An 86050-nucleotide genomic window follows, 5' to 3' on the forward strand; every position below is an offset into this window, starting at 1 on the left:
AAGGCGCTGATGTGGGCGTCGACGAAGGAACGCCAGTCTCCGAAGACTACACCGTCGAAACCAGCAAATTTACCGGAACGATCGAAAACGTGACCATTAGTGTTCAGCCGCTCAAGGCCAACATCAAAGACAAAGCAGACAAGGCGTCTGAGCAATTCATTATCGACAAGGCAGCGGAAGACTAATCTTTGAAAAAATGCCCGGAGAAAAGTTTATGACAACCCGATCCTACGTCTTTTCATGTCTATTGCTGTCGCTCGCGATTGCGGGATGTGCCGGAGCTTCTTCGCAATCTGTTTCGCAATCAGCTCCAGTAGTCAATCAACCTCCGAGCCAGATTGTCGTGTATCATTTCGCCGTTGATACCGCAGACGTGACGCTGAACCAAGGACTAATCCAGAAGAGTTATCGCGCGATGACCGATGCAGACGAGAACACTGACGAGCACAACCTGGCTCTTGCGGCTGCCGAAGACATTTGTCTCGAGGTCGTCACGCAGCTCCAGAAGAAGGGACTTAACGCAATCTGCCTCAAGCGTGGAACGCCCACCCAAGGAAATAACGTTCTAATTGTTGACGGTGAGTTTATCGACGTGAGCGAAGGCAACAAACTCTCGCGCATGGTCATCGGGCTAGGCGTCGGCAAATCGCAGATTAATAGCAACGTTGATATTTACCATCGGACAGTAATGGCAGATCAGCAGGTCATGGAATTCGATACGCATGCCGACAGCGGCGCGATGCCTGGCGCGGCGATCATGGGTGCGCCCGGCATGGCGGCTGGAGGCGGTGCGGCAATCGCCTCAGCCGGAATAAACGTGGTCTCGGCGGGAGTAAAAAGTCATCGTTCGTCGCTGGGATTTCTGACCGACAAGAGCGCCAACGAAATCGTCGAGCGCATCATGGAATATTACGCACAACAGGGCTGGGCCGCCGGGTCATAAGCAAGGGCTGGTATTGCAGTATCGGAGATTCTCGACGACGTGATATGCAGGTCCAATTACGTACGCTCTCGTCAAGCCTTCTTTGATCTGGCCGACGTCCGCGACAAGCTCGAGCGCTGGCGGCAGGACTACAACCAGGTGAAGCCGCATAGTGCATTGGCCGATCGCGCTCCGGAGGAGTTTGCTCGCACCTGGCAACAATGGAGCGCGACAGCGCTGCGCACGGCTTGGCCGGCAAACCAATTGCCGTCCGGCGCCGTGCAGAGCAGCGCTGTCGCGGATCCAAAATCTGAAAGCTTTTCGCCCCACCCTTATGCAAGTGTGAAGGGTGGGGACGAAAAGCTGGTCAAAGACAGAGCAGAAACAGTCGTGCCCAATAGCCAGTTGCTAGAGGTTGTCAATCGAGTCTGTAGAGTGCAATAAACGCCGGTAATACCGGCACCAACCGACCACACCACGGCGAAATCTCTACTGCCGGTCGGTATACTTCTGCGGGGCGGGTCACCACGGCGGTTGGCTGAATCGATCTGGCTAATCGATGTGACGGTCACCCAACTACGCGCCGGCATAGAGGAATTGTGGCAGACGGCGGAGGCTCGCGTGCCGGCTTCGACGCAGCTCAAGGCACAGGTGCGCTGGAACATGAATCGGGGATGCGAGCTGGTCGCGCAAGGTATCGGCGACCTATTTCACGCGGCAACTCGACGCGGTGTTTCCGGATCATACGCTGCAACAGCGCTTTCAAGATATCCAGGCAGCAATGGCGCACGCGTATCTATGGCCGGATCCGCTCGCAAAGGCGATGGGGAGATATCTATGGCCTCGCAGGCTGAATTCGTCCCTCTAAATGGTGATTACCTCACCAGCGGTCTAATGGCCACGCAGCCCACTGTTGTCGAGGTCATTACTTCTTCATCTCGCCCTCTTGACGATTGACTGCGAGCGCTTATTTTTCGGGTAACGGGTCGAATTTCTAAATCAGAAGGAGGTTCCTATGGCGCTCCTAAGATACTCAGGCAATTTGGATCCGGTTACTAATCTGCTCTCTCTGCAGAGTGACCTGGAGCGGTTCCTGCGCAACCCCGCGTACGGACTTGGCGTTTCTGGCGCGGGCGGCTATCCGCCCGTAAACATTTTCGAGACCGCTGACGGCGTAGCCATCATCGCGGAGATTCCGGGAGTCGACTCGAACAGTATAAGCGTGTCTGGACAGGGCCGTACGCTGACTATCAAGGGCGAGCGCAGACGCGAAACCTCGACTGAGGCCACCGGCTATCACCGCCGCGAACGTTCTTTTGGTGAATTTTCGCGTTCAATCCAGTTACCGGAAAATCTCGATCTCGACAAAGCCGCGGCCAGCTACGATGTTGGAATCCTGACCGTGCGCGTTCCCAAGGCGGAAGCAGCAAAGCCACGTCAGATCGCTGTAAAACCGGCGTAGGTGTCGGACACTCCTGACGCACAGGCACTCCAATGGAGGAAGGCAAATGACTGACCAGGAAATCACGACGAAAGAGAAGCAAACCGTGCAGGGCCAGGAAAAAACGCGCGCTGGCCGTTTCTTTCTGCCTGAAGTTGATATTCAGGAACTGAATGACTCACTCAAACTTTGGGCCGACATGCCCGGCGTCAAGCAGAGCGATGTGGAAGTAACTCTGAACCGCGGCACACTTACTATAGTTGGTACGGTCTCGACCGAAGCCTATCAGAACGTGGTTCCGCTCTATACTGAATACAACGTCGGAAATTACTTCAGACAATTCGAGCTGACCGAGGATATTGACGATCAACGGATCGAAGCTTCGATGACCAACGGGGTTCTGGAACTCACGCTTCCGAAGAGCGAGCGAGCTCGCCCGCGGCGTATCGAGGTTAACGCGCGATAGGGCCCTTCCAGGCCGCGTTTTCCTTGGGAGGCTCACATACCCGCGAGGTCAAGCTGTTTATTAGTGGCCTGTAACAGCTGAATCAAAAGTGGCGATTATTCTGTGAGCGAAGTCGCGGTAGGCCCATTTGATGGGCGCGGCGTGTTGGTTGTGATGGCGGATGTAACGCATGAGCTTGCGTGCCAAGTCATTGACCGAGGTGAAGATCCCGCGGGCGATGACATCGCGTTCGATGCGGGCAAACCACAGTTCGACCTGATTGAGCCACGAGGAATAGGTCGGAGTGAAATGCAGGTGCAGTTGGGGATGCTCGGCCAGGAATTGCGCTACCCGCTTGGTCTTATGCGCCGAGAGGTGGTCGGCGATAATGTGGATCTCGCGGCCTTTGGATTCCAGCGCAACGATCTGGCCGAGAAAGGCCACAAACTCCTCGGTGGCATGGTGGGCGGCGGTCTGGCCCAGGACCTTGCCGCTTTTGGTGTTGAGCGCGGCGTAGAGCGAGAGCGTGCCATGCCGAAAGTACTCAAAGCCGTGGCGTTCGGCCCGTCCCGGGCTAAGCGGCAACACCGGGTCGAGACGATCGAGCGCCTGAACGGCGGTCTTCTCATCGACACAAAATACTGCGGCGTGCTGCGGTGGATTAACGTACAACCCGATCACGTCGGCGGCCTTGCGCTCGAAGTCCGGATCATCGGAGGCCATGTAGCGCTCCAGCCGATGGGGCTTAACTCCGGCGCGCTGCCAAACTCGCGCGACCATCATGTGATTGACCCCCAGCGTCCGCGGCAGCTTGCGGCTACTAAAGTGCGTGGAACCATCGGTCGGCGGGCGGCGGGTCCAAGCCAGAATGCGGGCTTCCAGCCGCGCCGTGCGCTTAGTCGCCGGCCGCCCCTGATGGCGGGCAAACAGGCCCGCCAGACGCTGCTCGACAAAGCGGCTCTGCCAACGTGCGATGTACGCCGAACTACAGCCTAAGGCATGTTGAATGGCAGACCATGATTGACCCTCCGCCAGCATCAAGATCAGCCGCGCGCGGTGCACATCATCGGCGCGCAGCACCCGCGAGCGCGCTCGCGAGTGCTGCGCGGCGGCCTTCATCCGAAAAAGAGGACCTGCGTGAACGGCGGTCATTCGGACGAATCATCGGGCAAGACTTCGCTCCGCGAACTTGCGCATCCTACGCAGCAAGTCTTACCGGCGGATTTACACAAAATGTCGAGAGCGTATTTTCATACCCTCAGGACAATTTCACGACGCAATGTTTAGCTGCGTAACGAAATCAATACGGAGTGGTAACGGTTCTGCGGCTCGCTGGCGGGGCAACTGCCGGCCCAGGCGCCCTGGGCGGCGCCTCGACGTGAATCTGGAGCGCTGACGCCATCCGCACGAGGTCGGCCAGCGACTCGGCCTCCATCTTGTCCATCACGCGCGCTCGATGCACTTTGACGGTCTTGTCAGTGGTGCCGAGTTCATACGCTATCTGCTTGTTGAGCAGACCCTGCGTGACGAGCGCGAACACCTGCCGCTCCCTGCCAGTGAGACGCTGATAACGCAGGCGCAGGGTTTCCAGATGCGCTCGCGATGCGCGGCGGCGGCGGGTCGATTGGGCGGCGCGATCGATCGCGTCGATGAGCCGCTCACCGCGTATCGGTTTCTCGAGGAAGTCGACCGCGCCTTCTTTCATTGCGCGCACCGCGCTTGGTACGTCGGCGCGGCCGGTGATGAACACCATCGAGAGCTCCGGTGCCAACTCAGCCATCTGCTCAAGCAGGGTCAGGCCGTCGATTTCCGGCATCCGCAGATCGCTGACCACGCAATCGACCAGCGCGTCGTTCGGATCGGCCAGGAAGTCGCGCGCCGAGGCGAAAGTTTTCACCTCGATACCGGCGCTCTTGAGCAGCCGCGCGAGCGAGCTGAGCGCCGAAAGATCGTCGTCTATCACCGCAATCTCAAGCGTCGCGTCGTCGTGCGTAGGCATCAGTGTTTTCCGTTTTCGGCAGGTGGTAGTGAGAATTCAAAAATGGCGCCGCGACCCGCGTTCGCTCGCGCGACCAGGGTCCCGCCGTGTTCTTCGACGATCGATCGCGCGATCGCAAGGCCCATTCCCATTCCATTGGGCTTGGTGGTGGCGAACGACTTAAACAAGCGCGGCAGCATCTCGGGTTCGATGCCCTTGCCGGTGTCGCGCACCGCCGTGCGGATCCATCCCGATTCGTCTTGCTCCGCGGCCAGCGCGATTTCGCGCGGGCCGTCCTGGCATTCACGGATCGAGTCCATTGCATTCAGAATCAGATTAACCGCCACCTGCATCAGCTGAGTCGCCTGACCAAGAACGACGGGGAGAGCCTCGGGAAGCTGCGCCGTGAGCACGATTGCATGGGAGACGGCCTCGGCACGCACCACTCGTTCGGCGTCGAGCAGGATCTGCCGGAGATCGATGCGGCTGTGCTCGGGACGCTCGCGGCGGAACGAGGCTCGCACACTGCGGATAATCTCGGCGGCGCGCTCGTCGTCGTTGACGATCGCTTCGAGGCTGGCGCGAATCTCGTCGAGGTCGGGCTTTTTCATCGCGAGCAGGCGCTGCACGGCCTGCGCGTTGTTCATGATCGAGCCGAGCGGCTGATTGAGCTCATGCGCGAGCGATGCGGTCAGCTCGCCCATCAGCGCAACGCGCGTGATCTCGCGCATCTCGCCGCGCATCCGGTGAAGCTGCGATATCGAGCGTCTGCGTTCCAGCGCTCCGGCCAGCACCTGCGCGATCAGGTTCATGCGCCGGATCGTTTTGACCGACCAATTACGCTGTATGATCGATGCGAATCCCACGAAGCCGATGACTTCGCCGCCGATCTTAAGCGGGATGAACACTCCGGCCTCGAAGCCGAGCAGCCTCGCGATCGCAAAATCCAATTCTCCCGCGGCAGAGATGTCCTGCTCGTTGCGGATGACCACGGTTTCGCCGAGCGCCATCTGCCGCATGGCTTCGGGCATCGTCGCCGTAACATTGAAGCCAATCGGGGCCGGGTTGATCCCGGGCCGCGCCCACGAATGCGTGACATAAAAGTTGCCGTCGCGGGAGGAGCGCCGCGCAACCGAACTGCGATCGAGACCGAGCGCGCGCGGAACCCTGGTAATCCAGCGGCCAATCTCGCGGTCAATTTCCTCGCCGCTGGTTCTGGCGAAACTGGACGAAAAATCTGCCAGCAGCTCTTCGAAATCGAGATTGTCGAAGTCGTCGAGCGGATCGTGAGTGAGGAGGAAGTAGGCATCGTCGCCATGCTCGAAGCGAGTCGCGGTTATTCGATAGCGCTCCTGCTGGTCGATTCCTTGGGCTTCGAGTTGGAGATTCGGCCGATGGCCACGCAAGAGCTGGCGCAGGCGAGTCGTGGCGCTGCGTGCGGAGGGAGCCGCCAGCATGCGCTGACAGGTATCAAAGTAATCGGAGCCTACGCGCGGAGAGCTACCGTTGAGACCGCAATGCAAAGCGAAGTTGCTCCAGCTGCGGTTGAGATACACGATCCGGCCCTCGGCGTTCAGGATCGCGATGCCCGACGACGAGGCGTCGAAGGGTTGTGAGAATGAGCGATTTGCGTATCGCTCGGTTATTTTCGGTCCGGCGTTCCTCATTCCACTGGAGCACGGCGCCCCCCAAGGTGGAACTCCTACCGTCTGCTCATAGACCTCGCGCTTACACCTGGTCCGCGATAGTGTTCCGGCGTCAACTGGCAGTGATAGAGATCATTGCCAGTGAACGATTGTTCCGGCGAAATCGAGGACAAGTCAAGAGTTCCATACCACTCGGTATGGAAAAATCGTCTCAGCGATTGGCGCCCGCGTTGAGCGCCATCCTGATCGCCTCGAACAGCACCCGTTCGTGTACCGGTTTGTAGAGGATTGCTACAGGCTTCGCCCTTTGCAGCTGGCGCTGAGTCGCCGGATCGGCTAGCCCCGTGACGAAAATCGTCGGCAACGCGTGGCCGCTCGTATGGAGCACGTCGTGGAGCGTGACCCCGTTCATTTCCGGCAGGCTCACGTCCAGGATCACGCACGCTCGTTCAGTGGGCAGTTCGTCGTTCAAAAGCGCGGAAGGACGATCGAACAGTTTCACCTTCAGCCCGGCAGACTTTATCAAACGTCCGAGCGCACCAAGCGCGGACGGATCGTCGTCAACCACCAGAACCTGGGGCGCCGCATGACGCTGCGAGCGCTCACCCGAAGCCGCGCGCCGCGCCTTACCGGGCGTCCTCGTGGTGCCGCTTGTCACGCGGGTCTGACCGATGGCGGGTGTCGTCTGGAGCAGAAGAGGCTGCATAACTATCGTACCTCGCCGCTATGTTGACAGGAGTTCGATCCATGCGCCATTGGACTTTGTGCTTATCTTGGTAACTCCCAGATTATTTCTCCTACCGTCTATGTCTTACTGCGTTGCGCTGGCTTCGGAGCGGATAGCCTCTGCGATGTCGGCGCTAACCTGCGCCAGCGCGCGGCTGTGCGCTGCGGCGATAGCATCAAATCCGTTGCCCTGTGTGGCCTCGTGTGCGATGGTTCTGCCAGTTCGGGTCTTGCCGTCAGACTTGCGCGCCACCCACACCGCCTCGACCGTCACGCCCTGGCCTTCGATCGTATCGAAGCGCTGCACGTCGATAGTGACGCGATAATCCGGGGCGAAGTTCGCCAGCGGCGCCGTCGCAACGTTGGGCGTGCCGAGCTGGGTTGAAAGATCGCTCGCGATCACACGCGCGATACTGTCATTGAGCGGCGCCGACCATCGATTGAATTCGTCGATATCGACGCGATTGGAGGCTTTCTGCACGACAAACTGTGGCCGATCGACGGCGGCGGGTACCGAGACCGGGCCGACCAGCACGGCGATCGGCGCGGACTGCGCCGCAGCGGGCGCCGCGGTCGAGGTCAGCGCATAAAAGTGCGGCTGGGCTGACGTTCCGCATGCCGCGAATGCAATCGGAATAAGAATCGCCGAAACCAGGCGCGTCAAACTATTTGTACTCATTTCGGACCTCCTGGTTTACCGCGCAGCAGCGCCTCGGGATGCTGTTCGAGATAGTCGGCGAGCACGCGCACCGAGCGCGCCGCGCGGCTGATTTCCTGCAGCGCGTTGGCAAGCTCCTGTGCCTGCGCGGAATTGGGCTCGACGTAGCCGTCGGCGTTGTTGATCGTGGTTTGCGCGCTGGTCAGCGTGCCTTGCGCGCTCATCAGGGTTTCGTTGAGCGACACCAGCGACTTGTGCAGATCGGATCCGATTTCATCGATCGGCAGCGCGTCGAATTTCTTGATGATATTGGTGAGTTGAGCCTCGGTGCTGACGAGCTGCCCGGGTGCGGTGGGAAGCTCGACCGGGTACTGCGTCCAGTCGACCTTCGCGGGCTTGGCGCCAGGAACGTAATCGAGCTCGATGAAGGCGGCGCCTGTCAGCAGATTCCCGGTCTGGAGTTGCGCACGCACGCCGCGCGCCACCATCGCGTCGATCAACTTGCGACGCATCGAATCGAGGGTCTCGCCCGATCCCATGTCAATCAACTTGACTCCGAGTCGTTGCGGCTCGAGCTCAGCGACGACCGGGGCCGAAAAGCGCAGCGTCTTCATATCGACCTGGGCGCGCACGTCGACGACCTGGCCGATCTTGATACCGCGAAACTCGACCGGCGCTCCGGGCGAAAGGCCACGCACCGATTGGTCGAAGACGAACTGGTAAGTCTGCGGATTTATCGCCGGCGGCTCGAAAGCCTCGGTGCGGCTTAGATAGAGCGTGAACGATGAATCGGCGTCCGCTGCGGGAAGGACGGGACCGGTCGCGGGCGTTTCGAACGCGATACCGCCGATCAGAATCGAGAGCAGCGACTGGGTCTGCACGTCGAGCCCGGTGGCGGAGAGCTTCACGTCGATGCCGCTCGCCTGCCAAAACCGCGTGTTCTCAGTTATGTACTGATCGTAGGGGGCGTGGACGAAGACTCGCAGCGTGAAGAGCTTGCCATCCTTGTCGAGCTGGTATGAAGAGACCTCGCCAACCTGCAGCCGCCGGAAGAACACGGGCGTGCCGGTATCGAGCGAGCCAAGGTTCGACGTCTTCAACATGAAGTAACGGCCCGGGATGCCGCCGCTGATAACCGGGGGATTCTCCAGCGCGACGAACTCGCGCTTGCTCTCCCTGGATTGGCCGATTTCCATGCCGATGTATGCACCCGAGATTAGCGTGCCGAGTCCGGTGACGTTGGCCCCGGAGATTCGCGGCCGGACCACCCAGAAGTTGGTGTCGCCGACGAGAAAATCTTCCGTCTTGGGCGCCATTTGCGCGATCGCTTCGATGCGCTCGTGATTCTCCGAGAGTTGGATATGAGTGATCGTGCCGACGTCGACGCCCTTGTATTGAATCTTGGTCTTGCCCGCCTCGAGGCCATCGGCCGATGCGAATGTGATCTTGATCGTCGGTCCCTCGCTCATAATGCGCGCGACTGCGACCCAGGCACCGACCACGGCCGCGACGATTGGCACGATCCACACGATCGAGATCCTGCTCCTGTTTTGCGCCACGCGTGCCTGCGGCGCACCGGGCGCCGAGGTCTGTTGCTCGCTCATGTTGACACCTCGCTAGTGGCGTCCCAGATGAGGCGCGGGTCGAAGCTCTCGACCGCCATCATCGTCAGCACCACGACGGCTGCGAAAAAAAAGAGCCCGGGACCGGGCTCGACCGACATCAGCGGTTGCAGTTGTACCAGCGCCGCCGTGAAAGTATCGACGAAGACATCGACCATCGACCATCGCCCGATGAATTCCACTGTTCGATAGAGTTGCACGCGCTGTTCGTTGTTATGGATCGAGCCGCTTTGCACCGTGATGAGCAAATAGCCGAGCGCGATGATCTTTGCGCTCGGAATCATGATGCTCGCGAACAGCACGATCAGCGACAGCGGCCATCCGGTTGGTGACCAAAGCAGTATCACGCCCTGCAGGATCGTATCGGAATCGGCGCCCGCCGCCGTGGTCGTCGTGAGAACGGGCAGGACGTTGGCCGGGATGTAACAAACCGCGGCCGCGATCACGAACGCCCACGTGCGTTGGATACTTGCGCGCTTGCGAAAGCTGAGAAGGTCATTGCATCGCGGGCAGCGGCCTTCGATCGTTCCCGCCGCCGGCTGCGAGAGCAGGCCGCAGCTCGGGCAGCTCTGCAGGCCGTTCTGCATCGCGGTGATCGCGCTCATCGTGCGACCTCCGCCGCGGATGGCACCGCCTCTTCGTCGGCCCATCTGATTCGGTCCCAGACCTCGGCGGGATCGAAGTTCGCCTGCATGGCGGCGAGCGTGAATACGAGTCCGCCCAGCACGAACAGCGCGACGCCAGGAATGACGGTTGCGTAGTCGGCAATTTTGATCAGCGCGACCAGCACGCCGAGCATCATCACTTCGACCATGCTCCAGGTGCGGGTCGTCGGATGATAGCGAAGCAACGTCCCGACCCAACGCGGCGCGGGCGTCCAGCGTGTGCCGAGGATGATTGCGAGCATGAAGCCGATTTGCAGCGCGGGCGCAATCACCGCCGTGAACATCACGAGTATCGAGACGACCCGTTGATCGGCGTTCCAGAGATCGACCGCGCCGCCGATCACGGTTGTCGAGGCGGAGCGCCCAACGATCGTCAAGCCAATCATCGGCACCGAGTTCGCGATCGTATAGAGCAGTGCCGCGCCGACGGTGAGCCCGAAGGTGCGATTGAGCGAATCCTCGCGGCGATGGCGCAGCTCCTCGCCGCATCGCGCGCATCGCGCCGACGCTCCCTGTTCGAGCAGCGGCATGCGCTGCACCAGATCGCAATGCATGCATCCGACCAGAGAGCTATCGGCAAGCGGTTGGTTATACATATAGATGAGCAGCCTGACGGCCAACGCAAAAATCCGTAGCTATGATGCCAACTTGGCGGGTCACCTCAAATGGGCCCTTGGTGCAACGACCCAACGCCGATCGCGATGGACCGCCGCCCTGACGATCGCAATTTTTGCCAAGTTTTTCGTTCTCGTGACGACTAAGATGCGGTTCGAGCGGCGATTTTGCCGCGGGAGGTTTCTATGAGTCTGTCAGGTCGATGCGCCTGCGGGGAGGTCGGCTATACGCTCACGGCCGACCCGATGATAGTTCATGCCTGCCACTGCCGCGACTGCCAGCGCGTCACGGGCAGCGCCTTCGTCATCAATATGTGGATCGAGAACAAGTTCGTCGAGAGAAGCGGCAGCGCGCCGCAATCCTTCGTGCTCAAGGGCGGGACGGGCGCGAATCACGAGGTCTTCTTCTGCGGCAAATGCGGCACCTATGTGTGGAGCAAATACCACGGCGCGCGTGGCGATGCGCTCTTCGTGCGCGCCGGCACGCTCGAAAATCCTGACGCAGTCACGCCCGATGTACACATCTTCACGCGCAGCAAGCTGCCGTGGGTGACTTTGCCGGCCGGCGCTAAGGCCTTCGAGACATTCTACGATGTTCCAAAGGTCTGGCCGCCTGCGAGCTTCGCACGGCTGCAGAAGCTCATCGCGGAGAAGTGACGATCAGGCGCGCCGCTTGAACTTGGGCAGCGTCACCTCGGCTGTCACGTCGTCGAACACGACCTCGACCGGCATGTCGAGCACGAGGTCATCCGGACCCAGGTCGGTGAGCCAACTCAGCAGGCGCACGCCTTCGTCGAGCTCGATCACGACCGGGCTGTAGGGCACCTCGAACTGCGGCAGCATCGGCTGGCGCACCGTCGTCCACGAGAAGAGTTTGCCCCTGCCCGATGACTTCGCCCATTCGGTGCGGACCGATCCGCAATGCGCGCACATCTCGCGCGGGATATGCCGCCACGTGCCGCAATCGACGCAGCGCTGAAAGCGCAGTTCGTGCTTGCGGCAGAAGGCGTAGAACTCCGCCGCCATCCCATGACGGCGCGGCAGCGGCAGCTTGTATTCGGTCGTTGTGTCGCTCATCGCTTATCTCCTCAGGATCGCGAGGCTGCCGTCGCCAAAGTCGCCCCATCCTGTAACGAGGCCGACCTCCGCGTCTTTCACCTGGCGCGCGCCGCATTCGTGGCGAAGCTGTCGGGTCGCTTCGACGATATGATTCATGCCCCACACGTGCGCTTCGGAGTGCAGCCCGCCGTGCGTGTTGAGCGGCAGCTCGCCGCCGAGCTCGAGGCGTCCGCCCTTGACGAAATCCTTGACCTCGCCGCGTCCGCAGAAGCCCATCGCCTCGAGCTGCAGCAGTACGACGTAACTGAAGCAGTCGTAAATCTCGACGAAATCGATATCGGAATGCTTGATCCCCGCCATCGCGAACGCCTTAGGCGCGGCGAAGCTAAGACCGATCTTGAATGGATCGGGACGCGAGGGAATATCGTCGGCGGGATACGGATGACCCTCGGCAACGCCCGCGATGTACACCGGCGGATGCTTCAGATCGCGGGCGCGCTCGGGCGAGCTTACGACCACTGCCGACGCGGCGTCGGTTTCAAGGCAGCAATCGAAAAGGCGGAATGGGTAGGAGATCCAGCGCGCCTTCATGTAGTCGTCGAGCGAAAGCGGCCGCCCGCGCATCACGGCTTTTTCGTTGAGCTGCGCATGCTTGCGCGAGGCGAGCGAAACCGCCGCCATCGCCTCGAACGGCGTGCCGAACATCTTCATGTGCCGCGTCGCGATCCACGCGTACCACTGCACCGGCACCGATGCGCCGTAGGGCATGTACCACTCGCCGATCGTCGGCCCGAGCGGTCCGGCGCCTCCACCACCACCACTGCCGCCTTCGCGACGGCCCGCTGTGCTGACGCGCATCGCGGAGTACCCAAGCCAACCCATCGGCACCAAGACGTTGGTCGCGATCCCGCTTGCGATCGCGAGTGCGGCGGCCTGCAATCCGGTCACGCAACTCGCGCCGCCGGTGTGCACCGTGACGGCGTAGCGCAGGTCCTCGATTCCGAGATTGGCCGCGAAATGCTCCGCCGGCGAGCCGATCGGCGGGCCGACGATTCCATCGATGTCATGAGGGTTCAGGCCGGCGTCGTAGATCGCGTTCATCGACGCTTCGAGAGTGATTTGGAAGTCCGTCTTGTTCGTGCCGCGGCTGAATTCGCTCTCGCCCGCGCCGACGATACATGCGGCGTCCTTGAGACTCTGCATCGCGTTCACCTCGCTCATCGCTCGAGCGTTTGAGCAACGCTTAACGCAATCGATGCGCTGTCGTCCATGGCCGTGAGTCGCGAGCGAGCGACTGAATCCGACATTTTGGTCATTGGGACTGAACGAGTTACGAACACAATTCGCCGACAATCTGTCGATAACAAAATTGGGGATTTATCAACTGCCATTGACAGAAACTTCAACGGTCCATACGCTCAAGACGATGCCTTCCAGAGCCGCTGCGAAGCGCCGTCGCGCGCGCCCGCTCGATCAGCAGGAGCGCAAGGCACTGCTCATCGAGTCCGCGATTCGCGTATTCGCGCGGCGTGGTCTCGGCGGCGCTCGTCACACCGAAATCGCGCGCGAAGCCAAGGTCTCCGTGCCGGCGGTATTCTTTTATTTCCCGACCCGCGAGGCGCTGGTGCGCGAGGTGCTCGAGGAAGTCTCGCGGTTTTTCGAAGCGATGATCGAAGCGGTGCCGAGCGTCGAGCGCTCCGCTCCCGAAATCATCATGGCGCGGCTCAGAACGTGGACCGAAGCGGTTACGCGCTATCCCGATCACACTTGCGTGATCCTCGAATGGAGTACCGCGATTCGTTCGGAAGCTTGGCCGCTCTACCTCAAGTATTACGAGCGCGTCCTTGCCCGCAACCTTGAGACGATTAGCAACTGGCGCATCGCCATTGGCAGCGACCGGGTGGACGATTCTGAAAACGATGCGCGCGTGATCGCAGCCACCGGCTACGTGCTGTCCCAGATGAAGATAACGCGCGTGCCGATGGACAAAATCGAACGCTTCATGCAGGCGGTCGTGCGCGACACGGTCGGCGTCGATGAGGCGCGGCACCGCCGCGCGCGCGAATCAAAAACGGTACGGCACAGCGGATCGCAAACGCCGGCGAGCGTTGCGATACCGCTCGAGGCCGCCGAACGGGAGAATATTCATGGCAGTTCGTCTTCGTCCGATGCTGTGCGGCTGGCTCGAGGCCGAGGCCCGGGCGCTCCTTAAGAACGAGCCCGGCCGGCTCAAGCTTCCGATTCCGAGTTTTCTAATCGAGCATCCGAAGGGCAGGGTGGTCTTCGACACCGGCCTTCATCGCGATTTGCAGTCGGGCGGCGAGCGCCTCGGCGGACTCGCCAAGGTGTTTAACATTTACTACAAACCTGGCGAGGACCTGGGCGCGCGCCTGCGCGCCTTCGACACCGATCCGGCCAAGGTCGATTTCGTAATCAACTCGCATTTGCATTTCGATCACGTCGGCGGCAATGCCGATCTGCCCAACGCCAAGCTGATTGTCCAGCGCAAGGAATGGGAAGCGGCGAGCGATCCCGAACAGGTAAAGCGCAACGGCTACAATCGCGCCGACTTCGATCTCGGGCATCAGCTCAAGCTGGTCGACGGCGAGCACGACGTGTTCGGCGACGGCACCGTCGTATGCGTGCCGAGCTACGGCCACACCGCGGGGCATCAGTCGCTGCGGGTCAGGCTCGAGGGCGCCGAAGTCCTGCTCACCGCGGATTCCTGCTACACGCGCAAGGTTCTCGAAGAGATGGTGCTGCCGCCGTTCGCGGACAGCTACGACGCGATGCGCGAAGTGATCGAGCGTTTCCGCAAGATGCAGAGCGCCGGCACCAAACTGATATTCGGACACGATCCCGGGCAATGGCGCGATGACGCCCTGACTGTTCCGCTCGCATGAAGTTCACAGACCTCTTTAGTAACCCCAAGTCGTTGCTGCTTACGGCGAAAGGCCAGAGATCGGAATGCGTATTGGACTGATTGCGGGCGGACCACGCGACACATTGGCAGAGCTGCTGGCCGACGCCAAAAAGGCTCACGCCGACGGCCTCGCGAGTTACTGGATTTCACCCAACTCCGGCGTTGACGTGCTGACCGCGGTCGCGGTCATCGGACATTCGGTGCCCGACCTGGAGCTCGGCGCTTCGGTCGATCCTTCCTTCCTGCGCCATCCGATGCATCTTGCCGTGCAGGCATCAACGGTACAACAAGCTGTCAACGGGCGGCTGGTGCTCAACATCGCTCCGCCGATGCCGCGCAATCGGCAGAGCTTCTCCGGGTATATATATGAGCAGCCGCTGAGCCATACGCGACGGGTCGTCACCGTGCTGCGCCAGTTGCTCAAAGGCGAGGCGCTCGATGACCAGGGCCGCTCGATGGCGATCCGCGGCAGAATCGAGGCCCCGATCGTCGCGCCGCCTATCCTCGTGTCGGCGTTCAAATCACGCATGCTCAAATTCGCCGGCAGCTCGGCCGACGGCGTCGTAACCTGGATGGTCGGGCACAAGACGCTCGCAAGCTACGTGGTGCCGCGCGTGAGGCTGGCAGCAACGCAGAACTTCCGCGGCGCGCCACGAATCATGGCGGCCGTCGCGGTGTGCGTGACTGATGATCCATCGACGGCGATCGAGACCGCACGCGGCGCGCTCGAGGACTACGGCGCGTTGGCAACGTATCGTGCGATGCTCGATCGCGAAGGCGTGCTGGCGCCGCACGATCTGATGGTCGCAGGCGACGAGGATGAGGTAAAAGATGGCCTGCTCAAATTCGCCGACGCAGGTGCAACCGATCTACTGGTGGTAGAGCTATGCCCCGACGCCGAGTCCGCAAAGCGCACCCGCAAGCTGCTGACCTCGATAATCCACTCCAACCGCCGCCGCCGCGCCGAAATCGTCGCGTAGTCTTCTGAGCCCTCTCCCAGGATAAGGACAGGGGATCAGAAGACAGAAGACGACGCGCGCGCCGTCTGTTCGAGGGCGCGCGCGTTTTTGTTCACGAAGCTGCTGAAACTCTAGTTCAACGGGATGCGGTACAGGTTGGCGGCGTTGCCGCAGATGATCTTTTGCTTCACTGCGGCTGGCACGTCCGCGAAGTCGCGCGCAATTACTTCCTGCGAATGTGGCCACGTCGAATCGGTGTGCGGGAAGTCCGAGGCCCACATGAAATTGTCTTCGCCGAAGTAGCGGAACAGCATCGGACCAATCGGATCGTCCTGGAACGTCGCCCACAGGTTGCGTCGGATATACTCGCTGGGCTTCATGTCGAGCGGCTCGCGCATAAGAGTGCCGAATTTCTCGAACGCGTGGTCGAGCCGATACATGTAGTGCGGGATCCAGCCGCTGTCGTTTTCGGCCGAAACGATCTTGAGGCGCGGAAAGCGCATCAGCACGCCCCCGCAGATGATGTCGGTTAACGAGCGCTGCACTTCATGCAGTATGTTCATGTAGCCGCGGATAAAGCCGGGATCTTCGCTGCGGACCTTTTCGCGCTCTTCCTTGGCGCGCGGCGGTTTCTTACCGGTGATCACGTGTAGCGACAGCGGCATCTCGAGTTCCTGCGCCGCCGACCAGAAGCGATCGTAACTCTTCTGCCAGTAGGGCCGCTCTTTCGGCGGCGAGCCCCAGATCATTGCGCCCTTGAGCCCGATCTTCGCCGCGCGCTCGAGCTCCTTCGCTCCTGCCTCGATATCTTCGAGCGACACGAGCGCGATCGCGTGCAGGCGCCGAGGATCGTGCCGCGCAAATTCCGCGACCCAATCGTTGTAAACGCGAAAGCATGCGCGCTGCAATTCGGAATCATGCAGCCCGAAGAGCGGCATGCCGAGAGTCGTGTACAGAATCTCAGCCTGCACTCCATCGACGTCCTGATCCTTCAGGCGTTCGACCGGGTCCCATCCGCTGGGACGCGCTGCCTTGTAGCCCTCGTCCTTATCGGCGCGGCGCATGAACTCCTTGAGCTCATCGCCGCTGCGGCCGGCAGCGAAGCCGCCCGCAACCGGGAAAGGCGAGATGTCAGGAGCGACGAACAGGTACTGCCCCTTCGCTTCGCTCCTGATCACGCGCGGCGCGCGGTCGCCATACTTCTTGTCGAGGCGATCAGTCCACAAGTTTTCCGGCTCGGTCATGTGCGAGTCGGCCGAGATCACGCGAATTGGTGTCGATGCCATGGCTGTCGCCTCCAGCTCGATACTTCTTCGTCCCTCTTATGCGTTTGCGAGGGGACCGCGCAGCAGCTTGCCCGGCAGATTGCCCGTGTGCTCGTTGTTGCGCAGCACGACCTGGCCGTTGACAACGGTCGCCTTGAGGCCGTCGGCCTTCTGCTTGAGGCGCTTCGCGCCGGCCGGCAGATCGTGCGTGAGCTCGGGAAGCTGCGGCGTGATCTTGTCCGGATCGAATACGATCACATCGGCGAAGTTGCCCTCGCGCAACGCGCCGCGTCCCTTGAGCCCCCAATGATACGCGGGCACGAAGCTCAGGAGACGGATCGCCTGCTCTAGCGTGAGCGCCTGCTTCTCGCGAACCCAATGTGCGAGCACGTGCGTCTGCAGTGACGAATCCATGATCTGCGACACATGCGCGCCCGAGTCGGAGAACGTCACCACCGAGCGCGGATTGCGCATCATCTCGAGCACGTGGTCCTGGTCCTCATTGACGAGGGTCTGCATGAAGAAGAGCTTCAGATTCCGCTCGAGCGCAAGATCGATCATCACCTCGACGGGATTCTTGCCGGTCGCGTCCGCGAGCTCGGCGATTGAGCGATGCGGCGGCGTCGGGCGAACGAGCGGAAACACCCACTTGAAATTCGGATAGCGAGCTTCGGCGCCCACTGCTTTCTCAGCATTCTCGGGGCGCTCCGATGCGGCCGCGACGAGCGCGCGCCGTGTCTCGGGATTGCGCAACGCGGCTTCCTGCTCTGCCAGCGGGAGCTTGCGGATCTCGCGCCACGCCGGGAGCCGATCGAACGGCAGGATCGTCTCGAAGGAGAGCAGCACGTTCAGTGAACGGCTATGCACCTGGATGAACATCCGGCCGCCGTCGGCGACCGCCTGATCGGCCATCTCGAAATATCGGCGCCAGTAGCCGGGAGCGCGGCGCGAGCTGAACATGCCGAACGTCACCGGCACGCTCGTATCGACGGCCAGAGACTTGAGCCGCTTGAGATAGTCTTCGAGGCGTTCGCCCTGGGCGCCAGTATCCTCGCCGGCGATCTCGAAAATGCCGGCGCCGAGGTCACCCATCACGCCGACGAGCTGCTTCACTTCGTTCCAGTCGGCGATTCGGCTGGCGACGGGCTTGCCGTCTGGCGTCTGATGGTTGCTGGTGCGTGAGGTGGTGAAGCCGATCGCGCCGGCCTTGATCGCGTCGCGCAACTCCTGGCGCATCATGTCGAGGTCTTCGGTCGTGGCGCGCTCTTCGAACGCGCGCTGACCCATCACGTAGGTTCGCAGCGCGGAGTGTCCCATGTACGCCGCGTAGTTGATGCCCTTGGGCAGCCCATCAACCGCGTTCAGGTATTCGGCGAATGTCGTCCACGACCACTTGATGCCGGCCTCCATCGCGTCGGGCGAAATGTCCTCGGCGCGCTCGAGGTTGCGCATCACGAGCAGCTTGTCTTTTTCGCTGCACGGTGCGAGCGAGAATCCGCAGTTGCCCATCACGACCGAAGTCACGCCATGCCAGCATGAGCAGGTGCCGAGCGCGTCCCAGAAGACCTGCGCATCCATATGCGTATGCGCGTCGATGAGGCCCGGCGACACGATATGACCGTCGGCGTCGATGGTTTCTTTGGCGTTCTCGTTGATCCTGCCGATCGCGGCGATCTTGCCGTCCGCGATTCCGACGTCGGCGCGATAACGCGGCATCCCGGTGCCATCGATAACGGTTCCGTTGCGAATAATCAGATCGAGCATGGGCAGCTCCTTTTGGGACTTTGCGCAAAGCGATTGGTGAGACGGTCGGGGTGCATGCGAATCGTCATGCCCTCATTTTAATTCAATTCAATGCGGGCGTTGTCATCGAGATGAAATACACCTTACGACGATCGGTTTGCCACCCGCGAATTCTTATTTCTCAGATTCAGCAGCCTAATCCGCTTTGACAAAAACTTCAATCGGCATTAGCGTGTTCCGCGGACGACCCACGATCGTAATCGGAGGCGCAGAGTATGGAACTCCGACCATTCGGTAGGACCGGCATCCAGATTTCAGCCATCGGCTTCGGATGCTGGGAAATCGGCGGCGGCTACGGAAGTATCGAGGAGACCGAGTTCATCAAGGCGGTGAATCGCGCTCTCGACCTCGGCATGAACTGTTTCGACACCGCGGAGGCTTATGGCTTCGGCGCGTCGGAGACTTCGCTTGCGAAGGCGCTCGGCTCGCGGCGCAAGGAAGCGGTGATCACGACCAAGTTCGGCGTCGGCTATCCCGATAAGCCGAACTATCGCGACAGCTCCCGCCAGCGCGTCATGGAATCGATCGAGAAGAGCCTCAAGGCGCTCAACACCGATCACGTCGACGTTTACCTGATTCACTGGCCCGACCGCGTGACATCGTTCGAGGAACCGATGCGCGCGCTCGAGGACCTCGTGAAGCAGGGCAAGGCGCGTGCGGTTGGCCTGTCGAACTTCAAGCTGAGCGAGATCGAGGCCTGCATGAAAGTGCGGCGCGTCGATGTCGTCCAGTACTGCTGGAACATGTTCGATCGCCGGATGCAGAAGGAGATCTTCCCATATTGCCGCGAGAATGGAATCGGCGTGATGGCCTACGGCTCGCTCGCCTACGGAATGCTCACCGGCACGCTCACGGAGGAATCCGCGTTCGACAAGGGCGACTGGCGCTCGCGTCGCGGCCAGCTTGGTAATCTCAACTTGTTTCAGCATCTGTTCGGCCCCGAGCATTTCCTGAAGAACCTGCGCTCAGTCGAGGACCTGAAGCCGATCGCAAAGCGCTACAACAAGACGCTGCCGCAGCTCGCGCTGCGCTGGACGCTTTCGAATCCCGTGATCAGCACGGCACTCGTCGGATGCCGCAATCCGCGCGAGGTCGATGACAACGTCGGCGCGCTCGGCTGGACGATCTCGGACGCTGACATGAAGGAGATCGATGCGATCTTCGCTAAGCACGGCGCGATCACGATGCCGGAGCCGTGGCTCGAGACTGAGTAATCAACTAGCTAATTGATTGAGTAGTTTTTCGGAGGCGCGATATGTCCGTTCAAAAGTTTGCACCGATGACGAAGAACTTCCCGACCTTCGATTGCGACGCGCACGTGACCGAGCCGCCATGGCTCTGGGAGCGCGCGAAGGACTGGCTGACCAAGGACGAGTACGACGCGCTCAAGGGCACGATCTGGTGGGATCCCGAAAGTGAGCAGTTAATAGTCAATGGCAAGGCCAACGCCGGTATCGGCTCGCAGCGGATCGGCGGCACGGCCGGCGTTGTCAATGTGTTGTCGCTCGCAGGCCCCGGCCTCAAGCACGACATCCAGCGCGCGCTCAACGTGCGCAATCTCAATCCCAAGACCGCGCTCACCAAGGAGCAGGCGGCTTATATCGATCACAAGGGATCGTACGAGCCCAAACCGCGCCTCAAGGACATGGATACGCAGGGTATCGACCAGGTCATGATCATCCCGACCGATATCGATACCTATCCGTGGCTGCTCGATGCCGTTGGCGCCAAGGCAATGTGCAAGGCCTACAACGATTGGGCGCACGAGTACTGCTCCGAGAATCCCGAGCGCCTTTACTTCGCCGCGATGCTCCCGATGCAGGATCCCAAGTTCGCCGAGATGGAAGTGTATCGCGTCGCGGCCAAGGGATGCCGCGTAGGCCTGGTGCGGCCGATCGATGCGATGGGCAACTTCCCGATTCAGCCGAAATACGATCGCGTGTGGAAGGCGATGGAAGACACGGGCGTCGTTTACGGGATGCATCCGTTCCCGGCGTTCGGCTCGCTCAAGCCGCCCGGCTACACCGAGCAGCATTCAGGCGCCGAGCTGATCTCGCTCACCGCGACCTCGTCGGGCTTGCCGCATTCGTTCCTGATCAACGTGCAGGACTTCCAGGCCGAAGCATCGTTGTGGGTCGTGATGGTGTTGATGTCGGGATTCTTCGATCGCTACCCGAAACTGCGCGCCGCCGTGTTCGAGGCGTCCTCGACCTGGCTCAGCTTTATCCTCGACGAATGCGACAAGCACTACAAATTGTATCGTAACGAGCGCAAGTTGCGGCCGCTGAAGCAGCTCCCGAGCGAGACCTTCTTCGAGCGCTGCGTGACGGGATTCGAGGGCGACGAAGCGCCGCCGTCGCGCCTGCCCGAGTTCTACGAGAACATCCTCGCGTGGTCGTCCGACGTTTATCATCACGACGGTGACGACGTGTGGCGCGCGATCGACACGATGCGCAAGTGCGAGCTGCCCGAGGCCTACCAGGCCAAGTTCCTCGGCGGCAACGCGCGCAAGCTCTACAAAATCGACGCGCCGCGGGAGTTCATCGCCGATCGCGTAACGGAGATCGAGCGCCCCGACTGGTGGCCAACCGAAGAAGAAGTAAAGCAATCACTTAAACCCGAAGCCTCGGTATTCAGGTTCCAGTGAGTATGTTCGGAACCGCAAGCGCGCTGAATAACCTCGCCCGCAAAGCGCGGGTGAGGGTGCGGCGCCCGCGTCAGCACAGGAAGTAGTTGATCATGCCCAACAAGCGCTTTGCAGTATTCGATGGCGACTCGCACGTGGTCGAGCCCGCCGAGCTATGGACCAAGTATCTCGATCCCGAGTTTCGCACGCTCGGCAAATCCGCCCTCTGGCGCGAAGATGGGCAGCACGGTTCCTATCTGAAAGTTAACGGCAAACCCTTCCGCGACACGATGAACTCCAACATCCCGCGTCACGCGATCTGGAAGCCCGGGATGCACCTCGAGGACGTCGGCGGCCTCGATCCCGAGGTTCATCATGCGGCAGTCGCTGGAGCCTCGAACGCCGAGGCTCGCCTGCGCGACATGGACGCGATGGGCATCGACCAGGCGCTGCTCTATCCGACCTGGTTCGCCGAGGGATTCCATCTCGTCGAGGATCCTGATGTCGCGTACGCGCTCGCGCGCGCATACAACGACTGGGTCGCGAACTTCTGCCAAGCCGCGCCGGAGAGGCTTTTTGCGGCCTCGATGGTTCCGCTGCAGAACATGGACTACGCAATCGAGGAGTTGCGCCGCACGGCGAAGATGCCGTGCTTCCGCGCCGCTTTCATCCGCCCGATGTTCCTTGAAGGCCACTACTTCACGCATCCGGTTTACGATCCGCTGTGGGCCGAGATCGAAAGCCTCGGCACTACGCTCGCGGTGCATCCGACGGCAGGATTCTGGAATCCCGAGTGGACCTCGCACGGACAATTTTTCGAGAAGGTGAAGGGCCGCCTGAATCATCGCGCCTTCAGCACCGCCGGCGGGGGTGGACCAACGGCAGGTGGCGGCGGCGACATCACATTTGGATTTACCGCCTCGCCACCGCTCGGCCATCCGATTGCGCAAATCCTGGCGCCCTGGCTCGACAATCACATGTTCGTCGCCTCGACGCTGATCGGCTTCACCGTGATGCAACGCTACCCGAACATGAAAGTAGTCGTCGCGCACGGCAAAGCCTCGTGGATGGAAGAGGTCCTGGAGAAGATGGAAGCCTCGACCCGAACGATTCCACTACTCCACTACTATCCAGTGCGCACCGACACCGAGGAGATGTGGGAGGAGGGCAAGATCATGCTCGGCTTCGACGCCGAGGAGCGCCTCATCCAGAAGCTGCCCGACGACTTCGCGCACAAAGTGGTCTGGGGTTCGCGGTACCCGCATCAGGATACGACCAGCGCCTACGATGCGATCGAAATGCTCACCACGGCGCGCGTCGAAGAGCCGCTCATGGCGAGAATGCTCGGCGGCAACGCGGCAGATCAGTTCGGCGTGAAGCTGAAAACAGCAGCGTAAGAAAAAAGAAAAATCTCACCACATAGGCACGAAGGCACTAAGTAGAAAAATTGCTTAGTGCCTTCGTGTTCCTGGTGGTAAGTCCTGCTCCTGGTAATGGATCCATAGCTCAATAAAGAAGTGGTCCGTTGCGAGAGCCTCTTTGCATGCGCATCCTTGCGGTGAGAAACGACCGAAGGGAGAGCATCATGAAGGCTCAGCGGCGAATCGTAAATCGCGTTTGTCCTTTCTGCGAGGCGACCTGCGGCGTCGCGATCGAAGTCGAAGGCGACCAGATCGTCGCCGTGCGCGGCGACAAGGAAGATCCGTTTTCGCGCGGGTTCATCTGCCCGAAGGCATACGGGCTCAAGGCGTTCCAGCAGGACCCCGATCGTCTGAAGCAGCCGATGCGGCGCACGGCCGGCGGATGGCAGCCGATCACGTGGGAGGCAGCCTTCGCGGAGATCGAAACGCGCCTTACCGCGATCCAACAGAAATACGGCCGCGATGCCGTCGGGATGTATTCCGGCAATCCTATCGTTCACGACCTCGCGTTGATGTACATGCCGGTGCTCGCGCGAGCGCTCGGGAGCAAGAGCCTCTTCAATGCGAGCGCGGTCGACACGCTGCCAAAGCAAGTGCAGACGGGGTTGATGTTCGGCGGGCCGTTTCCGGCGACAATTCCCGTTCCCGACATCGATCGCACCTCGTATCTGCTGATCGTCGGCGCCAATCCGGCGATCTCGCACGGCAGCCTGATGACGATGCCCGACGCGCCCGGCCGTCTGAAGGGCGTGGTTGAGCGGGGCGGTAAACTCGTTGTCATCGACCCGCGGCGCACCGAGACTGCGAGGCTCGCAAGCGAGCATCATTTCATTCGGCCCGGCGCCGACGCGGCGTTCCTGCTCGCGATGGTGCATACGTTGTTCGACGAAAATCTGGTGAGGCTTGGTGCGGCTGAGGACCTCATCAATGGATTGGAAGAGGTGAAGGTTAGTGTCCGCGCATTCGCTCCTGAAGCAGTCGCGGGCTTCTGCGGAATGGATGCGGCCACGATTCGGCGGCTCGCGCGCGAGTTCGCCGCGGCACCCTCGGCGGCATGCTACGGACGCCTCGGCACCTGCGTGCAGGAGTTCGGCACGCTCTCATGCTGGGGCATCGAGCTCATGAATATCCTGGCCGGCAATCTTGATCGCCCGGGCGGCGTGATGTTCACGACGCCGGCGGCGCCTATTAACTCATTGTCACGGAGCAAGCCGTTTACGTTTGCGCGGTTCAGGAGCAGGGTCAGCGGCCAGCCCGAAGTCGAGGGACGAATCCCGTCGTCCACGATGGCCGAGGAGATGCTGACGCCCGGCGATGGGCAAGTGCGCGCGATGATCCTGCTAATGACGAATCCGCTGCGCAGCGCGGCCAATTCCGAGCAGCTCGAACGCGCGTTCAAAGGCCTCGAGTTCGTCGTTGCTGTCGACTTTTATATCAACGAGACGACGCGCTACGCCGATATCATCCTGCCGACTCCGACCAATGCCGAAGCGTCGTGCTACGAGTTCGGTCTCTACCACCTGTCGGTGCGAAATGTTGCGAAGTGGTCTTCGATGGCGGTGCCGCCTAAGGCCGGTTCGCCGAGCACATGGGAAGTGATCCTGAGGCTGGGCGCGATTGCGATGGGGATCGGAAAACAATCGACGCGAGCAATCGACGACGTGGTGTTTAGTCAGATCGCCGGAACGTCGGTCGGATGCAATAGCAAGTGGGAGAATCTGACTACTGAGGAAGTGATCGCGAACCTGAAGGATTTGATCGGTCCCGAGCGGCTGGTGGACATGCTCGTGCGCATCGGGCCCTATGGCGACGGCTTCGGCCGCCGTCCCGATGGATTGACGCTCGCGAAGATCAAGGAATCCGAACATGGAATCGATCTGGGTCCGCTCGAGCCGCGGCTGCGCGAATTGCTGAACACCAGGAGCGGCAAGATCGAGCTCGCGCCGCGCGAGATGCTCGATGACTTGCCGCGCCTGCGCGCGCATATGACGACAGGCCGCGACGGCATGATTCTCATTGGGCGCCGCGACCTGCGCTGGAGCAACTCGTTTATGCACAATCTGCCGGCGCTCGTGAAAGGCCGCGATCGATGCGTGTTACAAATCTCGCCGAGCGACGCCGGCCGTTTCGGCCTCGGCGAGGGCGACTCGGCGCGTATCACGAGCAGAGTCGGCAGCGTCGTCGCACCGATCGAAATCACAACCGACCTGATGCCGGGTGTCGTCAGTCTGCCCCACGGCTGGGGTCACGACGCCGAAGGCTCTCAACTCCAAGTCGCGAAGGCGCACGCTGGGGTGAACACCAACGTCCTCACCGACGATCGCGCCTACGATGTCCTGAGCGGCACCGCCGTACTGTTCGGCACTCCGGTTCGCATCGAACCAGAGCTAGGATCAGGTAAGTAAAACAAAGATCATCATGAAGGCACTAAAGTACAGACACCAAGGGTACTAAGAAGAAATTTTCTTCCTTGGTGCCCTTCGTGTCTTTGTGGTTATTTTTTTCTGATTGCTCAGTCGAACATGAGCACCGTTCTTGCGACCTCGCCCGCTTTCATTGATTTGAAGGCGTCGTTTACGTCTTCGAGCTTGCCGCGCTTGCTTACCATGTCGTCGAGGTTGAGGCGGCCCTGCATGTAGAAATCGATGTAGCGCGGCATGTCGATTCGGAAGCGATTGCTTCCCATCATCGTACCTTGGAGGCGCCGCTCGGTCAGGAGCTTGGGTCCGTCGATTTCGACCTTCTGCCCGACCGGGATCATGCCGATGATCGTCGCCGTGCCTCCCGCCTTGATCGCATCGAAGCACTGTTCGGCGAGCTTTTTGAGTCCAACTGCCTCGAATGAGTAATCGACACCGCCTCCGCCAGTCAGCTTCTTGATGGAATCGACGGCGTCGCTCGTCGATGCGTCGACGGTGTGCGTCGCACCGAAGCGCTTCGCCATCGCAAGTTTGTTCTCGAACTGATCGACCGCGATGATCATCCGCGCGCCCGCGATGCGCGCGCCCTGGATCGCCGAGATGCCGACGCCGCCGCATCCGAAGACCGCGACCGTCGAGCCCGGTTCGATCTTCGCCGTGTTGAGCACGGCGCCAACGCCCGTCGTGACGCCGCATCCGATTAGCGCGGCGCGATCGAGCGCGATCTCGTTGGTGATTTTCACCAGCGCGTTTTCGTGAAGCAGCATCTTCTCAGCGTATGTCGAGAGGTCGGCGAACTGGATCAGCTTCTGACCATTTTGTGTGAGCCGCGGCTTGTCGGTCTTGGCGCGCTGCGTCGCCTGCCGATTAGCGCATCGATGCGGGTGACCCGACATGCACTCTTCGCAGTAGCCGCAAAAGACCGAGGTGCAGGCGATCACGTGGTCGCCGGGCTTGAGATAAGTGACGGCCTTGCCGACCTTCTCGACGATGCCGGCCGCCTCGTGGCCGAGCACAGCGGCGCCGGGCAGGGGATAGAGTCCTTCGACAAAATGCAGGTCGCTGTGGCATACGCCGCTCGCCGCGGTTTTTACCAGGACTTCGTGATCCTGCGGCTCGTCGATATCGATCTGTTCAATTTTGAGTGGTTGATTCGGTCCGTGAAACACCGCGGCTTTGATTTTCATGTTTGCCTCCGAGCTCGGTCGATCGTTTGGGAGAATTTCTTGCTTTGATAACTATTTGTGAATGCGCCGTTAGCTACGTGAAGGCAGTCGCACTTTAGCAGTCGCGAGCACCGACAATTCGCCGTCCTGATTCTCCGCGCGCTGCGCGATTTCCGCGTAGTGCTCGTTGCCCTCGGCGAAAACGCGCTTCACTTCGCCATCGATATAAAGCGTGTCGCCGACAGGATTGTGCCGGCGAATCTCGACGCGCAGATGACGCAGGAAGCCCTTGTCGCCCATCCAGTTGGTGATCTGATGCGACATCCAGGAGCATCGCTCGGGACCGTAATCGTATGCCGCCGGAGTTCCGACCAGCGCCGCCAGATCGTCGTCCCAATGCACGCGCTCGGGCACATCGGGATAGCCGAACTTGTTCGCGATGCCGAGGCCGGGATGCTTCTGCAATTGCTTCCACGCGAGCTTGTTGGCGCGGATGTAAAGCCCGCCCCATCCCTGCGCGAATGCGATGAAGCCCGTCACCGTCATCGGACCTTTGACGATTCGCTGCAACTTGTCGCTGGGCGTCACGTCCTCGATATAGCGCGGAGTCGCGCCGCGGATTGCCTCGGCTTGGTAGATTTCGAAAATCTTCGCGAGGTCGTCGCGCGTGTACTGGATTGGCGCCCTGCGCTTCACCTCGTCGTACTTGGTGCCACGCTCGCGCGCCGTGTCGCGCTCGGTGCGAAAGCACCAGCTATCGCCCTCAGCGACTTTTTCGCCGCGCTGATTGATAAACTCGCAGCGGTAGATCTGTTGGATGGCGCGCCCCGCGAAGCGCGTCTCGTGCTCGACGAGCTCGTTGAGCCACACCTTGGTCGTGAACTCATCGCCGTGGAGCATCGGCTTGTGCCACTCGACGTCGATCCCGGCGAACATTGCATGCACGCCGGGCAGACCCGCGACGTATCCACTGAACGATCGGTTAAGCGGAAAGATAAACGATGGCGGCGCGACGAGCCGGCCGTATGCGGTCGCTTTCGCGTACGCCGGATCGCACCAGAGCGGGTTGTCGTCGCCGATCCCGTGCGCCCAGTGGCGGATATTGTCGCGCGTCGCTTCGTAGCACCAGGGCTCGAGCGAATCGGCAACCGGCACTCCGATCAGCTTGCGCAGATCGGCAAGGCTCTTGTCGCTGATAAGCGAAAAACGCTGCGCTGCTTGAGGCATCTGTACTCCCGCCGCCCCCACAGCATCGGTACAAAGCATCAAGGTCAATTGTCAACCGAGTGAGCGCCTCCGTTACGAGCAGATTAATTGCGCGCTTGCCGGATATCGATGGTGGACACAGGTTCGAGACATCGGCTAACTGGAAATTCGGTTGCGCGCCGGGCGCGCCGCCTATATCGCTACGTGTCGAGGACGGGAATAGATGGGGCCTACTGGAAAGTGCATTTTTCTCACCAAGGGCGTCGGGAAGCATCGCGAGAAACTCACGTCGTTCGAATTGGCGCTGCGCGACGCTCGTATCGCGGAGTTCAATATCGTTCGCGTGAGCTCGATCTTCCCGCCGGGATGCAAGGTCATCTCGGTGCAGGAAGGACTCAAGACATTGACTCCTGGTCAGATCGTTTACGCGGTGATGTACGACAACTCGACCAACGAGCCCCATCGCCTGGTCGCTTCTTCAGTCGGCCTTGCGATTCCCGCCGATCCTAAGCAGTACGGCTATCTCTCCGAGCACAAGAGCTTCGGCGAAACGGATGAGAAGGCGGGCGACTATGCCGAGGATCTGGCGGCGACGATGCTCGCGACGGCGCTCGGCGTCGATTTCGATCCGGACGTGAGCTACGACGAGCGCAAGGACGTGTGGAAGCTGTCGGACAAGATCGTCACGACACGCAACATCACGCAGTCCGCGGTCGGCGATCGCGATGGGCTTTGGACGACAGTCGTCACTGCTGCAGTGTTCTGCGATCTACCCGAAAAGCAGCAGCCGCAATCCCAAAGCTGATCGGCGTCAGTTAGAAGCGCGCTCGAATGCGATCGTGAATATGCGCGCCGCGTCGGCGCGATGAGCACGAAGCATCGCGCCGCTCTGCTCGAGGCGGTGCCGCGCGAACTCGAACCCATCGCCGGGAAGGTTGAGCTCCACCGGTGCGGAGTCTCGCGCAAAGGTGCGAAACTCACCGCGCGACTCGCGCGGCCCGACTGCGCTGTCGCTAAGGTCGATGCAGAGCTCCTCATCGGTGGCGTATAGCCTGACCACGATGACCGGTTCCGGCGTAGCGCGCGCGATGACCTCGAGGATCGTGCGCAGCGCGAGACTCGCGCCGTGACGATCGGCGTGGACAATCGCGTAGGGATGATCATCGACAAACGTGACCCCGCGATTAGCGCTGGCGGCGGTCTCGCGATATTCGTGAATGATCGAGCAGACGAGACCTCGCAAGTCGAGATCCTCGCGGATCGCTAAATCATTCCGGGGGGCTGGATGTTTGGCGGCTACGTTCACGGCGATACGAAAAGCACGAAGTTCCTGACCAAAAGAGAGCAGCTTCCGTGCCGCGAATCCCGCCAATAATTTGGCAGGCACGACGAATGATCCGTGTCGTAAACGACTCATAACTGTAACGAATACGGGTCAAATGTTCACGCACGCGCGTCATCCCCCGATGCATCGCTTGCGGCAATCCGAGCGGATATGGCAAAGATGATCGCAGCGACGCTAAACCATGAGCGGAGCGCGATTGACACGGAGTTGTTCGGTCACGAAAAGGGGTGTTGGAAGATCCGCTTTGGCAGGGTTTCAGAGCGCAACTTTCCTTTGTTCGTCCGTCATTCCCCAAAAGTGAACTTGGAGCAAACGCGGCACTCGGCCGCTCCGGTGATGAGCCGTGAAGAGGACGATCGATGCTGAGCAGGAGAGATTTCAGCAGGAAGTTCCTGCGTACCGCGATTCCACTGACGGCCGCGTTACTGCTCGAGCCGCTGTCGGGCTCGGCGCTGGCCATGCTCGGCGGTTCCGCGCAATCGGTTACCGTGGATCAGCAAACACTCGGCGGCGCGCTCAATGCCACGCCGCAGACGCAAGCGTCCGGGGTGCAGGCGCTGAACCAATCGAGCGCGGGTGCGGCGTACACGGTGCAGCAGATCTCGATTCCAAATGGAACCACCGTCAACGAATATCTTTCAGCCAGCGGCACGGTCTTCGCCGTGAGCTGGCGCGGCAAGCGCCCGCCGGATCTTAGCCAGCTCTTCGGCACTTACTTCGCTCAGTATCAGCAAGCGCTCGCGGCGCCGCATCAAGAGCGTGGTCCGCGCAAGATTCAGACCCAGGACCTGATCGTCGAAACCAGCGGCCATATGCGTGATCTCATGGGCCGTGCCTACCTTCCTGCGCTCGTTCCTGCGGGCGTCAGCGTTGATGAAATCCAATGAAAGCATCCTGGCTGATCGCGATTCCCTTGATGATCGGGCTCCTGGCGGCTTGCGGTGGAGGAGGCGGGGGAGGGGGATTTGTCCCGATTCATTCGCCGACGGCAACTCCGACACCGGCGCCGCCCGCCGGCAACGTTCAGAGCATGAGCGTCGATTTAGGTCCTAACGGGAATCTCGTCAACGGGGCGTTCACGTCGGTCACGGTCTGCGTGCCGAATACCGCCAACTGCCAGACGATCCCCAACGTACTCCTCGATACGGGTTCGTTCGGATTGCGTCTGCTCGGCTCCGCGCTGAACCCGACGTTGACCCTGCCGCGCCAGACCGACGGCAGCGGAGACGCGATCGCGGAATGCGGCTTCTTCGGCAGCTTGTTCACCTGGGGGCCGGTCGCAACCGCCGATATCGAAATGGCCGACGAAGCCGCCTCGAGCATTCCCGTTCAGATCATCAGCCCGTCGGGTTTTACCACCGCGCCGACCGCATGCATCAATAGCGGTCTGCCGCAGGCCGACTCGCTGGCGACCTTGCGCGCCAATGGAATCCTCGGCGTCGGCGTCTTCGTCCAGGATTGCGGAACCGATTGCACCACGAACGGTTCATCCAATCCCGGATTCTATTATGCGTGCGCAGGATCGAGTTGCAGCGTGACGACGCAGAGCGAGGCGAACCAGGTCCAGAATCCTATTTCGTCGTTCAGCGGCGATGACAATGGTTTGATCATCGAGCTGCCGTCCGTCCCGGCAGGCGGCGCCAAGAGCGTCACTGGATCGTTGGTGTTTGGGATCGGAACGCAGTCAAACAACCAACTCGGCACCGCACAGGTCTTCACGACCGATTCGAACGGAAACGTCACGACAACTTTCGGGGGCAATTCATACGGCACGACTTATATCGACACGGGCTCGAACGCTCTTTTCTTCCTCAGCACCGCGGCGACCGGGATACCGGAATGCAGCGGCGGTGGTTTCTACTGCCCGGCGAGCAGCGAAAATCTCAGCGCGCAAATCGAGGGACAGAACAGCGCGACGGCAACGGTCGACTTTACCATCGCCAACGCCAACAATCTTTTCAGCACTAACAACGCCGTTTTCAACGATCTCGGCGGCCCGTTCTCGCAGGGCTTTGATTGGGGCTTGCCGTTCTTCCTGGGACGCAACGTATTCGTCGCAATCGACGGCCAAACCACTCCCGCGGGATCGGGCCCGTACTTTGCGTTCTGAGCGGAGCTTGGCACGGCGAAAAAGAGGAGTCGCGGTGGCGAACCTAATCCCATCGTCTCCCATCGAAGGCGCTCAGAGTCGCACGCGCACAAGGGTTTTTTTGCTCTTCGCTTGACCGTTCACCCCGAACCGCGTTGAGTGAAACTGCCTTCAAGTTTCACCCGAACGGAGATTGCGCGCCTTCCAATGTCCGAACGTATTTTGATTGTTGACGACGATGAGCTGATGGCGCGCTATGTCGAGCGTATCCTCGCCAGCGCCGGTTTCGAGTGCGAGGTCTGCCTCGATGCGGAAAAGGCGCTCAATGCCTGCGAAACGCGCCGCATCGATCTCGTGATTTCCGACGTCGTGATGCCGTCGATGAACGGCACCGAGCTGATGCGCCGGATCCGCGAGCGGATGCCGATGCTGCCGGTCATCCTGCTTACCTCCTACGGCAGTATCGAAGCCGCCGTAGAAGCAATGCGCGCGGGAGCGTTCGGCTATCTCACCAAGCCAGCCAAAGATGACGAATTGTTAATGCTGGTGCGAAGGGCGCTGGAGATGACGCGCCTGGAGCGCGAGAATCGCCTCCTGCGCCAGGAACTGAACGAACGCTACGGTCCAGACGCGTTCGTCGCCGTCAGCGACCATAGCCGCACGCTGCTCGAGTCCGTGCGCCGGATCGCGCCGAGCCGCGCCACCGTGCTGATCCAGGGCGAGAGCGGAACCGGCAAGGAACTCGTCGCGCGGCTGATTCACTTCTGGAGTAATCGCGTCGGTCAACCATTCGTCGCCGTGAACTGCAAGGCGTTTGGCGAGGGCGTGCTCGACAGCGAACTCTTTGGCCACGAAAAGGGCGCGTTCACGGGCGCGATCATGGCGCGGCCGGGATGCTTCGAGCGGGCCTCCGGCGGAACTTTGTTTCTCGACGAAATCGGCGACATCGGCGCGGATTTCCAGGCCAAGCTGCTGCGCGTCTTGCAGGAGGGTGAGATTCTTCGCGTCGGCGGCGCGGCGCCGCGTAAGATCGATGTGCGCGTGGTTTGCGCGACCAATCGCAACCTGCGCGAGGAAGTCGGTGCCGGCCGCTTTCGTGAGGACCTCTACTTCCGCCTCAATGTAATTCCAGTGACCCTCGCGCCGCTGCGCGAGCGCCGCGACGATATCGTTCCGCTCGCGCGGCACTTTCTCTCCTCGGGCGCGACACTCGTGGGACGCAACCTGCGGCTCTCGGCCGAAGCCGAGCGGGCGCTGCACGATCACGCGTGGCCCGGCAATGTGCGCGAGCTCGAAAACGTCATCGAGCGAATAATCGTGATGGCGCACGGCGACGAAATCGGCCCTCAGGATCTGGTGCTCGACACTGCTGTCATCGTGCCGCGCGCAAACGGCGCGGCAGCGGCTGTCGAACCCCTGGCCACGCCACTGGAAGCGGCGCCCATCGCTCAGGACGGATCGAGCGATGAAGACGAATACGCGACGCTTGATGAAACTCTCGATCTGGCGATCGCCAACCGGCTGCGCGAGGCGATCGAACGCGCGCGCGGAAATCGCTCGGAGGCCGCGAAGATGCTGGGCCTGAATCGCACCAAGTTCTACCGCCTGCTGCGCCGTATCGAGCAGTCTCCGCAACGCCGCTGATCTTTGACGGCGATGCGAAGTTTGCCGGCAATCGATCGCGCAGCGCTCGAACGTCTGCGCGCCCGCGCGACGGCTGATGCGCCCGAATTTTTCGTCGAGATGGCGACGATGTTCGTGGCCGAGATCGATCGACGGCGTGTCGCCATTGCCGACGCGCTCGCCCGCGAGGACTCAGATGCTCTCGCACGCGCGGCGCATTCGCTCGGCGGCAGCGCCAAGCTGTTTGGCGCGACGCGTCTCGCGGAGTTCTGCCGACAATTGCAGAACGCTCCTCATCCTTCGATCGCCGATGCTCGTGTGATCGTCGTTGCGCTGAACGTCGAATGCGACGAGGTTCGCGCCGTGATCAAAGCGGAGAGCAGCCTCGGCTCCTGACAATTCCGCGCTGGCAACAGACACGTCGCGCGGCGGATAATCGCGCGATGGATCCCAAAGGCAAGGCCGCGATAGTCACGGGCGGCGCTCGAATCGGGCATGAAGTTGCGCTCGCGCTCGCGCGCCGTGGATGCTCAATCGCGATGACATATCTCAGCTCGCGCGCCGCGGTCGAAGGAACGGTGGAGCAAGCGCGCGCTCTCGGCGTCAAAGCTATCGCGCTTCAGGCCGACGCGACGAACGAGTCGCAGGTCGAGGCCGCAGTGAAGGAAGCCTCGAGTTCCCTTGGCAGCGTCGATATCCTCGTTAACATGGCGTCGATTTATGCGAGCACTCCGGCGCCGGGCAACGCCGACTGGACCCGGATGATGGATGCCAACGCGCGCAGCGTGTTTCTTTACTCGACGCACGCCGCGCCGCTGATGAAGCGGGCGGGCGCTGGCCGCATAATCAACTTCGCCGATTGGCTGCCGATCAGCGGCCGTCCGCGCTACCACGGCTACGTTCCGTACTACACGTCGAAGGCGGCGGTGAAGGCTTTGACTGAGAGCCTGGCGCTGGAGCTCGCGCCGGCGATCCTCGTCAACGCGATCGCGCCGGGACCGATTCTCGCGCCGCCCGATTTGAACGCCGCTGAAAATGCCGAGGTGATGCATGCTACGCCGCTCGAGCGCTGGGGCGGAGCGGAGGAAATCGCCAAGGCCGCAGTGTTTCTGATCGATACAGATTTCGTCACCGGCGAATGTATTCGCGTCGATGGCGGCCGCCATCTTTTGTGAGATTGACGGTTCGTTTCGCTTCCATGGTGCCGCGTCTTTGCTGACAATATTTTTCGACGCGGTCGCGCGTCGAAGGCAGAACCATGAGCGAATACATGGGGTACGAGATCAAGCTGAATGAGAAGACCGGGCGCTACGAGGTTTTCTGGAAGGGGAAAAGATCGGGCGAGACGGATTTCGCGCGCGTTGCCGACGCCGAGGAATGGATCGACGATCTGTTCCCGTCCAACCGCACGAGCTGACTCCAAAGCGATCTTGAACATTGGCTGAGATTTGGGGTGCGAGCGAAGTCCTGCCGGGGCTTTACGTCGGCGATTTGCAGGACGCGCAGAAATTCGAGGGCGCGATAATCAGCGTCTTGCCCGACGTTCCGGAAGACGAGCCGCCGCACGCGATTCATATGCCGATCCTGCAAAACGGGCTCGCCACGCTCGACAGCACGGCGGCGCTGATCGACCATTCGCTGAAGCTCGGCCGCCGCGTGCTCGTGCATTGCGAAGAAGGATGTGAACGCGCGCCGCTGGTCGTCGCATGGTTCCTCAAGACCCGCCGCGGAATGACCTTCGACGAAGCCTACGCGCTTTTGAAAAGCCGCCGCCCAATCATAGAAGACCGCCGCCGCTGGCTCGGCATCTATGGGCGCTAATCGCGCTCGCGGCGATCATCCTTCCGCTTCCATCTAATGCTCGCTCCGAATCCGACGGCCCGCCATCTTTGTCAAACGCGTCGCTACTCGGTACGTACCTCGTCACGACGACGGTTAAGGCCTACGTAAAGTTTGGCGGAGGGCCGCGGGTCGGCGACGGAGAATTACGCTTCGACGGCCGTGGCGGACTCTCAGGTGAGACAACGTTTTTCGACGAGCGACAGAAGATACACGGCACGTATCAAGTGAACGCCGATGGAACAGGCACGATGAGCTACACGGCCGATCCGCCGTTCGAATCTCCGGGTGCCATCGAGCTTCAACTGCGAATCTTGAGCAACGACAAGGTCGAGTTCCAATCGCCGGGCTGGCAGAACCGCGACTGGAGCAGCGTTAACAACCAACTGCATCAGAATAACGGCGGCATAGTTGGCGAACTGCACAAAATCCCCTCTCCGTGACCAAGTAGAGGGGTTTTCAGAGAGGACATCGTTGCTGTTGAGTGTGTGTCGGCTGTCGGGCAGGCTGGACCGAGGCTGGGATTGCGCCTATTAGACGGATCACCCGAAGGAGATTTCATGAAAACCTGGATCGCTCGCATCTCGCTGATGCTTTTCTTCTTTGCTGCTGCTGCGCCGGCTGCGATGGCCGAGACGTGGCAGATTGACCCTGCCCATACCAATGTCGAGTTCACGGTGCGCCACATGATGATCTCCAACGTCAAAGGCGAATTTCAGAAGACCAGCGGAACGATTACGACCAACGGCAGCGATCCGACTTCGGCGGTGATCGACGCCACGATCGACGCCAATTCGCTCAACACCCGCGTCGAGAAGCGCGACGGGCATCTGAAGAGTCCCGACTTCCTCGATGTCGCCAAGTATCCGACGATCACATTTAAATCGACGAAAGTTGAAGCCAACGGCACCGGCAAGTGGAAAGTGACGGGCGACCTCACGCTGCACGGCGTCACCAAGCCGGTCGTGCTCGACGTCGATGCGCCTGCGGCACCGATCAAGGATCCGATGGGCAATACGCGCGCCGGCGCATCGGCTACGACGACCATCAGCCGCAAGGACTACGGACTCACCTGGAACAAAACGATGGATACAGGCGGCGTCATCGTAGGCGACGAGGTCGCGATCTCGATCGACGTCGAAGCGATCAAGAAATAGCCGGCGCTCAGTCGGGCCGTTTCGCCTCCAATAGCAAGCCTCCGCGCGAGGAGGCGAAGAATCGTCGCGCGGCGCACTTCAGGAGGAGCAGATGATGAGCCTGTCAAAGCGAGCGACGGCGGAACTGATCGGTACCTTCTGGCTGGTGTTCGGCGGATGCGGCACGGCGGTGATTTCAGCCCATTTCCCGCAGGTGGGGGTCGGCCTGCTGGGCGTGGCGCTCGCCTTCGGGCTGACGCTGCTGACGATGGCGTTCGCGATCGGCAACATCTCGGGATGCCACATCAATCCGGCGGTCACGATCGGATTGTGGGCTGGAAAGCGCTTTCCGACGGCCGAGGTCGTTCCATATATCGTCGCACAGGTGATCGGCGGAATTATCGCATCAACTGTTCTCTACGTGATCGCGAGCGGCGCGCCTGGCTTCAGCCTGAGTAACGGCTTCGCCGCCAACGGCTACGGCGCGCATTCACCGGGCGGTTACGGATTAGGCTCGGCATTCGTTGCCGAGACGGTACTCACAATGATGTTCGTCTTCGTCATCCTGGGCTCGACCGACAAGCGCGTCGCGATCGGCTTTGCGCCGATTCCGATCGGTCTGGTCCTGACGCTGATTCATCTCATCAGCATCCCGATCACGAACACGTCGGTGAATCCCGCGCGCAGCACGGGACCCGCGCTGTACGTCGGCGGATGGGCGCTCGGGCAACTGTGGCTTTTCTGGGTGGCGCCGTTCCTCGGCGCTGCGGTCGGCGGTACCGTTTACAACCTGCTGTTCAGCGAGCCTTGAGATAGGTCAGGACTGCGCGCGGCTCAGGTCCGCTTCGGCGACTGATTCTTCGGCGGCTTCGCAGCCCTGCACAAATACGAGTGTTCGCAGGCCGTCGATGAAGCCGTTGGGCGACAGGTCGATTCGTTCGGCCAGGCTCGTGCTGATGATCACAAGGCCGTTGGGCGCCTGCTTCTGAAGCTGCTCGACGCTCAGCTCCGACAGGATTTCGGAGTTGACGCGGCGAGGCGCGAGGCGGCTTGCATCGCGCACCATCTGAGATAACTCCGGATCACTTTCGCCGTCAGGGCCGGGCGCGAGGAGGGCATGAAAATTTATTTTGCGGCGCTCGCCCACGCGCACAGCGAGATCGAGCGCGGCGCGGCCGCTCGGCGAATTGTCGACTACCGCCGAAATGCGATCGAACGGCCGCTCGGCGCCATGTACCACTACGCCGACGTGAACCGGCACGGCGCGGGCCCGGTCGAGAATCTCGCGCACCACGCCGCCCTTGAAATCCGAGCCGAACACCGCGCGATGCGATCCGAGCAGCAGCCATCCGATTTGCGGCTGCGCGGCGGTGCTCACGATGTCCCTGGCCGGATCGTCGGTCCATACCGCCTGCGGCGTGATAACCGCGCCGCGCTCCCACGCGAGGTCGAGCGCGGCTGAGAGCGCGGGCGAGCGCGGCGGCACGCGCTGCTCGGCCTCGCGCAGCCCGGAGCGCACTCCGCCGGGCGGGATTCGCACGAGAGCCAGCACATGCGGCGGCGGCGCATCGTGAGGCGTAGCCGCGAGCGCGAGCTCGATCAGATACGGTACGCCCTCGGGATTCGATACCGGCACGAGCACGGCGCGCCGTTCCGTGCCCACGAGCGCGGGTCGCCGCGGCGCTTGGAACGCGGCTTGCTGGCCGTCGCGGGCGCCGCGGGTAATCAGGTGAATCGCGGGCGTCGTGGCGAAAGTCGTCACCAGCGCCATGATCACGAGCATCGCGAACAGTTCGAGTGAGATCACGTGCAGCTCGAGTCCGATATTGAGTACGATCAGCTCCATCAGGCCGCGCGTGTTCATGAGCGCGCCCAGCGCCGACGCGTCGCGCCATCCGAGTCCGGTGAGGCGCGCCGCGATCGCGCTGCCGCCGAATTTGCCGAGCGACGCAACGATCACGATAAGGCCGCAGATCGCCCACGCCTCGTATCCGCTGACGAGACCGATCTGCGTGCGCAAGCCAGTGAAGGCGAAAAACGCCGGCAACAGCAGAACGACTATGAGATCTTCGAGACGGTCGGTTAACTCGCGGGCGAGACCGCTGTCGTGCGGGATCACCGCGCCGAGCGCGAAAGCGCCGAAGATTGCATGGATTCCGATGAACTCGGTCGCAAACGACGACAGCAGGAGCATTACGAAGATCGCCGCCATCACGCCCTGCGTCAGACGGCCGCGAATACCGTAGACCAGCGACAGCCGCACCATCGCGGGACGGACGAGAAACGCCATCGCGGCGATATAGCCGAGGGCGAGCGCGATCGTCGTGAGCGCTCCCGTCGCGCGGGCCTGCGCGACACCGACCACGAACGCGAGCAGGCACCATGCAGTGACGTCATCGACGGCGGCACACGTGAGCGCGATCGCGCCCATGCGGCTGCGATGAATCTTGCGGTCGGTGAGAATGCGCGCCAACACCGGGAACGCCGTTACCGACATCGAAACGCCGAGGAAGAGTGAGAACACGGTGAACGGAACGTCGCTCGTCGAGAGCCGCGGATAAAGGAAGAGCGCGAGGATCCCGCCGAGCAGGAACGGCGCGACGATACTCGCGTGCGAGATCGCGATCGCCGAATGGCCGCGCTTGCGCATCAGTGCCGGGTCGAGCTCGAGGCCGACCAGGAACATGTAAAGAATCACGCCGATCTGCGCGAGGACATTCAGAAAAGGCGCAACCTCAGGCGGCAGCAGGTACGCTGACGCGCCGGGCGCGATCCGGCCGAGCAGCGACGGCCCGAGAAGAATACCCGCAATGATTTCGCCGATGACCGGCGGCTGATGGAGCAAGCGGAAGAGCGTGCCCAACAGGCGTGCCGCTGCGATCACAAGGGCGAGCGCCAGCAGCACGTGCAGCACCTCGTTGATCTGGCCGTGCATCACGGCACTGCCGAAGATCTCGGCCGAGCGCGGCGTGGGTGCAGCGATTCGATCGCCGTAGCTGCGAACGACGTCGTAGGCGGCGATGACGATGGCGAGCATCGCGCCGTAAGCGAGCCACGGCTTGGCGCCGTCGACCAGCGTTCTACTCATGGTCGCGGACCGCATGCGGGGAATTCTAACAGCGCGCCACGGTCAACAGAACGCGAAGGCTGGATTTGTTCGATTGAAGAGTCAGTGAATTGTGGGCGTCGTCCAGTTGGTCGCCCGTAGGTTTGTCGTCCCGAGCGACGTTGCGCGCGATGACGAAGCGAACTTTACGGTTTCGCCGGGCGCAGTGACGGATCTTTCTTTTTGCGCGGCGAGCGTTTTTTGGCGAGCTCCGGTTTGACGACGCCGTCCTGGTTGCCGCCTTGCAGGGCTATCACTTCGACGGGAGGGCGTGGTTTGCGGATGGTTGCCACGGTCTCGGCCAGCTCGATCGCGGGATTGGTCCGCGAACTGCCGGCGTCGATATCGATCACGCGCGCGATATCGCTCATCGAAATGAGGCCGACCAATACGCCCGCATTGTCGACTACCCCGAGGCGATGGATCTTCGCATCGCGCATTCTTTTCATCGCGAGCGAGATTGTGTCATCCACTGCGCATACGATGATCTTTTTGCTCATCGAATTCTGAATCGGAATGTGGAAGAGCGGGTGGCCCTGGGTGTACGCGGCCATCGCGATATCGCGATCCGTGACGACACCGACGAGGTGCCGCTCGAGGTCTACGACCGGCACCCATCCGCAATCGTATTCCCACATTATATGGGCAGCGTCGTTGAGGGTCGCATGAATGGGGCAACTCCTCACCTCGCTCGTCATTACATCGCCCACCTTTGTCCGAATCACCGTGCCTGCTCCTCGCTTTGATGCTGCATAGATTATTACTGATTCCAGGTGCGAAACGGATGCCTGCTCAGGTTGGAATTATAATAGCGCGGGTCGCCGGTTACTTCGCGATCGATCCAGTCGGGTATCTCGACTGATTCGTTCTCCGACTTGAGCTCGACCTCCGCCACGACGAGACCCTCGTTGTCGCCGCGAAAGCGATCCACTTCCCAGACGTGGCCGCTCAGCGGGATGCGATAGCGGATCTTGTCGATCGGCTTCACTTCGCTCAGGCGATCGAGGATCTCGCGTGCATCGTCGAGGGGGATTTCGTATTCGTACTCATCGCGCGAGGCGCCCTTAGTCGCGCCCTTGATCGTAACGAAGCCCTTGTCGCCATATATGCGGACGCGGACCGAGAGAGTGGGGCTCGACGCGAGGTACCCCTGACGGATTTCGACGCCCTTGGCGAGCGCGTCGAAGTCGCGCGGCTTCACCAGGAACTTCCGTTCGATTTCCTTCGCCATAGTTCAGACCCTGAGGCGCAAAGATGTCTCGGGTCAGGTGAAGCTCAGTTTACTGCCTCGAAAGGATGAATCCCAATACCAAACGAACTCTGAAAGAGACGACTAAAGGAAAGTGTCAAACCGCGGCTGATTCCATCCACTTCGGCGTGATTCCGATGCGCCGGGCGGTGTCGAGCACGCGATGCGCCTCGCCGAGATCGGTGAAGGCCACGCCACGCACCGGCATCACGGCGAGGTTGACCGGGCATGAGGTCAGGATGTCGTGAGCGAAGCTGCGCTCGGGCGCATCGGCATACAGGCGAGCGACGGCATCGTGCTCGAACGCGCTGCCGAACAGATGGCGGATGTTCGAGAAGCCGAAGTAGAGCTGCGGCTCCGCCATCATGATGAGACCGATCAGAGTCGAGATGCGCGCCACGATGACGCAGCTGTTCCACAAGCTGCCGCGGCGCATCAGGTCGATGGCAGTATCGAGCGGAGGCGTGCCGACGAAGCTTCTGACGGCGCTGATCCTGAAATCGCCGTTGAAGATCGACGTTCCCGGCTCGATCCATCCGTAAGAAGTCTCGGGCGTGAGTGCCGCCATCCCAAGCATCACGGTCAGCTCGGGGCGTCCATCGATGACGTTGAACGCCGCATCGACGTGCCGCATGAACTCGCGCTCGTTGCTGAGATAGTGGTCAGATGGCATCACGACCACACTCGCGTCCGGGGTCTTCGCCGCAAGCCGCATCAGCGAGTAGAGCAGGGCCGGCGCCGTGCCGCGATTCGACGGCTGCACGACGACATTGCCGTTCGGCATGTCACCCAGCAGCGGTGCGTAGAACGCCTCGTGCTTGCGCGATACTACCGTCAGCGTGTGCTCGGGCAGGAACGCGAGCGATGCGCGGCGGCGCGTCTGCTCGAGGAGCGTATGCTCCCCGAGCAGGGCGCAGAACTGCTTGGGAACCTCATGGCCGGTGATGGCACGCGTCAAGGAGGCGAGACGCGTACCATCCCCGCCGGCCATGATAATTGCGTATCGACGATCGCGATGAGTTGCCTTCCCCGCACTGATATTGATCATGAGGGAGCCCTCCATCCGCCACCGGCCGCGCGAGCACGCATCAGCGATATGAACGCGCAGCCTTTCACCGCTAGCCCATACGAGCGTTCCCGATGCCCTGGAACATCATTGCGCCGCGCCGCGCGCGCTTGCGTGCCGAGCGTCCGGCGCGCACCACCTGGCGGCGGCCGACGGAGCGAAGCTGCTTGGTCGGCAGGTCTCGGGGGCTCAGAGTCTTGAGTTGCTTGCGCAGCGTGCCGGGCTCGATACCCAACACGTCACAAACTGATTCGAACGAGAAAGGAGTGCGACCGGCGTCGCGCGCTTCGAACCAGGCCGACACTTCGTCGAACTGTTCACGATCCGCGCGCCGGGTCGAGGTCACATTTTTGACGTAACAACGCACTGCATCTTCGAGCACGGCGAATACGAGGCGGGTTTCGCCATCGAGCGATCCTCTGCGCCGTGTCAGATCGTAGAACTGGACAGGGACGAGGAAGTCAGGTTCGAAGCGCGAGCTGAGCCACGGATCGGGCTGGGTAAGTTCGGAGATGACCGAGTTACCGGCGAATCCGCCGCTGAATTTTTCTACTCCCGCGAAGTCCATCGATAGAGGTCTCCTTCACATCATCACTTCCGGCCCTTGTGAAGACCGATTGCGGTTTTTCAGCACGCTTTGTGCCAATCGGTGGGTCTTGATGTGAAATCCCTGCAAATGCAGCGATAATTGCGATTTTGATGGTCTTTCAGTCGCTGGCTCCGATTGGCAGCTTAAAAATCGTGAACAGAAAATAGGCATCTGCTGCCAAAGACAACGATTTCCCGGCCAGATTCGGCGGCTCCATTTCGATCTCATATTGAGACACCGCCCGAAGCATCAGGTTCTTGCGCAGCATCGGGGTTGATGCCGTCCTCGATCGTTAAATAATTGAAATCAAAGGGATTTCGAGGATCTGACCGCGATGGCTTGTCGCTTGCTGGACTGATCTGGCGGAGCAATCGTGCGGCCTCGCGAGTTTCATATTCCGAAGCGTCGGCCCGGTTCGACAAGGCAAATGAAGAACCTGTTCTCGATCAATTCACCGGATTTCATCTTGAACGAGGCCGACCAGAAGGAAATCCGCACGCGTGCTGCGGAACTCGGCCGTTTCTTCGATGGTGTCACTGGATGCGACGTCGTCCTCGAGGCCTGCGGCTCGCAGCCCAGTCGCCGTGGCGATGCCTATGGCGTCCACATCCGCGTGTCGGTGCCGGGCGATGAGATGGTGGTGAGCCACCGCGCAAAGCGGGAGCTGCGCGTTGTGATCAAGGAGGCTTTCGACGCGACCGGCAGGTGCCTCAAGGACTATGCGCGTGTGATGCGCGCTGAAACGAAATCGGACTGCCAGTCGTGATTGTGTCGAAGGGACTCAAAGTTCACGATCCGAGCTTCCAGCAAGGTCAGTAAAATCAAGGTAAATTTTATAATTTGAATAGGCATGGAGTATGCTTCGTCCAAGCACGACGGCGACTACGAGCGCCAACACCACTGAGAAGGTGAAGTCCATGAATGCTGTCCATGTCGAAGAGAGAACCGATCGTACGACAATGTTGCAGACGCTGCTTGCCAAAGAGCGCGCTGATATTTTGTCACGCCTGAACGAAGTTCGTCCGGCTCGCGAAGATGGCGTCACCGGCGACGAAATGGATATCGCTAAATCGATGGCCGAGGTCGAGACCCAGGCTCGTCTTTTGGAGCGCGCCGAGTCCCGCCTGCGCGAGATCGACGCTGCGCTGAATCGGGTCGAGGCCGGCGAATACGGTATCTGCATGAACTGTGGCGAGGAGATTCCCGTTGCGCGGTTGCGCGTCATCCCGTTCGCCGTCTACTGCGTCGATTGCCAATCAGAGATCGGCGGTGCGAGCGGAGGCGCTCGCGGTCCGGTTGGACGTTCATTCGGTCGTTTCAACAACGCCGAAGAATCGAGCGCATCGGCGGAACATGACACCGACCTGGGCTTGCCAGCCGAAGAAGAGTTGGTCACTGTCCATTCAGACAGCCCTTTCGGCCCCGAGGAAGGCGAGCTTGACCTTGAAACCCTGCCTCGGCGAAAAAGGGGCAGGCCGCGCAAGAATCCGCTGTAAGATTTATCGGCGGCGGAGCGGCGAGGAGAGGCTCCGGTGGTATTTCACAATATCCTCTGCCCGGTGGACTTCGATGAGCGATCGGGCGCCGCTCTGGAAATGGCCGTAAAGCTGGCCGTTCAGAATCACGCTCGATTACACATCCTCAATGTGGCTCCAATACCCCTCGGCGCCGGCGAGCTTTCGCCGGTGCCGCTGGATCCTTATCCCGCGATCGAAGAAGCAGCCCGCGTCAATCTCGAAAGATTTGCGCGCGAGCGTGTGAGCGGCCGCGTGACGTACGAAACGATGGTGGTCAGCGGTGAACCTGCGACTTACATCCTCAGCGCGATTCGCACGCTGCAGATTGATCTGATCGTGATGGGGACGCATTGCCGCAAAGGCGTCGCGCATTTCCTGCTCGGCAGCGTCGCCGAGCGAGTCGTGCGCGAATCTCCGGTGCCGGTGCTGGCGATTCCTGCGCCGCCCGTCGGATGACTCCGCGGGCTGTTTGATTCTGCTACGGATCGTCCGAATCCCGGACACTTGCGCCACTTCGATGCCATCGTCGGACACGTGGTTGCGTCCTTCTACATCGAGCTATCCCTTCTTTCGTGGGCATCTGATTCGATTAGCAGCCCGACACAGACTGACATCCTTGCGGCATAGCGATTGCTCCCTCGCTTTAGGTACCACATCTGCCACAGGTGATCGTTCACCTGTGCTAAACCGCGAGGCATAAGAATGGAGCTGCTGCTCGTCGAAGATAGTCCCACCGATCGTCTGCTGATGCATAACCGGTTGCGGCGCGCGTTTCCGAAAGCGCACATCGCGATCGCCGACGATGCGCATCAGCTCGCCGACGTTTTGCGCGGCGAGAATTGCGATGTCGTCGTTACGGACTATTGGCTCGGATGGACCGACGGGCTCTCCGTTCTGCAACGCGTGAAGGAAAGATGGCCGCGCTCGCGCGTGATTATTCTGACCGGCAATGGCGGTGAGGAAGTCGTCGCCGAGGCATTCAAGTTTGGTCTTTATCATTACCTGCTCAAGCCCGATGGCTTCGACAATCTCGTCCAGGTGGTGCGCGCCGCCTATGAGAGCAAGCAGCGCGAAGATCGCAACGAGCTTATGGTTGCATTCGTCGGATCGCTCCCCGACGCTGTTTACATCTGTGACGCCAGCGGCGCCGTGCTCAGTTGGAATACCGCCGCGGAGCAGCTCTATGGCTTCGCGCAGGAGTCGATTCTCGGACGCACAGTCGAGATCCTGCTGCCGCCGACGATTCGCAACGAAGTATTGAAGCTCCATGAGATGGCGCGCGGCGGGCAACAAATATCGCCGTTGGAGACCCTCGCGCTCAAGGCCGACGGCTCGACGATCAGCATCGCCCTGACGATCATTCCGATCCGCAGCGGCGCCGACATGATCGGAATCGGATGCATTGCCGCGCCCGTCACCGACGCCGAGTCGGGAAAGGCGGCATCGCATGCGGTGCTCGATTTGACCGGGCGCGCGCGGCGCCGCTCCGGAGCGGCCGCCGCCACCACCGCCTAGCGGCAATCGCACTGGCAGTCGCGGCATCGCTGTCCTATCTTCGAGATGCTCATTTTGTTAATTGAGCGTGTTCCGCGTGCTACGCGGAAGATTAGGGACCGCGGTGAATACTACCAGCCATGCCCACGTTGGCCGGCCGCAACCTCATCCGGCGCGCCTGGCAATCCGTTATGCGCTGGTAGGCGTCGTATGGGTCATCGGTTCCGAGTTCCTGCTCGCTGAGCTGCCGCTGCATTCGGCGGTTCTCAATCGGCTATTGTTCGTTAGCGTGACGAGCGTCCTGCTCTTCATCGTCGCGAGCCGTTATGCCCATTCGCTGCAGTTTTCGCTGGCTGTGCGCGACGAGGCGATCGCCCGGGGGCGCGCGTATTTCGAATCCAACGTCGAAGGCATTATTACTACCGACACCAACGGACTGATTCGGCAGATAAATCTGCGTGGGCAGGAACTGTTCGGCTATCGCGAGATTGAGCTTCTGGGGCAGTCAATCGAGATTCTGCTTCCGGAGCGCTACCGCCAGCGGCACCCAGGGTTGCGCGAACGATTCTCAGCCGAATCCCGCTCACGTCCGATGGGGCAGGGCAGGGAAATTGCCGCGCGGCGCAGAGACGGCACCGAGTTTCCCGCGGAGATTTCGCTCAATCGGATGCCGACGCGGCGCGGCGATTTCGTCGTTGCTTTTGTCGCGGATATTACCGAGCGCCGGGCAATGGAGCGCGAAGCGCGCCGCAGTGAGACGCTGAACGCGCTCGGATCGGTCGCTGCCGGAATTGCGCATGAGCTGAACAATCCGCTCGCGATTATCGCCTCGCGGATTGAACTGATGCTGATCGCGGCGCAGGAGCTCCCGGATGATCTGCGCGCCGACCTGGCCGTCTTGCAGCGCAATGTCGAGCGCGCCAGCCGCATCTCGCACAACCTGCTTTCTCTCGCACGTCAGCGGCCCGGCGATCGGCAGTCGATGGATATGAATGCGGCGATCGAAGACGCGGTCCTGCTGCTGCGCGGCGATTCGCGAAGCACGCCGATCGCGTTCGATCTGCGGCTCGATCGCGCGCTGCCGCCGATTCTCGTCGAACAAACCGGTATCGAGCAGGTTCTGATTAACCTGGTGTCCAATGCGCGCGATGCGGGCGCCACGCGCGTCACGGTCCGCAGCGAAACCGACGCGACGCGGCTCGGTTATCTGCGATTGATCGTGACCGACGATGGCCACGGTATCGAGGCCGACGCCCTCGATCGGCTCTTCCAGCCGTTCTTTACGACCAAGAGCAAGGGCACGGGTCTGGGATTATGGCTCAGCAAGCGCCTGGTCGAAGATCACGGTGGCAGCGTCGAGGTCGATTCGAAACCCGGGAAGGGCACGACGTTCACAATCACGCTGCCCACGGTTGAGGCGGGCTTGACGCCGCTGAGTGACGAGGCCTATGCCGCTAAGTGAGCCGAACGATACGCGCCCGCGTATCCTGCTGGTTGACGATGAGCCCGAGCTGGTCGACGCCTACGTGAGGCTGCTTGGGCGCTCGGGCTTTGAATGCCGCGGCGCGCTCGATCTTGAACGCGCAAACAGTCTGCTCGAAAGCGGCCAGTACGATTTGATGATCACCGACTTGAGTATGCCGCGTAGCAGCGGCTTGGATATCATTCGCCGCGCGCAGCGCCGTATACCCCTGGTGCCGGTGATCGTGATGACGGGGCATAGCACTCCAGACTCGGCCCGGGCGGCAGAGGAAGCGGGTGCCGACGCGTGCCTGCTCAAACCTGTATCGATTGCGGAACTGGTTCGGGTCATCCACGAGACACTGGCGCGCCATAGCGAGCGTTCGATCAACTAGGCGTCCACTCACTCGAAGCTAAGCTGTCCTCTGTTTCGCGGAACTAAGTTTTGCCCGTGGCCAGGCGGCGTTGAGATCTCGTGGCGCGATAAATGCTGGCTGATTGTCGTGGAATCGGCGCAGACTCACTCCGGGACAGATGTTCTCGCGGCCTATCAGGCGCACGTGGCAAAGCTGCGCGGCTCGCGGTATCTGGATTTTCCCGCGCATGTACATCTGGAGACTTTCGCTCGCTGCAACGCTCATTGCTCATTCTGTCCGTCCGACAAACTCGAGCGCCGAGGCACGCGGATGTCCTCCGAGCTGATCGAGAAGATCGTCGGCGACCTCGCGGCCATACCAGGCGAACTGCCTTTTCAGCTCTCTCCATTCAAGGTCAACGAACCGTTTCTCGACACGCGCCTGTTCGACATTCTTGAGCTGATCAATCGCCGGCTTCCGAATGCGGAAATCACGCTCACGACCAATGGGTCTCCGCTGACTGATGAAAAGCTCGCGCGCCTAATCCGCGTGCGCAACATTGGCTACTTGTGGATCTCGCTCAATGAGCGCTCGCCTGAGGAATACGAGCGTGTGATGGGCATCCGGTTCGCGAGCACTATCGCACGCCTGGCGAAGCTGCATCGCGCGAAATGCGAAGGGCAGTTGCCGTTCATCGTGGTGTTGTCGCGCGTGGGCGATGGTTCGATCGAAGACGCCCGCTTCGTGCGCTGGGCCAAAGTGACGTTTCCTTTGTTTGAGGTGAGTATCTTCCGGCGCGGTTCGTGGTTAGGGCAAGTCGATTCAGCGGTGGGGCTCGTGCCGGACGTCGGCTGCATGCGATGGTTCGATCTGTCGATCACGGCGACCGGAGCGGTTGCGCATTGCTGCATGGACGGCATGGCCCGACACGTGATCGGTAACGTGGCCACCACGCACGCACTCGAAATTTACAACTCGCGACCCTACCGCACGCTACGCGAGCAAGTAGCCTCGCGCCGCACCGTCGCGCCCTGCAACACCTGCAGCTTTCTGTGATTCGGCCAGGAAATAGGAAGGCGCTTCGCGCACTTACCGGTACCGGCCCCTTTGGGGCCTCCGAGATCCTTCGGCTCCGGCAGACTCCGCTCACCGTGACGCAAGGAGATTTCACCCAGGTCGCACAAGATCAATTTGTTCACAGTCTCTCAGGATGACAGACTTGTTGGCGGCATTGTCATCAGAATTAAAGCCACAACTACAGCGTGCGTTTGAATGAGACGCTGGCGAGCGCGAGCATCATCACCATGAAGACCAGCAGGAACGCGATGTCCTGGTAGACGGCGGTGAAGTCTGCGCCCTTGAAGAGAATCTGTTTGATCGCGCTTACTGCGTGCGTCTCTGGATTGTAGTGGGCGAAGGCGCGTAGCCAGGGCGGGAAACTTTCGACCGGGTAGATCGCGCCGCTCGGAAAGAACAGGATGACGTTGAGAAATCCCGAGAAGGCGCCCACCAGCCGTGGATGACCCGCGCGGCCCAGCAGCGCGAACGTCATCGCGAGCAGCCCGGCCGAGCTGATTATGATAACTCCGACCAGGGTTAGCAGCGCGACTGCACCGCCCTCGATCCGCCCATGCGTGATCAACAGCCCGATGAAGAGCACGATAACGCCCGCGGTGCTCGTCACCGTCACGCCGCTGGCGAGGATACCGCCCGCGATGTCCCAGCGCGAAAGCGGCGTGACGAGATAACATTCAGTCACCCCGAGGAACTTGTCCATGACCCAGTTGAATACGCCTGACATCAGCGAGCCCATGAACATCGCCATCACGATCACGCCTGGAATCAGCGAGCGATCGTAGTCGACATAGGGGAAGAGCCAGCTCGGCCTGAGCGTGATCTGATTCAACTTGGGCTCGCGCGCGGTCACGAAACTTACTTTGATCGCGCCCGCCGCCGTTTCGACGGCGCCTTCGAGCGCCGCTGAGCTCACGGTATCGACGTTGTCGGTGAACATCCCGATCTCGCCGATGCGTCCCTCGGCGACCGCGTGGCTGAAGTTCGGCGGAATGACGATGACGCCCTTGAATTCGCCGTCGCGCACCGCCCGAATTGCATCGCCCGGATCATCCATGAAAGTCAGGTCGACGGTTTTGGGCCCGGCTTGCAGCGCGAGCATCTCCTCGATTATCCGCCGCGCGTAAAGCCCGTGGTCCTGCGCGACAACGACCAGCGGCAGATGTTTGAGCTGGCCCTGGAACGAGTTGCCGATGATGACGAGATAGACGATCGGCATCAGGATCGTCGTGATGAGCGTCATCGGATTGCGCGTGAGTTTGTGTAAGTCGCGGCGCATGATCGCAAGGAACTTCATCTGCCTGGCGCCCTCATCGCTGCTGCGGCATCCCGGCGCCGACCAGCAGGCTGACCTTTTTCGCGGCCTCGTCGCGCAAGGTGCGGCCGGTGAAATGGATGAACACGTCTTCGAGTGACAATTTGTGAATCGTGATCGAGGTGACGCGATCGCCCGCGGCTTCGACCTGGTCGAGCACGCGCGGGATCGCATGGCCGCCGTCATCGGTCGCGAGGATGAGGCGGTTGCCGCCGTCGCGGGTCACGCCGCGCAGATATGTCTGCGCTTCGAGCATCGTCGCAATTTTTTCGACGTCGTGCTCGACTTCGAGATCGATCCGGTCCGATCCTGGCACGACGGATTTCAGGCCCTGCGGCGAATCGAGCGCGATTATTTTGCCGCCATCGACGATCGCGATTCGATCGCAAAGCGACTCGGCTTCGTCCATGTAGTGGGTTGTGAGCGAAATCGTGATCTCGCTTTCCTTGCGCAGCGTTTCGAGCAGATCCCACACCGCGCGGCGGCTTTGCGGGTCGAGTCCGATGGTGGGCTCGTCGAGAAACAGCACTTGGGGGGAATGAATCAGGCCGCGTGCGATCTCAAGCCGCCGGCGCATTCCGCCAGAGTAGGTTGCGACCAGATCCCTCTGCCGTTCCTTGAGCCCGACCATCTCGATCAGGCGTTGTCCGCGGATTCGCCGCTCCTTGCGCGATAGCCCGAAGAACTCGCCATAGATGTCGATATTCTCCCATCCGGTGAGATCGAGGTCGGAGGTCAGCGCCTGCGGGATTACGCCGATTCGCTGGCGCACCTGGTGCGCATGACGCGCGACGTCGATTCCGGCGACGAAGCATTTGCCCTCGGTCGGCGGCAGCAGCGTCGTGAGCATCCGCACCAGCGTCGTCTTGCCCGCGCCGTTGGGTCCGAGCAGGCCGAACACTTCGCCCGTCGCGACCGCGAAGCTGACCTTGTTGACGGCGGTGAAGGAGCCGAAGCGCTTGGTCAGTTCGCGGGTTTCAATTGCGGCTGAGTCGGGTTCCATCGCCACGTTGAAAGGTCACCTCGGCCGTCATCCCGGGCTTGAGCTCGCCGCCCGGTTGAAGCACCTGCACCTTGACGTAGAAAGTCCGGATATCCTGGCGGCCGCGGCGCACGTCGCGCTCGGTCGCGAACTCGCCCTCCTGTCCAATCGCCATGATTCGCCCGGTGAAGGTCTCGGGCGGATTGGTCGGCAAACGGACCTGCGCGGTCTTGCCGACATAGAGCGAACCGAGGTCGGTTTCTTCGACGTCGACGCGCGCCCAGATCGTCGAGAGGTCATCGACGGTGAGGATCGGCGTGCCGGGCGTAACCCATTCGCCGACTTCGAGCGCCTTGCTCACAATCACTCCATCGACGGGCGATTTGATCTGCGTGTCGTTGAGCTGATCGGCATAGAACTTCACGTTGGCCTGCCCGCTGAGCACGTTGGCCTCGTCCTGCTGCACGGCAGTGACGGAATCGTCACGGGTCTGCGTCGAGACGATATTCTCGGAGTAGAGCTTCGCGTTGCGCCCGAGATTGCGCTTGGCCTGGGCGAGGTCCGCCTCGGCGTGAGCGAGGTCGGCCTTGGCCTTGATGTACTGATTGCGGATGTCGATATCCTCGATCGTGCAGACGACCTGGCCCTTGCTGACGTGGTCGCCCTCGAGCAGGTCGAGGGTCTGGATTCGTCCGCCGATACGGGTGGTGATATTGACCTCGGGCGCCTCGATCATGCCGACCACGTCGATATGGCTGCGATCGGGCGGCGGCCACAGGTAGCGACTGCCGAAATAGTAGATGCCGAAGATGATCGCGGCCAGGATTCCCAGCCGGATCAGTCGCCGTATCAGTGCCCGCATCAGCCAGCCTGAAGCATCTCGCGGCTGTCGAATCTTCCTGAATCGAGCGCGCGCAGCAGCAAGTCCGGAAGCTCGCGCACGATCTCGGAGACGGAGCGTTCGGTGCCGTAGTAGAGCAGGACTGAACGCACCGCGCCCATCACCATCAGCGCCGCAAGGCGCGGATCGAAACTACCGAATACTCCGGCGCGCTGACCTTCCTCGATAAGCGAGGTGTAAAGATGCAGTCCGCGCTCGCGCCATCCCTGGATAATCCGCGTGCGAGCTTCGGCCAGGCGCGGCTCCTCGCTCGCGAACAGGCGTGTGAGATCGGGGCGCTCGTTGTAGAACTCGATACTCACGGCGATCGCACGGCGCACGCGCTCGCGCACGTCGGTAGAATGATCGACGCTCTGGCGATAGAGGCGGTCGGCGCTTTCCAGACCGTCGCTCAGAATTCCGAGGTAAAGCTCTTCCTTGGACGGGAAGTAAAGGTAGAGCGTGCCCTTGGCGACGCTGGCGGCCTGCGCGACGCGATCCATGGTCACGGCCTGGTAAGACTCGTGAGCAAAAAGTCTCAGGCCGGCGTTGAGAATTCGCTCCCGCTTCGACACCTGCGCCGCAAGTGCGGGCCGGGAGCTGGTGAGAGAGCTGTTAAGCATATCGGTCCTCATGAACTGACCAGTCAGTCATTTATTGATGGAACCAGCGAAGCGAGTCAATCGGGTGGCCAAATGATTCAGTCCGATGGATCGACAAGGCTCGCGCGGCGCGGAGCGGTCATGATAAAAGACCAGTTCCTGCCAGCATCAAGTGCGCGCCCGTAGCTCAATTGGATAGAGCATCGGTCTTCGGAACCGAGGGTTGGGGGTTCAAGCCCCTCCGGGCGCGCCAATGAGTCTCAACGATTTTTCGCCAGCGCTCATGTCCGCAGCCCAATTCGTGGACAATTTGTGGACGTCTCTCGCGCTGACCGAATTCGATTAGCCGCGCCAACTCAAGCACACGAGGAGCGCCCCAGCTTCCCGACGAACGGGATGACGGTTCGATAACTATCGTGCGAGCGGCAAAGCACAGGCAGCGCGTATCCCCCGGCAGGATTCTGGAATGATTGATACGTTCGCTATTTCAGGGTCCAGCCGGAAAGCTGACGACCGCCTCTTTCTAGGGCACAAATTTGGCCACGGCGGTGCATTCAGCGCGGCTTGCTCCGGTTGTTGACCACTCAGTCCTCGAGGGGATAATTCGTACGGAAAATCTGCGCAGCTGTGGAAGTAAACAATGGGAAATCTTGTTGAAGTTTCTGATGCCGGACACACAAGGACTATCAAGCTTAACCGTCCCGAAAAGAAAAACGCTTTGAGCGACGCCCTGGCTTGGGGGGTGGTCCAGGCGGTGGAAGATGCGGCCAAGACCGATAGTGTTTGGGTGGTCGCAGTCACCGGCAGCGGGGATTCATTCTGCTCCGGGCTGGACCTGTCGGGAGCAGAACGCTTTTCACCCCTTTCGGCGCAATCGGCACAACTGGACGACATCAGTTGGGTCGGGCAGTTCCTGCTCTCGATCCGCAAGCGATGCGACAAGCCAGTAGTCGGCGGCATTAACGGGGTCGCAGTGGGCGCGGGCCTGGGATTGGCTATGGCCACTGACGTGCGCCTCATCAGTCGCAACGCCAGGCTGATGGCCGGCTACACTCGCATCGGTGGTTCTCCGGACGGCGGCCTGACCATTACATTGCCGCAGGCGATGGGCTACGAGCAGGCGCTTCGTTTCATGATGGAGAACCGCACGGTCGGCGGCGAAGAAGCGGTGGCGCTGGGCATGGCGGGCGAGGTGGTGGATGACGATAAATTCCAGGACCGGCTCGCAGCGTATTGTGAATCGCTCTGTCAGTGGTCGCCGATCACTTTGCGTTTGCTCAAGCGCGGTATGGTTAAATCCCTGGAAACCAGTGACTTGGAGCAGCAGTTACGCTACGAGCTATCGAATATCCGTATTGCCTTCGCCAGCGAAGACGCCAAAGAGGCCCGCACTGCCTTCTTCGAGAAACGAAAGCCGGCGTTCAAGGGGCGGTGATTGCTCCGAATGGAAATATCTCATTTGAATTTGGCGGAGAGAGCTGGCGATTCGACCGCGATTTTGTGAGAGCCGGTGAACCCAAATAATCCTGATTCCGGAATCTTCGCGATCAGTGTCGAGATATCGCGCGTCATCTGAGAGCCCTACGCCATCCTGGTAATGAGGCGGTATTATTGGCTGGTCAGCGTTATTATCGCCTATCCAGACGGACCGCCCCTTCCTGATCGCCTGGAATCGCCAGTGGCGTTGCTCTCTTGGGAGTTTCGATTTTTACTTCTCTAAAGCGCTGGGCCGGCGTTTTCGCCAAGCATCGCGCGGCGGATTAGCGGGACGGGCAGGGCGCCTTCGGCAAGGAATGCGTCGTGGAACTTGCCGAGGTCGAACGCCGCACCCTCCTGTCGCTGCAGGTCCTCGCGCAGCTTCAAGATCATCAGCTTACCGAGTTGATAGCGCAAATAGCCGGGATCGCCGGTGCCGCGTAGCGCCTCGACCTCGGCGTTGTGATGAGTCTGGTAGGCGCTCTGCTCGAAGAACGCCGTCGCTTGTGCCACCGTCATTCCGTGCGTATGCATCCTTATGCCGACCAGGTACCGGCACGCTCGCATTAGCGCCATCTGCAACTGCGCCAATCGGAAGTGCGGATCGCCGCGGTGCAGCCCCTCGTCGAGCATCATCTGCTCGCAGTAGAGCGCCCATCCTTCGACATCGGCGCCCGAGGCATAAATCTTGCGCACCAGATCCGGATTCAGACGGTTGTTGAGAAACTGCACGTAGTGGCCCGGATAGACCTCGTGCACTGAAGTGTCGGAAATCGTCGGCGGCGAGTAGAACGCGAGGAGTTGCTCCTGCTTTTCCTTTGGCCACGACGGATCGGGCAGCGTCACGTAGAAATATGCCTCGCTGGTTTTCTCGAACGGCCCCGGCGAATCCATCGAGGCAAAGGTCGTTGCGCGCATGAAAGGCGGCGTCTCGGCAACGATCGGCGGCACCATCGACGGAATCCTGGCGATGTGGTGGCTGACGACATACTCGCGAATCGCGGCGAGGCCGGCGTTGACGGACGGAATCACCTGCGACGGCTCGGGATGCTGAGTCGCCATCGCAGCGGCAACCTCGCTCGGCGTGCGGTTCGCATCGATCAACTTCGCGGTCGCGACGAACTGCTTCTGTAAACGATGCATCTCGTCCTGGCCGATTTGCTCGAGCTTATCGAGCGGAGTCGTAACCATGTCGTCGTCGGCGAGCATCTTGCTGAACGCGTCCGCGCCGATCGCATAGTCGCCCCTCGCGTGCGGGCGAAGATCGTCCTTGAGCCACTTGCCGTAACCTTCGATCGTGGCGGTCAGCGCCGAAGTCGCCTTTATAAAGGATTCCTTGTCCTTGCCCTCAGGCACCGATGCGAATGCTTCCACCAGGTCCTTGCGAAAAAATGCGATCGTCGCCGGCAGTTGCATCAACTCGATGTCAATCGCGATCGGCGGCACGCGCTCGGGCTTGAGGTTCGATTTCGCGGCGGCGAGGTTGGCGAGCGCGGCCTTCTCGCGCGCCGTCACCGCGCGCATCCTGACAGCGGCCGGCGCGAAGTTGCGCTGAATCAGGGAGTAAACGCCGGAGGTCGGCATATACATCCCTGGATCGCGCTCGTACGACTTGACCTGCTGGTTCCAAAGCAGCTCGCCATCGATCTGCGCCAGAAGCCATTCGCGGTCCGTGGCTTCAGCCGGGGTGAGGCCCGCGGGACTGACATCGCTGAATTCCTTCTTCCAATGCGTCGCATGCGAAATTACGGCTGCGATGCCTTGCCTCGATTCATCGTCAACGCGAGTGTCGAAGCGATGGTCGCCGAGCTCAGTCGCACGCTCGGGGAAGAGCTTCAGCTCCGAATCGATAAACTCTTTGACGTCGCGATTGAACTGCGCGTCAGAGGACGCGACAGGCGCAGGTTGTGATTGGGCCGGCGCGATCGGCAAAGCAAACGCGACGAGCATGACGAGAATGAGAAGTGCCGCTTTCAAAGTGCGCATGGTGTTGAGAATATTACCTGCGGCACCGATGCGATAAAGCGCTCCGGCGCCGCCGAAAGGCTCGAAGGATGGCCGCTCGGACCCACCAATTCTACGCCGTCGCGTTTGAAGAGAATTTCTCGCTGCGGCAAATTGCGCCCGCGTTCCCTGACGCGCGGGTCTCGGCGCTCGAGCTCTATTCGCCAATTGGATCTGACGGAACGATGTTCGTGTTCCCGTTCGGCGCGGTGGTAATGCTCGATGCGCCACCCGACAGCCGTGACGCCCAGCTCGCCAAGCTGCGCACGGCGCTGCCAAAGCTGACGACCCAGGTTCTGCGCGAGGACTACTCAGTCATCGAGGATCCCGACGGCCGTATCGGAATCTTCAACGGCATGCTGCACGTCGATCAGCTTACCCGCCAGCGCGCCGGAATCGTCGCGCTGACCGTCGCACAAAGCGCGGCGATGGAATACTACGAGCGTCTGACCGACGTCATGTTCGCCCGTGCGGGTCAGTTTATCGAGCGCCTCGAGAAGCGCGGCACGGTGCCGCTAAGAATCCGCCGGATGCATCGTTTCATCGGCGAGGCGATCGTGACCCGCACCGAGGTGGTTGCCGTGCTGCATCTCCTCGACAAGCCCGAGGCGACCTGGGAAGACCCGGCGATGGATCGTATATACAACGACCTGCGCGATGAGTTTGACCTCGCCGACCGCTACCGCGCACTGGAAGCCAAGATGAATAGCATCCAGCAGTCTTTGGAGCTCCTGCTCGATGTCGCCCGCGATCGGCGCCTGGTGTGGCTCGAAATCATCGTGGTGCTGCTCATCCTGCTCGAAGTCGTGCTGAGCGTCGTTCACTTCACGATTTAGTCCGCAAAGTCACGTCGCTGTCCTGGACAACGCCCGGCCGCGGCGCCGGACGCCCCCGACTTAACACAATGTTCGCCGATGATCCGTTTGCCTGAAACCTTGGCTTCGTAAGGAAAAGGGGCGGATTTATCCAAACTCCGACGCTGACCAGGGTGAGGTCCGTGCGCGTCTGAGTCGAGAGCATCCGCCTCGAGGAGTGCGCGATGACTGAGCAAGGCCCGACCCGCGGCGATACCGAGACGAGTCGCGGGTCGCTTTCCTCCCATAGCATCTTTGAACCCGGACGCCTGATGCCCGAGCAGTACGACGATCTCGTGCGCCGGCGCCGCGTAATCGATGGCGAGAAACGCCTGATGCTCGCCGTACTCGAGGACGCGATCCGGACCTACCTGCGCAACATGAACGCCAAGGACGGCGAGCGGCGGCGCGAATTTCTCGAGGTCAAGAACTGGTTCCATTCGGAGCGCCTCGGCCAGGGCAATCAGACCGTGTTCAGCTTTGAGAACTTATGCGAGACCCTCGGTATCGAACCGGTCTCGTTGCGCCAACGGCTGCGAGCGATGACGCTCGACGATCTGCCCGCGCGACGTTACCAAAACCGGCGGCATCGCCCGCTGTCGAGTCTTCGGTTTGCCAATGACCGCCCGCCGCGTCAGGCGGCGCGGTCGCTCGGGAACTGAGGAGACGCCGCAAGATGAACCCGCGCGCCGAACGTTTTGCATTGATTTTGGCGGGCGGCGATGGATCGCGGCTGAAATCGCTCACCCGTAAAATCTCGGGACACGACGTACCGAAACAGTTCTGTCCCGTGCTTGGCGAGCTGACCCTGCTGCAGCAGACGCTGGAGCGAATCGCTCTGCTGATTCCGCGTGAAAACACGCTCGCGTCGGTGACGCGAGCGCACTCGCGATTCTACGAGCCCCAACTCGATTGTGTCGCCAGCGCCAACATCGCGGTGCAACCTTCGAATCGCGGCACGGCCGCGGCGATTTTGTATCCGCTGATGAAACTGGCGGCGACCGCCGCCGAAGCATCGGTTGCGATCTTTCCATCCGATCATTTCGTCAGTGACGATCCAGCCTTTATGCACTACGTAGATAGTGCCTTGTGCGCGACCGACGAATTGCCCGATCTCATCGCGATGCTGGGTATTCGCGCGCGCAGTCCCGAAACCGGTTACGGATGGATCGAACCGGGCGATGAGCTCGCGGCCGGCGGAACGCGGCTGCATCGCGTGCGCCGCTTCTTCGAGAAGCCCGAGCGCGAGTTCGCGAACGAGCTGATGCACGCGGGCTGTCTCTGGAACAGTTTCGTGATGGCGGCGCGCGTCTCGACCATCATCCGCACGATCGCGATGGCATTGCCGGGCCTCTTCGTTCAATTCTCTGCGGTGCGGCCTGTCCTCGATACGATGTTCGAGCGGGAAACGATGCGCCGTCTGTATAACGATCTGCCCTCGGTGAACTTCTCTGAGCAGGTGCTGGCAAGTAATCCAGGCAACCTGGCGGTGATTACTGTTTCCGACGTCGAGTGGAGTGATCTCGGCGAATCTGATCGCGTAATGGCAACTCTGGCCAAGCTGAAAGTGCGTCCGGGCTGGGCAGGTTCAGCGCCTGTGTAACACAATCTCTCGCGCTGCATACCACAGATTTGTTGCCTCCGTGCTGTGCCGAAAAACTCCCGCAAGCGAAAAACCGAATCGCCTGCGGCACCTCGCGCACCATGGCCGCGAGAACAGAAGATTTGCATCGCCATTATAGTGTGCGCGTTGCTGCGAGGTGCCACCCTGCGCCTGGTGAAGTTGCAGAACGTACCGCTCGCTCTCGACCTGGACGAAGCCGTCAATAGCTACGACGCATACAGTCTTGCGCTGACTGGCAGTGATCATCGTGGCAACCATCTTCCCGTGGTGAGTCAGGGTTTCAATGACTACCGGATGGCGCTATTCGATTACTCACTCGTTCCGATGGTGAGGATGTTCGGGCTGAAGGTCTCGCTGGTGCGCGCGGCGGCTGCGCTGTGAGCATAGTCGATATAACTGCCATCACAGCGATTGCCTAGGTGCTGTTCGGGGCTTCCGTCGTACCTGTTTATGGACGGGCATCTGCCCTGGATCTGGTGTGGGGTCGAGAACACGACCGGCATGGCGAAGAGCGGAGTGCTGTTAGCAGGGCGGCTGGTGCTCGCAGCCGCGCCCGCGATGCTCGCGCTCCCAATGGGGGTCGGTATGCCCGATTCCGGCGCACCGATCGATGCTGTTCCCAGTCCGGCGATTTTGTCACCTCTCGAAGCCCCGACTCCGCAGCTGACACCAAAGATCTGGATGGCGCATCCGATGTCGCGCCGCAATCTGTTCGCCTGCACACCATGGATTCTGCTCTCGGTGCTGGGCTTGACGATTTTGATCGATATGCTCGCTTCCCATCCACTGGCGCGAAACCTCACGCTCGGAGCTTTGGCGGCTTCTTTGCTATTTCACTCTGCCAGCTTTGTGAAATACTATTTTACCGAATATCCAGTTGTCACCGCGCCATACTTTCAGTATGGAATCGAGCAGGCGCTTGCTGCTGCGCATCGATTGAACAATGGCAGCGAGTTCACAATTGTTACTAAGCGAATCAATCAGCCGTATGTATATCCACTCTTTTACGATCGCTACGATCCGGAAAAATATCAGCGGGAAAACGTTCTCAAGGCAAAGGGACTGTTCGGACCGGTAGTTCGTTTCGATCACTACGTTTTCTACGGCGCCGGCATTGCGTACAGCAAATACGATCACGGCGTGATTGTTTTTGACCCCACCGAAGTGCTTCCGGCCAAGCCGGTAACAAGAATCGATTATCCAACGGGGAATCCTGCCTATTTTATCGTAGTGAAATAGCCTGTTTTTTCACCGGCAATAGGAATTGTCGCGGGCGAGCGATGGCATGCGCCTGCCGTTAAAGATTAGATAAAGTCGCCATTGCTTAGGCTTTATTGTGCTATCGGGCGGTCTATCGATTTGACGGAAGTTACCCCGTTACTTAGATTCAGACATAGCAACGAGTCCTCACAATTTCGTAATCCCGATTAAGTGCGATTCGAATACGTATTAGGTCTTTTGCCGATTACGACGAGGGTCAAAGGAACACTATCGCGAGCTTATCTTGCTCAGAAAAACGGGGGAAACAGTGGACGCCGAGATTCCGGAAAATTGTCGTGCGCGCTTCGAGAACCAGCTCCGCGGTCTGGGGATACCGACTGATGCCGCCAAGGAGCTCCTCGATGGTCATCCGCTCGTCAACTATGGTCGAGACTCGACGATCTTCATGACCGGCACTCCCGCCGACATCATGTTTGCCGTCGTTTCGGGCTGGGTGCGTGTTTACTACAGCATCGGCTCACGTCGGATTCTCGCCAAGCTCGCAGGTCCTGGCGATGTGATCGGCCACATGGAAACTCCACGAGAGGGCGGTCCGGGACGAAGGATTTTCGAAGCCTACAGCCTTGGCAAATGCACCGTCGCGCTGGTCACGCGTGAGCATCTCGTCAGTGTGCTGCAACGCGTCGAGCGCGACGCCCTGATTCAGATCATGACTCGGCTCAATGGTTACTGGTCGATTGTCGCCAAGCGGCTCCTGACGATGCTGTTGCTGTCGTTTCGCGAGCGGTTGGAGTTTGTGCTCCACGAGCTGGCGCGCGACTTCGGCGTTCGTGACGCGCGCGGGGTGCTGCTGCGGCCGGAACTCGGTCACGACGATTTGGCCGACATGATCGGTAGCTCACGTCCGATGGTGACGCGCCTGCTTGGCGAGATGAGCGATCAGGGCCTGGTGACGCGTTGCGGCCGCAACCTGGTGCTGCTCGACCATCGCGGCATTCACGTTGCGGCCTGAGCGCGGCGGACCTCGCGCGACGCGGCTGGAGGATTGCCATGAGCCATTCGAATGGACTGGGTAATGATCGTCACGAGTTCCGCGACACGCCACCGGTTCGCGCTGAATTTGCTGCCCTGCCTGATGTGATTGCAATCGGTCCGCCGCGCACCGCGACGACCTGGATGCATCGCATTCTTAAGGGCCACCTCAACCTGGCGGAATCAGTCAAAGAGACACGGTTCTTCGACTTGCGCTATGCGAACGGAATGGCATGGTACGCAGCGCATTTTCGCAATGCTCGCGCAGGGCTTCCCACGGCTGAGATCGCTCCGACGTATTTCTACTCGTCCGACGCGCGATTTCGGATCGCAGAGCGGCTGCCCGACGTGCGCATCGTTGCAACGTTTCGCGATCCGGTCGAGCGGCTCTTTTCTCTCTACAAATTGAAGTGCGCTTCGGGGAAGATCACCGACAGCTTCGAAGCCGCCGTGGAATCTGATGACGAGATGCGCGAGTCCGCGCGATACGGCTATCACCTGGCTGAATGGATAAGCATGTTCGGGCGTAACCGGGTCCTCATCCTGATTTACGAGGACCTGCTGAGCGACCCGCAAACCTTCGTCGATCAACTTTGCGATTTCGTAGGGATCGAGCGATTCGAAGTCGATGCCGACATGCAGCAGAAAGAAAACTCCACTGATGCCGCGGTCGCGCCACGAATGGCGTGGTGGACCAAGCTCGGCGTGTCAGCCTCGGAGTGGATGCGATCGCATCGCTTCGATCGCACGATGGCTGTCGTCAGAGCCACTCGGGTGAGGCGGCTCTTTTTCGGCAGCGGACCTGAGTTGCCGACTCTCAATCCGACCTTCGTTCGCGAGCTCCACAAGCAACTGCGGCCGCAGGTTGAAGCAGTGGAACGAGCGATCGGCCACGAAATTCCAGCCTGGCGTCCTTCTGCTCTCTAGCGTGCTCGGCTAGCATTGAGCGGCGCCGCTGCGGAACGTTCGCGGCGGCGCTTTCGTTTGCCGGCCGTCGGTTTCGCGTCTTCAGGCCTTCTTTCTCCTCTGCTCGGAACACATTGATGAACTAGAGCTGCTTTTGCCTCCTTGCAATTAACTCCGAACGTCGCCATAAGAGACAGCGTCGCTTGGCAACAGAGAGGCGACGAAAGCGAGGATCCGGGGGAATGGCAAAACTTGCGGACGGTCTTGAGAAGAGGGGCGCAGGCTCCCGGACTGCGCTCACGCGCACCGGCAGCCGGCCAGGAAAAACATAATGGTCGTTTGCTGAATGGTTCGTGTTTGCGGATAGGGCGCGGAGGGGGGGCGAGCGGTAGAGGGTGCCGCTGAGAGATAGACGGAACACGCCGAGCTTCAGCCGGTGTTCGTTCTGCCCGCCTGCATCACTGACTGGAAACCTAATCGGTCTTTGGCTTAGTAGCGATGCCGCTGTTCGATGGCACGATCGCGAGACCTTGCCTTGGCGCCGGACCCGTCTATTCCGCCCGTTTAGGAAAACTCATTTCCTTTGCGGCGATAGTCATTCGATGGCCCATTACAAGCCGCTCGCCGACACAGCGAATCCCTTTCAAAATATATAATGCGCCCGGAGGTCCACTTCGCGCGTGTTATTCTAGTCAAACTCAGAGAAATGATGTTTCGTTCTCCTTCGCGTTTGTATCAAGTTGGAGCACGCGGTCTCTGCGCAAAAACTAGTATGAATCGGATCGGTGCACATCGTCGCTCGGATAGTTCATGGCTCGCGAGTTGCTCTATTGGGCTTCAGGACGGTGACGATGATGAAAACAAAATCCTCTCTCAGTCTGAGTATCCTGGCGCTTGGGATGTGTTTGTTTTCGGCCGCGCGATCGGCGAATGCGGCCAGTTACTATGTAGATCCAGCCGGTAACGATTCGAACCCCGGCAGCAGCTCTGCTGCTCCGTGGAAGACACTCGCCAAAGTCAGCGGATGGGTATTTCAGCCGGGCGATGTGATCTATTTGAAGCGCGGCGGCCTCTGGCGTGAAACGCTTACCCCCAAGAGCAGCGGGACCGCTGCGAAACCTGTCACATTCACCGCCTATGGGACCGGCGCACTTCCAATAATCAATGGTTCCAATCTTGTGACGGGATGGGAAGTCAGCACGGGCGCCACCTACCAGGCCGCACTGAATAGCGCACCCTACAACGTATACAGCGATGGTCAGCCGGAGTGGGGGCTGACAATGGCGAATTCGGTGTCGGCGATGACGGCCGGAAGCTGGTACTACAACGGCAGCACCTTGTACGTGCGGCTCGCGGACGGATCAAATCCGGCCAACCACCAGATCGAGGCGGCCATTCGTCAGAACGGAATCTTCGTCAACGGTGCGGGCTCGAATAACAACCGGGTCGCATCCGCGACTTTCAACTTCTCCGCCGGCAGCAGCGGTCAAGGTGGCAACGCGACCGCCTATATCAACTACATCACCATCGATAGCATTATGACCGAGCGGACCGGAAACTATGGTATCCAGTTCTACGATTCGGTCGCTCCGCTAATCAGCAATTGCATGCTCATCCAGAACGGAACCGGGCAACAGGACCTGGGCTACTACAACGCTCTCTATGCTGACATTGCTCCGAACGCAATCTACAAAGGCAATACCGTGTTGTATGGCGGTGGTCACAACGCAATTCAGATGCAGCGCGCGGACGGCGGCCAGATATTGAACAATACCGTTACTGAATGGAATCACAACGGTATAGACGTGAAGCTTTCCAAGAATATCCTGGTCCAGGGCAACACCGTTCACGATGCCAGCGTGGGATCCGGGCTTTATACTGAATACGTAGTGAACTACGACGCCGTGGAGAACATCATCTACAACGCGCCGATGGCAATCCAGCCCAATTTGCAGACGAGTGCGTATATCTACAACAACTCGATGATGAATACGACGCAGGGCGGAATTTATCTCGGACCCGCCAATGGCGGCAGCGCTGAGGTCGAGAACAACATCACGATGGGCACCGTCATGGCGCTGCAGAATGCCGGCGGCTATGCCTTGACCGAAGACTATAATGACTGGGGACCGGCGTCTCAGACGACGCAGGTAAAGCTAGGTCCTTCTGCGGTCAATGCAACGAAATTAATGACGATGGCGGGTCATAACAACGACATCAGCGCCAATCCGATGTGGGTATCGGCTCCGACGAAATTTACACTGCAGCCCGCCTCGCCATGCGTGAACGCCGGGACCGACGTCGATCTGCCGTATAAGGGCAAAGCCCCGGACATGGGTGCGGTGGAAAGCTACTAGCTATAGACGCGAAATCTGCGCGAAACGCCCCGGGAGATCTCGGGGCGTTTTCTTATGGGCAGCTGGCGTTGGTGTAGCGATCGCCGGTTCCATAGCCGGCGCGCTGATATTCGGCGATTCCTTCGAAGATACGTTGGCCCAGTTTTACGTTGGCTGAGCCCCATGCGTTGTCGTCTTCAACGATCGCATCCTGACCAGCGTCGATCAGGGCAAATCGAACGCCGGCGGCGCAGTTATCTGAGATCGTAACGGTCGCGCCGCGCGGCCCGACGTAGATTGCGGTAGAGGCGCCCAGGATGAAGTTGCCGGTGATAGTCGCGGACGTACCGAGATTTGCCTGCACACCGGTGACGACGTTCCGAATAGTATTGCCGGAAACGGTGAGGTTCCGATCGAACTCGCCGTAAACTCCGCTACCTGCCACGGAGTCGTGTGCGGTATTTCCGGTAACTACGACGCCGGTCGATTCCTTGATATCGAGACCGTTGTGAAACCAGTTCTGTACCTGGTTTCCAGCGATTCGAGCACCATCGGCGCGCTGGCAGTTGATCGCGTTGCCATGACCGCCACTGTAGGCGATGGTGTTGTTCTCGAAGCGCGCGCCCGGTCCGAGATCAACGTGAATGGCATTGTGGTATTTGATATCGCGACGACCGGGGCCGGTTTCGTGCACAGTGCAGTTGCGGACAACGGGATTAATCGAATCGTAAAAATGGATTCCCCATCCGGCAGTGCGGCGGACTTCGATGCCGTCAACTACGATGTGCCCGATTCTGCTTTCTATTGTGCCCGTCCTTCCGCCGTTCCCGCCGCTGTATGAGTAAGAGATCGCAGGCACTCCATTGTTGTTCGGATGGGCACCATCGACGATGATTCCATCTTCGCGTACAGCCGCCTCGATAGTCTGCGACGTCGGTTGAGCATCGCGCGGAAAGTGAAGGAAGAGGCGCCCGGCCTCCCAACGCCAGCCGCCGGGGGCGATGTCTCCGTTCGATGGCGAGTAGTTCAGACCCCAGCCCCACTCACTCCCAACGTATACGTTAGCTGCCGGGCTTTCGCACGGCGCCGACCAAACCCCGTCGTGTTCCAGTCGCCATCCTGAGATAACGTCAGCGCCTGAAATGATCGGCGGCGGCCCGGACCCATAGCGAGTAATAGTGATCGGATGATCGACGGCGCCGCTGCTATGGAGCGCAAGGGTTCCCCGCCATGTATCCCCTGCCTTGAGCGCAACGACATCGCCCGGCGCAAGGACCGCGTTACTCACTTTTGCCAGGCTCCGCCAGGGAGTCGCAGGATCGGTCCCCGGGTTCGAATCAGTTCCGGAGGCGTCGATGTAGTAAGTACGGGCTGAGGCCGATCTCGCGATGCCAGTAAATATCACCCCGAACAAGACTGCGCCCGCCAGCGCTGATGCGAGATGTGAAACGGTCTGCGAAGTCGCTTCCGCGGGCTCGTGAGCGAGAGTTAGAAGCCGCCCGCGCTCTGCCAGGGCCCAGACGAGGGCCAGCGTGACGCCGGAGGGAAATATACAATCGCTCACATCCGCTTCGGCCATCGACCGAATCAGCATCGGCACGACGATTAGCAGGAACGCGGGCTTGAGATTCCAGGTATCGGTGTTGCGCCGAAATAAATCGTGAAACGGTCGCAGCGTCATGAATAGCCAGAGTGCCAACGCGGGTATGCCAAGCCCGATGGCGCGCGACAAGTACTCATTGTGCAGCGAGCTGCGCGGCCCTTCGTACCACGGTCCCCACCAGATAGGAAAATAGCGGCTACCGAAGATCGCACCGTCAACCTGGTAGCCATAGCCCAACAGCGGCCGCTCCCACATACGAGCGATGGTAAAATGCCAGATGTCGGTGCGTCCGGTCAGAGTTCCCGCGCCACGGAAGAAATAGTCGGACTCGAAGGTTGCGAGTAATACGAAGGCTCCGAGGGCCACAGCGACGCACGCGACGAATCCTTTGACGCGATAGCGCCAGATCGCATAACAGGCGCATCCGGCGCCGATCGAGACCAAAACCGATCGCGAGTCCGCCATCAGCGTCAAGATTAATCCCAGCACGACGGCCGCTCCCGCCCATCGCCGACGCAATCCGGTAAACCGCAGCCATCCGACGAGGCCGACTGTCACCGATGGAAGGGTAATGGCGCCGACCTGGTTGGGATTTTCGAAGAGCCCTTTGAAACGCGGAACGCCGAAGCTCTCGGGATCACCTGCTACTGGATGGGACCACGTGATGCTGGATGGCAGTACCAGTTCCGCCAGCGCGAGTATCGCCATAAGGGCGGACAACGCGAGCAACGCAAGGAACAGTGATTCGCTTGCGTCAGATTCGTCGTTGACCTGACCGATCGCCGCGATCAATGCGACGAACGACAACACAGAACCGACCAGTCGCGCGGCGCTGTAAGCCGGCGCGATTGAATAGCTAATGGTTACAAGTGCCCATCCGAAATAGACTGCGTAAAGACGAAAACATCCGCGTCCAAGCAGTCCGGTTCGCATCGCAATCGGAATTGCCGGTGTGAGCAGGATTGCATAGAGTGAGTATCGCACCAGCACCCGCATGCTGTCGTCGAGCGGGATTAGCGAAGGAATCTCCTCGATCACGATCAGCATCAATATCAAGTAGATCGGCGTGCGAATGAGCACTTTGACGGATCGGATAAGAGTCGCGGCGATGATCAGCGCGCCGATCGCGAGGGCAATTTTCGGCGCGAAGTAACCCAGTACCAACAGAGTCGCCGCGGCCAGCAAGCCGCCGGCCGCCAGTGCGAGGCGGCTGCGCACGTGAGGAATCACTTCGTGAAGTGGACTTTCGTCGGTCGCATCACGCACAGCGACTGACGCCTCGAAAAGGTCTAGTCCCATATTAGGAAACCGACCCGCTCACCCGCGGGCTATGCCAGCATTTCCTGCGCTATTGCACAGAGCGTCATCGGCCGCAGCTTCTTTTCGGCCGCGAAACTCACGATTCGGTTAAGATCTGATTCGTTGCCGCTCTTTTGGAACGGACCTGGAAGCCGACCGAGCCCCACGCCCTGGGGATGCACCGTCGCGATGATCGGCATACCGAGAGCGGCCAGCGCGAGCATCCTGCCGCGGTCCAATAGCCGCGCTGCGAAACGCCGGAAAATCGGAAAGTACCGGCCGTAGATCGGCTGCATCGGCGTCGACATCCGTAGATAACCCGGCAACGCGGTTTCATATGCCGGCTGGGTGAATGGATTTTCGAACGACGCAACGAAACCGGCGCGATGAACGGCATCAATCACTGCCGGACTGTGCCTCTCGTAAGGAAAGATAATGACTGGCTGGAACCTTACTCCATAACGGCGCGCGATCTCGTCCACGTTCGCTCGTCCGTGCGCGAGTTCCACCTGCGGATCGCGCAGCTCGCTATGATCGATATGACGATTCAAACCGTGCCACACGAAGCCAACATTGAACCTCCCAGTGGTCGCGACGTAACTGCGCGGCGGATGCGTTTGCGAGGGAATCCAGGCGAAGTCGAGATGGACTCCCGAAAGCCGCGTTTCTAACTGACTCAGCCATCGCTCGAGACCGCCAGTCTGAAAGAAATCAAAATTGGCGGGGCGATCATCGAGCACGATGTCGAACGGCACGCGATGCTTCGTGCCGCGGCCGCATGCGCGCTCGACGGCGATGAGTGCTGCCGTTTCCCACGGGCGCATCGCAGTCGTCGCCAGGCGCTCGATGATCGGCGCTTCAAGAGCGGCCTCGGCCAGTTCGTCAGCCTGCAAGTCGCAGATCACGATCCCCTCGTGACAGGGCATCGCAAATGAGATCGGAAGCTCGCCGCCCTCGGGGCCACGGGCGAATGCCAACGGCTCTGCGGGCTCAGCCAGTCCGAGCGCACGCTTGAACGCGAAACGCCCTTGTCCGGTCTCATTCTCGAGCGCGGCTGGAATCAACGTGCCATATCCTATTCGATACGAGTCTGCGGCGAGTTCGGTCGATATCTTGAAGCTCAGACGAATTGGAGTTTTGATCGCGACCGAGCGCCCTGGAGCAAAACCGCCGCGGATATACATCGTTGCGCCATGGCGAACCAGTGCGGTTACCTCGGCGGCTACATCTCCCTCGAGCGAGTCAGCAGTTGCGCCACTCAGCGCGACGATCGTCGATCGAGGCGCAGCCGCCGAAATCGAAGGCCGTGCGCCGTGGGCGAGATCGACCAGCTCTTCGCGAAAGCCTCGCAAATGCGCATACTGCCTGGCGATGAGCGGTGGCGTCTCGCGCCGCGAATCGTAGATCAAAATACCGACTCTGTTGGCCGCGTTCATGGCTTGCCCGCCGCATGCGCTTCGCTCTTAACTTCGCGCTCGAGCTCGGTCGCGCGCCGCTCGTTGGACGCGAGAATCGCTTCGAATAGCGGCGACGGCTGGAGCATGCTCAGCAGGTTCAGGTTGGGAACGACGCAGTGTCCTCCGATAAATCCGGGGTAGTAGCGCACCCGCGGCAGAAAACTGATTTCGTCGAAAAATGTGATCGCCTGGTCGTAATCGGCGCCCAGCGCCTGCGCGTAGCGATTGAGCTCCTGCGCGAACGCAATCTGCAGGCCGAAATAACTCGTCTCGGCGAGCTTGGCGAGCTCGAGCGTTTCGACCCGATCGATTCGCGCGACACCGAATCCTGCCGCCTTGAAATGCTGCTCGGCTTCGTCAGCCGCGCCGCGTTCGGTCGCAGCAACGAATTTCACGTAGCGCTTAAGATCCTCGACCATTCGCGCATGCTTGCCGCGCACCGGACTGAAGGCGATACGCATGCCGGTGGCGCCCGCGATAATCCGCGTCGTGCCGGGCAGCACGGTACTGTTGATGATTGTCAGATGCGGCCGGAAGCGCTCGATGTATCCGACCGCGGTCTCGACGAAGTGATCGCGGCTGCGGAACGGAAAGCACAAATGCATCACCCCGACCTTGGCCGTGATCTGCTGCGGCTGGATATCCAGGCGCAGCACGGGCCCCGCGCCTTGCAAAATTGTCGCGAGCGGTCCGCCGACTTCGCCGACGCCGACTACTAGTGTGGTCTTTGAAGGCTCCACGATGTGAGTTCCCCTTTTTGAATCAGCGCATCGATTGCGCGATAAAAGCTCTCGCGCTGAGTGTCCCACGAAAGGCGAGCTCCCGCGGTGTGCGCTCGCGCGGCCATCTCAAGTCGCTCAGCAGGATTGTCGTGCATTTCGAGGATCGCGCCCGCGAGATCTTCGATATTTTCCGGGTCGAAGAAGCGAACTTCGCGCGGCCCGAAATAGTGCTCGATAGTGCGCAGCCGCGACGCGATAACCGGGATTCCGAGCGCCGCGTACTCGAGCAGCTTGACCGGCAGCATCAGGTTCGTCGCGTGGGTCGAGCGCTGCGGCACAAGGCCGACAGTCGCGTCCGCGAATGCCGCGGGCAGTTCGACCGTCGGCACCAGGCCGCGAAACTCGATGCGATCGTCAACACGCAGCTCCTTTGCCAGAGCGACGACATCGTCGTAGCAATCCCCGTCGCCGATAACGAGCATCTCGAGCTCCGGCAGCCGATCGCGCAGTAGCGCAATCGCGCGCACCACGAGATCGAGTCCCAGCCGATGCGCCACTGTGCCATGGCATACGAGCTTGAACTTCGCTCCCGGGGCTGGCAGCGCCCGCTCGGCGCCGAAGATTCGAAAATCGGGACCATTGGCGACGACAGTGATCTTCTTGTCAGGGATTCCCACTGCGATAAGACGCTGACGATGGGGTTCGTGAACCGCGAGCACCTGGTCGGCGAGCCCTGCACACAGCCGCTCCCCCTTCATCAGGAGTCGCGCGCCGAAGGCGCCGCGCTCGTCACCAAACTTGTCGAGGTACAGCTCGGGCATCGTGTCGTGGATATCGAGCAGGATGCGGCTGCCGAAAATTCTGAGCGGCACGGCGCACAGCACCGCCGCATCCGGCATCGTGCAAATAATCACGCCGTCGTAAGGGCGCTTGCGGCTGCGGCCGATCGCGAGCGATGCCGCGCGGCCGAAAAAGCGCCCGTAGACTTTCAGGTACGAGGAATGACTTGCGCCGCGGTAACGCGGCACGTCGATTCCAACGAGGTTGACGCCGTTCAGCTCGACCGGCTCGCCCGCCGCGATAACGATCACATCAATTTCGTGACCGCGCTCGGCGAGCGCCTCCGCATGACGGTGCACGCGGGCGTCGTGAAGATAGGTCGTGTACGCGACCATCAGGAAGCGCGCCACGTTACACCTCGCTCCACAGCGGACCGTCGCTCAGGCGCTGCGCGCTTGCGCGCCCGGCGCCGGCGCCCGAAATCGCCGGCGCGCCGTCGCGAAGCTCAAGGCTCATCGCCGAGCGCTCGCGCCACCATCGCGCGACTTCTCCAGGCAGCGCCCGCCATGCTCCCTCAATATCGGCGAGGCGCTTCAGCAGCTCCTCGTAAGCTGATCGATAATCATCTGTCCACAGATAGTCAGGATGAGTCAGGACGAGGATCATGCCGCCGCGCTTGGCGATCCATCGCGCTTTTGATTCCCATACCGGCAGGGGGTCGCGATGCAACACGTTGAGCAGCGTATGGTCCTGCGGCAGGGTGTACGGCAGCTCGACCATCGAGCCCAAAAAGAACGGGAAGTGACTCAGCGAGCCGCCCGGCTGGGGCTCGAACGGATCGACGTCGGAGTACGAGGCGTCGTAATCGAAGTCCATCGCCGCGATCCATTCCGCGACCCGCAGCGTCGACGGGGAGCGGAAGCCGCGCAGATCATGCTCGCGGGCGATTCGCTCAAGCCGCGGCTCGAGTTCGAGAAAATCGCGCCGGCTGCGGAAGAGCCGCCCGTCGTGGCTGAGACCGTGAGCGCCAATCTCAAATCCCGCCGCGCGCAATTCCTCGAACTTCGCCCAATCGATCGGATACTGGCCGAGCGGCACGTTCCACGACGAGCGGAAGCCGTAGCGATCTTCGAGCTCCGCCATCGCGCGCATCCGCTCGACTCCGAGCGGGCTTTCGACGTCGTGAGTGAGCACGATAGCGGTGCGGTAGGGCGCGGGCCACGGCGCGATACGCCAGGAATCAGTCGCGCCAATCGTTGCCAGCGCGCTCTGAAGCCATCCGCGCCAGAAATCGAGCAGCGTGGTTTCGATCGGCCAGGCCGGAAATTCGACGCGCGGCCGCGACATCACCACCGCGCGCATCGTATTGCGCATCTCGCGCGGAATGAAACGCTTGACCGCGTAATAGTATTTCATCGTCGAGGGTGGCCGCCGCGCCGCCGGCGCCAGGTAATGCTCGTGCAGATACCATTCGGCGATCGCCTCCGAACCGCGCAACGAGCCGCCGAGCGCCGCGCGAAACTCCTCGGGCAGTTTCCAGAACGTGAACGCGTCGTTGCGCGCGAGCGTTTCTTTGCCCGCGCGCTCGATTGCCGCGAAACCAGCCGTCATCGCCATACCGATTCCCTCATCGTGAGGCGCCGCCATTGCTGGTCGCGCACAAAGCGCACGATCTTCTGGTCGACCAGCACCGGCTTGCGCTTGAGCGCGGCCAGAAAATATCCCGCCAGCATCAGTAGGCCGCAGATCGGAAATGGCTGCTCAAGGCTGTTGCCAACGGCGCGCGCGATCATGAAAAGCGGCGAGTATCCTGATTGCCACGCCGCCTCGCCGACCGCGAGCCGTCCGCGCCACAGGCCGCGCGCGCTGTTAGTGGTGCGTCGATGGTAAGCCTGGATATGGCGAAAGCTGCGCGTGCGGTATCCCGCCATCATCGCGCGCACTTCATCAATCGTGTCCCAGCCAAGGCCCGATTCGAGTCCGCCGATCGCGTCGAAACAGGCGCGCGAATAAACCTTGCTCGGACCGCGGGTATGAAACTCCGGAGCCCGCGCCGCGGCCCATTCGCCGCCGCCCTCGGGCTCGAGCAATTCGCCGCTGGCGATCCCGAGCTTCGGATCGCACGCGAACTCGTCGAACAGGAGTTGCAGATAGTTTGGGCCAAAGAGCATATCGGCGTCGAAACGCACCAGAAACTCGGCGTCGCCCCATACGTTCGAATCGAGAAACCGCATGATGACGGATTCGCCGCCGGGCTCACGTTCGCGATCCCGTGGCAGATGTTTGGGTTCGATAAACGGGTAACGCGCTGCAGCCTCGTCGATTATCGCGCCAGTAAGGTCGCTCGATCCGTCGTCGATAATGATCCACCGCTCGGGCAACGTCTTCTGCGACGTCATCGAGGTGATAAGCCCCGGGATGAACGCCTCTTCGTCGCGGGCCGGTGTGATCGCGATATACTTCGTCATGAGAGATACCTGTAGATAAAAGCGCTGAGTCCCTCGGCGACCGGGCGTGGCAGTTTGGGCCACAGGCGCATCGCAAGTGCGCGTGTGCCGGTGACATGCTCTGAGCTGATGTTGCCGGGCGGGTCGGGCGTGAAAACGTAGGGCAGCGGCGACGGCTCGGCGCCATGCTGCCGCTTGAAGTTGACCAGTCCCTTGTTGCGCATATCGGTGCGACCGACGTCGAAGCGGCGATGCGTGCCGAGATGGCTGAGGATCAATTTCCGGATTAGGATTTCTGTCGCACCTGTGCCCGCGTCATGCGCCCGCGCCATCCACTTGCCGTAGATACAGTCGCGATGCGTCAGCGCGAACTCGACTGCGAGGTCGCGCCCGGCGTGGATGGTGAACCAGATTTGCGCGTCGTCGCCCATCCCTTTTGCGATCGTGCGGAAGAAGCCGGCGGGCTGCGTGGGCAATCCCTTTTGCCTCCGCGAAGTAACGATCAGCTCGTAGAAGCGCCTGAGCCCATCGGCGCCATCGACTCGCTCGACCACGAATCCCGAGGTCTCGGCGCGCCGAATATGGGCGCGAAAATTACGGCTGAAACGCTGCTGGATTTGTTCGGCGCTACCCTCGGTATTGACGATCCAGCGTTGGAACATCTCAAATTTGTGCCACGGCGCGGGCGCGTCGAAGCCGCGCACTTCGATCGGCGGCAGGCCTTGCTTTGCCGCAAGCTGCGCCATCAGAATTTCCGCCGCTCCCGGCTCATCTTCGAGCGGCGCGCAAAAATCCGAATAGGGCAGTGCCACGAGCTTCTGGCGCCAGAATTGCGACGATTGTGCGAGCGGCACTCCGGCCAACATCGCCCCTTGCGGACTTCTCAGCGCCGCCACGTAAATCCTGAAGCGGTACGCGGCCAGGATCGACTCGATCCAGCGACAGGTATGAAATACGGTCGCATCCGGCGAGCGCTCGACCATCGCGATCCACTCCGCGCGCGCCGTGCTCCACGGCTCGAGCTCGACGCGGCCAATTTCCAGTTGAGTTTCAGCGCTCTTGCGCGCGAGATTTCCTTGATTCATTCCCCTTCTCAGCCTTGCGCACGTGCTACCGCCGGACGCGTCGCGATCAAGGCGCCCAGCAGCTTGGACGTGGTTTCGAATTCGAACCAGGCCAACACGATCGCGGGTCCGATCGTGACTATCGGCAGCGCCATCGCGCCGTGAATATCCCCGGCGTCGGCGAGGAGTTTGCCCGCTGCCGTCGCAAGCGCGCACCAGAGCGCGCTCTTTATTCCCGGCGCCGCATTGGCAAGCAGGCTCATGAACGCGGTGCCGATAAGCGTGCAGACCAGAGCATGCGCGAGCAGCGTCATCGCGCCTTCGAGCAGACTCATCCCGAGGCTCACGCCGAAAAGGCCCGTGCCCGCGAGCGTGCCCACGGTCGTGATCGTCGCGATACCTCGCGCGCCCTGAACAAAAATTTCGTATGCCGGGTGATTCTTGGCGTAGTAAATCGATCCGACCGCCATCCTGAGGCCGATCATCGCGAGGCCAAACGACATGATTCGCAGCGGCAGCGCCGTGCCCGCCCAGGCGGGGCCATAAAGCGCCGCGATAATCTCGGGCGCCGCCACCGCGGCGCACGCCGCCATCGGAATCACGAGCCGTCCCGAGTAATCGACGATCGCCCGATAGCCCTCGCGCAGCGCCGAATCGTCATTCTGCAGACGGCAGAACGCCGGCAGCGCGACGCGCCCCGCCACGGCGTACACTCGATCAGGCACGAAGCGCAGAAGGTCCCACGCCATCGAATAGAAACCGAGCTGGGTGCTGCCGAGCAGCCATCCGACCATCATGAAGTCGGCGTTGGACGAGAGCGTTCGCAGCGCCTGTCCACCGACTACGCTCGATGAAAACCGCACCAGGGCGAGGTCGCCCGCAATCTTGAAGCGCAGGCGCGGGATGAACGGGTCGGCGACGTAAACCGCTAGTCCATGCGTCGCCATCCGCGCGGCCAGCCCGGTGATCAGGCTCTCGCGCCGATGGCCCGCGATAACCATCGCGATCGCGGTGCCGAAAAACGCCGCCTCGCCAAATACGTCGGCCCTGGCCAGCGGCGCGAATCGAAGCCCACGACGAAGCCGCACGCCGCTCACCGTCGCGCCCGACTCGATAAGCATCGGGATGCAGATCGCGCGCAAGGCCCACGACAGCGACGGCATCCGCATTGCCGATGCGATCGAAGGGGCGGCGCAGAACAGGGCAACTGCGACGGCGATTGCGGCCATCGTCGAAACCCAAAAGCTGGTCGCTTCGAGATCGAGGCCGAGCGTCTCGCGCTGCACCAGCGAATCGCTTAGACCCGCAGCCGCAAACGGCACAAGAAACATCGAGATCGCCGCCACCACCCTGAAGATTCCGAAATCCGACGGCATCAGCGCTCGCGCCAGCACCACGAAGCCGCCGAGCTTGATCACCTGCATCGCGACTTCCGCGAGTGCATTGTCGCGCACCCCGCGCAGCGCGCCGTTCCACACCGCGCCAACGATGCTTTCGGGTTCGATCTGATGAGGCTCGCTCACGCGCCGTCTCCATGAATCATCGCCGGCACCGTGCGGAACAGGATCGCGAGGTCCTGTCCGAGCGACCAGTCCTCGATGTACTGAATATCGAGCCGGACCATCTGCTCGAATGACAACTGGTTACGTCCGCTAACCTGCCAGAGACCGGTGATACCCGGCGGCGCTTCAAGGCGCCGGCGATGCCAATCCTCGTAGCATTCGACTTCGTAGGGCAGGGCGGGCCGCGGTCCGATAAGACTCATTTCGCCGCGCAGCACATTGATGAGCTGAGGCAGCTCGTCGATACTGAAACGCCGAAGCCACCTGCCGACCGGCGTGATTCGCGGATCGGCGGTCAGTTTGTAGACCTGGCCGTTATCGGCCGCTGCGGGATTGTTCGGCCGAATCCAGCTGCGCACGTAGTCGCGATGGATCGCGTCGGAATTCGTGGTGCGCATGGTGCGGAATTTGAGCAGCTCGAAACGCCGGCCATGAATTCCAATTCGCGTCTGACGAAAGAGCAGCGGCTCACCGTCCAAGACCAGCGTTGCCAGCGCCGCGAGCGCCATGAACGGCGCCGCCAGCACCAGCAGAATCGAAGCGACGGCGATATCGAACAGGCGCTTCAAGGCGAAGTTAAGCCCCTCGATATTCGACGAGCGCGGGCCGATCAGCGGCACCACGCCAGCCATGTCGACCGTGAGCCCGACCGACAGCGAGCGGAACAGCGACGGCATCACCTTCCAGCGGACGTGCAGATGCTCACAGGCGCGGACGGCGAGATCGACTTCCTCGCTGGTCGCGTCGGGCTCGACGATCGCCGCCTCGAGGCCGTGATAGCGCGCGGCAAGATCGTCGAGCGCCTCGATCCCGCCCAGCACCTCGCGGCCGCGGTACGAATCGTCAGGATTCTCTGAGTCGAGAAATCCCAGCAGTTCGTAATGCGGCGCCTCGTCGAGCAGCTGGTCGGCAACATAAGTCGCAAGGGGGTTGAAGCCCACGATCACGAGCGGAGTTGCGATATTGGCCCGCGCATAGATCGCGCCTATCAGCAGCCGCGTTAACGACCGCGCGAGGGTGACGAATACGATCGCGAGGACGAGAGCCAGCGCCGCGGTCAGCCGTGGCGGCGGCTCCAGATGGGCCGCATACCACGACATCAGCCCCAGCATCGCTGCGATCACGGCCGCCTTCGAGGTGGCGAGCAGATCTTCGATCCGGCCCGGACGCGGCCGATGAAGCCGCACGATCCCAGCCGCCAGCGTCCACATCGCGGTCGCCAGCGCGAGCGCTTCGAAGCCCGGCGCCGCGGCTTGTCCATGACCGCCGGACGCAACTATCGGATGGATCCGTGCCGCGACGACCAGCGCTGCGGCAAACGCGCCCGCGCCGCTGGCCGCGTAAAGCATTCCCTGCCGGCGATGCTCGTCGAGGATCACGCAACCTCGCGGACGATCCTGGCTACTTCGACCGCTTCGGCGTCGGTCAAATGGGGATGCATCGGGAGCGACAGCGCCGTATCAGCCAGCCGCTCGCTTTCGGGGAACTCACCCGCGCGGTAGCCGAGATACGCGCACGCAGGCTGCATATGCAGCGGCACCGGGTAATGAATTCCCGACTGGATAGCCGCCTGTGTCAGCGCCTGCTTAATCGCTTCGCGCCTTTGGCTGCGGATTACGTAGAGGTGATAGCAGGACTCCGCGCCTTCGATTTCGCGCGGTGCCGCCACGCCGCTTTGCGCCAGCATCCGCGTGTACGCCGCGGCGATCTCGCGCCGGCGCGCGTTCCACCCGTCGAGATGCCCAAGCTTGGCGCGCAGCACGATCGCCTGGATCGCGTCGAGGCGGGCGTTGTAGCCCAGCGCACTATGCGTGTAATGCGATAGCCGTCCATGGTCGCGCAGATTTGCGATCTTGTCGGCGAGATCGTCGTTGTTGATGGCGACGGCGCCGCCTTCGCCCCACGCGCCGAGATTCTTGCCCGGATAAAAGCTGAAGCATCCGGTGTCGCCGAGCGTCCCGGCGCGGACCCATTGCCCGTCGAGTCTTAAGCGCGCGCCATGCGCCTGGCAGGCGTCCTCGACCACGAAAAGTCCATAACGCTTTGCGATCTCAGTGATCTCGGCCATCGGCGCCGGCATCCCGTATAGATCGACTGGCAACACCGCGCGCGGTCCGTTGGCGGTGCCGAATTTTCCGCGCCGCAGATACTCTTCGAGCGCGGCGCTACTCATGTTGCAACTGACGGGATCGATATCGACGAACGCCGGCCGCGCGCCCGTCTGCACGATCGCTTCGGCGGTGGCGATAAACGTGGCCGGCACGGTTATCACTTCGTCGCCGGCGCCGATTCCGAGGCCCAGCAGCGCCAGCCGCAGCGCGTCGGTGCCGCTCGATACTCCCACCACGCGCCGCACGCCGAGATAAGCCGCGAACTCGCTCTCGAACGCCTCGACCGCCGGTCCTCCGACGTACGAGCAAGTCTCCATCAGATTGGCGAGCTCGGGTCCGACGGTACCTGCGATTTCGCGATTCTGCGCGGCGAGGTCAACGAACTTTATGGTCATCTGCCAAGGTCCTCTTTGATTGCATCCGTGGCCCAAGCGCGCGCATCCGCGCCGGCTGTCCCACTGCGAGCTCGCCGGCGGGAACGTCATGGGTGACGATCGCCCCCGCCGCGACCATCGCGCCCGCGCCGATTTCGATGCCGCACATAATGATCGCGCCGCTGCCGATCGACGCGCCGCGGCGGATAATCGTGCGTTCCATCAGCCAGTCGTCCTCGGTCTGCAGGCTGCCGCCCGGGTTGGTCGCGCGCGGAAAGCGGTCGTTGATAAACACGACGCCATGTCCGATAAACACGCCGTCCTCGATGGTCACGCCCGAGCAGATAAAGCTGTGACTGGAAACTTTGCATCGCGCGCCGATCGTCGCGTCGCGCTGAACTTCGACGAACGCGCCGATCCGTGTGTCGTCGCCGACGACGCATCCGTAGAGATTCACGAACGGCGCAAGCCGCACGCGCGCACCCAGGCGCACGTCGGGCGCGACGCAAGCATGAGGCGTCAGCTGCTCGCCCTCAGTGCTCATTGCGCACCGTGCCGTCCGAATCGATCGCGACCGGCCGCCCGCCCATCTTGAGCGACTGATTGGCGGCTTCGAGCACGCTCACCACGCGCCATCCGCTCATCCCGTCGGTCGCCGGTGTCGAACCCGCGTTGATACAATCGACGAAGTGCTCACATTCGACGCGCAGCGGCTCGACTTCCTCGATGCGCGGAATATGGATATCGCCATAGCGATACGAGAGCTGAAAATCGCCGAAGGTGTCGTAGCGCGGCAGGACGGTGACGCCCTTGTCGTAGACGCGAATTTTCTCCTGCAGCGCCGTGTCGTCGTACACCAGCATCTTGCGCGAGCCGACCACGGTCGTGCGCCTGATCTTGTTGGGATCGAGCCAGCTCACGTGGATGAACGCGATCTGGTTATGGTCGAAATGGAGCGCCAGTAGCGCTACGTCTTCGATATCGGTGCGGCAATGACTCTGGCCCTGGCACGAGACCGCCTGCGGCATCCGGCCCATCAGCTTGAGCGTGATCGACACGTCGTGCGTGGCAAGATCCCACACCACGTTGACGTCGCGCTGGAAGAGTCCGAGGTTGGCGCGGGTCGAGCTGATGTAGAAGATATCGCCGAGCTCGCCCGCGTCGATTAGTTCGCGGATTTTCAGCACTGGCGCGCTGTACTCGAACGTATGCCCGACCATCAGGGTCAGCCCGTCGCGCCGTGCGCGCTCGAGCAGCCCAAGCGATTCCTCGGCTGAGGTGGCCAGCGGCTTTTCAATCAACACCGCCTTGCCCGCGTCGAGCAGTTGCATCCCGATCGGGTAGTGAGTGCTGATCGGCGTGGCGACGACGGCGGCTTCGATCTCGGGATCGTCGAGCACGCTGTCGAGGTCGGCCGTCGTTTCGACGCCCGGGTAGAGCCTGGCGATACTGTCGCGGCGGTCCTGGCTCAGATCGCAGCATACGATGCGATCGGCGCACTTGAGCTGATTCAGGTTGCGGACCCAGTTGGGTCCCCAGTAGCCGAGCCCGACTACGGCGATGCCGCTGACATGCCGGGGGCGACTGATCACGGTCGAAGGAAGGGCGGAAGTAGTCGAGCGTTCAAGCCTCACTTGTCTCTCCTGTGCCCAAGAATTGGCGCACGATCTGCGGTACGGGGTTGCGTTTCGAATTTAAAACCACGCCAGCTACGGGGCGGCCCGCGCCATTTAGCGCGCGCACCGTGGTGACGAGGTCGGAGCGTTCGGTATGGCCGTAGCGCACGACCAGCACGATCGGATCGTCTTCGCGCGCAAGGCCGAGGGTTGCGGGATCGAGCCGGAGCACGCCGAGGTCGACGATCGCGACCGGATAGTCGCTGATAATCGCATCGAGCTCGCTCGCCACCTGCGCCATCCGCTCGGGCGACTTCGCGACGCAGGTCGCCAGCTCCATCCGGGCAAGCCCGGTGCGCACGATAAAGTTGCCCGTGGGCGAGTCGGCGATAATCCGCGGATCGGGCGCGCCTTCCTGGCCGATCAGCTGGCGCAGCGTCGGATGCCGCAGATGCGCATCGACGAGCAGGGTGCGCATCCCGAGCCGCTGGCTCAGATCGACGGCGAGCGCGACGGCCACGCTCGACGCGCCGTCGCCGGGACGGCATCCGCTGATCAGCATCCGGACCGGCTTCCGAACCGTGGCGGCAGGTGCGACGCGCTCGGTGATACGCTGGATCGATCGCGCGCGCGAAAGCCGCGCCGCGACCGCATGCACCGCCGGCACCGCCGTGATAAGCGGCGCGACGTCCTCGGGCATCTCGTGCAACTCCTCGGTCGCACGGCGGCCGACATGCGGGTTGGATTGGGCAGACCGGTTGAACGCTTCAAAATACTTGCTCATCGCGATTCTCCGTTACCGCTGCCAGGGGCGGGAATGAGCGTGACCGTCTGGCCGGGAAAAATGACATTTGAATCACTGATTTGCGGGTTTGCGTGCATCAGGCGCGAAACGCCTGCGGCGTCGCCACTGCCGAGGTAGTTTCTGGCGATCGAGCTCAGCGTGTCGCCCGCTTGCACGACGACTCCCGCCGGCTCTACCGACGCATTGCTGGCCTCGGCGCGCGGCGAGTCGGCGGCCGCAGGACTGCTCGGCGCCGACAGCGCAAGCTGCGCCTGGCGAGCGGATTCGCTTTGGCTGTCGTCGCTCGCCGAACGACTTGACGCGGAAGCTGGACTTGCCGATTGCGATTGGGCGATCGCCCTTTCCTGCGGCCGATATTCTTGTGCGCCCGTGGAGTCGAACCGTGCACGAAAGTCGCCGTTCGCGACGAGATACCATCCGCCCAGCACCGCAGCCGCCGAGACTCCCGCCGCCGCGATTAGCGCAGCGCCTCGCCGCCGCGACGAGCCGGTCACGGTTGGCTCATTGCTTTCGACTTCCACCGAATCGCCCGTGTCGCAGGCGCCGCGCAGGTTGTCGTAGTCCGCAACGGCCGCGTCGACGTCGGACGCGCGGACCCGGCGATGGCCCTCGGCGTACGCCGTCATCATCGCGTTATGGCAGAGGATATTGATTCGCCGCGGCAATCCCTCGGCGCTTACGAGCACACGGTTCAGCGCGCGGCTCGTGAAAACCCGTCGCATCTCTGCGCCGGCAGCGCGCATTCGATGCTCGATATAGGCCGCGCTTTCCTCGCTGCTGAGTGGATTAAGAAAGGCGCGCGCACCGATTCGCTGATTGAGTGCGCGAAAACGTGGACGTTTAAGCCGCTCGATCAGCTCCGGCTGTCCGACCAGCACGAGTTTGAGCGGCGCCAGCGCACCGGCGCCGAGATTCGACAGCAGCCTGAGTTCGTCGAGCACTTCGTCGCTCAGCGCCTGTGCTTCGTCGAAAACCACCGCCGCGCGCCCCTCGGGAGCAAGCGCCGCGAGCAGATCGCGAATCGCGCGCAGCAGACTGAAGCGGTCGAGACCCGACGGCGCGGCGCCAAGTTGCTCGGCGATATGGCGAAGCATCTCGGGATACGAAAGCCCGGGATCGCTGACGCACGCGACGCGCACGTCGCGCCATCCGCGAGACACCAGCGCCTGTACCAGCGTGGTCTTGCCCGCGCCGACTTCGCCCGCGAGCATCGTCAGCCCGCTCGGCTCGCTAAGCCCCCATTCGAGGGCCGCGAGACCTTCGCGATGCCCCATGCCGAGGTAGAGAGACTGCGCAGGAGCGGTGGGGCCGAAGGGCGGCTCCTTGAGTCCGAAGTGCGAAAGATACATGCCCTGTTACATCTCGTCCGGGAGCACCGCGAGCGTGGAGAGGCCGGTGTATTCACGAATGGCTTGCGCCGAGTAAATGCGCTGATCGCGCCATTCCTCGAAGAACGCCGCCGCAAGCCCGAGCACAAAGCCCAGTGCGATTGCCGCTATAAAGTTCAGCGCGACGTTGGGAAAGATCGGCAGCAGCGGATCCGTCGGCGCCTGCACGATACTGACGTTCAAAATCCGATGCTGATTGAGTGCTTCGGCGGCCCGCGCCTCTTCGCCCTTGCGGATGTAAGAAAGATACGCGTCCTTGTCGGCGTCGACTTGCCGCTGCAGGCGCTCGATCGTCACGCCGTCGGTGGTGAGCGAGTTCATCCGCTGGCGATTACGGTCGAGCTCGGAGGTGAGCGTGTCGCGGCTCGCTGCGAGTGCCGCAACCTGGGTGCGCGATTGCGCCAGTTCTGCATCGAGGGCGGCCCAGGTCGGATTGATGTCGTTGGTCGATTCCTGGACTTCGGTGTGATTCTCGCGACTGAGTATCCTGCGCGCCGCGTCGAGCTTGGCATCGATATCGCGAATCCGCTGGCTGGTCGGCTGGTAGCGGCTCAGCAGCTCGGCGCGCTCCGCTTCCATCTGAAGGACCTGCGGCTTGAGCTGCGACAGCGCCAGGTTCTGGACCACGCGCGACTCCTTGAGCGTGTAATGGGGCGTTTCTTTGAGCTGCGCGTCGAGCGAGCTTATCTGCTGCGTGGCGCCGCTCAGCTGGCTCAGGGTTTTTCGATATTCAGTATCGAGCGTGTAGTACTCGAGCACCGACTGCGACTTCTGATCGCCGAGGCTCATGATCCCGGTCTGGATCTGCGCGGCCCGCAGCGCTTCTTCCGAATGATGCAGTTTGTCGCGCAGCAGGTTGGCCTGGGCCTCGAAGAAGCTCTCGGCCTGCGGATCGTGCGAGACCCGCGCGTGCAGCGCGAGATACGCGTCCATCAGGCGGCGCAGGAATTTTTGCGACCAAGCCGCATCGTGGGCGCGGAAGACGACTTCGATCACGTTCGAGCGATTGATAAGCGAGACCCGCACATGGCTCTGGAGCTTCAGGATTTCCGCGTCATGGTCGGTAAGATGCGGCATCCGATGCAGCGCGCCGTACATAAAACCCGGGATCCCGGTAACGAGGCCGAGCGCGCGCGAGGCCTGCTGCGCCGGACCGCCCTCGGCCGGTGCCTCTTCACCTTCGAGGGCGTCTTCGATGAGATATGGATTAGTCAGTATCTCGACTTCGGAGTTGAGCTCTTCCTCGGTCACGGGATTGGCAATGTTGCGCGGCGTGTCGACGTCCTGCGTCACGCCCGGCGAGGACAGAATTGACGCGGCGTTGGGCAGCACCAGTACCTTGCTGCGCGACTCGTAAAGCGGCGGCCAGATGAGCGAGCCGGCCGCGACGATCCCGACCACGAACAGCATCACGCGTTGAATCAACGTCCGGCGGCGGAATATCACTTCGATCCAGTATTGAATGTCACGCATAAACTGTTCTTCCCGCGTCACGGAATTGGCGACAGCGAGAGATAAGGTTCGATCGGCAGCAAGTCGCGCACGTACTGCTTGATCGCGAGGTCGGCGTTAGCGATACCGCTGCGCGGCACGTAAACCACGTCGGCGGGCAACAGGGCCATGTCGTCGCTGCCGGGCTTGCCGCGGTCGAGCGCCTTGAGATTGATAGGAGTCTCGTCGATATTGCCGCAGGCGTCGCGCCGCGCGACGACGACATTGGCCGGCCCAGCCTCCGGGGTAAGGCCCCCGGCGGCCGAGATCGCCTGCGCCGCCGTCATCCCGGGATGCATCGGGAATTCGCCGGGCTTGGTCACCTGGCCTGCCACGTAGATCACCCGGCCGGGCATCGAGGTGACCAGCACCGAGGCTTCGGGAAAGCGCAGCTCGGTCGAGTACGCCTTATCGAGCATCGAGGCGAGCTCGTCGGTGGTGCGCCCGCCGGCCTGCAGGTCGCCGACCAGCTTCAGGCTGATAATACCGTCGGGACGGACAGTAATTTCCTTTTGATCAAACTCAGGACTGAGATAGAAAGATATAGACAGTTGATCGCCGGGTTGAATTATATAGTGAGATTGATCGCCGCTTTGGTCGGAAATACTAGGTAAAGCACTTAAGCATAATTTACTAGATGGAGCAGCGGCGGCGGATTTGATGTCCCCATTTGAAGCAGTCGATGCGCACGCGGCGAAGCCCAACGTGCACACGAGGAAGCCAATGGAAATCATCTTCATATCCATCATTATGATTCATATGAGATCATCCTGTCGCCCTTTGGCACTGTGTTGTTAACTTGCCGAACGTCGAGTGATGTTACTGAGTAACTCAACTCGGTGGGCGATTGGCTAATGCCTGCAGATTCATCAGTTCGTCCCAGTCAAGACATTGAGAAGTAGCAACTGAGCAAAACGCTTACATAGTCGTGGAGTATATTGAGGTGATAACGTTGCCCAACATAGCGAGGCGAAGAATAGATCTGACCAGGGATTGGAGAACGGATGTCGGTCGCGCAACTCGCATCGCGATCCTGCTCCTGGCTGCGTCCGCGGTCGTCGGGACGTGACCCGCGGTTTGCGCCGATCAGACCGAGCCGGGCGCTGGCAACTCGGTGGCGCAGATGCTTGCCGCGAAGTCACCGTTCGTGCAATCCGCCTACAAGCTAATCGTGACCCGGGGGCATCAGATCAAGGACGAGAGCATCCGCAGCGCGATCCTCGATGCGTTCGCGAACGAGCGCACCTGCGTGAAGCATCGCGCGGGACTTTCAGATGCAAACAAGACAAAGATCGTGGCTGAGCTCAAGAGCGCGGGGCTTATCGATGGTGCCGACGGTGCAATGTTTCCGGGCTGCGTGATCGCCGGCATATTTCCCGCGCTCGTCGACGACGGCGGCGCGTTCCCTCGTCTGCCGATGCGTTTCTTTGCCAAGCCAGGCAGTTTGTTCCACGGGCATCATTCAACCTTGTCTTTCGTAGTCCCGTGGGTCTTATGCCGATATCGGCATAACACACATTATGCCGACTTCCGGATTATGCCGCGTTTTTCAAACGGGTCAGCGTGGCTCATGGGGCGCGCGCGAGAGATGTCGGCATAATTAGAGCCCTTCGAGGAAGGCGAGCATCTCATCGGTTGGGCGATCGCGACCGGGCGCGAGTGCAACTGGCTGCGTTTTCGCCATCGCTTTTTCCTTCAGCTCGATATCGGCGTGGACGTACATTTGAGTGCTTTCGACGGACTCGTGTCCGAGCCAGAGCGCGATCACGGTTCGATCGACACCGTTCTGGAGTAGCTGCATCGCAGCGCAGTGGCGCAGCACGTGGGGTGTTACGCGCTTCCCTTTGAGGGTTGGGCAGGTCCTGGCAGCCAACTCGACATGCTTGCGAACGATCCGCTCGACGGCATCGCGGCTGAACCGATCGCCGCGATTGCTTACGAACAGCGGCTCGCTATCGGCGCCGCCGCGCTCAGCAAGCCACACACGGAGCGCTTCCACACAGTCTTTTCGGAGCGGTGTTGTACGCTCTTTTCGTCCCTTGCCCATGCATCGCACGTGCGGCCCGGTGTCAAGCACCACGTCGCCGCAGGTCAGATGGATCAGCTCCGACACGCGAAGACCGGTCTGTAAGGCGAGCAGAAGGAGCATTCGATCGCGACGGCCCGATCGAGTCGTTGGATCGGCGACCCGGATGAGAGCTTCGATCTCGGCGCGGGTGAGGAAGTTGATGGTTCGCTTTTCGTATCGCTTGGACGGCATCGCCAGTACCTGCTGACAGTGATGCAGAAGCTGCGGCTCATTGCCGGCGACGTAGTTGAAGAAGGACCGGATCGCTGACAGCCGCGTATTGCGGCTGCGCGCGACATTGCCGCGTCTGGTCTCGACGAAGGTCAGGAAGCTTCCGATCAGATCGGTGTTGATATCGGCGATCTGAAGCTGGGTTGGCTCGCGCTTGAGTCGGTCCGCCGCATACCTCAACAGCAGCCGGAAGGTGTCGCGATAGCTCGCCACCGTATTAGGACTGGCGTGGAGCTGGGTCGCGAGGCGTTCGGTGAAGAAGCGCTGCACATAGATCGGGAGCGGATGCCGCTTCATCGCGACTCCCTCCCGGCGAGGTTACGTTCCGCACGTTCGCAAGCAAGCCGCAACAGTTCCGGGATTGCCTCGATGTACCAGTAGGTGAGATCAGGCCTTGCATGCCCCAGATAGGTGCTGAGCTTGAGCATCTCGCGATCGGGATCGAGACCACAACGATACCAGTCCATCATCGTGCGCACCGCGAACGTATGGCGGAGATCATGGATGCGCGGACCGCGGCCATGTTTATTGAACGACTGCGGCTCGCGAAGGCCGTTTCGCTGGCAGACCAGCGCGAAGTTGTAGCGGGCGCAGCAGTCGGTCGGGCGCTCGCCATTCTCGAGCAGGAAGAATGCGGCTCGGCCTGCTCCCAGGATACGATTGCGTTCTGATCGATAGGCCTTGAGTCGTTCAGTTGCACAAGGCGAGATCGGAACGAAACGGCTCTTGCGGTTCTTCGCGCGGCGGATCGTCAGAACGCCTTGCTTGAGATTCGACATCCTCTTCGTCGAGAGCGAGGGCTTCGTTCACGCGGAGCCCGGTCACAGCGATCAGTCCGAACAGAGTCGAACAGGTCCAGCCGCGCAGCCCGTACGATGATGGAAGCCGCGCCGCCTCAGCCACGATCTCGGCGATCCGATCGTCCTTATAGATGTAGGGGCGAGTCCGGCGCGGTCTGCTGGTTATCAGCGCCCGTGGCGGAACTTCGGTTCAGGCATCGAAGCCCTGAAGCCAGCCGGCAAAGACTCGCACCGTACTGAGCCGGGCCAGCCACGTCAGGTTGTTGGCCGAGCCATAGTGCTCCTTCCAGCGCAGGAACAGATCGATCGTTATGTGGTCAGCCCGTTCGCGGTCGGCGAACTCCGCGAACTTGCGCAGCACCCGTTCCGCGAAGAAGAGATCGAAGCCGAGGCTGCGGCGCATGGCGATGTACTGTTTTAGGTGGACGGCGAGAGTGATCATCGGGTGCCTCCTCCAACCGGCCATGGGAGTGCGATCAAGCGCAGCGCTTCGATGTCGTACTTCGCATAGATCGTGGTGGTCATGCGCGAGCGATGGCGCAGCACGTCCCCGATCTCGTCGAGCGACGCACCCTTGCGGAGCATCTCAGTCGCTAGACTGTGGGCAGCAGGTGCGAGCCGACCCACTCTGCGGAGGCTTCATGCCAGTCTTAGCGAACGCCTCCCGCAGGACGCTGTTTAGGATCTGTCCATCCTTGAAGGGCACGTGCGGTCCTTGCTCCGAGACGAACAGTACACGAGAGACGCCAGCACGCCCGTTTCTGAGGTAATCCACGATCGCTTCGCCCACGTGAAGGCGTTCGGCGGCTCATCGTTTTCCTATGACGCGTTTGGCCGGCGGTACTCCGCCAGTCTTTCGGGAAACGGGACTTCAAATTATCTCAGCGATGGAGTCTGGGAAATTCAGAACAGCAATTCGAGCCGGCTGGATCAGTTCTTTCGGATGCCTGGCACCGGAGAGGTATTGAACTACTCAAGCAAGACGGGATCAACAACTACGAATCTCATTCCCATTCACGATTCGCAAGGGCAGTACGATTGCTCTGATAAATCCGACAACCGGCAGTCTTCAAACACTTTATATTTATGACCCGTTCGGCGGCGTCACCACGGCTGGCAACTCAAGCAACTTTCCGTTCCTGTTCGCGGGAATGGAGTATGATGGCGCTACGAGCTTGTTCCATACGCTCAACAGGTACTACAGTCCGCAACTTCAACGTTGGCTGTCCGAAGATCCAGTCGGCGTCCGTGGCGGAAGCACAAACTTTCCGTCGTATGCTGGAAACGACCCCATCGATAAAATTGATCCGACGGGACTTGAAATCGACCCAGTTACCGGAATTGATGATGGAAGCGCACTATCAGATGGTGCGTTGGCTTCGGTAGAACCTACCTCCCTTGGCATGCCCGCCGCGTTTGAAGGGAGGTACTCCTTGGGCGTCGCCAAGCCCGGACCGGGTAGTGTAAAGGCTGCGTCGCACGGCGGCTCAA

Annotated in this window: 88 protein-coding genes, 1 tRNA gene and 1 pseudogene; 44 read left to right on the forward strand and 46 right to left on the reverse strand. The window is 61.2% G+C overall.

Features of this window, described 5'->3' with window-relative positions; genetic code table 11:
- The 6 genes and pseudogenes from VMA09_03005 to VMA09_03030 form a co-directional block, all read left to right on the forward strand.
- The coding region (locus VMA09_03005) for a hypothetical protein (protein ID HUA32547.1) at nucleotides 1-185 on the forward strand (185 nt) is incomplete at its 5' end.
- A 29-nt stretch (nucleotides 186-214) separates the two neighbouring features.
- Nucleotides 215-943, forward strand: a complete 729-nt coding sequence (locus VMA09_03010) for a DUF4410 domain-containing protein (GenBank protein ID HUA32548.1) — start codon at nucleotides 215-217, stop codon at nucleotides 941-943.
- A gap of 12 nt (nucleotides 944-955) precedes the next feature.
- Nucleotides 956-1138: pseudogene (locus tag VMA09_03015) on the forward strand (integrase core domain-containing protein).
- Nucleotides 1139-1456: 318 nt separating this feature from the next.
- Nucleotides 1457-1879: a hypothetical protein gene (locus tag VMA09_03020; GenBank protein ID HUA32549.1), complete on the forward strand. Its 423-nt coding sequence runs from the start codon at nucleotides 1457-1459 to the stop codon at nucleotides 1877-1879.
- A gap of 58 nt (nucleotides 1880-1937) precedes the next feature.
- A complete protein-coding gene (locus VMA09_03025) occupies nucleotides 1938-2384 on the forward strand; it encodes an Hsp20/alpha crystallin family protein (protein ID HUA32550.1) in 447 nt (148 codons plus the stop codon).
- A gap of 46 nt (nucleotides 2385-2430) precedes the next feature.
- On the forward strand, nucleotides 2431-2829 hold the full coding sequence (locus VMA09_03030; GenBank protein HUA32551.1) for an Hsp20/alpha crystallin family protein: 399 nt from the start codon (nucleotides 2431-2433) through the stop codon (nucleotides 2827-2829).
- 60 nt (nucleotides 2830-2889) lie between these two features.
- On the opposite strand, the gene VMA09_03035 is transcribed toward VMA09_03030, so the two are convergent.
- The 8 genes from VMA09_03035 to VMA09_03070 all read right to left on the reverse strand — a co-directional run bounded on the left by VMA09_03035 (nucleotide 2890) and on the right by VMA09_03070 (nucleotide 10723).
- Nucleotides 2890-3927, reverse strand: coding sequence for an IS630 family transposase (locus VMA09_03035; protein ID HUA32552.1), 1038 nt, complete (start codon nucleotides 3925-3927; stop codon nucleotides 2890-2892).
- 181 nt (nucleotides 3928-4108) lie between these two features.
- Entirely contained in the window at nucleotides 4109-4807 is a 699-nt protein-coding gene (locus tag VMA09_03040) for a response regulator (GenBank protein ID HUA32553.1), read from the reverse strand.
- On the reverse strand, nucleotides 4807-6453 hold the full coding sequence (locus tag VMA09_03045) for an ATP-binding protein (GenBank protein ID HUA32554.1): 1647 nt from the start codon (nucleotides 6451-6453) through the stop codon (nucleotides 4807-4809). Before VMA09_03045 ends, VMA09_03040 begins: the two co-directional genes overlap by 1 nt.
- 190 nt (nucleotides 6454-6643) lie before the next feature.
- A complete protein-coding gene (locus VMA09_03050) occupies nucleotides 6644-7138 on the reverse strand; it encodes a response regulator (GenBank protein ID HUA32555.1) in 495 nt (164 codons plus the stop codon).
- Nucleotides 7139-7243: 105 nt separating this feature from the next.
- Nucleotides 7244-7837, reverse strand: coding sequence for a PqiC family protein (locus tag VMA09_03055; protein ID HUA32556.1), 594 nt, complete (start codon nucleotides 7835-7837; stop codon nucleotides 7244-7246).
- Nucleotides 7834-9420, reverse strand: a complete 1587-nt coding sequence (locus VMA09_03060; GenBank protein HUA32557.1) for an MlaD family protein — start codon at nucleotides 9418-9420, stop codon at nucleotides 7834-7836. Before VMA09_03060 ends, VMA09_03055 begins: the two co-directional genes overlap by 4 nt.
- The gene (locus VMA09_03065; protein ID HUA32558.1) at nucleotides 9417-10043 is read right to left on the reverse strand and encodes a paraquat-inducible protein A; all 627 of its coding nucleotides are present in this window, start codon (nucleotides 10041-10043) and stop codon (nucleotides 9417-9419) included. Before VMA09_03065 ends, VMA09_03060 begins: the two co-directional genes overlap by 4 nt.
- On the reverse strand, nucleotides 10040-10723 hold the full coding sequence (locus VMA09_03070; protein ID HUA32559.1) for a paraquat-inducible protein A: 684 nt from the start codon (nucleotides 10721-10723) through the stop codon (nucleotides 10040-10042). Before VMA09_03070 ends, VMA09_03065 begins: the two co-directional genes overlap by 4 nt.
- Nucleotides 10724-10903: 180 nt before the next feature.
- Here VMA09_03070 and VMA09_03075 point away from each other — a divergent pair, with 180 nt between their 5' ends.
- Complete coding sequence (locus tag VMA09_03075) at nucleotides 10904-11374, forward strand: GFA family protein (GenBank protein ID HUA32560.1); 471 nt, start codon at nucleotides 10904-10906, stop codon at nucleotides 11372-11374.
- Nucleotides 11375-11377: 3 nt separating this feature from the next.
- Here the strand turns inward: VMA09_03075 and VMA09_03080 are convergent, their stop codons facing one another.
- Both VMA09_03080 and VMA09_03085 read right to left on the reverse strand, forming a co-directional pair.
- Complete coding sequence (locus VMA09_03080) at nucleotides 11378-11794, reverse strand: OB-fold domain-containing protein (GenBank protein ID HUA32561.1); 417 nt, start codon at nucleotides 11792-11794, stop codon at nucleotides 11378-11380.
- 3 nt (nucleotides 11795-11797) lie between these two features.
- Complete coding sequence (locus VMA09_03085) at nucleotides 11798-12979, reverse strand: hypothetical protein (protein ID HUA32562.1); 1182 nt, start codon at nucleotides 12977-12979, stop codon at nucleotides 11798-11800.
- 223 nt (nucleotides 12980-13202) lie between these two features.
- On the opposite strand from VMA09_03085, the gene VMA09_03090 reads away from it, so the two are divergent.
- From VMA09_03090 to VMA09_03100, 3 genes are all read left to right on the forward strand, one after another.
- Complete coding sequence (locus VMA09_03090) at nucleotides 13203-13988, forward strand: TetR/AcrR family transcriptional regulator (GenBank protein ID HUA32563.1); 786 nt, start codon at nucleotides 13203-13205, stop codon at nucleotides 13986-13988.
- Nucleotides 13924-14679, forward strand: coding sequence for an N-acyl homoserine lactonase family protein (locus tag VMA09_03095; GenBank protein ID HUA32564.1), 756 nt, complete (start codon nucleotides 13924-13926; stop codon nucleotides 14677-14679). The genes VMA09_03090 and VMA09_03095 overlap by 65 nt, the downstream gene beginning before the upstream one ends.
- A 64-nt stretch (nucleotides 14680-14743) precedes the next feature.
- Entirely contained in the window at nucleotides 14744-15679 is a 936-nt protein-coding gene (locus VMA09_03100) for a TIGR03564 family F420-dependent LLM class oxidoreductase (GenBank protein HUA32565.1), read from the forward strand.
- A gap of 110 nt (nucleotides 15680-15789) precedes the next feature.
- Here the strand turns inward: VMA09_03100 and VMA09_03105 are convergent, their stop codons facing one another.
- Nucleotides 15790-16944, reverse strand: a complete 1155-nt coding sequence (locus tag VMA09_03105) for an amidohydrolase family protein (protein HUA32566.1) — start codon at nucleotides 16942-16944, stop codon at nucleotides 15790-15792.
- A 36-nt stretch (nucleotides 16945-16980) separates the two neighbouring features.
- Nucleotides 16981-18693 (reverse strand): amidohydrolase family protein, encoded by a 1713-nt coding sequence (locus VMA09_03110; protein ID HUA32567.1) that lies wholly within the window; start codon nucleotides 18691-18693, stop codon nucleotides 16981-16983.
- A 248-nt stretch (nucleotides 18694-18941) separates the two neighbouring features.
- On the opposite strand from VMA09_03110, the gene VMA09_03115 reads away from it, so the two are divergent.
- The 4 genes from VMA09_03115 (at nucleotide 18942) to VMA09_03130 (ending at nucleotide 25178) form a co-directional block, all read left to right on the forward strand.
- Entirely contained in the window at nucleotides 18942-19940 is a 999-nt protein-coding gene (locus VMA09_03115) for an aldo/keto reductase (protein ID HUA32568.1), read from the forward strand.
- Between the two features lie 41 nt (nucleotides 19941-19981).
- A complete protein-coding gene (locus VMA09_03120) occupies nucleotides 19982-21373 on the forward strand; it encodes an amidohydrolase family protein (protein HUA32569.1) in 1392 nt (463 codons plus the stop codon).
- Nucleotides 21374-21465: 92 nt separating this feature from the next.
- Nucleotides 21466-22749: an amidohydrolase family protein gene (locus VMA09_03125; protein HUA32570.1), complete on the forward strand. Its 1284-nt coding sequence runs from the start codon at nucleotides 21466-21468 to the stop codon at nucleotides 22747-22749.
- 188 nt (nucleotides 22750-22937) lie between these two features.
- Nucleotides 22938-25178, forward strand: coding sequence for a molybdopterin-dependent oxidoreductase (locus VMA09_03130; GenBank protein ID HUA32571.1), 2241 nt, complete (start codon nucleotides 22938-22940; stop codon nucleotides 25176-25178).
- 107 nt (nucleotides 25179-25285) lie between these two features.
- Here the strand turns inward: VMA09_03130 and VMA09_03135 are convergent, their stop codons facing one another.
- Both VMA09_03135 and VMA09_03140 read right to left on the reverse strand, forming a co-directional pair.
- Nucleotides 25286-26380, reverse strand: a complete 1095-nt coding sequence (locus VMA09_03135; protein ID HUA32572.1) for a Zn-dependent alcohol dehydrogenase — start codon at nucleotides 26378-26380, stop codon at nucleotides 25286-25288.
- Between the two features lie 69 nt (nucleotides 26381-26449).
- Entirely contained in the window at nucleotides 26450-27586 is a 1137-nt protein-coding gene (locus tag VMA09_03140) for a MaoC family dehydratase N-terminal domain-containing protein (protein ID HUA32573.1), read from the reverse strand.
- A 202-nt stretch (nucleotides 27587-27788) separates the two neighbouring features.
- Here VMA09_03140 and VMA09_03145 point away from each other — a divergent pair, with 202 nt between their 5' ends.
- A complete protein-coding gene (locus tag VMA09_03145; protein ID HUA32574.1) occupies nucleotides 27789-28370 on the forward strand; it encodes an arginine decarboxylase, pyruvoyl-dependent in 582 nt (193 codons plus the stop codon).
- Between the two features lie 6 nt (nucleotides 28371-28376).
- Here VMA09_03145 and VMA09_03150 read toward each other — a convergent pair whose 3' ends face one another.
- Nucleotides 28377-28808 carry a hypothetical protein gene (locus VMA09_03150; GenBank protein ID HUA32575.1) on the reverse strand — a complete coding sequence of 144 codons (432 nt, stop codon included), beginning with the start codon at nucleotides 28806-28808 and terminating at the stop codon, nucleotides 28377-28379.
- A gap of 461 nt (nucleotides 28809-29269) precedes the next feature.
- On the opposite strand from VMA09_03150, the gene VMA09_03155 reads away from it, so the two are divergent.
- The 10 genes from VMA09_03155 to aqpZ all read left to right on the forward strand — a co-directional run bounded on the left by VMA09_03155 (nucleotide 29270) and on the right by aqpZ (nucleotide 36408).
- Nucleotides 29270-29797 carry a DUF2844 domain-containing protein gene (locus VMA09_03155; GenBank protein HUA32576.1) on the forward strand — a complete coding sequence of 176 codons (528 nt, stop codon included), beginning with the start codon at nucleotides 29270-29272 and terminating at the stop codon, nucleotides 29795-29797.
- Nucleotides 29794-31020 carry a DUF3443 domain-containing protein gene (locus VMA09_03160; protein HUA32577.1) on the forward strand — a complete coding sequence of 409 codons (1227 nt, stop codon included), beginning with the start codon at nucleotides 29794-29796 and terminating at the stop codon, nucleotides 31018-31020. The genes VMA09_03155 and VMA09_03160 overlap by 4 nt, the downstream gene beginning before the upstream one ends.
- A gap of 186 nt (nucleotides 31021-31206) precedes the next feature.
- Entirely contained in the window at nucleotides 31207-32643 is a 1437-nt protein-coding gene (locus tag VMA09_03165; GenBank protein HUA32578.1) for a sigma-54 dependent transcriptional regulator, read from the forward strand.
- A gap of 12 nt (nucleotides 32644-32655) precedes the next feature.
- Entirely contained in the window at nucleotides 32656-33018 is a 363-nt protein-coding gene (locus VMA09_03170; protein HUA32579.1) for an Hpt domain-containing protein, read from the forward strand.
- Between the two features lie 47 nt (nucleotides 33019-33065).
- Nucleotides 33066-33797: an SDR family oxidoreductase gene (locus VMA09_03175; protein HUA32580.1), complete on the forward strand. Its 732-nt coding sequence runs from the start codon at nucleotides 33066-33068 to the stop codon at nucleotides 33795-33797.
- Between the two features lie 83 nt (nucleotides 33798-33880).
- The gene (locus VMA09_03180; GenBank protein HUA32581.1) at nucleotides 33881-34039 is read left to right on the forward strand and encodes a hypothetical protein; all 159 of its coding nucleotides are present in this window, start codon (nucleotides 33881-33883) and stop codon (nucleotides 34037-34039) included.
- Between the two features lie 20 nt (nucleotides 34040-34059).
- A complete protein-coding gene (locus tag VMA09_03185; protein ID HUA32582.1) occupies nucleotides 34060-34443 on the forward strand; it encodes a dual specificity protein phosphatase in 384 nt (127 codons plus the stop codon).
- Between the two features lie 68 nt (nucleotides 34444-34511).
- Complete coding sequence (locus VMA09_03190) at nucleotides 34512-34904, forward strand: hypothetical protein (protein ID HUA32583.1); 393 nt, start codon at nucleotides 34512-34514, stop codon at nucleotides 34902-34904.
- Between the two features lie 117 nt (nucleotides 34905-35021).
- Nucleotides 35022-35618, forward strand: coding sequence for a YceI family protein (locus VMA09_03195; GenBank protein ID HUA32584.1), 597 nt, complete (start codon nucleotides 35022-35024; stop codon nucleotides 35616-35618).
- A 94-nt stretch (nucleotides 35619-35712) separates the two neighbouring features.
- Entirely contained in the window at nucleotides 35713-36408 is a 696-nt protein-coding gene (aqpZ, locus tag VMA09_03200) for an aquaporin Z (GenBank protein HUA32585.1), read from the forward strand.
- Between the two features lie 6 nt (nucleotides 36409-36414).
- On the opposite strand, the gene VMA09_03205 is transcribed toward aqpZ, so the two are convergent.
- From VMA09_03205 to VMA09_03230, 6 genes are all read right to left on the reverse strand, one after another.
- Nucleotides 36415-38685, reverse strand: a complete 2271-nt coding sequence (locus tag VMA09_03205; protein ID HUA32586.1) for a cation:proton antiporter — start codon at nucleotides 38683-38685, stop codon at nucleotides 36415-36417.
- A 164-nt stretch (nucleotides 38686-38849) separates the two neighbouring features.
- A complete protein-coding gene (locus VMA09_03210) occupies nucleotides 38850-39428 on the reverse strand; it encodes a CBS domain-containing protein (GenBank protein HUA32587.1) in 579 nt (192 codons plus the stop codon).
- A gap of 35 nt (nucleotides 39429-39463) precedes the next feature.
- On the reverse strand, nucleotides 39464-39934 hold the full coding sequence (locus VMA09_03215) for a CYTH domain-containing protein (protein ID HUA32588.1): 471 nt from the start codon (nucleotides 39932-39934) through the stop codon (nucleotides 39464-39466).
- 115 nt (nucleotides 39935-40049) lie between these two features.
- Nucleotides 40050-40943, reverse strand: a complete 894-nt coding sequence (locus VMA09_03220) for a sugar phosphate nucleotidyltransferase (protein HUA32589.1) — start codon at nucleotides 40941-40943, stop codon at nucleotides 40050-40052.
- A 127-nt stretch (nucleotides 40944-41070) separates the two neighbouring features.
- Nucleotides 41071-41586 carry a hypothetical protein gene (locus VMA09_03225; GenBank protein HUA32590.1) on the reverse strand — a complete coding sequence of 172 codons (516 nt, stop codon included), beginning with the start codon at nucleotides 41584-41586 and terminating at the stop codon, nucleotides 41071-41073.
- Between the two features lie 139 nt (nucleotides 41587-41725).
- Nucleotides 41726-41875, reverse strand: a complete 150-nt coding sequence (locus VMA09_03230) for a hypothetical protein (GenBank protein HUA32591.1) — start codon at nucleotides 41873-41875, stop codon at nucleotides 41726-41728.
- 159 nt (nucleotides 41876-42034) lie between these two features.
- Between VMA09_03230 and VMA09_03235 the strand changes: the two genes are divergently transcribed.
- From VMA09_03235 to VMA09_03265, 7 genes are all read left to right on the forward strand, one after another.
- On the forward strand, nucleotides 42035-42373 hold the full coding sequence (locus VMA09_03235) for an HPF/RaiA family ribosome-associated protein (GenBank protein HUA32592.1): 339 nt from the start codon (nucleotides 42035-42037) through the stop codon (nucleotides 42371-42373).
- A 193-nt stretch (nucleotides 42374-42566) separates the two neighbouring features.
- Nucleotides 42567-43103, forward strand: coding sequence for a TraR/DksA family transcriptional regulator (locus tag VMA09_03240; GenBank protein HUA32593.1), 537 nt, complete (start codon nucleotides 42567-42569; stop codon nucleotides 43101-43103).
- Between the two features lie 36 nt (nucleotides 43104-43139).
- The gene (locus VMA09_03245) at nucleotides 43140-43580 is read left to right on the forward strand and encodes a universal stress protein (protein ID HUA32594.1); all 441 of its coding nucleotides are present in this window, start codon (nucleotides 43140-43142) and stop codon (nucleotides 43578-43580) included.
- Nucleotides 43581-43826: 246 nt separating this feature from the next.
- Nucleotides 43827-44639: a response regulator gene (locus VMA09_03250; GenBank protein HUA32595.1), complete on the forward strand. Its 813-nt coding sequence runs from the start codon at nucleotides 43827-43829 to the stop codon at nucleotides 44637-44639.
- 103 nt (nucleotides 44640-44742) lie between these two features.
- The gene (locus tag VMA09_03255; protein HUA32596.1) at nucleotides 44743-46080 is read left to right on the forward strand and encodes an ATP-binding protein; all 1338 of its coding nucleotides are present in this window, start codon (nucleotides 44743-44745) and stop codon (nucleotides 46078-46080) included.
- Nucleotides 46067-46474, forward strand: a complete 408-nt coding sequence (locus tag VMA09_03260; protein HUA32597.1) for a response regulator — start codon at nucleotides 46067-46069, stop codon at nucleotides 46472-46474. The genes VMA09_03255 and VMA09_03260 overlap by 14 nt, the downstream gene beginning before the upstream one ends.
- A gap of 165 nt (nucleotides 46475-46639) precedes the next feature.
- Nucleotides 46640-47491 carry a radical SAM protein gene (locus tag VMA09_03265; protein ID HUA32598.1) on the forward strand — a complete coding sequence of 284 codons (852 nt, stop codon included), beginning with the start codon at nucleotides 46640-46642 and terminating at the stop codon, nucleotides 47489-47491.
- A 199-nt stretch (nucleotides 47492-47690) separates the two neighbouring features.
- Here VMA09_03265 and VMA09_03270 read toward each other — a convergent pair whose 3' ends face one another.
- The 4 genes from VMA09_03270 to VMA09_03285 are packed head-to-tail and all read right to left on the reverse strand — an operon-like array spanning nucleotide 47691 to nucleotide 51309.
- Nucleotides 47691-48806: an ABC transporter permease gene (locus VMA09_03270; protein ID HUA32599.1), complete on the reverse strand. Its 1116-nt coding sequence runs from the start codon at nucleotides 48804-48806 to the stop codon at nucleotides 47691-47693.
- Nucleotides 48807-48819: 13 nt separating this feature from the next.
- Nucleotides 48820-49827 carry an ATP-binding cassette domain-containing protein gene (locus VMA09_03275; protein ID HUA32600.1) on the reverse strand — a complete coding sequence of 336 codons (1008 nt, stop codon included), beginning with the start codon at nucleotides 49825-49827 and terminating at the stop codon, nucleotides 48820-48822.
- Nucleotides 49802-50668, reverse strand: a complete 867-nt coding sequence (locus tag VMA09_03280; GenBank protein ID HUA32601.1) for an efflux RND transporter periplasmic adaptor subunit — start codon at nucleotides 50666-50668, stop codon at nucleotides 49802-49804. The genes VMA09_03275 and VMA09_03280 overlap by 26 nt, the downstream gene beginning before the upstream one ends.
- The gene (locus VMA09_03285) at nucleotides 50668-51309 is read right to left on the reverse strand and encodes a TetR/AcrR family transcriptional regulator (protein HUA32602.1); all 642 of its coding nucleotides are present in this window, start codon (nucleotides 51307-51309) and stop codon (nucleotides 50668-50670) included. Before VMA09_03285 ends, VMA09_03280 begins: the two co-directional genes overlap by 1 nt.
- A gap of 155 nt (nucleotides 51310-51464) precedes the next feature.
- Between VMA09_03285 and VMA09_03290 the strand changes: the two genes are divergently transcribed.
- Together VMA09_03290 and VMA09_03295 are read left to right on the forward strand one after the other, a co-directional pair.
- A tRNA-Arg gene (locus tag VMA09_03290) sits at nucleotides 51465-51541 on the forward strand.
- Nucleotides 51542-51928: 387 nt separating this feature from the next.
- The gene (locus VMA09_03295) at nucleotides 51929-52723 is read left to right on the forward strand and encodes an enoyl-CoA hydratase/isomerase family protein (GenBank protein ID HUA32603.1); all 795 of its coding nucleotides are present in this window, start codon (nucleotides 51929-51931) and stop codon (nucleotides 52721-52723) included.
- Nucleotides 52724-53004: 281 nt separating this feature from the next.
- On the opposite strand, the gene VMA09_03300 is transcribed toward VMA09_03295, so the two are convergent.
- A complete protein-coding gene (locus VMA09_03300) occupies nucleotides 53005-54750 on the reverse strand; it encodes a DUF885 domain-containing protein (GenBank protein ID HUA32604.1) in 1746 nt (581 codons plus the stop codon).
- Nucleotides 54751-54818: 68 nt separating this feature from the next.
- Between VMA09_03300 and VMA09_03305 the strand changes: the two genes are divergently transcribed.
- The 8 genes from VMA09_03305 to VMA09_03340 all read left to right on the forward strand — a co-directional run bounded on the left by VMA09_03305 (nucleotide 54819) and on the right by VMA09_03340 (nucleotide 62762).
- A complete protein-coding gene (locus VMA09_03305; protein ID HUA32605.1) occupies nucleotides 54819-55604 on the forward strand; it encodes an RMD1 family protein in 786 nt (261 codons plus the stop codon).
- A 203-nt stretch (nucleotides 55605-55807) separates the two neighbouring features.
- A complete protein-coding gene (locus VMA09_03310; GenBank protein ID HUA32606.1) occupies nucleotides 55808-56284 on the forward strand; it encodes a hypothetical protein in 477 nt (158 codons plus the stop codon).
- A gap of 14 nt (nucleotides 56285-56298) precedes the next feature.
- Nucleotides 56299-57225, forward strand: coding sequence for a sugar phosphate nucleotidyltransferase (locus VMA09_03315; GenBank protein HUA32607.1), 927 nt, complete (start codon nucleotides 56299-56301; stop codon nucleotides 57223-57225).
- Nucleotides 57226-57399: 174 nt separating this feature from the next.
- Nucleotides 57400-57627 (forward strand): hypothetical protein, encoded by a 228-nt coding sequence (locus VMA09_03320; protein ID HUA32608.1) that lies wholly within the window; start codon nucleotides 57400-57402, stop codon nucleotides 57625-57627.
- A gap of 69 nt (nucleotides 57628-57696) precedes the next feature.
- A complete protein-coding gene (locus tag VMA09_03325; protein ID HUA32609.1) occupies nucleotides 57697-58485 on the forward strand; it encodes a hypothetical protein in 789 nt (262 codons plus the stop codon).
- 289 nt (nucleotides 58486-58774) lie between these two features.
- Entirely contained in the window at nucleotides 58775-59479 is a 705-nt protein-coding gene (locus tag VMA09_03330; protein ID HUA32610.1) for a Crp/Fnr family transcriptional regulator, read from the forward strand.
- A gap of 38 nt (nucleotides 59480-59517) precedes the next feature.
- Nucleotides 59518-60426: a sulfotransferase gene (locus tag VMA09_03335; GenBank protein ID HUA32611.1), complete on the forward strand. Its 909-nt coding sequence runs from the start codon at nucleotides 59518-59520 to the stop codon at nucleotides 60424-60426.
- Between the two features lie 830 nt (nucleotides 60427-61256).
- Entirely contained in the window at nucleotides 61257-62762 is a 1506-nt protein-coding gene (locus VMA09_03340; GenBank protein HUA32612.1) for a right-handed parallel beta-helix repeat-containing protein, read from the forward strand.
- 52 nt (nucleotides 62763-62814) lie between these two features.
- On the opposite strand, the gene VMA09_03345 is transcribed toward VMA09_03340, so the two are convergent.
- From VMA09_03345 to VMA09_03420, 16 genes are read right to left on the reverse strand one after another with little or no spacing between them, the layout of a single operon-like run.
- Nucleotides 62815-65643 (reverse strand): right-handed parallel beta-helix repeat-containing protein, encoded by a 2829-nt coding sequence (locus VMA09_03345; GenBank protein ID HUA32613.1) that lies wholly within the window; start codon nucleotides 65641-65643, stop codon nucleotides 62815-62817.
- A 29-nt stretch (nucleotides 65644-65672) separates the two neighbouring features.
- Nucleotides 65673-67079: a hypothetical protein gene (locus VMA09_03350; GenBank protein ID HUA32614.1), complete on the reverse strand. Its 1407-nt coding sequence runs from the start codon at nucleotides 67077-67079 to the stop codon at nucleotides 65673-65675.
- Complete coding sequence (locus VMA09_03355; protein ID HUA32615.1) at nucleotides 67076-67840, reverse strand: hypothetical protein; 765 nt, start codon at nucleotides 67838-67840, stop codon at nucleotides 67076-67078. The genes VMA09_03350 and VMA09_03355 overlap by 4 nt, the downstream gene beginning before the upstream one ends.
- Nucleotides 67816-69012: a glycosyltransferase family 4 protein gene (locus tag VMA09_03360; GenBank protein ID HUA32616.1), complete on the reverse strand. Its 1197-nt coding sequence runs from the start codon at nucleotides 69010-69012 to the stop codon at nucleotides 67816-67818. The genes VMA09_03355 and VMA09_03360 overlap by 25 nt, the downstream gene beginning before the upstream one ends.
- Before the next feature lies 1 nt (nucleotide 69013).
- The gene (locus VMA09_03365; protein ID HUA32617.1) at nucleotides 69014-70219 is read right to left on the reverse strand and encodes a hypothetical protein; all 1206 of its coding nucleotides are present in this window, start codon (nucleotides 70217-70219) and stop codon (nucleotides 69014-69016) included.
- On the reverse strand, nucleotides 70210-71070 hold the full coding sequence (locus tag VMA09_03370; protein ID HUA32618.1) for a glycosyltransferase family A protein: 861 nt from the start codon (nucleotides 71068-71070) through the stop codon (nucleotides 70210-70212). Before VMA09_03370 ends, VMA09_03365 begins: the two co-directional genes overlap by 10 nt.
- Nucleotides 71067-72134 (reverse strand): GNAT family N-acetyltransferase, encoded by a 1068-nt coding sequence (locus VMA09_03375; GenBank protein HUA32619.1) that lies wholly within the window; start codon nucleotides 72132-72134, stop codon nucleotides 71067-71069. Before VMA09_03375 ends, VMA09_03370 begins: the two co-directional genes overlap by 4 nt.
- Nucleotides 72135-72142: 8 nt before the next feature.
- Complete coding sequence (locus VMA09_03380) at nucleotides 72143-73636, reverse strand: oligosaccharide flippase family protein (GenBank protein HUA32620.1); 1494 nt, start codon at nucleotides 73634-73636, stop codon at nucleotides 72143-72145.
- On the reverse strand, nucleotides 73633-75054 hold the full coding sequence (locus tag VMA09_03385) for a sugar transferase (GenBank protein ID HUA32621.1): 1422 nt from the start codon (nucleotides 75052-75054) through the stop codon (nucleotides 73633-73635). Before VMA09_03385 ends, VMA09_03380 begins: the two co-directional genes overlap by 4 nt.
- Nucleotides 75051-76181, reverse strand: a complete 1131-nt coding sequence (locus VMA09_03390; GenBank protein HUA32622.1) for a DegT/DnrJ/EryC1/StrS family aminotransferase — start codon at nucleotides 76179-76181, stop codon at nucleotides 75051-75053. The genes VMA09_03385 and VMA09_03390 overlap by 4 nt, the downstream gene beginning before the upstream one ends.
- Nucleotides 76162-76704, reverse strand: a complete 543-nt coding sequence (locus VMA09_03395) for an acyltransferase (protein ID HUA32623.1) — start codon at nucleotides 76702-76704, stop codon at nucleotides 76162-76164. Before VMA09_03395 ends, VMA09_03390 begins: the two co-directional genes overlap by 20 nt.
- Nucleotides 76694-77794 (reverse strand): Gfo/Idh/MocA family oxidoreductase, encoded by a 1101-nt coding sequence (locus VMA09_03400; GenBank protein HUA32624.1) that lies wholly within the window; start codon nucleotides 77792-77794, stop codon nucleotides 76694-76696. Before VMA09_03400 ends, VMA09_03395 begins: the two co-directional genes overlap by 11 nt.
- Nucleotides 77784-78560 (reverse strand): hypothetical protein, encoded by a 777-nt coding sequence (locus VMA09_03405; GenBank protein HUA32625.1) that lies wholly within the window; start codon nucleotides 78558-78560, stop codon nucleotides 77784-77786. Before VMA09_03405 ends, VMA09_03400 begins: the two co-directional genes overlap by 11 nt.
- Entirely contained in the window at nucleotides 78557-79930 is a 1374-nt protein-coding gene (locus tag VMA09_03410) for an AAA family ATPase (protein ID HUA32626.1), read from the reverse strand. Before VMA09_03410 ends, VMA09_03405 begins: the two co-directional genes overlap by 4 nt.
- Nucleotides 79931-79936: 6 nt before the next feature.
- Nucleotides 79937-81442, reverse strand: coding sequence for a GumC family protein (locus VMA09_03415; protein HUA32627.1), 1506 nt, complete (start codon nucleotides 81440-81442; stop codon nucleotides 79937-79939).
- A gap of 17 nt (nucleotides 81443-81459) precedes the next feature.
- On the reverse strand, nucleotides 81460-82194 hold the full coding sequence (locus VMA09_03420) for a polysaccharide biosynthesis/export family protein (protein ID HUA32628.1): 735 nt from the start codon (nucleotides 82192-82194) through the stop codon (nucleotides 81460-81462).
- Nucleotides 82195-82574: 380 nt separating this feature from the next.
- Here VMA09_03420 and VMA09_03425 point away from each other — a divergent pair, with 380 nt between their 5' ends.
- The gene (locus VMA09_03425) at nucleotides 82575-83060 is read left to right on the forward strand and encodes a hypothetical protein (GenBank protein ID HUA32629.1); all 486 of its coding nucleotides are present in this window, start codon (nucleotides 82575-82577) and stop codon (nucleotides 83058-83060) included.
- Here the strand turns inward: VMA09_03425 and VMA09_03430 are convergent, their stop codons facing one another.
- From VMA09_03430 to VMA09_03445, 4 genes are all read right to left on the reverse strand, one after another.
- On the reverse strand, nucleotides 83061-84056 hold the full coding sequence (locus tag VMA09_03430) for a tyrosine-type recombinase/integrase (protein ID HUA32630.1): 996 nt from the start codon (nucleotides 84054-84056) through the stop codon (nucleotides 83061-83063). It lies immediately after the preceding gene.
- Entirely contained in the window at nucleotides 84053-84538 is a 486-nt protein-coding gene (locus tag VMA09_03435) for a tyrosine-type recombinase/integrase (protein HUA32631.1), read from the reverse strand. Before VMA09_03435 ends, VMA09_03430 begins: the two co-directional genes overlap by 4 nt.
- A 211-nt stretch (nucleotides 84539-84749) precedes the next feature.
- Nucleotides 84750-85001 (reverse strand): hypothetical protein, encoded by a 252-nt coding sequence (locus tag VMA09_03440; GenBank protein ID HUA32632.1) that lies wholly within the window; start codon nucleotides 84999-85001, stop codon nucleotides 84750-84752.
- On the reverse strand, nucleotides 84998-85144 hold the full coding sequence (locus VMA09_03445) for a hypothetical protein (protein ID HUA32633.1): 147 nt from the start codon (nucleotides 85142-85144) through the stop codon (nucleotides 84998-85000). Before VMA09_03445 ends, VMA09_03440 begins: the two co-directional genes overlap by 4 nt.
- 554 nt (nucleotides 85145-85698) lie before the next feature.
- On the opposite strand from VMA09_03445, the gene VMA09_03450 reads away from it, so the two are divergent.
- Nucleotides 85699-86050: RHS repeat-associated core domain-containing protein (locus VMA09_03450; GenBank protein HUA32634.1), on the forward strand; the 352-nt coding region annotated here is incomplete at its 3' end.

The organism is Candidatus Binataceae bacterium (assembly GCA_035508495.1).
Taxonomy (GTDB): Bacteria; Desulfobacterota; Binatia; order Binatales; family Binataceae; genus JASHPB01.

Bases quoted from the DNA above. Each gene is read 5' to 3' on its own strand.
- VMA09_03240 (HUA32593.1), top strand. From the start codon at position 42,567: ATGTTGCAGACGCTGCTTGCCAAAGAGCGCGCTGATATTTTGTCACGC.
- VMA09_03335 (HUA32611.1), top strand. From the start codon at position 59,518: ATGAGCCATTCGAATGGACTGGGTAATGATCGTCACGAGTTCCGCGAC.
- VMA09_03405 (HUA32625.1), bottom strand. From the start codon at position 78,560: ATGAGCAAGTATTTTGAAGCGTTCAACCGGTCTGCCCAATCCAACCCG.
- VMA09_03115 (HUA32568.1), top strand. From the start codon at position 18,942: ATGGAACTCCGACCATTCGGTAGGACCGGCATCCAGATTTCAGCCATC.
- VMA09_03175 (HUA32580.1), top strand. From the start codon at position 33,066: ATGGATCCCAAAGGCAAGGCCGCGATAGTCACGGGCGGCGCTCGAATC.
- VMA09_03100 (HUA32565.1), top strand. From the start codon at position 14,744: ATGCGTATTGGACTGATTGCGGGCGGACCACGCGACACATTGGCAGAG.
- VMA09_03315 (HUA32607.1), top strand. From the start codon at position 56,299: ATGAACCCGCGCGCCGAACGTTTTGCATTGATTTTGGCGGGCGGCGAT.
- VMA09_03085 (HUA32562.1), bottom strand. From the start codon at position 12,979: ATGCAGAGTCTCAAGGACGCCGCATGTATCGTCGGCGCGGGCGAGAGC.
- VMA09_03140 (HUA32573.1), bottom strand. From the start codon at position 27,586: ATGCCTCAAGCAGCGCAGCGTTTTTCGCTTATCAGCGACAAGAGCCTT.
- VMA09_03270 (HUA32599.1), bottom strand. From the start codon at position 48,806: ATGAAGTTCCTTGCGATCATGCGCCGCGACTTACACAAACTCACGCGC.
- VMA09_03095 (HUA32564.1), top strand. From the start codon at position 13,924: ATGGCAGTTCGTCTTCGTCCGATGCTGTGCGGCTGGCTCGAGGCCGAG.
- VMA09_03195 (HUA32584.1), top strand. From the start codon at position 35,022: ATGAAAACCTGGATCGCTCGCATCTCGCTGATGCTTTTCTTCTTTGCT.
- VMA09_03090 (HUA32563.1), top strand. From the start codon at position 13,203: ATGCCTTCCAGAGCCGCTGCGAAGCGCCGTCGCGCGCGCCCGCTCGAT.
- VMA09_03040 (HUA32553.1), bottom strand. From the start codon at position 4,807: ATGCCTACGCACGACGACGCGACGCTTGAGATTGCGGTGATAGACGAC.
- VMA09_03045 (HUA32554.1), bottom strand. From the start codon at position 6,453: ATGAGGAACGCCGGACCGAAAATAACCGAGCGATACGCAAATCGCTCA.
- VMA09_03120 (HUA32569.1), top strand. From the start codon at position 19,982: ATGTCCGTTCAAAAGTTTGCACCGATGACGAAGAACTTCCCGACCTTC.
- VMA09_03035 (HUA32552.1), bottom strand. From the start codon at position 3,927: ATGAAGGCCGCCGCGCAGCACTCGCGAGCGCGCTCGCGGGTGCTGCGC.
- VMA09_03430 (HUA32630.1), bottom strand. From the start codon at position 84,056: ATGAAGCGGCATCCGCTCCCGATCTATGTGCAGCGCTTCTTCACCGAA.
- VMA09_03225 (HUA32590.1), bottom strand. From the start codon at position 41,586: ATGGACTTCGCGGGAGTAGAAAAATTCAGCGGCGGATTCGCCGGTAAC.
- VMA09_03365 (HUA32617.1), bottom strand. From the start codon at position 70,219: ATGGCGATGACGGCTGGTTTCGCGGCAATCGAGCGCGCGGGCAAAGAA.
- VMA09_03340 (HUA32612.1), top strand. From the start codon at position 61,257: ATGATGAAAACAAAATCCTCTCTCAGTCTGAGTATCCTGGCGCTTGGG.
- VMA09_03165 (HUA32578.1), top strand. From the start codon at position 31,207: ATGTCCGAACGTATTTTGATTGTTGACGACGATGAGCTGATGGCGCGC.
- VMA09_03285 (HUA32602.1), bottom strand. From the start codon at position 51,309: ATGCTTAACAGCTCTCTCACCAGCTCCCGGCCCGCACTTGCGGCGCAG.
- VMA09_03170 (HUA32579.1), top strand. From the start codon at position 32,656: ATGCGAAGTTTGCCGGCAATCGATCGCGCAGCGCTCGAACGTCTGCGC.
- VMA09_03440 (HUA32632.1), bottom strand. From the start codon at position 85,001: ATGATCACTCTCGCCGTCCACCTAAAACAGTACATCGCCATGCGCCGC.
- VMA09_03135 (HUA32572.1), bottom strand. From the start codon at position 26,380: ATGAAAATCAAAGCCGCGGTGTTTCACGGACCGAATCAACCACTCAAA.
- VMA09_03080 (HUA32561.1), bottom strand. From the start codon at position 11,794: ATGAGCGACACAACGACCGAATACAAGCTGCCGCTGCCGCGCCGTCAT.
- VMA09_03375 (HUA32619.1), bottom strand. From the start codon at position 72,134: ATGAATCAAGGAAATCTCGCGCGCAAGAGCGCTGAAACTCAACTGGAA.
- VMA09_03260 (HUA32597.1), top strand. From the start codon at position 46,067: ATGCCGCTAAGTGAGCCGAACGATACGCGCCCGCGTATCCTGCTGGTT.
- VMA09_03445 (HUA32633.1), bottom strand. From the start codon at position 85,144: ATGCTCCGCAAGGGTGCGTCGCTCGACGAGATCGGGGACGTGCTGCGC.
- VMA09_03205 (HUA32586.1), bottom strand. From the start codon at position 38,685: ATGAGTAGAACGCTGGTCGACGGCGCCAAGCCGTGGCTCGCTTACGGC.
- VMA09_03025 (HUA32550.1), top strand. From the start codon at position 1,938: ATGGCGCTCCTAAGATACTCAGGCAATTTGGATCCGGTTACTAATCTG.
- VMA09_03395 (HUA32623.1), bottom strand. From the start codon at position 76,704: ATGAGCACTGAGGGCGAGCAGCTGACGCCTCATGCTTGCGTCGCGCCC.
- VMA09_03065 (HUA32558.1), bottom strand. From the start codon at position 10,043: ATGAGCGCGATCACCGCGATGCAGAACGGCCTGCAGAGCTGCCCGAGC.
- VMA09_03230 (HUA32591.1), bottom strand. From the start codon at position 41,875: ATGCTGCGCAAGAACCTGATGCTTCGGGCGGTGTCTCAATATGAGATC.
- VMA09_03055 (HUA32556.1), bottom strand. From the start codon at position 7,837: ATGAGTACAAATAGTTTGACGCGCCTGGTTTCGGCGATTCTTATTCCG.
- VMA09_03325 (HUA32609.1), top strand. From the start codon at position 57,697: ATGGACGGGCATCTGCCCTGGATCTGGTGTGGGGTCGAGAACACGACC.
- VMA09_03280 (HUA32601.1), bottom strand. From the start codon at position 50,668: ATGCGGGCACTGATACGGCGACTGATCCGGCTGGGAATCCTGGCCGCG.
- VMA09_03350 (HUA32614.1), bottom strand. From the start codon at position 67,079: ATGAACGCGGCCAACAGAGTCGGTATTTTGATCTACGATTCGCGGCGC.
- VMA09_03250 (HUA32595.1), top strand. From the start codon at position 43,827: ATGGAGCTGCTGCTCGTCGAAGATAGTCCCACCGATCGTCTGCTGATG.
- VMA09_03220 (HUA32589.1), bottom strand. From the start codon at position 40,943: ATGGCCGGCGGGGATGGTACGCGTCTCGCCTCCTTGACGCGTGCCATC.
- VMA09_03160 (HUA32577.1), top strand. From the start codon at position 29,794: ATGAAAGCATCCTGGCTGATCGCGATTCCCTTGATGATCGGGCTCCTG.
- VMA09_03345 (HUA32613.1), bottom strand. From the start codon at position 65,643: ATGGGACTAGACCTTTTCGAGGCGTCAGTCGCTGTGCGTGATGCGACC.
- VMA09_03075 (HUA32560.1), top strand. From the start codon at position 10,904: ATGAGTCTGTCAGGTCGATGCGCCTGCGGGGAGGTCGGCTATACGCTC.
- VMA09_03415 (HUA32627.1), bottom strand. From the start codon at position 81,442: ATGCGTGACATTCAATACTGGATCGAAGTGATATTCCGCCGCCGGACG.
- VMA09_03180 (HUA32581.1), top strand. From the start codon at position 33,881: ATGAGCGAATACATGGGGTACGAGATCAAGCTGAATGAGAAGACCGGG.
- VMA09_03125 (HUA32570.1), top strand. From the start codon at position 21,466: ATGCCCAACAAGCGCTTTGCAGTATTCGATGGCGACTCGCACGTGGTC.
- VMA09_03145 (HUA32574.1), top strand. From the start codon at position 27,789: ATGGGGCCTACTGGAAAGTGCATTTTTCTCACCAAGGGCGTCGGGAAG.
- VMA09_03275 (HUA32600.1), bottom strand. From the start codon at position 49,827: ATGGAACCCGACTCAGCCGCAATTGAAACCCGCGAACTGACCAAGCGC.
- VMA09_03010 (HUA32548.1), top strand. From the start codon at position 215: ATGACAACCCGATCCTACGTCTTTTCATGTCTATTGCTGTCGCTCGCG.
- VMA09_03435 (HUA32631.1), bottom strand. From the start codon at position 84,538: ATGTCGAATCTCAAGCAAGGCGTTCTGACGATCCGCCGCGCGAAGAAC.
- VMA09_03390 (HUA32622.1), bottom strand. From the start codon at position 76,181: ATGACCATAAAGTTCGTTGACCTCGCCGCGCAGAATCGCGAAATCGCA.
- VMA09_03305 (HUA32605.1), top strand. From the start codon at position 54,819: ATGGCCGCTCGGACCCACCAATTCTACGCCGTCGCGTTTGAAGAGAAT.
- VMA09_03420 (HUA32628.1), bottom strand. From the start codon at position 82,194: ATGATTTCCATTGGCTTCCTCGTGTGCACGTTGGGCTTCGCCGCGTGC.
- VMA09_03295 (HUA32603.1), top strand. From the start codon at position 51,929: ATGGGAAATCTTGTTGAAGTTTCTGATGCCGGACACACAAGGACTATC.
- VMA09_03410 (HUA32626.1), bottom strand. From the start codon at position 79,930: ATGTATCTTTCGCACTTCGGACTCAAGGAGCCGCCCTTCGGCCCCACC.
- VMA09_03310 (HUA32606.1), top strand. From the start codon at position 55,808: ATGACTGAGCAAGGCCCGACCCGCGGCGATACCGAGACGAGTCGCGGG.
- VMA09_03215 (HUA32588.1), bottom strand. From the start codon at position 39,934: ATGGCGAAGGAAATCGAACGGAAGTTCCTGGTGAAGCCGCGCGACTTC.
- VMA09_03235 (HUA32592.1), top strand. From the start codon at position 42,035: ATGAAGAACCTGTTCTCGATCAATTCACCGGATTTCATCTTGAACGAG.
- aqpZ (HUA32585.1), top strand. From the start codon at position 35,713: ATGAGCCTGTCAAAGCGAGCGACGGCGGAACTGATCGGTACCTTCTGG.
- VMA09_03370 (HUA32618.1), bottom strand. From the start codon at position 71,070: ATGACGAAGTATATCGCGATCACACCGGCCCGCGACGAAGAGGCGTTC.
- VMA09_03300 (HUA32604.1), bottom strand. From the start codon at position 54,750: ATGCGCACTTTGAAAGCGGCACTTCTCATTCTCGTCATGCTCGTCGCG.
- VMA09_03130 (HUA32571.1), top strand. From the start codon at position 22,938: ATGAAGGCTCAGCGGCGAATCGTAAATCGCGTTTGTCCTTTCTGCGAG.
- VMA09_03105 (HUA32566.1), bottom strand. From the start codon at position 16,944: ATGGCATCGACACCAATTCGCGTGATCTCGGCCGACTCGCACATGACC.
- VMA09_03030 (HUA32551.1), top strand. From the start codon at position 2,431: ATGACTGACCAGGAAATCACGACGAAAGAGAAGCAAACCGTGCAGGGC.
- VMA09_03050 (HUA32555.1), bottom strand. From the start codon at position 7,138: ATGCAGCCTCTTCTGCTCCAGACGACACCCGCCATCGGTCAGACCCGC.
- VMA09_03060 (HUA32557.1), bottom strand. From the start codon at position 9,420: ATGAGCGAGCAACAGACCTCGGCGCCCGGTGCGCCGCAGGCACGCGTG.
- VMA09_03155 (HUA32576.1), top strand. From the start codon at position 29,270: ATGCTGAGCAGGAGAGATTTCAGCAGGAAGTTCCTGCGTACCGCGATT.